Below are 108558 nucleotides of genomic sequence, written 5' to 3'. Positions count from 1 at the left end.
CGGCGCACCAGCGGTACTGCTGGTTGAAGAACGCCCCCGCGCTGTCCGGGCAGACGCCCGCGGCCACCGCGACCGGCACATAGCGCAGGTCCCAGCCGAGGCGGCGCAGGTCGAAGCCGGTGTGGACGTCCTCGGAGTGCTCGATGAGGGTGGTGCCGCCGTTCTCCTCCAGGGCCGCGCGCCGGTAGACGGCGCAGCTGCCGACGCAGATGGCCCCGTCGCGGCCCTGCCGGGAGACCTGGACGGCCCGGTAAAACAGCTCCTGTACGGCTCCGGCGCCGCGCTCGATCCAGTTCTGGGCGTCGAGCACCCGGAAGAACTGCGGGGACTGGACGATCGCGGTCCGGCTGTCCTTCTCCAGGTACGGCAGGAGCTCTTCGAGCAGGTCGGCGCGCGGCGCGAAGTCGGCGTCGAGGATGAGGACGTATGTGCCGTCGGACTGGTCGAAGCCGAAGCGCAGGTTGCCGGCCTTCTTGAACCAGCCGCGCCGGGAGCGGGTGCCGTAGCGGAAGCCGAAGTCCTCGGCCATCGCCCGCAGCTCGGGGCTGGCGGAGTCGTCCAGGACGAACGGCGCGCAGACGCCCGGATAGCGGTCGGCGAGCGCCCGCACATGGGTCCAGGTGTTGTGCAGGACCTCGATGGGCTCGCCGCACACCGGCAGGAAGACATCGACCGACGGGTAGTGCTCGGGACGCCACTCGCGCACCAGCCGGCGGTGCCCCTCGAGGTCGAAGTCGCGGGTGAAGGCGTTCACCCGCAACGAGACCAGGTAGTAGACCACCGTGAAGGCGAGCAGCGGGGCGAACAGCCACAGCAGCGGGGTGGCGGACGCGAGCCGGAACTGGCTGAGCGCCAGGCAGCCCATGCTCAGCAGCGAGGTGACGGTCAGCACCCACAGCCGGCGCCGGGCGTACAGATACCTTTCGTCGTCCGACGGCGGTGCCGGCAGCAGCCCGACGACGCCCGTTCCCGGGTCGTCGTACGCGAGCCGCGGTTCGGCCGGTCGTGTTGCCGTGCCCGGCCCGATCAGCCGGGCCTCAGTTGCACTCATCCCAGAACTCCCGACACCTTTTCCGCGCAGCGAACGTGGCGACGTGCGGAAACGTAAGCCGGGAGGGGACGGGTCGGGGTGCGACGCGACCGAAGGATAAGTCCTTTTAACCCGATTTGCCGGATTGGATGACGGTCACCGGGCCGTCAACAGGTGATCAGCAGCAGCCGGCGCTGCCGGGCAGCGACCGCTTGTTGCGCGCCTCACGGCTCCGCGCGGCGAGCTGGTCGTCCGCCGGGTAGCCGACCTCCTCCAGCGTGAGGCCGTGCGGCCGTACGACGTGCACCGCCGAGTCCCGCACCCCCGCGGCCAGCACCTTCGCCGGCCACTCCACCGGACGGTGGCCGTCGCCCACGAACAGCAGCGCGCCCACCAGCGAGCGGACCATGTTGTGACAGAAGGCGTCGGCCTTGACCGTGGCCTCCATGATCCCGTCGGGGCGGCGCTCCCAGCGCAGCTCCTGCAGCGTGCGGATGGTGGTGGCGCCCTCGCGCTTCTTGCAGTACGCCGCGAAGTCGTGCTCGCCGACGAGCCGCTCGGCCGCCGCGTTCATGGCGTCCATGTCGAGCGTCCAGTCGTGCCACAGGACGTGGCCGCGGAGCAGCGGGTCGACACCGCCCGGGTGGTCGGTGACCCGGTAGGCGTAGCGGCGCCAGATGGCCGCGAAGCGGGCGTTGAAGCCCGCCGGGGCCTCGGTCAGGCGCCAGATCCGCACGTCGTGCGGGAGCCGTCCGGCCATCCGCCGCAGCAGCTTCTCCTGGTGCTCCCGCCACAGCTCCTCGGGCAGGTCGACGTGCGCGACCTGGCCGCGCGCGTGCACCCCCGCGTCGGTACGGCCGGCGACGGTCAGCTCGTACGTCTCCTGGGAGCGGGTCACGGTGCGCAGGGCGTCCTCGATCTCGCCCTGGACGGTGCGCTGGCCGCGGGCCTGCTTGGCCCAGCCGGAGAAGTCCTTGCCGTCGTAGGACAGGTCGAGCCGGATCCGCACGAATCCGGGCTGCACATCGTCACGCACGTCAGTCACGCCGTAAATCCTCTCAAACACACGGGAGCGGGCCCGCACCCCTGGGGGTACGGGCCCGCAACACGAGACGAGATCGTCAGAACGCTCAGGCGTCCTGCGCGTCCGTGTTCTCGTTCTCGACCGCGGCGGCCTCGTCGGCCTCCTTGACGGCGCGCTTGGTGGCGGCCTCGGCCTCGGCGACGGTCGCCTTCTTGGCGATCTCGCCCTCGACCAGCTCGATCACGGCCATCGGGGCGTTGTCGCCACGACGGTTGCCGATCTTGGTGATACGGGTGTAACCACCCGGACGCTCCGAGTAGCGCGGGGCGATCTCGGTGAAGAGCGTGTGGACGACGCCCTTGTCCGTGATCGTCTGCAGCACCAGGCGACGGTTGTGGATGTCGCCCTTCTTCGCCTTGGTGATCAGGCGCTCGGCGACCGGACGCAGGCGACGGGCCTTGGCCTCGGTCGTGGTGATGCGGCCGTGCTCGAAGAGCGACTTCGCCAGGTTGGCGAGGAGCAGCTTCTCGTGCGCGGCGGAACCGCCGAGGCGGGCACCCTTCGCGGGACGCGGCATGGTGTTTCTCCTTGAGATCTGCACCGGCCGTATCAGGTACCGGTGTCAGTGTCCGAGCAGGCGGTTACCTGTCGGAGACCCCGCGCCCCCAGAGGGGCGCGGGGAAGTGCTCGATTTGCTGCTACCGCCGCGTGGGCGCGATCCGCCGGAGCGGACCCCGCAGCAAGTACGAGACCGTCGGTCCCGAGCTCTTAGTACTGCTCGGTCTCGACGAACCCGGCGTCCGCGTCGTCGTCGGCGCCGAAGGCGTCGGCGGCGGCGGTCGGGTCGAATCCGGGCGGGCTGTCCTTGAGGGCCAGGCCCATGCCGGCCAGCTTCGCCTTGACCTCGTCGATCGACTTCGCACCGAAGTTGCGGATGTCGAGCAGGTCGGCCTCGGAGCGGGCGACGAGCTCACCCACGGAGTGGATGCCCTCGCGCTTGAGGCAGTTGTAGGAGCGGACCGTGAGCTCCAGCTCCTCGATCGGCAGCGCCAGGTCGGCGGCCAGGGCGGCGTCCGTCGGGGACGGACCCATGTCGATGCCCTCGGCGTCGATGTTCAGCTCGCGGGCGAGACCGAACAGCTCGACCAGGGTCTTGCCGGCGGACGCCATGGCGTCACGCGGGCGCATGGCCTGCTTGGTCTCGACGTCGACGATGAGCTTGTCGAAGTCGGTGCGCTGCTCGACTCGGGTCGCCTCGACCTTGTAGGTGACCTTGAGAACCGGCGAGTAGATGGAGTCGACCGGGATACGGCCGATCTCCTGGCCCACCTGCTTGTTCTGGACGGCGGAGACGTAGCCGCGACCGCGCTCGACGGTCAGCTCCATCTCCAGCTTGCCCTTGCCGTTGAGCGTGGCGAGGACCAGGTCGGGGTTGTGCACCTCGACACCGGCCGGCGGGGCGATGTCGGCGGCGGTGACCAGGCCCGGGCCCTGCTTGCGCAGGTACATCACGACCGGCTCGTCGTGCTCCGAGGAGACGACCAGCTGCTTGATGTTCAGGATGAGGTCGGTGACGTCCTCCTTGACGCCCGGCACGGTGGTGAACTCGTGCAGGACACCGTCGATGCGGATGCTGGTGACAGCAGCGCCGGGGATCGACGAGAGGAGCGTGCGGCGGAGCGAGTTGCCGAGGGTGTAGCCGAAGCCCGGCTCCAGCGGCTCGATGACGAACCGGGAACGGAACTCGTCGACGACCTCTTCGGTCAGCGAAGGACGCTGAGCGATAAGCATGTCTGTGATTCCTTCAGTCGTGGACGCCCACTATTTGACGCCCGACAGGTACTGCGGGGTACCGCAGGGGTACTGCAAGGGTACGGGCGGCACGCCCCCTTACGGAGCCGTACCGCCCGGACACTCAAAGACGCACAGGTGCGTCCGCTACGTCAGACGCGGCGGCGCTTCGGCGGACGGCAGCCGTTGTGCGGGGTGGGGGTGACGTCCTGGATCGAGCCGACCTCGAGGCCGGTGGCCTGGAGGGAGCGGATCGCGGTCTCACGGCCGGAGCCGGGACCCTTGACGAAGACGTCGACCTTGCGCATGCCGTGCTCCTGCGCGCGGCGGGCGGCCGACTCGGCGGCCATCTGCGCGGCGAAGGGGGTGGACTTGCGCGAGCCCTTGAAGCCGACGTGGCCGGCGGAGGCCCAGGAGATCACGTTGCCGGACGGGTCCGTGATCGAGACGATCGTGTTGTTGAACGTGCTCTTGATGTGCGCGTGGCCGTGAGCGACGTTCTTCTTTTCCTTGCGGCGCACCTTCTTGGCAGCGCCCTGACGACCCTTGGGGGGCATCTATAACTCCTACGGGAGGTGGTCGGTCCTGCAGCGAAGACCGTGGGAAACGCGGGTTCGGGGGTCGCCCCCCGAAAGTCCGCAGTGTCCGCTGAGGACTACTTCTTGCCCGGCTTCTTCTTGCCGGCGATGGCGCGACGCGGGCCCTTGCGGGTACGAGCGTTCGTGCTGGTGCGCTGACCGCGGACGGGCAGGCCACGACGGTGGCGCAGACCCTGGTAGCAGCCGATCTCGACCTTGCGGCGGATGTCGGCCGCGATCTCACGGCGGAGGTCACCCTCGGTCTGGAGGTTGGCGTCCACGTACTCGCGGATCTTGACGAGGTCTTCCTCGGCAAGGTCGCGGACACGGGTGGACTCGTTCACGCCGGTAGCGGCGAGGATCTCCTCGGACCGGGTGCGCCCGATACCGAAGACGTAGGTGAGTGCGACCACCACGCGCTTGTCACGCGGGATGTCAACACCGGAAACGCGTGCCATTCAATGGCTCCTGTGTTCTCGGGGGTCTGCTGCAGAACCGGTCCCGACCGCCGTATGAGGTACGAATCGAGTCCCCGGCCCCCGCCGGAGGTGTCGCCGGCCCTGATGGGCTGGGCGGGCTCTGCGTATGTACGTGTTGCTATGCGTCGCGCGAAGAACTGCGAAATGCAGGTCGGTCGGCGTGCGTCAGCCCTGGCGCTGCTTGTGGCGCAGGTTGTCGCAGATGACCATGACCCGGCCGTGACGGCGGATCACCTTGCACTTGTCGCAGATCTTCTTGACGCTCGGCTTGACCTTCATGGGATGTGAGGTTCTCCGGGTCAGTGCCACCCCCCGCACGGAACGGCGGGGTGCGAGCAAGATCTACTTGTACCGGTAGACGATCCGGCCACGCGTCAGGTCGTACGGAGACAGCTCCACGACGACCCGGTCGTCCGGGAGGATTCGGATGTAGTGCATCCGCATCTTGCCGGAGATGTGCGCGAGGACCTTGTGACCGTTCTGGAGTTCCACCTTGAACATGGCGTTCGGGAGGGACTCGATCACGGTGCCCTCGATTTCGATGGCACCTTGCTTCTTGGCCACGCTTCGCCTTTCGAATCGGCTACCTTGATCGACCCTCGCCGCCGTGTGCGGACACACGGGTACACGAGAGCCGACGCATCAGTCTACGTCAGGCCCCGGGAAAAGACGAATCCGGGGAGTTTGCCCAACGCTGAAGATCGTTACGCAGGTGGTGGGACCGGCATCAGGCCAGCGGGTCCGGCGCCGCCGTGACGCCCAGCTCCGCCAGCTTCGCCTTGCCGCCGTCCACCGCGGTGAGGACCAGCGGGCCCTCCTCCGTCAGCGCCACGCTGTGCTCCCAGTGGGAGGACCAGGTGCCGTCGGTGGTGATGACCGTCCAGTCGTCGGCGAGGACCTCGGTCTGGGGGGTGCCCAGCGAGACCATCGGCTCGATCGCGAGGCAGAAGCCGGGGACCAGCTTCGGGCCCTTGCCGCGCTTGCGGGAGACGTAGTTCAGGAGGTGCGGGTCCATGTGCATCTCGGTGCCGATGCCGTGGCCGCCGTAGTCCTCGATGATGCCGTAGCGGCCCAGGCTGTGGTCGCCCACGGCCGGGCGCGGCTGCCGCTTGATGTACGTCTCGATCGCCTTCGAGATGTCGACCAGGCGCGCGCCGAGCTTCATGGCCGCGATGCCGGCCCACATCGACTCCTCGGTCACCCGGGAGAGCTCGACCAGCTCCGGCGCGTGACCGGTGCCCACGAAGCAGGTGTACGCGGCGTCGCCGTGCCAGCCGTCGACGATCGCGCCGGCGTCGATGGAGATGATGTCGCCGTCCTTCAGGACGGTCTTGTCGTCCGGGATGCCGTGGACGACGACCTCGTTCACCGAGGTGCAGATGGTCGCGGGGAAGCCCCCGTACCCCAGGAAGTTCGACTTCGCCCCGTGGTCGGCGATGACCTTGCGCGCGACCTCGTCGAGGTCCTTCGTCGTGGCGCCCGGCACCGCGACCTCGCGGGTGGCCGCGTGGATGGCCGCGACGACCAGCCCCGCCTCGCGCATCTTCGCGATCTGCTCGGGGGTCTTGATCTGCACCATCTCGGCCGCGGCCTTCCTGTCGATTACGGGGGTCGGAACAACGATACGGCCGCGGCGCCCGTCCCGGGCACCGCGGCCGTATCGCAGCGATCTTGGGTTACTTCTTCAGCGCGTCCATCGCCTTCGCCGTGACCTCGTCCACCTTGCCGAGAGCGGAGATCGTCGCGACGAGTCCCTGCTTCTTGTAGTAGTCGATGATCGGCTCGGTCTGCGTGTGGTAGACCTCCAGGCGCGTGCGGACCGTCTCCTCGGAGTCGTCCGGGCGCTGGAAGAGCTCGCCGCCGCAGACGTCGCAGACGCCCTCGGTCTTCGGGGCGTTGTACGTCACGTGGAAGACGTGCGCCGAGTCGTTGCGGCAGATGCGGCGACCCGCGATCCGCTTCACGACCTCGTCCTCGGGGACCTCCAGGTCCAGGACCGCGTCCAGCTGCATGCCGTCCTCCTTGAGGGCGGCGTCCAGCGCCTCGGCCTGGGCCACGTTGCGCGGGAACCCGTCGAGCAGGAAGCCCTTGGCGGCGTCCGCCTGCTCCATCCGGTCCTTGGCCATCCCGATGGTCACCTCGTCCGGAACGAGCTCGCCCCGGTCCATGTAACCCTTCGCCGCGAGGCCCAGCTCCGTGCCCTGCGAGATGTTGGCACGGAACAGGTCACCCGTGGAGATGTGCGGGATGTCCAGGTTCTTGGCAAGAAACGCGGCCTGCGTTCCCTTGCCGGCCCCGGGCGGTCCGACGAGGACGATTCGCATCAGCGGAGGAACCCTTCGTAATTGCGCTGCTGGAGCTGGCTCTCGATCTGCTTCACGGTCTCCAGACCCACACCGACGATGATGAGGATGCTGGTGCCACCGAACGGGAAGTTCTGGTTGGCGCCACCGAAGCCTGCCAACGCCATCGTCGGCACGAGAGCGATCAGACCCAGATACAGCGAGCCCGGCCAAGTGATCCGGTTGAGCACGTAGCTCAGGTACTCGGCAGTAGGTCGACCAGCCCGGATACCCGGGATGAAGCCACCATACTTCTTCATGTTGTCGGCGACTTCCTCGGGGTTGAACGAGATAGCCACGTAGAAGAAGGCGAAGAAGACGATCAGAAGGAAGTAGGCGGCGATGTAATACGGGTGGTCACCCTTGACGAAGTGGGCTTCGATCCACGTCTTCCACCCCGCGGTCGAGTTCGAGAACTGCGCGATGAGCGCCGGGATGTAGAGCAGCGACGAGGCGAAGATGACAGGAATCACACCTGCCTGGTTCACCTTCAACGGGATGTAAGTGGACGTACCGCCGTACGACCTGCGGCCGATCATGCGCTTCGCGTACTGCACCGGGATACGGCGCTGGGCCTGCTCGACGAAGACGACGAGGGCCACCATCACGAAGCCGATGAGGATGACGGTGCCGAACTCGATCCAGCCCTTGGCGAGCTTGCCGCTCGTCTTGATGGCCCACAGGGCGCCCGGGAAGCCGGCCGCGATCGAGATGAACATGAGGATCGACATGCCGTTGCCGATGCCGCGGTCGGTGATGAGCTCACCGAGCCACATCACGACGCCGGTGCCGGCGGTCATGGTGATGACCATGACGGCGGTGGCGAAGATCGACTGGTCCGGGACGACCTGGCTCGCGACGGTGCAGCCGCTGAACAGCGCGCCGCTGCGGGCGGTGGCGACGAGGCCGGTGCCCTGCAGGATCGCGAGGGCGACCGTCAGATAACGCGTGTACTGCGTGATCTTGGCGGTGCCGGCCTGGCCCTCCTTCTTGAGGTTCTCCAGGCGCGGGATCACGACGGTCAGCAGCTGCAGGATGATGCTCGCCGTGATGTACGGCATGATGCCGAGCGCGAAGATGGTGATCTGCAGCAGCGCCCCGCCACTGAACATGTTGACCAGGCCGAACAGGCTGTTGCTGCCCTGCCTCGCCTGATCCACACACGTCTGGACGGCCTCGTAGCTGACGCCGGGGACGGGGATGTGTGCCCCGAGCCGGTACAGCACGATGATGCCGAGCGTGAAGAGCAGCTTCTTGCGCAGGTCGGGCGTCTTGAACGCCCGGGCGAACGCGGTGAGCACGGTGCCTCCTGCGACCCCCGCGCACGTGCGTCAGAGGTGACGGTCTTGAGGTTCGACTGGGTAGTGATCGGTCCGAGCACCCGCGGGCACACCGCACGCACTCTAGACAGTGGACGCCACCTTACCGGCGACATAGGTCCCCTAGGAACGACCAACCGGGGATGCCCCATTTGAGAGGCATCCCCGGTCGGATGTTCAGGCCATCGAGTCGTCTCAGACGAGCTCGGTGACGGTGCCGCCGGCGGCGGCGATCTTCTCCTTGGCGGAGCCGGAGACGGCGTCGACCGTCACCTGCAGCGCCACGGAGACCTCGCCCTGGCCCAGGACCTTGACGAGCTGGTTCTTGCGAACGGCACCCTTGGCGACCAGGTCGGCCACCGTGACCTCGCCACCCTGCGGGTAGAGCGCGGCCAGCTTGTCCAGGTTCACGACCTGGTACTCGGTGCGGAACGGGTTCTTGAAGCCCTTCAGCTTCGGGAGACGCATGTGGAGCGGCATCTGGCCACCCTCGAAGCGCTCCGGAACCTGGTAGCGGGCCTTCGTGCCCTTGGTACCACGACCGGCCGTCTTACCCTTCGACGCCTCACCACGACCCACACGGGTCTTGGCGGTCTTGGCGCCCGGGGCGGGACGGAGGTTGTGGATCTTGAGCGGGTTGTTCTCCGCCATGATCAGTCGACCTCCTCAACCGTCACGAGGTGGCGGACGGTGTGCACCATGCCGCGGAACTCGGGGCGGTCCTCCTTGACGACCACGTCGTTCAGGCGCTTGAGCCCGAGCGAACGCAGAGTGTCGCGGTGGTTCTGCTTGCTGCCGATGTACGACTTCGTCTGCGTGATCTTGAGGCGAGCCATTACGCACCCGCCCCAGCACGCGCACGAAGCAGAGCCGCGGGGGCGACGTCCTCGAGCGGCAGACCGCGGCGAGCCGCGATCTCCTCGGGACGCTGCAGGCCCTTGAGGGCCGCCACGGTCGCGTGCACGATGTTGATCGCGTTGTCGGAGCCGAGCGACTTCGACAGGATGTCGTGAACGCCGGCGCACTCGAGCACGGCGCGCACCGGGCCACCGGCGATAACACCGGTACCGGGGGAAGCCGGCTTGAGCAGGACGACGCCCGCAGCCTTCTCACCCTGGATCGGGTGCGGGATGGTGCCCTGGATACGGGGGACCTTGAAGAAGTGCTTCTTGGCCTCCTCAACACCCTTGGCGATGGCGGCCGGCACCTCCTTGGCCTTGCCGTAACCGACACCGACGGTGCCGTCACCATCGCCCACCACGACCAGCGCGGTGAAGCTGAAGCGACGACCACCCTTCACAACCTTGGCGACGCGGTTGATCGCGACAACGCGCTCAACGTACGCGGTCTTCTCGGCGGCGGCAGCGCCACCGTCGCGGCCCTTCCGGTCCCGCCGCTCGCCGCCACCGGCACCGCTACCGCGGCGCTGGGGTCCAGCCATTGGAATACCTCTCTCTGTTACGTCCGTTAGTCCCGGAACCGGGGCTTAGAACTTCAGCCCGGCTTCGCGGGCGGCGTCAGCCAGAGCGGCAATGCGCCCGGCGTACCTGTTGCCACCACGGTCGAACACGACGGCCTCGACACCGGCGGCCTTGGCGCGCTCGGCGACCAGGGCGCCGACCTGCTGGGCCTGCGAGGACTTGGAGCCCTCGCCACCGCGGATCGAAGCGTCCAGGTGGGACGCCGACGCGACGGTGTGACCCTTCAGGTCGTCGATGACCTGCGCGGTGATGCCGCGGTTCGAGCGCGTCACGACGAGGCGCGGACGCTCCGCCGTACCCGACACGTTCTTGCGGATGCGCAGGTGACGGCGCGCCTTCGCAGCGCGCTTGTAAGCGTCGCCCTTGGCGATCTTGACACCGTATGCCATGGCTTACTTACCAGCCTTTCCGACCTTGCGGCGGATGACCTCGCCCGCGTACTTGACACCCTTGGCCTTGTACGGGTCGGGCTTCCGCAGCTTGCGGATGTTGGCGGCGACCTCGCCGACCTTCTGCTTGTCGATGCCCTCGACCGAGAACTTGGTCGGCGACTCGACCTTGAAGGAGATGCCCTCGGGGGCCTCCACCAGGATCGGGTGGCTGTAGCCGAGCTGGAACTCCAGGTTGGAGCCCTTCGCGGCCACGCGGTAACCGACACCGCTGATCTCGAGCGCCTTCGTGTACCCCTGGGTCACACCGGTGATCATGTTGGCCACCAGCGTGCGGGACAGGCCGTGCAGGGCCTTGTTCTGACGCTCGTCGTTCGGACGGGTGACGTTCAGAACGCCGTCCTCGCCCTTAACGATCTCGATCGGAGCGGCAACGGTGTGGGTGAGGGTGCCCTTGGAACCCTTCACCGTGACCGTGCGGCCCTCGATGGTGACGTCCACGCCGGCGGGAACCGGGATGGGGAGCTTGCCAATGCGAGACATAGCTTTTCCTCCGTTCCCGACTACCAGACGTAGGCGAGGACTTCCCCACCCACGCCCTTCTTCTGAGCCTGCTGGCCGGTCAGGAGACCGTGGGACGTGGAGATGATCGCCACGCCCAGGCCGCCGAGAACCTTCGGCAGGTTGGTGGACTTCGCGTAAACCCGGAGGCCCGGCTTCGAGATCCGCTTGATGCCCGCGATGGAGCGCTCACGGTTCGGACCGAACTTCAGGTCGAGCACGAGGTTCTTGCCGACCTCGGCGTCCTCGACCTTCCAGCCGGTGATGAAGCCCTCCTGCTGGAGGATTTCCGCGATGTGCGACTTGATCTTGCTGTGCGGCATCGTCACGGAGTCGTGGTACGCCGAGTTCGCGTTACGCAGACGCGTGAGCATGTCTGCGATCGGATCAGTCATGGTCATGAATTGGCCTTCGGCCTCTCTCGCCGGGGTTTCCTGGTGCACCATCCCTCTCCCCGATCCGAGACGGGGCGGGTGCGGTGCGGTGGACCTACGGCGTAGTAAGTCGTACGGGCGGCGGACGCCCAACCATGCAAGCCTACGGCATGCAGGGTCGGACCTCCGCCAGCCCAATGCTTACCGAGAGACTCCGGTCATTCACCAACGCCCAAAGGGCGAAGGGGAATTACCAGGAGCTCTTGGTCACGCCCGGCAGCTCGCCACGGTGAGCCATCTCACGAAGGCACACGCGGCAGAGGCCGAACTTGCGGTACACGGAGTGAGGACGGCCGCAGCGCTGGCAGCGCGTGTACGCACGCACACCGAACTTGGGCTTGCGGGCAGCCTTCGCGATGAGAGCCTTCTTCGCCATCTCGCTTACGCCTCCTTGAACGGGAAGCCGAGGTGACGCAGAAGGGCACGGCCCTCGTCGTCGTTGGTCGCCGTGGTCACCACGGTGATGTCCATACCCCGGACGCGGTCGATCTTGTCCTGGTCGATCTCGTGGAACATGACCTGCTCCGTGAGACCGAAGGTGTAGTTGCCACGGCCGTCGAACTGCTTCGGGGAGAGGCCGCGGAAGTCGCGGATGCGCGGGAGCGCGAGCGACAGGGTGCGGTCCAGGAACTCCCACATGCGGTCGCCACGGAGCGTGACGTGGGCACCGATCGGCTGACCCTCACGCAGCTTGAACTGCGCGATGGACTTGCGGGCCTTGGTGACGGCCGGCTTCTGACCGGTGATCGTGGTGAGGTCGCGGATCGCGCCCTCGATCAGCTTCGAGTCACGGGCGGCGTCGCCGACACCCATGTTGACCACGATCTTCACGAGGCCGGGGATCTGCATGACGTTCTCGTACTTGAACTCGTCACGCAGCTTGCCCGCGATCTCCTCGCGGTACTTCGTCTTGAGACGCGGAGTGGTGGTAGCCATCAGATGTCCTCACCCGTCCGCTTGGCAACGCGGATCTTGTTGCCCTCGTCGTCGAAGCGGTAACCGACACGCGTGACGACCTTCTTGCCGTCCTTCTCCACGACCAGCTGGACGTTGGAGACGTGGACCGGAGCCTCGGTCGTCACGATGCCGCCGGCCTGGTTGGGGCCGGCCTTGGTGTGCTTCTTGACCCGGTTGACACCCTCGACGAGGACGCGGTTCTCAGCCGGCATGGCCGCGATGACCTTGCCCTGCTTGCCCTTGTCCTTGCCGGTGATGACCTGTACCAGGTCGCCCTTCTTGATCTTCATGCTTACAGCACCTCCGGCGCGAGCGAGATGATCTTCATGAACTTCTTCTCGCGCAGCTCACGGCCGACCGGGCCGAAGATACGGGTGCCGCGAGGGTCGCCGTCGTTCTTCAGAATGACGGCGGCGTTCTCGTCGAAGCGGATGTACGAGCCGTCCTGGCGGCGGCGCTCCTTGACGGTGCGAACGATGACCGCCTTGACGACGTCACCCTTCTTCACGTTGCCACCGGGGATCGCGTCCTTGACGGTGGCGACGATGACGTCACCGATGCCCGCGTAGCGGCGACCCGAACCACCGAGAACACGGATGCAAAGGATCTCCTTGGCACCAGTGTTGTCGGCGACGCGAAGTCGCGACTCCTGCTGGATCACGTCTATCTCCTGATTGTCTGCCGGTTCCCGGCAGGGGTTGATCGCTCAACCCCTGCCGAGCCTGGCGGAACGAACCCGAGGGGGAAGCCCCTCGGATGAATTACTTGGCCTTCTCGAGGATCTCGACGACGCGCCAGTGCTTGGACGCCGAGAGCTTCCGGGTCTCCATGAGGAGGACGCGGTCGCCGACGCCGGCCTGGTTCTGCTCGTCGTGAGCCTTGAGCTTGTTCGTACGGCGGATGACCTTGCCGTACAGCGCGTGCTTGACGCGGTCCTCGACAGCGACGACGACGGTCTTGTCCATCTTGTCGCTGACGACGAGGCCCTCACGGACCTTGCGGGCGTTGCGCTCGGTCTTCTCAGTCACGTTGTTCTCGCTCATCAGGCGTTCTCCACCGTCTCGATGCCCAGCTCGCGCTCACGCATCAGGGTGTAGATCCGGGCGATGTCCTTACGGACGGACTTGAGCCGACCGTGGTTCTCGAGCTGGCCCGTCGCCGCCTGGAAGCGGAGGTTGAACAGCTCTTCCTTGGCCTCGCGGAGCTTGCCAACAAGCTCCTCGTTGCCCAGCTCGCGCAGCTCGGACGCCTTGGTACCGGCCGACATCACAGCTCACCTGCCTCGCGCTTAACGATCTTGCACTTCATCGGCAGCTTGTGAGCCGCACGAGTCAGAGCCTCACGCGCGATCTTCTCGTTCGGGTAGGACAGCTCGAACATCACCCGACCGGGCTTGACGTTCGCGATCCACCACTCCGGCGAACCCTTACCGGAACCCATGCGGGTCTCGGCAGGCTTCTTCGTGAGCGGACGGTCCGGGTAGATGTTGATCCAGACCTTGCCGCCACGCTTGATGTGGCGGGTCATCGCGATACGCGCGGCCTCGATCTGGCGGTTGGTCACGTAGGCCGGGGTGAGGGCCTGAATGCCGTACTCGCCGAACGCAACCTGCGTGCCACCCTTGGACATACCGTTGCGCTTCGGGTGGTGCTGCTTGCGGTGCTTGACCCTACGGGGGATCAGCATTTCGGTCAGGCCTCCGTTCCGGTGCTCTCAGCAGCCGGAGCGGCGGCGGGAGCCTCGGCCTTGGGGGCCTCGGCAGCCTGAGCCTGCTGCGGCTTGCGACCGCGACCGCCACGCTCGCCACCGCGGCCACCGCGGCCGGCCGGACGGTCAGCGCCGCCACGGGCCGGGCGGTTGCCCGCACGGGCAGCAGCGTTCTCGGCGCGGACCTCGGCGATGTTCTTGACGTCGCCCTTGTAGATCCAGACCTTCACGCCGATGCGGCCGAAGGTGGTCTTGGCCTCGAAGAAGCCGTACTCGACGTTCGCGCGCAGCGTGTGCAGCGGCACACGACCCTCGCGGTAGAACTCCGAGCGGGACATCTCGGCGCCGCCGAGACGGCCACCACACTGGATCTTGATGCCCTTGGCGCCGGCCTTCATGGCGGACTGCATGCTCTTGCGCATGGCCCGACGGAAGGAGACGCGGGAGGACAGCTGCTCGGCGACGGCCTGGGCCACCAGCTGAGCGTCGACCTCGGGGTTCTTGACCTCGAGGATGTTCAGCTGAACCTGCTTGCCGGTCAGCTTCTCCAGCTGGCCACGGATCTTGTCGGCCTCGGCGCCACGGCGACCGATGACAATGCCCGGGCGAGCGGTGTGGATGTCAACGCGGACGCGGTCGCGGGTGCGCTCGATCTCAACCTTCGAGATGCCGGCGCGCTCCATGCCGGACGTCAGCATCCGGCGGATGGCGACGTCTTCCTTGACGTAGTCCTTGTACAGCTTGTCGGCGTACCAGCGGGACTTGAAGTCCGTGGTGATGCCGAGCCGGAACCCATGCGGGTTAACCTTCTGGCCCATTACCGGGTTCCTTCCTTGCTGCTGACGACCACGGTGATGTGGCTGGTCCGCTTGCGGATCCGGTAGGCACGGCCCTGGGCACGCGGACGGAACCGCTTCAGGGTCGGACCCTCGTCGACGAACGCCTCGCTGATGAACAGCGAAGAGGCGTCCGTGTGGTCGTAGTTGTGCGCGGCGTTGGCGATGGCGCTGTCGAGCACCTTGCCGACCGGCACGGAGGCTGCCTGCGGAGCGAATCGCAGAACAGCCTGAGCCTCCGTGGCATCCATGCCACGGATAAGGTCCACCACGCGGCGGGCCTTCATGGGCGTAACGCGGATGTACCGCGCCTGGGCCCTGGCTTCCATGGTTGTCCCTCTCAGTTACTTACGAATCTGAATGCGATCCGCTGCTAGCGGCGCTTCGACTTCCGGTCTTCCTTGACGTGACCCCGGAAGGTGCGCGTCGGCGAGAACTCGCCGAGCTTGTGGCCGACCATCGACTCGGTGACGAACACCGGGACGTGGGTCTTGCCGTTGTGCACCGCGATCGTGTGCCCGAGCATCGCCGGGATGATCATGGAGCGACGGGACCAGGTCTTGATGACGTTCTTGGTACCGGCTTCGTTCTGGGCGTCCACCTTCTTGATGAGGTGGCCGTCGACGAAGGGTCCCTTCTTGAGACTGCGCGGCATCTAAACCCGCTCCTAGCGCTTCTTGTTCGTCTTGCGGCGGCGGACGATGTACTTGTTCGAAGCCTTCTTCGGCGAACGAGTACGACCCTCCTTCTGACCCCACGGGGAGACCGGGTGACGACCACCGGAGGTCTTGCCCTCACCACCACCGTGCGGGTGGTCAACCGGGTTCATCGCCACACCGCGAACGGTCGGGCGAACGCCCAGCCAGCGCTTGCGGCCGGCCTTACCCCAGTTGATGTTCGACTGCTCGGCGTTGCCGACCTCGCCGATGGTGGCGCGGCAGCGGGCGTCGACCAGACGGATCTCGCCGGAAGGCATGCGGAGGTGGGCCATGGTGCCCTCCTTCGCGAGCAGCTGCACGGAGGCACCTGCGGAGCGGGCGAACTTGGCGCCACCGCCGGGACGGAGCTCGATCGCGTGGATCGTGGTACCGACCGGGATGTTGCGGAGGGCCAGGTTGTTGCCGGGCTTGATGTCGGCCGTGGGGCCGTTCTCCACCCGGTCGCCCTGCGAGAGACCACGCGGGGCGATGATGTAGCGCTTCTCGCCGTCCGCGTAGTGGAGCAGCGCGATGCGCGCGGTGCGGTTGGGGTCGTACTCGATGTGAGCGACCTTGGCCGGCACGCCGTCCTTGTCGTGACGACGGAAGTCGATCACGCGGTAGGCGCGCTTGTGGCCACCGCCCTGGTGACGGACGGTCACACGACCGGTGTTGTTACGGCCACCCTTGCTGTGCAGCGGGCGGACCAGCGACTTCTCCGGCGTGGACCGCGTGATCTCGACGAAGTCGGCTACGGAGGCGCCACGACGGCCCGGCGTAGTCGGCTTGTACTTGCGGATACCCATTTCTCAGTCCTCGTCCGATATCGGACGACTCGACCGCCCTTAGGCGGCCGGGCCGCCGAAGATGTCGATTCGGTTGCCCTCAGCAAGGGTCACGATGGCGCGCTTGGTGTTGGCGCGCTTGCCGAAACCGGTGCGGGTGCGCTTGCGCTTGCCCTGGCGGTTGATCGTGTTGACCCCGGCGACCTTGACCGAGAAGACCGCCTCGACGGCCTGCTTGATCTGGGTCTTGTTGGCGGTGGGCGCGACGATGAACGTGTACTTGTTCTCGTCGAGCAGCGCGTAGCTCTTCTCGGAGACAACCGGCTTGACGAGGATGTCGCGCGGGTCCGTGAAGGTCTTGCTGGTGATCTCGGCCATCAGGCTTCGTTCCCCTCGTTGTCAGCGGCCTTGGGGCCAGACACGAAGGACTCGAACGCGGCCTGGGTGAAGACCACGTCGTCAGAGCGCATCACGTCGTACGTGTTCAGCTGGCCCGGCTCCAGGATGTGCACCTGGGGCAGGTTGCGGGCGGACAGCCACGCGGCCTCGTCGGTGCGCTCGGCGACCAGGAGCAGGTTCTTGCGCTCCGAGATCTTGCCGAACAGCGTCTTGGCGGCCTTGGTGGAGACGCCACCCTCGACCACGCCGGAGACGACGTGGATACGGGAGTGGTTCGCCCGGTCGGAGAGGGCACCGCGGAGGGCGGCGGCCTTCATCTTCTTCGGGGTCCGCTGCGAGTAGTCACGCGGCACGGGACCGTGCACGACGCCACCACCGGCGAACTGCGGGGCGCGGGTCGAACCCTGGCGGGCGCGGCCGGTGCCCTTCTGGCGGTAAGGCTTCTTGCCACCACCGCGGACCTCGCCACGCGTCTTGGTCTTGTGGGTGCCCTGGCGGGCAGCCGCAAGCTGCGCGACGACGACCTGATGGATCAGCGGGACGCTGATCTTGGCGTCGAAGATCTCGGCCGGGAGCTCGACGGTCCCGGTCTTGTCGCCGGAGGGCGACAGAATGTCAATGGTGCTCATATCCTCAGGCCCCCTTGGCCGCGGTGCGGACCAGGACGAGGCCGCCGTTCGGACCAGGAACCGCGCCCTTGATGAGCAGCAGGCCCTTCTCCGCGTCAACGGCGTGAACGGTCAGGTTCTGGGTGGTCACGCGCTCGTTGCCCATGCGGCCGGCCATGCGCATGCCCTTGAAGACGCGGCCCGGGGTGGCGCAGCCACCGATCGAACCGGGCTTGCGGTGCACGCGGTGGGCACCGTGGGAAGCCTTGCCACCACGGAAGTTGTGGCGCTTCATGACACCGGCGAAGCCCTTGCCCTTGCTCTTGCCGGTCACGTCGACCTTGATGCCCGCCTCGAAGACCTCGGCGGTGATCTCCTGGCCGAGGGTGTACTCGCTGGCGTCAGCGGTACGGATCTCGACGAGGTGACGGCGCGGGGTGACGTCGGCCTTGGCGAAGTGGCCCTTGAGGGGCTTGTTCACCTTGCGCGGGTCGATCTCGCCGAAGGCGATCTGGACCGACTCGTAGCCGTCGACGTCGTTCGTACGCACCTGGGTCACGACATTCGGGCCGGCCTTGACGACGGTCACCGGGACGACCCGGTTGTTCTCGTCCCAGACCTGCGTCATGCCGAGCTTCTCGCCCAGGATGCCCTTGATGTTCTTAGCCATCTCGCGCGTCACCTCAGAGCTTGATCTCGATGTCGACACCAGCCGGCAGGTCGAGGCGCATGAGCGAGTCAACCGTCTTCGGCGTGGGGTCGAGGATGTCGATGAGGCGCTTGTGCGTGCGCATCTCGAAGTGCTCGCGCGAGTCCTTGTACTTGTGCGGCGACTTGATGACGCAGTACACGTTCTTCTCAGTGGGCAGCGGCACCGGGCCCGCGACCGACGCACCAGTGCGGGTCACCGTCTCGACGATCTTCTTCGCCGAGGAGTCGATGACCTCGTGGTCGTAGGCCTTGAGCCGGATGCGGATCTTCTGTCCCGCCATGGCTACTCAGTAGTCCTTTGTCTCGTAAAACGCTCTGGAACCCGGGGGTTCTACCGACTCCTCCTCCGACCCACGCGGTCGGGCGTGTCGCACTCCCTCTACGAAGAACTCCCGAAGGATTTCCCAACCAAGGGGGTACGGGCCCTGAAAACCCGCGAAGCCGGGGGTGGAACACCCACCGGGTGCCTGGCTGGTACCCCGCTGACACTTCCCGGAAGATTCCCGTACGTCCGCCCCTGAGCAGGGGCGACGAGTACTGTGGGACTCGCTTCCGGTCCTCCCGGCGGGAGGCGCGCAGCATCGGCACTCAACCGAGCAACCCCGCTAGTCTGCCATACGGGGGCTAGTGGCCGCCAATCGGGGCGAAGACTGTACCCCACGTCACGGTGGGGTACACACAGGGTCCGGGGCGCGGCGTCAGCTGCGCGTGACGGTGCCGCAACCGCGCGGTAGCTCTCCGATGGTCTTGCTCCGGTCGTACGGGTCGACGGCGGGGCCGGTGGCGGAGGGCTCGGGCGTCGTTGCCTCCGGGCCTTCGTGGAAGGCCGGGTGGTAGAAGCCGGCGCCGCGGTCGCAGTAGCTGTTGCCGACGTTGGAATGCCAGTCGTACAGGTCGAGTCGCCCCGGGGTGACCTCGTAGAAGCCAGGCTTCCAGAAGGCGAAGACCACCTCGCGGCGGACGATCGTACGGACGACCTCGTCGGCGCCCGGGCGGGCCTGGACCAGCGGGTAGACGAAGCTGTAGTCGGCTCGGACGAGCACCGCGCCCGCCTCCTTGCCCTTGCCCTTCTCCACGGTCAGGTGGCCACGGGTCTTCACGACGGCGCCGACCAGGCGGACCTCGGACGGCTCGAAGCGGCTGAACAGGGTCGTGGGGTCGTTCTTCTCGGTCGGCTTGGCGAGCCCGCGCTCCAGTTCCTGGCGGACGTCCGGCTGCTTGGGGTCGATCAGCTTCAGCGCCGCGCTCGGCTTGCCGCCCTTCAACACGGCCGGGTCGAGGTTCGCGGCGACGAGGAACTCCTTTGAGAGCTTCAGGGCGTCGGCGACCTGCTTCTGCGACATCCAGCCCGTCGCCTTCACCTGCTTCGGCAGCTCGATGCCCGCCGCGCCGTCAGCCCACCGCACGGCCGGAGAGCCCTTGAAGGGCTCCTTCAGGGTCGGGCGGTCCGGGTCGACCTCGTCCGGTGCGGCCGTCGGCCGGGCGGTCTCGGCGGCGAGCGGGGTGGTGTCCTCGGGGTGGTCGGTCCAGCTGCTCGGGAGCGCCGAGGTCACGCCGTCCGGCAGCACGCCGGTGACCAGCTGCGGGCGTACGGCGACGACCGCCACCGCCGCCGCCAGGACGATGCCAAGGACGCCCTTGACGCGGCGCTTGCGGGCGGCGCTGCCGTTCATCTCCTGCCAGGCCGGGCCGGTGCGCCAGCCCGCCGGTTCCTGCCGCTTCGGCGCCTTGCGCGCCTTCGGCGGCTTCTTCGGCCTGACCTTGCGCAGCGCCTTCGACTGCTCCTCGGTGCCGAGGCCCTGCTCGCGCGCGTTCTCGACGAACGAGGCCCACTCCTCGTCGGAGACCGACGGCTTGTCCGACGGCTTGTCGCTCATGTTGTGTCCCACCCCTGTGCTGCGTGCCCGTGCTGCGAAGCGGACGCTCTCACACCGCCGGACGGGCGGAAAACCCAGGTCAGAGGCTCTTGATCAGTTCGTGACCGGTCGAATCCGGGCAGACCCGGAGTATGCGCACCAGCGACGAGGTCTACCACCGGGTGCTCTGGGATCCGCGCCTCGACGCCGAGCGCTTCGTCATGGGGATCGCCGAGCGCGGCGGCGCCGGGCCCGCGCGGGTGGATCTGGTCGACTTCGTGCCGGGCGGCGAGATCCCGTGGCACCGGGTGGTGTTCTTCGAGGCGGACGGGGAGGTCGTCTGGGACCGGGCGGCCCACGTCGACCGGCTCGACGAGTCGGCGGCAGGCCGGGTGCACGCGGACGTGCTCGCCGCGGCGCCCACGTACCGGACCGCCGTCGCCTGGCTGCCGCCGGACTGGCTGTGGCCGGCGATCCAGGACATCCGGCGGGTGCACGACCGGCAGATCCGCCGCTGGCCGCCGCACGTCAACGTGGTGTACGGGTTCGTGCCCGAGTCCGCGTTCCTGCAGGCGATCCCGCTGGTCGCGGCCGCGCTGCGGACCGTGGAGCCGTTCCGTGCCCGGCTGCAGGGCGTGCGCTGGTTCCGGCACCGTACGGACGCCACGGTCTGGCTCGACCCGGCCGCGGCGGGGAACGAACCCTGGCTGCGGATGCGGGAGGCCCTGGAGGAGCGCTTCCCGCTCTGCGTCGACACCCGGGCCTTCACCCCGCATCTGTCCCTCGGCCGCTCCCGTACACCGGCTGTCCTCGCCGCCGAGTGCGCGGAGCTGCTGGGGACGGCGAGCGTCCGCGTGGACGAGCTGGTGCTGCTCGCCCGGCGCGGCGACGAGCCCATGCGGGTGCGTGCCACGGTGCCGCTCGGCGAAGCCTCCGCGGCGGGTTGAACCCCTGACCCCGAAAATCCGTCTAGCCAGGCGCACGAGCTCGGCACGGAACACGCACACGGGGGACACAGAACCGGTGGACAGCAGAAGAGTGGCGCGGCGCACCGTACTCGCGGGAGCGGCCCTCGCGGCCGTCGCCGGTTGCTCCGTACCCCAGCCGCCACGGACCACCCGGTCCGCCGACCCGGCGCCCGGCCGGCCGATCGCGACGGGCCGGCGGGCGCTGCTCATGCAGTTCGCCGCGCACCCGGACGACGACCTGTACTTCATGAACCCGGACTCCCAACGGCTGCTCGACGCCGGGGTGCCGCTGGTGTCGGTGTACGTGACGGCCGGCGAGCACATCGGCAAGAACGGGCTGCCGGGCATGCCGCAGGCCAAGCCCGACAAGGCCGCCTACTCATCGGCGCGCCACCAGGGCCTGCGGCAGGCGTACGCGGAGGCGCTCGGCCTGGACAGGTTCACCGCCTGGGACCGGCGCAGCCTCGCGCTGGTGGGCGGGCGGCACGCCGAGCTGGACGTCCTGGAACACGCCGGGCGCCGGGTCGAGCTGATCTTCCTGAACCTGCCCATGCACACCCCGCGCCGCTACATGGCCGTGCCCGCGCTGTGGGAGGACCGGGCCCTGGAGCTGCGCACCCAGTTCTCCACCGGCTCCCCCGTCACCCGCGCCGACACCTACGACCACGAGCAGCTGGTCGAGGTCCTGGCCGGGCTGCTCGCCGCGTACCGGCCGACCGTCGTGCACACCCTCGACCCGGATCCGGACATCCAGACCGGCGACATCGCCTCCGCCAACCGCAACAGCGAGCAGCCCGGCTACTCCGACCACGGCGACCACACCGCCGTCGCCTGCTTCACCTGGGCGGCTCTGCTGCGCTGGGTCGCCGACGCCACGGCGAACGGCGGGCCGGTGCCGGCGTTCACCACGACCGGCTTCCGCGGCTACTACAACCGCCACTGGCCGAAGAACCTGCCGCCGCAGGTCCTGAAGGAGAAGGCCGCGCATCTCGTCCCGTACGGCGGCGACCCGGCCTGGCACTGCGGCAACCCGGGCGGCTGCGGCGACTACGGGCAGGGCGGCGGCCGGCCGCTCACCAACCGCAAGGGCTGGGTGCGCGCCACCCACCACCGCTGGCCCGGTGCCCGTCCGGCGCTCGCCGAGGAGCCGGGCGGCCGGCTCGCCACGTACGGCGTGCTGGGCCTGCGCGCGGTCCGCTGGCGGGAGACCGCGCCGCACTCGAGGGTGTGGGGCGAGCCCGAGGACCTGGGCGGCGGGCCGCTGGTGCCGGCGCTGGGCTCGGCGGTGCTCGGCGACGGGCGGCTGCTGCTCTTCGGTGTGCGGTTCGCGGCGCTGGAAGGGCGTGGCGGCGCCAACCGGCGCGAGCTGGTGCTCCTGGAGCAGCGCTCCGCCGGCGGGTCCTTCCTGGCCTGGCGAGGTCTCGGGAATCCGGAGCGGGACGACGACCGGGGCCGGAGAATCGGTTCCCCGGTGGCGGTGGCCGCCCCGGACGGGCGGGTCCACCTCTTCGTACGGAACGCGGCGAAGGGCGTCTCCACCCGTGTCCGGGCCGCCGACGGCGGCTGGGGCCCGTGGCGGGACCTGCCGGCCCAGGAGGAGGTCCAGGACGGTCTGACGGCCCTGGTCGACACGCGTGGCCGGGTGCATCTGCTGGCGGCGGGCCGGACGGGCGTACGGCACTGGGTGGACGGCCGTCCCACGGCCCCGCTCCCCCTCGCCGGTGACCCGGTCGCGGCGGTCCCCGCGGCGGGCCCGGACGGCGTCCAGGTCTTCTACCGCGCCCCCGCCGAGGGCCGGCTGCGCGCGACGCCGGGCGCGGCGCCCGCCTTCGACGGCTACGGCGACCTCGTCGCCGCCCCGGGCCCCGGCCCGGACCCGGTGCTGCTCGGCCGCGATCTGCACGGCCGGATCCAGCTGCGCCGCGCGCGCACGCTCTTCGTCCGTACCCGGGGGACGGTCCCGGCCGGGGATCCGGCGCTGTACGGGGCCGGCACGGTGGTCGGGCTCGGGGCGGACGCGCGGCCGTGGGCGTGGCGGCCGCGATGACCGCCGACTCCCCGCGTACCGGCGTCAGTTGAGGAGGTCGAGGACTCCCCCGCCGCCGGCCGCGCGGTCCCGGATCCCGGGCAGCTGCGGGTAGAGGCTGTTGCCCGGGCACTCGGTCGCGAAGCCGTCGCGGTGGCCGGAGACGGCGTTGAACTCGTAGACCTGCCCGAGCTCGAAGGCCTCGCCGAAGTAGTTCTTCTGCGTCGCGCCCGCCGTCAGCCGCACCCGGCCCCGCGGGTCGACGCCGTACTGCCCGAGCTTGTACGCGACGACCCGCGCCGCCGCCGCGAGCGCCGCGTCCGGCGCGGTCCGCGCGGTGAAGTCGCCGATGAAGGCGACGCTCGTCGACTCGGTGTTCCAGCCGTAGGTGTGGGCGCCGAGGACCGGCTGGTCGATGCCGCCCTTGCGGCCCTCGAAGATCGTGCCGCACTTGTCGACGAGGAAGTTGTAGCCGATGTCGCGCCACTTCTCGACGTCGACGTGGTAGTCGAGGATGCTCCGCACGACGCTCGCCGACTCGGCGCAGTCGTACTCCGCGCTCGTCGTGTGGTGCACGAACGCGGCCTTGATCCGTCCGCCCGGCAGGTACTGGGCCGGCTCCGGAGTCTTCTCCTCGATCTCCTCGCCGCCCCATTCGGCGCGCGTGACGATCTGCGGGCGCGGGGCGCTGGAGGGCGGCCCGTCCGTGCGGGCGGCGGCCGCGAAGGCGGCCGGCTCGGCGCCGAGATCCGCAGGCCCGGCGCCGCCCGGGTCGATCATGTTCAGCGTGAGCCCCGCGGGCAGCCGGCCCGGGACGCCGCCGCCACCGCCGTCGCGACCATCACCGCCGTCACCGGCACCGTCACCGTCGCCGCCGCTGATCCGCACCTCCGCGCCGTCCGAGGCGCCGACCCACACGGGCTCCGTGGAGCCCGGTGCGCCCGGGCGCCGGCCGTCCAGGTCCGCCGGGTGCGGTTCGAGCGCGATCCAGTCGGACCACTCGCCGTCGTCGGCGTCCCGGGTCCGCACCTCGATCCGGCCGTCGAGCTCCGCGTACGGGTCGCTCCAGGTCACTCCGAGCAGCTCGAAGGGCTCGGTGGTCCGCCGGCTGAGCACGGCCTCACCGCCGCCCAGGTCGGTCAGCGCGAGCCGGTGCAGCTCCTCGCCCCGGTCGTGGCCGCCGGCCCCGCTGGCCGCGGCCTGCACGCCGAACACCGCCAAGGCCCCCAGGGCCGTACCCGTCGCCGTACGGCGCACCCATCTCAGTCCCATACCCGGAAAACGCGGAGGGCCCCGTACCACCGAAGTGGTACGGGGCCCTCGCAGCAGCTCAACGAGCTACCAGGTCAGACCGTAACGTTCGCGAGGAACCTTACTTCGTGATCTTGACGACCTGGCCGGCGCCGACGGTACGACCACCCTCACGGATGGCGAACTTGAGGCCCTCCTCCATGGCGACGGGCTGGATCAGCGCGACGCTCATGGAGGTGTTGTCGCCCGGCATGACCATCTCGGTGCCCTCGGGGAGGGTCACGACGCCGGTCACGTCCGTGGTACGGAAGTAGAACTGCGGGCGGTAGTTGTTGAAGAACGGGGTGTGACGGCCACCCTCGTCCTTCGACAGGATGTAGGCCTGGGCCTCGAACTCGGTGTGCGGGGTGACCGAACCGGGCTTGATGATGACCTGGCCGCGCTCGACATCCTCGCGCTTGATGCCACGGAGGAGCAGACCGACGTTCTCACCGGCCTGGCCCTCGTCGAGCAGCTTGCGGAACATCTCGATGCCGGTGACCGTGGTGGTGGTCTTCTCGGTCTTGATGCCGATGATGTCGACGGTCTCGTTGACCTTGAGGACACCACGCTCGATACGACCGGTGACGACGGTGCCACGACCGGTGATCGTGAAGACGTCCTCGATCGGCATCAGGAACGGCTTGTCGACGTCACGCTCGGGCTGCGGGATGGACTCGTCCACGGCCTTCATGAGGCCGAGGAGCTTCTCGCCCCACTCCTTGTCGCCCTCGAGCGCCTTGAGCGCCGAGACGCGGACGACCGGCAGGTCGTCGCCCGGGAACTCGTACTCGGTGAGGAGCTCACGGACCTCGAGCTCGACGAGCTCGAGGATCTCCTCGTCGTCCACCATGTCGGCCTTGTTCAGGGCGACGACGATGTACGGAACGCCGACCTGGCGGGCCAGGAGCACGTGCTCCTTGGTCTGCGGCATCGGGCCGTCGGTGGCGGCGACCACGAGGATGGCGCCGTCCATCTGCGCGGCACCGGTGATCATGTTCTTGATGTAGTCCGCGTGACCCGGGCAGTCGACGTGGGCGTAGTGACGCGACTCGGTCTGGTACTCGACGTGCGCGATCGAGATCGTGATACCGCGCTGGCGCTCCTCGGGAGCCTTGTCGATCTGGTCGAAGGCCGAGGCCTCGTTCAGGTCCGGGTACGCGTCGTGCAGCACCTTGGTAATGGCGGCCGTGAGGGTCGTCTTACCGTGGTCAATGTGACCGATGGTGCCGATGTTGACGTGCGGCTTAGTCCGCTCGAACTTCGCCTTCGCCACTGGGGTCCTCCTGTGGAGTGGTTCTGTACGCCTTGGTTCATCGGCGCCAGGTGATCTTTGCTGGGGTGCCGCCCGCGGGGGTCTTCCCTTGCGGGCCGACCCCCGACGGTCGGTGTCAAGCCTAAAGCGTGTGAACGCGGTGCGTTAAACGCGGTGCGTTACTCGCCCTTGGCCTTCGCGATGATCTCCTCGGCGACGTTCCGCGGAACCTCGGCGTAGGAGTCGAACTGCATCGAGTAGCTTGCGCGACCCGAGGTCTTGCTGCGGAGGTCGCCGACGTAGCCGAACATCTCCGACAGGGGCACGAGGCCCTTCACGATGCGGGCACCGTGACGCTCCTCCATGGCCTGGATCTGGCCACGGCGGGAGTTGATGTCGCCGATGACCTCGCCCATGTAGTCCTCGGGCGTGGTGACCTCGACGGCCATCATCGGCTCAAGGAGCACGGGGGAAGCCTTGCGCGCGGCCTCCTTGAAGGCCTGCGAGCCGGCGATCTTGAAGGCGAGCTCGGAGGAGTCGACCTCGTGGTAGGCACCGTCGTGCAGGATCACACGGACGCCGGTCATCTCGTAACCGGCGAGGATGCCGAACTGCATGGCCTCCTGGGCACCCGCGTCGACCGAAGGGATGTACTCCTTCGGGATGCGGCCACCGGTGACCTTGTTCACGAACTCGTACGAGGTCTCGCCGCCCTCGATCGGCTCGATGCCGATCTGGACCTTGGCGAACTGGCCCGTACCACCGGTCTGCTTCTTGTGCGTGTAGTCCACGCGCTCGACGGCCTTGCGGATCGTCTCGCGGTAGGCCACCTGCGGCTTGCCGACGTTGGCCTCGACCTTGAACTCACGGCGCATGCGGTCGACCAGCACCTCGAGGTGCAGCTCGCCCATACCGCCGATGATGGTCTGGCCGGTCTCCTCGTCCGAGTGGACCTGGAAGGAGGGGTCCTCCTCCGCGAGACGCTGGATGGCGACACCCAGCTTCTCCTGGTCGCCCTTGGACTTCGGCTCGATGGCGACCTGGATGACCGGGGCCGGGAAGTCCATGGACTCCAGGATGACCGGGTTCTTGTCGTCACAGAGCGTCTCACCGGTGGTGGTCTGCTTGAGACCCATCACGGCGATGATGTCGCCGGCGCCCACCGAGTCGATCTCCTCACGCTTGTTCGCGTGCATGCGGTAGATCTTGCCGATGCGCTCCTTCTTGCCCTTAACGGAGTTGAGGACAGAAGAACCGGAGTCGAGGCGGCCGGAGTACACGCGGACGAAGGTGAGCTTGCCCAGGTGCGGGTCGCTCATGATCTTGAACGCGAGGGCCGACAGCGGCTCGTCGTCGGACGGCTTGCGCTTGACGACCTCCTCCGGGTCGTTGACCGCGTGGCCCTCGATGGCCTCGATGTCAAGCGGGGAGGGGAGGTAGCGCACGACCGCGTCGAGCAGGGGCTGGACGCCCTTGTTCTTGAACGCGGTGCCACAGAACACCGGGGTGACCGTGGTGTTGTCCGGGTTGCCGGAAGCGATCGTGATGCGGCGGATGGCCGCGTACAGCTGCTCCTCGGTGGGCTCGACGCCCTCGAGGAAGAGCTCCATGATCTCTTCGTCGTTCTCGGCGACGGCCTCGACCAGCTTGCCGCGGTACTCCTCGGCGAGCTCGGTGTGGGTGTCCGGGATGTCGACGACGTCGTACATCTCACCCTTGGTGGCCTCGGCGGACCAGACAAGAGCCTTCATGCGGACGAGGTCGACGACGCCCTGGAAGTCGGCCTCGGCACCGATCGGGAGCTGCATGACGATCGGGGTCGCGCCGAGGCGGTCCACGATCATGTCGACGCAGCGGAAGAACTCGGCACCGGTGCGGTCGAGCTTGTTGACGAAGCAGATACGCGGAACGCCGTAGCGGTCCGCCTGACGCCAAACGGTCTCGGACTGCGGCTCGACGCCGGCCACGCCGTCGAACACCGTCACAGCACCGTCGAGCACGCGCAGCGAACGCTCCACCTCGACGGTGAAGTCGACGTGGCCCGGCGTGTCGATGATGTTGATCGTGTGGTCGACGTCCTCGAGCGGCCAGTGGCAGGTGGTGGCAGCAGAGGTGATCGTGATGCCACGCTCCTGCTCCTGCTCCATCCAGTCCATCGTGGCAGCGCCGTCGTGGACCTCACCGATCTTGTACGAGACACCGGTGTAGAACAGGATCCGCTCGGTGGTGGTCGTCTTGCCCGCGTCGATGTGGGCCATGATGCCGATGTTGCGCACCTTGGCCAGGTCAAGCGAAGTGGTAGCCATAAGGCTTCAGTCTTCTCTCGGTCTCGATGTGGGTTGCGACTACCAGCGGTAGTGCGCGAAGGCCTTGTTGGACTCGGCCATCTTGTGCGTGTCCTCGCGCTTCTTGACCGAAGCACCGAGGCCGTTCGAGGCGTCGAGGAGCTCGTTCATGAGGCGCTCGGTCATGGTCTTCTCGCGACGGGCGCGGGAGTAACCGACCAGCCAGCGCAGCGCCAGGGTGGACGCGCGACCGGGCTTGACCTCGATCGGCACCTGGTAGGTGGCGCCACCGACACGGCGGGACTTGACCTCGAGGGACGGCTTGACGTTCTCGAGCGCGCGCTTCAGCGTGACGACCGGGTCAGCACCGGTCTTCTCGCGGAGGCCCTCCATGGCGCCGTAGACGATGCGCTCGGCGGTGGAGCGCTTGCCGTCCAGCAGGATCTTGTTGATCAGCGACGTGACAAGAGGAGAACCGTAGACCGGGTCGATGATGACCGGGCGCTTCGGGGCGGGGCCCTTACGAGGCATTCTTACTTCTCCTTCTTGGCGCCGTAGCGGCTGCGAGCCTGCTTGCGGTTCTTGACACCCTGGGTGTCGAGCGAACCGCGGATGATCTTGTAACGAACACCCGGCAGGTCCTTCACACGGCCACCACGCACGAGCACGATGGAGTGCTCCTGCAGGTTGTGTCCCTCACCCGGAATGTAGGCCGTGACCTCGATGCCCGAGGTCAGACGCACACGCGCGACCTTACGGAGGGCCGAGTTCGGCTTCTTCGGGGTGGTCGTGAACACACGCGTGCAGACGCCGCGGCGCTGAGGGGAACCCTCGAGTGCGGGCGTCTTGTTCTTCTCGACCTTGTCCTGCCGGCCCTTACGGACCAGCTGCTGGATCGTAGGCACTACTTCTCCGGTTTCTGTGTGCCGTTCGGTAAAACTAACCTGGAACTTCGCCGACCCACGCGGTCGGGTGTGTCGGATCGCGCGAACCTCCGCCGAGGGCGGAAAAGGGCGCTGATCGCGGTGGCCGGTCTCGGAGACCAGTGCGGTTGAGGACACGCACACGGCTCCGGGCACACCCCAGGCACAAGGCATGAGCGTACCTATCGCATGCACTCCGGTCAAAACAAATGCCCACGCGCACGACGGGCCGGGCGACAGGGGAGAAGCCGGTCCGAGGCGGGGCCGGGGCCGGTCCGGGAAGACTCCCGGAGGGCCGCGGCCGGGTACGGGCGGGATGCGGAGCGTTGTGCGGGAAGGGTACGCGGAGGGGTGCGATGCCCGGAGACCGGCACCGTCCCGGACGTCAGGTCCGGGACCGCAGGTCAGTCCCTGCGGTCAGTCCTGCGGTCAGTCCTGCGCCGCGCGGCGCGCCTCGGCGGCGGCCACGGCCCGGCCGTCACCGGCGTCGGCCGGCTCGGGCTCCAGGAACTGATGCACGACCTTGACGAAGACGTCCATGCGCTCGTCGGGGACCCCGAGCCAGCGCGCGAAGTCCTCCATGGTCGGCTGCCAGTCGCTCGGCGGCAGCAGGTCGGCGGCGGCCGGAAGCTCTTCCGGGGTCACCCGGCCCGACCGGATCAGCATGTCGCGGACGGACACCCCGAGGAGCGGGGCGATCCTGCGCATGGTCTCCAGGTCGGGCATGCTCTGCCGCTGCAGCAGCCGCGTCACGGCCGCGCGGTGCACGCCCGCCTCGTCCGCGATCCGCGACTTGCCCCCGCCACGGGGGCTGTCGATGTCGTAACCGCGCGCGCGCATCAGGCCTTCGACCCATGCCGCGAACTCGTCGAGCCCTTGAGTGCTCATCTGTACCGCTCCCTGTTTATTCCCCCACCCTTCGGGCCCCTTACTTTAGCGTGCTTGCGCGCGCGGAATTACGTGCTTTCGGGCACGCAACCGTGTCGAATCGGTGAAGGGGTCGCCAAGGGCTCGCCATAGGTTCACCACGAAGATAGTTGCGAGCTCGCACGCAACATGTCTATGTTGCTCGTCGCCGCACTCGTCGGCCTCACGAGTCCCACAGGCCCCACAGGCCCCAGGGGCACCGGGGCCCCGGAACGTGGAGAACCCCTTGCTCCAGCCCGACACCTCCCCCTGGCAGGCCGCCGCCGCGTGCGCCGGCCTCGACCCGACCGTCGTCTTCTCCCGCCGCGGCAAGGAGGCGGCCCCGGCCCTGCGGGCCTGCGCCGTCTGCCCCGTGAGCCGCGAGTGCGAGGCGACCGTCGCCCCCGCCGAGAGCTGGTTCGACGGCGTCTGCGCGGGCCGCCTGTGGCGCAACGGCCGCCCGGTGAAGCCCCGCAAGCGCCGCGGCCGGCCGTCCGAGGCCGCGGAGGCGACGGAGTTCGCCGCCACCCTGGACGAGGCCGGCGCCCGTCTGCCGCTCGCGAGCGTGGCGGGGGGCGGCCGTGACTGAGAACGGTGAGCCGGTTGCCGAGCGGCAGCAGGCGTCCGCGCAGCACATGACCGGACAGGCGCCCACGGGCGCGCAGGTCGGCGACGCGCAGCACATGACCGGACAGGCGCCCGCAGGCGCGCAGGTCGACGTCGCGCAGCGCGTGGCCGACGAGCAGATGCCCGCGGCCGGCGCGCAGCACATGGCCGACGAGCAGCTGCCCGCGGGCGAATCGACCGGCGGCGCGCAGCACGTGGCCGACGAGCGGGTCGTACGGGACATCACGCTCTGGGCCGCCTCCCTCGTACGGCAGTTCCCCGAGCTCGCCGAGGAGCTCGCGCCCGGCCGCAAGGGCCCCACCGGGACCGCGCCGACCGCGCCGCACCCGGGGCGGGACGAGCTGATCCGCGCCGAGCGCCGCGAGGCGCTGCTCCTGGAGCAGCGGCACGGGCTTTCCGTCCCCGGCCACGGGGCCGCGCCGATCCGGCTGCACATATCCGACGCCATCCGTGACATCACCGACGGCGTGGTGGAGCTGGAGGAGGCGGTCTGCGCCCGCCTGGGTCTCCCCCGGCCGCGCCGGGCGGGGGTCGTGGAGCGGCTGCGCCGGGTCGTCGGGTTCCTCGACGAGATCGCCGCGCACCCGGTGCTCGCCCGGCACGTGCGCGACGAGGTCCGCCGGATGGCGCGCCGCTGCGCGCGGACGCTCGGCGACGCGGAGACGGTGGTCCGGGTGTCGGGGCGCTGCCCCTGGTGCGACTCGGTGTCGCTGCGGGCCTTCCCGGACCGGCGGGCGGTGCTGTGCGTGAACCCGGCGTGCGTGTGCACGGACGCGGCCTGCGGCTGCCAGGACGACCCGTCGTACCGGCACCTGTGGCCGGAGGCGGAGTGGGCGGAGCTCGCGGACGCGTCCGGGGCGCGTACGGACGAGATCGAAGCGGCGATGGACGACACGAAGGAGACCTCATGCTGAGCTCGACCGCGCTTTCCCTGCCGGCCCTGATCCCGGGCCCGCTCGCCGCCGAGGAGGCGGGGGTGGCCCCGGCGACCATCCGCAAGTGGGTCCAGCTGGGCCACCTGCGGGCGGCGGGAAAGGCCGGCCGGGCGCAGCTGTTCCGCCTGGAGGACGTGTTCGCGGCGGAACGCGCGGCGCGGCGGCGGCCTCGTACCGCCTGACTCACCGACGTACACACGCATACGCACGAAGCGCCCCTGGTCTCATAGGAGACCAGGGGCGCTTCGTCATGTGGTCACGCCTTCAGGAACGCGTGCAGCGACTCCGTCATCGCCGTGACGAAGCCCTCCCTCGTCTCCTCCGGTACGCGGTCGAGCGACAGGTACGGGTTGAGGTCCTCCAGCTCGACGAGGAGCAGCTCGCCCTCGCGCGTGCGGCAGGCGTCGACGCGCTGGATGCCGTGGTCGAGGGTGTTCCAGTCGACGAAGCGGCGGGCGAAGCGCAGGTCGTCCTCGGTGGCCTCGTACGGCTCCAGGACCCAGCGGCGCTCGGGGTCGGGGGCGTGGAGGGCGTACTGGAAGCGGTCGTCGACGAAGTAGAAGGACACCTCGTACAGGAAGTCGATCTGCGGCTGGACGAGGATCCCGCCGTACGGGAGTTCCGCGAGCTCCTCATACGGGACGAAGCGCAGTCCTATGGAGTCGGCGCCGGCCTTGGGCTTGACCGCGTACGTATCGGCGGCGGGCAGCCGGTCGAGGTCGGCGGCGCTGTCGACGGTCGGGATGACGGGCAGTCCGGCGGTGGTGAGGTCGAGCAGGTACTGCTTGCCGGCCATGTCGCCGCGCCCGTGCAGCGGGTTGTAGACGCGGACCCCGGTGGCGGCGGCCCGGGCGCGGAAGGCGTCGTAGGCGTGCTGGTAGTGGAGGACGGGGCCGCTGTTGCGGACGACGACGGCGTCGAAGCCGGCCATGAGGGCGGCGGCGTCGCGCGGGTGGCACAGGGCGAGGTCGAACTCGGCGCGCAGCCGGGCGGTGAGGTCGATGTCCTCGTCGCAGTAGCGGCGGCCGCGGGCGGGGTAGGCGAGGTCGGTGACGTAGAGGAGGCGGGGGCGCGGGGCGGGTACGGCGGTCACAAGGCGGCTCCTCTGTCTTGGGGAGCTTCAACCTATCGGGCTCTGACCTGCACTTTCACGGGTGGGCGGGAGGAGATTCCGAACTGGACCCCGAACTAGTTGCGTGCGCGCACGCTCTCTGTCACAGTTGGTGCAGCGGCGGAGCTGTGCCCGCGAGACGGGCCGCAGTCTCCGCCGTTCGCCGTCCGGGAGCGCTCCGCGCCCCCGCCCCCCTTCCCCGCGTCGAGCGCCCCGGGCGGCCCCCCGCACCACCCGCACCACCCCGCCTCATCTCCCCCTAACCCTGAGGAGAACCGTCATGACCACTCCCCCGAGTGCGTTCCCGGACGTCGAGAAGCTGGTCGTCGACGTCCTCAAGGCCGACCCGGCGCTGGCCGGCGCCACGGTCGCCGCCCAGGCCCCGGCCGGTTTCGACGGGACGCAGACCGCGGTCCTCGTCAACCGCCGCGGCGGCGCCTGGATCGGTGACCTGCACCTGGACAAGCCGCTGATCGAGTTCGAGGTCTACGCGCCGACCAAGCCCGCGGCCCACATCCTCGCCAACGCCGCCCGCAAGTCGCTGCTCATGACGATGGGCAAGGTGATCGGCAACAACCTCGTGCAGGACGTGGAGGAGATGGACGGGCCGCGCTGGACGCCCGACTACCTCTACCGGGGCGCCAACCGCTACCTCTGCCTGATCCGGCTTTCCCTGACCGTCGCTCCGTAACGGTCCCCCTGACCGTCCCTCGTGACGGTCCCCCGCTGACCGTCCCTCGTGACGGTCGCCCCACAGACCAGGCCTCGCCGTCCGGCGGGGCCTTTGCCGTACCCGGGTCCTGACGGTCCGGGGCGGTGCCCTCACCCTCTCATCAAGGAGAAACCCCACCATGGCTGGAAACAACGCTGCTGAGATCCGCGTCGCCGGCACCGGCAAGCTCTACGTCGCCACCGCCGGCAACGCCGCCCCGTCCTCCTTCGGTGCCGACTCGGCCGCCGACTGGACCGGCGCGGGCTGGAAGGACCTCGGCTTCACCTCTGGTGACGGCGTCACGTTCTCGAAGAAGGACAAGCTGGAGGCCATCGACTCGTGGCAGTCGGTCTCCCCGATCCACTACATCTACTCGGCCCGTGACCTGTCGCTGAAGTTCTCGATGCTGCAGTTCAACGAGGACACCCTGCCCTTCTTCATGGGCGGCGACGCCGTGAAGCAGGACGCGGCCCCGGCGGTCGACACCTACCGCTACGACATCGCCGAGCGTCCGTTCGCGGACGTGCGCGCCCTCGGCCTGGAGTTCACCGACGTCAAGGCCGGTGGCACGACCGTGGTCAAGTACCGCTTCATCATCCCGAACGGTCAGGTCACCGCGACCGACGACATCAAGCTGGCCCGCAAGGCCGCGTCCCAGCTGGGCGTGACCTTCACGGCCATGTCGAAGGGCGACGGCAAGCCGCTGGCCACCTTCATCATGAAGGACAGCCAGTACTCCCCGACCGTCTGATCCATCCCCACCCGGGGCGGGGCGGTGACCACCGCCCCGCCCCACCCTTCTCCACCCTCTCCTCTCTTCACCCACTCGAACACAGGAGTACGCAACCATGGCCCGTTTCGACGTCAACGCCGCTCGTGCCCAGCGCCTGGAGGCCTCCGGCCGCAGCTGGAGCTTCGAACTGGACGGCGAGACCTTCACCCTCCCCACCGAGCTCTCCCGCGCGACGGCGAAGGCCCTGCGCAAGCTCGACGACAACGACGTGGACGGGCTGCTCGCACTCCTGATGGGTGAGAAGCAGTTCGCGAACTTCGAGCAGCACGAGATCACCATGCAGGACATCGCCGCCATCCTGGAGGCCTACGGCAAGGAGACCGGGCTCGGCCTGGGGGAAAACTGAGCCTCGTCGAGTTCGTCGACGAACACGCCGAGGCACTAGAGGCGGACCTGCTCCGCTACTTCAGCACCGACCTGCTCGACTGGTACCGCGGTGAGCTGTCCAGCCGACGCCTGTCGGTACTGATCAAGCATCTGCCGGCCGACGGCGCCGTACTGACGCAGATGCACGGCGAGGCCGCGCAGTGGTCGGTCACCGACCACCTGCTCGCTGCGGCGGTGGACCATCTGGCCGCCGCGAACTGGATGTTCCTGAGCGTCAATTCGGAAGAAGGCGACCAGCCGGACCCGCCGGAGCCCATTCCGCGTCCGAGCCTTCCCGGCGAGGACGACGAGGACGACGAGGACGGGAGTGGCACGGGAAAGCGGGACGACGAGGTCGTCTCCCCGAGCGCCCTCGCCCGCTTCTTCGGCTGACGCCCTTCGGTGCCATCCCCCATGGCCCTCGGAGCCCGTTCCCTGCTTTCAGGGAGTGGGCTCCGGGGGCGCTTCCTGTGCTCGCTCGGCGGCGAGTTCCTCCTCCAGGGCCCTGGCCCGGTCGGAGAGCCGCCGTCCCCGGGCGCGCCCGCCCTGGTCAGCGGAGTCCGCGTCCCGCCGGTCAGCCGCCGTTCCCGTCTGTACGGGCACGCCGCTGAGCGGCGGCACGATCGGCCGCCCGCCCTTGCCCCGCACCACCTTCCGAGTTGGCTGGGCGGTCCTGCGCGCACGGCTCTCCTGAGCCGTCACCAGGACGTCCGGTTCCGGCGCATGCTCGGGTACGGGCTCGGGCGCGGCTTCCGCTACGCGCGCGGGCGCGGGCGGCGGCGAGGCCGGCGCGGGCGCCGGAGCCGGGGCGGCCGGTGCGGGGTCGGGCTCGGCGCGCTGCTCGAACAGCTCGCGTTCCCGGCGGACCCGCTCCTCGGCCTCGACCACGACGGCCGGCGGTTCGAGCAGCCGGGCGAAGGGCAGCGGGATGACCCGGGCGCCGTCGCCCGGAACGCTGTCGGTGCGCCGCTGCGGTCTGCGTATACCACGGGCGTCACCCTGGCCCTGCGCGTACGCGTCGGCGACCCGCTTCTCGTACTCGCGGCGGATGCGCGGGAGTTCGTCCGAGACGGCCTCGGCCCAGCCCGCCGTGAACGCGGCGGTCTCGCGCCGGTCCACTTCGGCGCGGGGCATGACGACGAGGTCCTCCGGGGCGTACCCGGCGACATGGACGAGCTCGCTGAGACGGGCGAAGAGGTGGGGCAGGTCAGGATGGGCTTCGAGCCAGTCGATGACCCGCTCCCGCCGGCTAGCGCCCGGCTCCGATTCCATGCGTCCGCACTGCCTTCCAACCCCCTGGGGTCCCCACGCGCCCCTACGCGCCCCTCGCCCCCCGACTGTGTCAGGTGCAGGGAACGCGCCATCCAGAGTACCCCGGTCGAACACCAGCCCTGTTCAAGGACCAACCTGTCCGGGAAACCGGCAACAAGACACGCCGTCAGGCGATTCCAGCTCGACAAACACCGAACAGATGTTCCAAACTCTGTTCGCACAGAAGTTCGATAACGTGGTGCCCCCGCCTTACTCCGCGGCGCCGCCACGCACGCAAGGGCAAGCAACCGGAAGGCAGGCGTCCATGACCCAGCAGGCCGAGGCATCGCGACCGCTGATCCCGCTCCACGACCGCCTCGCCCAGCTCCTGGACGGACCCGCTGCGCTCGACAAGAGAGCGTTGCTCGGCACGCTGTACGCCGAGGTCAACCGCCGCGAGGCGGTCGCGTACGCGGCGGGCTGGAACGACGCCCTCGCGACGCTGCGACGCGGCTCCCGCCAGGACGACGACGCCTAGCCGCCCGAGCCCTTCCTACGCACGAGCCCCTGCCGACGTTTTCCCTGTCGGCGGGGGCTTTTCGGCGCTTGGCCGTCACCGGCCGGAAGCGGAGCAACCCATGGCAGAACCAACGAACGAAGACCTCTCGATCCAGATCGCCGGCCTCGGACATCGCCTCCGGATCGTGGACGGAGGCTGGCTGCCCTCGACCGAGTGGCTGAGGGGAAAGCTCGCCCCCCTCGACCTCCTCGCCGACATGAAGACGAAGATCGAGGACATCCACAAGGAGGTCGTGAAGGCGAAGAAGGTGGAGATCCTCGAACAGCTGGGGATGGACCACCTCGCCGCCGCGTACAAGAAGCTCACCGAAGAAGGCTGGGGCGCGGCCCGCGACTACTTCATCGCGGCCGTCGCGAGCACCGTCGTCCCCCTCATCGGCGGCGCGCTGACTCTGATGCTGACGGCCTGGGCGCTCAAGGCCTCCCGAGACTTCCAGGCGAGGATCTTCGGCGGCCGAGTCATCGCCCGCACCGAAAGCGGCCTCGGCATCTGGCCCCAGCGCCGTACCGACGTCGAGGCGCGGGAGGCCAACGCCGGAGGCGTCCTCAACGCCGCCAACATCCCGGACCCGGCGCGGCTGGACGCCCTCAAGCTGGCGCTCGCCGACCTCAACCCGAAGATCACGGCATTCAACACCGCGATTCGCAAGGTGCCGAGAGCAGGGAGCCTCACCAAGACGGCTGACGGCATCACCCGGGTCAAGACCGCCGTCACCGGCGCCGACCCCGACAAGATCACCGCGCTCGCCAAGGCACTCGGCAAGCTCACCGGCGCCGTGAAGCACCACGAGCCGAAGAAGATGCCGGACCCCCGGAAGATCGAGAAGCTCAACTCGGCCATCGCCGGGACCGACGCCAACGAGATCAAGAAGGTCGCCACGGCGATCGGCAAGCTCTCCAGCGCCCAGCGGCACTTCCAGCCGAGGAGCCTTCCCAAGGCCCGCACCCTCGAATCCGCCGCCAGGTCCGCCGAGCGCCTCGCGAGGGCGGGCGGTCAGGTCGCCACGGCATTCAACACCCTCAGGAACGCGGCCCGCGACGCCGCTGCCGCGATCTGACCACCCCGCCCCCCGAAAGGAGGTAACCCATGTCTCTCACCAGCGCCTCGAAGAAGGCCGCCGACACCCTGCGCAACCTCAAGACGCAGGCCTCCGGCGCCGCCGGTGACATCAAGAAGGTCGGGGACGCCGGTAACGGCGCGTCCAACCAGCTGAAGAACCTCAAGACCAGCGCCGACGGCTCCAACACCCAGCTCAAGAACCTCAAGACCGCCTCGGACAACGCCGAGAAGGCGATGACCAAGGCCGGCAAGACCGGCGAGAGTGCCGGGACCAAGCTCGGCAAGTACGAGTCCGGCGCGGGCAAGGCGTCCAAGGGCCAGGACAAGCTCAACAAGTCGATGAAGGGCAATCTGCTCGCCCGGCTCGTCGAGCTCTTCATGCCTCTCATCGAAAAAGTCGTCGAGATGGCGATGCAGTCGAAGACGATGCAGAAGGTCATCAAGAAGGCGTTCGACGCGATCAAGGTCGTGATCAGCGCCGTCATGAAGGCCATCGGCCCGATCATGAAACAGGCCGGCGCCCTGATCAAGACGGTCTGGAACGGCATCAAGTCGGCCATCTCCACCGTCGTCAAGGCCGTCGCCACCGTCATCAAGACCTACGTCAACATCTGGAAGACGGTCATCACGACGGTGATGAAGGCCATCAAGGCCGTCATCAGCACCGTGTGGAACGGCATCAAGGCCGTGATCACCCCGGTGGTCAACTGGATCAAGAGCGCGATCCCGAACGCCTTCACCGCCGTGAAGGACAAGATGTCGTCCATCTGGGGCGCCCTCAGCGGCATCGCGTCCCGCGCCTTCAACGGCATCAGGAGCGCGGTCTCCGGCCCGATCAACGCCGTCATCAGCCTGATCAACCGCATGATCAACGCGGTCAACGGGGTCCACGTCAGCGTCCCCGGCTGGGTCCCGCTCGTCGGTGGCAAGACCTTCGGCGTGCACATCCCGAACATCCCGATGCTCGCCACCGGTGGTGTCGTCATGCCGCGCGCCGGCGGTGTCCCGGCGATCATCGCCGAGGCCGGCGAGGCCGAGGCCGTCCTCCCGCTCTCCAAGCTGGACCGGCTGCTCGCCCTCACCGCCCGCCGCGCCCGGATGCACGCGCAGCTGCAGGCGGGCCAGGGCGCCGGCGCCGGACTGCACATCGAGCACTACCACGCGGCCCGGAACAGTGACCCGCAGTCGACCGCGGACGCGCTGATGTACCTGGCGAAGGCGCGCGGATGAGTGCCGCCGCCGCCGCATTCCGCAACCCGTTCCAGGGCGCGGCACCGGTGATGACGACGCTGCGGCGCAGTCTCGGCGACGCGGCCGGCGGGCTGAAGCGGATCAAGGAGGACGCCAAGCGGGCGTCCGGCGGCATGGACAAGCTCGCGGCAGGGCTGCGTACCGCCGGCAACACCGTGCGCAACGTCAAGGCCGGCGCGGCCGGCGCGGCCGGCGCCGTCCGCCGGATCCAGCAGTCCAAGGCGGCGAACGGCTTCAAGAAGCTGGGCACCGCGGCGGGCAAGGCCGGCAAGGTGGCCGCGCTGTTCGGCGGCCCGGCCCTCAGCATGCTCCTGGAGATGCTGATGCCGCTGCTGCCCTTCATGGACACCATCACCAAGCTGATGGACACCTACGGCACGGTGATGGAGCTCGCCTCCGTCGTCATGACCAGCATCAACCTGACCATGAAGACCACCCCGATCGGCTTCATCACGAGCATCCTCCTCCCGGTCGCCGCATGGTTCATCGAGTACGCGGTGAACACCGAGACCGGGCAGCGGATCATCAAGCAGGTCATGCAGCAGGCCCTCAAGGGCTTCCAGGCCGTCTACAAGTTCCTCCAGCCGGTCCTCAAGCTCATCGGCACGCTGGTCATGAACTACTTCAAGGCGTACCTGACCGTCATCACGACCGCCCTGAAGATCATCGCGGACGGGATCCACGGCTTCTCCCACGTCCAGTCCATCGTCACCTCCGCCACCAACCAGCTTCGCTCCATCGCCTCCAGCACCATCGGCGCCATCAAGAACGTCATCCACCCGTTCCTGTCCCTCTTCACCGACAAGATCCCCGGCTTCTTCAGCCACGCCAAGGACGCGGTCGGCAACGCCCTCCACGGCATGGGCGAGCTCATCAAGGGTGCCCTCACCGCCGTCATCGGCGTCGTCAAGGGCCCCATCGACGGGCTCATCGCCTTCGCCAACTGGATCATCGACGGGCTCAACAAGCTGAGCTTCGACTTCCTCGGCAAGCACTTCGGCGTCGACATCCCCAAGATCCCGATGCTCGCCGAGGGCGGTGTCGTCTTCCCCGGCGCCCCCGACGCCCCCCGCATCGACGCGCTCAGCGTCCTGGAGAACCGGCGCGTCCCGGCCATCACCGAGGCACCCCGGCAGCCGCACCGCATCCGGGACTTCCACGAGGACCCCGGGGCCGGCCCGCGGTCGACCGCTGAGGACCTGCTGTTCCTCGCGGGCGCCCACTGCTGAACCCGCCCATCTGACACCCCATCAGAAGTGAGGTGACCGGCCCATGGCCGAGACCATCGTCGCTTACGACGCGAACAACTACACCGCCGACCTCGCTCCCGGCTCCCTCATCACCCAGGACGGGCAGATGCAGTGGGCCGGGCTTCTCATCGGCCCCGGCACGCCCTTCGCCGTCGACCGGACCGGTCTGTCGGGCTGGGAGGACCTGCCCGAGTACGACTCCTCCGACGCCGACCGGCCCACCTCGCACGGCGCCTGGTCCGGCTCGCGCTACGCCAAGCCGCGCAAGGTCGGCGGCACGATCGTGCTGATGCCGGACTTCGACGGCGTGCCCGAGGCCGTCCGCGCGCTGCGCCAGGCGCTCGGCCTCCTGGAGGAGGAGCGCTGGCTCACCGTCCGGCTGCACGGCGAACTGCTGGCCGTACGCGCCCGTATCGCCCAGCGCGTCGTCCCCGCCGACCAGGGCTTCGCCACCCAGGGCAGCACGCGCATGTCGGTGCAGTGGCTCGCCTCCGACCCGCGCCGCTACGTCGTCAACGAGCAGTCCGCCACCACCACCGCCCCGCAGCCCGAGTCCGGTCTGACCTGGGTGCCGAACGGGCTGACCTGGCCGCTCAACTGGGGCCAGGCCAAGTCCACCGGTGACGCCGTCGCGGAGAACACCGGCTCGGCGGCCACCCACCCGGTGATCGTCTTCCGCGGCCCCTGCTCGATGCCGACCGTTACCGAGCGGGTCAGCAAGCGCCGGCTGCGGTACGCGATCGACCTGGCCGCCGGCGACGAGCTCGTCGTCGACACCGCCGCGGGCACGGTCACGCTCAACAACACCGCGTCCCGCCGCCACACCGCCATGGCCGACTCCAGCCCGGAGGAGCTGTTCCTGCTGGAGCCGGGCCGCACCGAGCTGGCGTTCCGCCCCGACTCCGCCACTCCCGACGCGCTGATGACCGTCCGCTGGCGCAGCGCCGAGTGGTGACCGAAGCCCCCGCCCCGACCCGTAAAGGAGTGACCCCATGACCGTACGGGCCGCCTGGCTCCAGTCCACGGGGCAGACCCGCGAGGACACCCGGATCGCCCTGTCCGCGCTGCTCACCCCCAGCAGCGGCAGCGCCACCGCTCCCCCGCTGCGCTCGCGGCCCGGCATCGTGCCGGGCGGCTTCGCCCTGACCGGCGACTCCGCGATGCAGTGCACGATCGGCACCGGACGGGCCGTCATCCAGGGCTACGAGACCGCCCAGGGCGCGTACATGATCGCGGTGACCGCCCCCGAGTCGATCACCATCCCCGACGGTGACCCGCAGTACGGCCGGATCGACGTGATCGAGCTGGCCGTGCTCGACGACACCTACGACAAGAGCGGCGCCACCGACGCCGTGATCCGGCTGATCAAGGGCACGCCCTCGGCCACTCCCCAGATCCCGGCCTCGGGCCCCGGCAGCTCCTTCCAGCTCTACACGATCTCCGTCCCGGCGGGCACCTCCGCCGGCACCGGCGGCATCGGCTGGACGACGGGCGCCGTCACCACCAAGCACTATCCGATGACGGCGCTCGGCGGCATCATGCCGACGAGCGGCTTCAACGGCGTGTACGCCGGCCAGTACCGCGACGTCTCGGGCCAGTTGCAGCGCTGGGACGGCACCGCCTGGGTCGGGTACCCGAAGGCCATCGGCGGCATCGCCCCCAACGGCACGGCGACGACGGGCAGTTACGCGGGTCAGTACCGCGACAACGCCGGCGTCCTGCAGCGCTGGGACGGCGCCGCCTGGCAGTACGCCGAGGGCAAGGCGACGATCCTGTTCAGCGTCGCGCAGACGTCGATGCAGACCGTGCCGGCCAACGCGTGGACGCCGATCACGATGAACTACGTCGACATCGACGACTTCAACGGCTGGAACGGCACCGACAGCTTCGTCGTGCCGCGCACCGGCTGGTGGCGGGTCGGCGCCAACATCACCTGGAACGGCGACTCCACCAACGGCGTGCGCGGCGCCCGCATCCACCTCGGCGGCGTCGGCGTGCCCCGGCTGACCTGGATGACCGCGGCGTCCATGGGTGCCACGAGCGTCGGCGGCGACGGCCTGATCAAGCTCACCGCGGGCAACGTGGTCCAGCTCGCCGGCTACCACAACCAGGCTCCCTCGGTCCGCACGCTCGGCGGCTCCGGCTACTACACCTCCCTCACCGCCCAGTGGATCCGGTCCTGACCCGGTCCCGAACCGTCCTCCTCTCAACCTCGACCAGGAGTACCCCATGAACCTGCGCAGCAGCTGGGTCGCCGAGACCGGCCAGACCCGCGAGGACACCCGCCTCACCCAGACCCCCACCACCATGATCAACCCGGTTCAGGTCCGCTCCGGCATCCTGCCGGGCTCCTACAACGGCCAGTGGAAGGTCTCCGGCTTCTGGATGACCGGCGCCTCCGCGATGACGGCGACCGTCTCCGAGGGCCGCGCCGTCATCCAGGGCGACATCTCGCAGGGCGTCTACCCGGTGACCCTGCCGGCCGCCGAGCAGGTCACCTTCGCGGCCGGCTCCGCCACGTACGGCCGCCTCGACCTGGTGGTCCTGCGGGTCTACGACAAGCTCTACGACGGCGGCACCCGCAATGAGGCCGTCATCGAGGTCATCCAGGGCGTGCCGGAGGCCGCTCCGAAGCTTCCGGCCGTCCCGCCGCGCAGCCTCCCGCTGTACCAGGTCCTCGTGCCGGCCAACGCCAGCGCGGGCAACGGCGGCATCCCGTGGGCCACGTCCCTGACGGACCTGCGCACCCCGGTCGTCGCGGCCGGCGGCATCATCCCGGTCGAGGGCCAGATCCTGCCGGGCCCCCACCCGGGCGCGTACATCGACTCCCCGAACAACCAGCTGCAGCGCTGGGACGGCGGCAAGTGGGTCGCGTACCCGGAGGCCCTCGGCGGCATCGTGCCGAACTCCGCCTCCACCCTGCAGGGCTCCTACGTCGGCCAGTACCGGGCCGTCTCGGACGGCACGCTCCAGCGCTGGAGCGGTTCGGCGTGGGCTCCGGCGTACCCGGGGCCGTACTTCAACGACTCGATCGACGCGGGCTACACGCTCTCGACGACCTACGTGAACACGCTCATCGAGCGGGCCGAGAACCCGATGGCGGTGACCTTCGTCGCCCCCTCGTCCCGGCAGGCGATCCTCACCTTCGGTTCGCGCATGGAGCTGAGCCTGAACAGCGGCACCACGGGCATCGCCAGCTCGGCCTACATGTGCGTGCGGATCACCCAGGGCTCCACCGTCGTCCGTGACCTGGACGACGAACTGGCCGCGATGGCCTCGAAGTCCTCCTCCCCGACGGCCGCCGTCTCGGCCTCGACCACCCAGCGCCTCTACAACCTGACCCCGGGCCAGACCTACACGGTCACCTCGTACTACCGGACCTCCGACGCCAACGTGCGGGCCTGGTTCGACAACTCCTTCATCCAGGTCACCCCGCAGTACTAGCCGAGCGCCGCTCCAGCCGCCCGACCGCCCCGATCCACAGGAGACCCCATGCCCGTACGCTCCGGCTGGCTGCTGCCCACCGGTCAGACCCGCCAGAACACCCGCGTCACCAACATCGGCGCCACCACCCCCGTCAACCCGCTGGGCGTCCGGTCCGGCATCCTGCCCGGCACGTACGACGGCAAGTACCGGGTCGGCGGCCTGTGGATGGCCTCCTCGGGCCCGATGACGGCCACCGTCTACCACGGCAAGGCCGTCATCCAGGCCGGGGCCGTCACCGACGGCGCCTACCCGGTCGCCCTCGACGAGGACATCACCATCACCTTCGCCGACGGCGACCCGCTCAACGACCGCATCGACCTCGTCGTGATCCGCGTCTACGACCACGACGTCGACGCCCTCGGCAAGTACGACGCCGTCGTCGAGATCATCAAGGGCCAGCCGTCCGCCACCCCGGTCGCCCCGGCCGCGCCCGTCCGCTCGATGGTCCTGTTCACCGTCAAGGTGAAGAAGGGCGCCTCCGCCGGCAACGGCGGCATCGACTGGGCCGGCGGCGCCGCCACCGACCTGCGCGTCACCACCGTCTCGTCCGGCGGCATCCTGCCCGTCTACAACAACGCCGGTGTGCCCGGCGCCTACCCGGGCCAGTACCAGGACAACGACAACGCGCACTTCCTGCAGCGCTGGGACGGCACCGCCTGGGTCGCCTACCCCAAGGAGATCGGCGGCATCGCGCCCAGCGGCACCGTCACCACCGGCAGCTACACCGGCCAGTACCGCGACTACAACGGCGGCCAGCTGCAGCGCTGGAACGGCAGCGCCTGGGTGACCTACCAGCCGCCGGTCGAGGTGGAGACCATCACCACCGGGGCCACCGCGCTGCCCAACTGGACGGTGAACTCCTACAACGCCCGCCGGACCAAGGGCGGCGTGTGCACCATGACCGTCACCGTCGTGCGCAGCGGCCCCGACATCACGTCCAACGCCGCCGGCAACATCACCGACGAGCCCGTGTGCACCCTCCCGGCCGGCTGGCGTCCGATCTACGACTTCGAGGCCGTGGCGTGCGACGGCTTCGGCTCGGGCGGCGCCGACCTCTACGCCAACGGCCAGGTCAACCTGCGCACCTGGTCCCCCAACGGCGTCCTGACCGCCGGGCGTTTCGTCCGTATCTCCGCCACCTACGTCCTGTAAGGAGGCCCGCTCATGGCACTCGACACGCCCTACCGGGCCATCTTCACCGACCTGCTCACCGACCAGACGCTGGACATCCTGCCCATGCGGGACGTGCAGTTCGACGACTACATCGGCAAGCCCGGCTCCCTCTCCGGCACCATCCCCATCCCCGACAAGGCCATCGCCGAGCGGGTGAAGAAGGTCCGCGAGGGCCGCACCGCGGTCTACCTGGAGCGCGGCGGGGACCTGTGGTGGGGCGGCATCGTCTGGACCACCACGCTGCAGTCCAGCGGCCGCGGCGTGCTGACCCTCGGCATCCAGGCGGCGACCTTCGACTCGTATGCGAGCCGGCGCCGCATCCGTACCGAGATCAAGTACGACACCCCCACCGACCAGCTGGAGATCGCCCGCCGGCTCTGGCAGGAGCTCGACGTCCAGAACTACCCGGGCGCCCCCGCCGGCGAGGAGCCCCGCCGGCTCGGCATCACCTTCGGCGAGGAGTCCTCCGACTACAAGCGCACGGTCTCCTGGCGGCTCGGCGACGAGACCGTCTACCAGGACGCGCTCGACCAGATCTCCAAGCTGGAGAACGGCTTCGAGTACCAGATCCTGGTCTACCGCGACCCCGACCCCAACAAGAACGGCGCCCGGATCAAGCAGCTCCGGCTCGGCGCGCCCAAGATCGTCAACGGTGCGACCGACCTGATCTTCGACCGGCCCGGCGTCATCCTGTCGTACTCCTTCCCGTACGACGCGACCCGCGGCGGCACCACCGCGCTGGCCCGCGGCGCCTCCGTCAACTCCAACGCCGCCACCGAGTCCCGGCCGCTCTACTCCAACCAGCAGGTCGCCACCGACCTGCTCGTCGACGGCTGGCCGCTGATCGACCTGTCCTCGGACCACAACGAGGTCACGGACCCGCTCGCGCTCGACTCCATCGCCGGCCGCGAACTCGGCGAGTCCCGGGGCGCCGTGGTGATCCCCCAGGTCAGCATCCACCTGGGCGGTGTCGTCCCGCCGCAGCTCATCGGCCGTGTCGCCCGCATCCGGATCACCGACGAGTGGTTCTCGCAGGGCCTCGACGCCCGCTACCGGATCATCGGTGTCAAGGTCACTCCCCCGGAGCGCGGCCGGCCCGACACCGCCGAGCTCTACCTTGAGGAGGCCTGATGCCCCAGCTGCCCGAGGACATCATCGACCGGCTGAACCAGATGGAACGCCGGCTGAAGGCACTGTCCACCGCGGTCAACACCCGCCCCGCCGCCAACGAGTTCCGGCCGGCGACGCAGACCGCCAACATCGCCCTCACCCGGCCGCTGATCCGGGTGTTCGACGGCTACAGCCACGAGATCTTCTCGGACGACATCATGACCGGCGGCCTGGCCCGGCCCTGGCTCCAGCTGATGCCGCCGCTGCCCGTCGACACGGCCAAGTGGCCCTCGACCACCAGCACCGCCTTCACGACCATCGCCCGCTGCTCCAACCCGATCTGGCAGCCGAAGATGCGGCTCGCCATCAGCACGGCGGCGTCGACCGGCGGCACCGGCCAGGTGCGGGTCCTCGTCGACAGCACCCCCTTCGGCCCCACCGTCACCGCCGGCACCACGTACGACTACACCGGCCTGCTGCCCGGCGACATGAAGGCCAGGTTCGGCCAGACCATGAACATCGAGATCCAGGCCCTGGCCACGGCCGGCACGGTCTACGCCCAGCCCGTCCTCATCCACGGCACGCAGACCTGAGGAGCACACCATGAACATCGACACCACCCAGCCCTGGGGCGTCGCCATCGACTACGCCGGCCGCGCCGTCGTCAGCGAGAACGGGCACACGCTCAACGTCCGCGTGTACGACAACAGCCTCGGCTACACCCTGGAGCGCGACCCGGTGACCGGGCAGTACCCGGCGGTGTACGTCACCGCCGAGGTCAACGAGAAGGGCACGGGCGACTCCCTCCTGCGCGGCTCCGGCCTGGTCATCATCCAGGCGCAGAACGGCGTCCCCGCCGTCCCTGACCAGACCGCCGTGCAGCGGGCCGTGGCGGCCGCCCTCGCCGACTTCGAGAGCCGCCGCGCCGCCTACGCCGCGCTGTGCGCCACCTGGGCCCCGGCCGCTCCGCCGGCCACGCCCGCCCCGTAGCGAAGGCCCGCCCTCGGCGAAGCCCCGCTCCACCCCGTACCGACCGCAATCCCGTACGACCGCAATCCGTACGACCGCAGTCCCGTACGAGCGCAATCCCGTACGTCCCGCCCCGTGCCGACAGACCGGCCGGGGTTTTCTCATGCCCGGAGGACAACATGGCAGCCCCCCTCACCGCGGACCGGTTCGTCGCCGCGCTCCGCGCCGAAGGCATCACCGTCGTCGAGCACGACGGCTGGCGCACCCACAACCGCAACGGTCACGGGGCCTGGGGGCCCGTGGTCGGCGTGATGATCCACCACAGCGTGTCCAGCGGCACCGAGCACACCGTCGGCATGTGCTACGACGGCTACGAGGGCCTGCCGGGCCCGCTGTGCCACGGCGTCATCGCCAAGGACGGCACCGTCCACCTGATCGCCAACGGCCGCGCCAACCACGCGGGCGGCGGCGACCCGTCCGTCCTCCAGGCCGTGGTCAGCGAGACGTACGGGGACCGGCCGCCGGTCCCGCACGAGCACCAGGGCAGCTCCGGCGCCGTCGACGGCAACTCGCGCTTCTACGGCTTCGAGTGCATCAACCTCGGCAACGGCTCCGACCCCTGGCCGGCCGTCCAGCTGGAGGCCATCGAGCGGGTCTCGGCCGCGCTCTGCCGTGCCCACGGCTGGGGCGCCAAGTCCGTCATCGGCCACTCCGAGTGGTCCGACTGGAAGAACGACCCGCGCGGCTTCGGCATGCCCGTCATGCGCGGCCGGGTGCAGCAGCGGCTCGGCAAGGCCCCCGCGGCCAAGCCCACCGCCCCCGCCGAGCCGGCCACCCCGCGCTACCAGCCGTTCCCCGGCACGGCCTTCTTCAAGACCACCCCGAGCTCCCCCATCGTCACCGCGATGGGCCGCCGGCTGGTCGCCGAGGGCTGCGGCCGTTACCAGGTCGGCCCGAGCCCGCGCTGGTCCGAGAGCGACCGCCAGTCGTACGCGGCCTGGCAGCGCAAGCTCGGCTTCTCCGGCTCCGACGCCGACGGCTGGCCGGGCGCCGCCTCCTGGAACGCGCTGAAGGTCCCGTTCGTGCAGTAGCTCCCGTACGGGGAGCAGCCCCCACCAGCAACACCCCCCATGCAAGGAGAACCACCATGTCCGAAGCCGCCAAGCGGACGGCCCGCACCGTGCTGCAGGCCGCCGTCGGCATCGCCGTCGTCCTGCCCGAGATCGTCGACGCCTCCGGGCTCCCCGCCACCCTGCCCTGGGTCGCCGGTGGGCTCGCCGTCGCCGGCGCCCTCACCCGGGTGATGGCCCTGTCCGCCGTCCAGCGCCTGCTCCCCGGCTGGCTGCGCACCGCGCCGGAGACGCTCCCTGAGGCGGCCGCCGATGACCGAATCTGACGCGAACGACCCGGTCGCCGTGGCCCTCGAACTGGAGCGGCTGCGCGGCACGCTGGAGGCCGGCTTCGCCCGGGTCGACGGCTCGCTCGCGCTCCTCGTACAGCGCAGCGACCAGACCGACAAGCAGCTCGCCGACCACGAGGCCCGGCTCGACGCCCTGGAGCGGGCCCGCTGGCCGCTGGCCAGCATCGGCGCGCTGGCAGCGGTGGCCACGGTCGCCGTCACGGTCTGGGAGCTGACCGCGCGCTGATCCTCGTACCACCGATACGCCGAAGGGCGGCACCCCGTGCGGGGTGCCGCCCTTCTTGGCGTTTGTCGCTACCTAGGAGGCGACGACTTACTGGTTGTACGGACCGTAGTCGTAGTCCTCCAGCGGAACGGCCTGGCCGGAGCCGGTGCCGAACGGCGAGTAGTCGATGTCGTCGTAGCCGACGGCCGAGTACATCGCGGCCTTGGCCTCCTCGGTCGGCTCGACCCGGATGTTGCGGTAGCGGGACAGACCCGTACCGGCCGGGATGAGCTTACCGATGATGACGTTCTCCTTGAGGCCGATGAGGCTGTCGGACTTGGCGTTGATCGCCGCATCCGTCAGGACTCGGGTCGTCTCCTGGAAGGAGGCGGCCGACAGCCAGGACTCCGTCGCCAGCGAGGCCTTGGTGATACCCATCAGCTGCGGACGGCCGGAGGCCGGGTGGCCGCCTTCCTGGACCACACGACGGTTCTCGGTCTCGAACTTCGAGCGCTCGACGAGCTCGCCCGGCAGCAGCTCCGCGTCGCCGGACTCGATGATCGTCACGCGGCGCAGCATCTGCCGGATGATGATCTCGATGTGCTTGTCGTGGATCGACACGCCCTGCGAGTTGTAGACCTTCTGGACCTCGCCGACCAGGTGGACCTGGACGGCACGCTGACCCAGGATGCGAAGCACGTCGTGCGGGTTGGTGGCACCCACGGTGAGCTTCTGGCCCACCTCGACGTGGTCGCCCTCGCCCACGAGCAGACGGGCACGCTTCGAGATCGGGTACGCCGTCTCGTCGGTGCCGTCGTCCGGGGTGACGACGATCTTCTTGGTCTTCTCGGTCTCCTCGATGCGGACGCGACCGGCCGCCTCGGAGATCGGGGCGACACCCTTGGGCTGACGGGCCTCGAAGAGCTCGACGACACGCGGCAGACCCTGGGTGATGTCGTCACCGGCCACACCACCGGTGTGGAAGGTACGCATCGTCAGCTGGGTACCGGGCTCACCGATGGACTGGGCGGCGATGATGCCGACCGCCTCACCGATGTCGACCAGCTTGCCGGTGGCGAGCGAACGGCCGTAGCAGAACGCACAGGTACCGACGGCGGACTCACAGGTCAGGACCGAACGGGTCTTGACCTCCTCGACGCCCGCGTTGACCAGGGCGTCGATGAGCACGTCACCCAGGTCGACGTTGGCCGGCGCGATGACCTTGCCGTCGACGACGACGTCCTCGGCGAGCATCCGCGCGTACACGGAGGTCTCGACGTCGTCCGTCTTCCGCAGGACACCGGCCTCGTCCTTGGCCGCGATCCGCAGCTTCAGACCGCGCTCGGTGCCACAGTCCTCCTCGCGGATGATGACGTCCTGCGAGACGTCCACCAGACGACGGGTCAGGTAACCCGAGTCGGCGGTACGCAGGGCGGTGTCGGCGAGACCCTTACGGGCACCGTGCGTCGAGATGAAGTACTCGAGGACGGACAGACCCTCGCGGAAGGACGCCTTGATCGGACGCGGGATGGTCTCGTTCTTGGCGTTCGACACCAGACCACGCATACCGGCGATCTGCCGCATCTGCATCATGTTTCCTCGGGCACCCGAGTCAACCATCATGAAGATGGGGTTCGTCTTGGGGAAGTTCGCGTTCATCGCCTCGGCGACCTCGTTGGTCGCCTTGGTCCAGATCGCGATGAGCTCCTGAGTGCGCTCTTCCTTGGTGATCAGACCGCGCTCGTACTGCTTCTGGACCTTCTCGTCCTGCGCCTCGTAGCCGCGGACGATCTCCTTCTTCGCCTCGGGAACGACGACGTCGGAGATGGCCACGGTGACACCGGAACGGGTCGCCCAGTAGAAGCCCGCCGCCTTCAGGTTGTCGAGCGTCGCCGCCACGATGACCTTGGGGTAGCGCTCGGCGAGGTCGTTGACGATCTCGGAGAGCTGCTTCTTGCCGACGGAGTAGTCGACGAACGGGTAGTCCTCGGGCAGCAGCTCGTTGAAGAGCGCGCGGCCCAGGGTCGTGCGCAGGCGGAACGAGTCACCCTGCTGCCACTCCGGCTCGCCCTCCTCGGCGACCGGGGGAACCCAGCCGCGCGGCGGAACGGTGCCGATCGGGAAGCGGATGTCGATCTGCGACTGCAGCGCGAGCTCGCCGGCGTCGAACGCCATGATCGCCTCGGCCGTGGAGCCGAACGCGCGGCCCTCGCCCTTGGTGTCACGGAGCTCACCGTCGGTGGTGAGGAAGAACAGACCGAGGACCATGTCCTGGGTCGGCATCGTCACCGGACGGCCGTCGGCCGGCTTGAGGATGTTGTTCGAGGACAGCATCAGGATGCGGGCCTCGGCCTGCGCCTCCGCGGAGAGCGGCAGGTGGACGGCCATCTGGTCACCGTCGAAGTCCGCGTTGAACGCGGTGCAGACGAGCGGGTGGATCTGGATGGCCTTGCCCTCGACGAGCTGCGGCTCGAACGCCTGGATACCGAGGCGGTGCAGCGTGGGGGCACGGTTCAGCAGGACCGGGTGCTCGGCGATGACCTCTTCGAGGACGTCGTACACGACCGTGCGGCCGCGCTCGACCATGCGCTTCGCCGACTTGATGTTCTGCGCGTGGTTCAGGTCGACCAGGCGCTTCATCACGAACGGCTTGAAGAGCTCCAGCGCCATGGCCTTCGGCAGACCGCACTGGTGCAGCTTGAGCTGCGGGCCGACGACGATGACGGAACGCGCGGAGTAGTCCACACGCTTGCCGAGCAGGTTCTGACGGAATCGACCCTGCTTACCCTTCAGCATGTCGCTGAGGGACTTCAGCGGACGGTTGCCGGGGCCCGTGACCGGGCGACCACGACGGCCGTTGTCGAAGAGGGCGTCGACCGCCTCCTGGAGCATCCGCTTCTCGTTGTTCACGATGATCTCGGGGGCACCGAGGTCGAGCAGACGCTTCAGACGGTTGTTGCGGTTGATCACACGGCGGTACAGGTCATTCAGGTCGGAGGTCGCGAAGCGGCCACCGTCGAGCTGCACCATCGGACGCAGGTCCGGCGGGATGACCGGCACGCAGTCGAGAACCATGCCCTTGGGGCTGTTCGCGGTCTGCAGGAACGCGGAGACGACCTTGAGGCGCTTGAGCGCACGGGTCTTCTTCTGGCCCTTGCCGGTACGGATGATCTCGCGGAGCTTCTCGGCCTCCTCCTCGAGGTCGAAGGACTCCAGGCGCTTCTGCAGCGCCGCGGCACCCATCGAGCCGTCGAAGTACGTGCCGAAGCGGTCACGCAGCTCGCGGTAGAGGAGCTCGTCGCCCTCCAGGTCCTGGACCTTGAGGTTCTTGAAGCGCGCCCAGACCTCGTCGAGACGGTCGATCTCGCGCTGCGCACGGTCGCGCAGCTGCTTCATCTCGCGCTCGGCACCCTCGCGCACCTTGCGGCGCACGTCGGCCTTGGCGCCCTCGGCCTCCAGCTCGGCGAGGTCGTTCTCGAGCTTCTTGGCGCGGGCCTCCAGGTCGGAGTCGCGACGGTTCTCGATCTGCTGACGCTCGACGGAGACGTGCGCCTCCAGCGAGGGCAGGTCACGCGTACGACGCTCGTCGTCGACGTACGTGATCATGTACGCCGCGAAGTAGATGACCTTCTCCAGGTCCTTCGGGGCGAGGTCGAGCAGGTAGCCGAGGCGCGACGGGACGCCCTTGAAGTACCAGATGTGCGTGACGGGGGCGGCCAGCTCGATGTGGCCCATCCGCTCACGGCGCACCTTGGCGCGGGTGACCTCGACGCCACACCGCTCACAGATGATGCCCTTGAAGCGGACACGCTTGTACTTGCCGCAGTAGCACTCCCAGTCCCGGGTCGGACCGAAGATCTTCTCGCAGAAGAGTCCGTCCTTTTCGGGCTTCAGGGTGCGGTAGTTGATGGTCTCCGGCTTCTTGACCTCGCCGTGGCTCCACTGACGGATGTCGTCAGCGGTGGCCAGACCGATCCGGAGCTCGTCGAAGAAGTTGACGTCGAGCACTATGCGTCAATCCCTCTCAGGGTTGTAAGGCTATGGGTCTGATACGGGGGTCCTGGGGCCGGCGGGGGGCTCATCGCTGAGCCCCCGCACCGGACTCCCGTCAGACCTCTTCGACGCTGCTCGGCTCGCGCCGGGACAGGTCGATGCCGAGCTCCTCCGCTGCGCGGAAGACGTCCTCGTCGGTGTCGCGCATCTCGATGGACATGCCGTCCGAGGACAGCACCTCCACGTTGAGGCACAGGGACTGCATCTCCTTGATGAGCACCTTGAAGGACTCGGGGATGCCGGGCTCAGGGATGTTCTCGCCCTTGACGATGGCCTCGTAGACCTTCACGCGGCCGGTCACGTCGTCGGACTTGATCGTCAGCAGCTCCTGGAGGGCGTACGCGGCGCCGTATGCCTCCAGCGCCCACACCTCCATCTCACCGAAGCGCTGGCCACCGAACTGGGCCTTACCACCCAGCGGCTGCTGGGTGATCATCGAGTACGGGCCGGTCGAGCGGGCGTGCAGCTTGTCGTCGACCAGGTGGTGGAGCTTGAGGATGTACATGTACCCGACCGAGATCGGGTCCGGGAACGGCTCGCCGGAGCGGCCGTCGAACAGGCGCGCCTTGCCGGACGGGAGCACCATGCGCTCGCCGTCGCGGTTCGGGATGGTGTGCTGGAGCAGACCCGCGAGCTCGTCCTCACGCGCACCGTCGAAGACCGGGGTGGCGACGTTGGTGCCGGGGGCGACCTGGTCGGCACCGATGGCCTGGAGGCGCTGCGCCCACTCGTCGGCGAGGCCGGAGACGTCCCAGCCGCGGCTGGCGAGCCAGCCGAGGTGGATCTCCAGGACCTGTCCCGGGTTCATTCGGGACGGGACACCGAGCGGGTTGAGGATGATGTCGACCGGGGTTCCGTCCTCGAGGAACGGCATGTCCTCGATGGGCAGGATCTTGGAGATGACACCCTTGTTGCCGTGACGGCCGGCGAGCTTGTCACCGTCGGTGATCTTGCGCTTCTGGGCGACGTAGACGCGGACCAGCTGGTTCACGCCCGGGGGAAGCTCGTCGCCCTCCTCGCGGTCGAAGACGCGGACGCCGATGACCTTGCCGGTCTCGCCGTGCGGGACCTTCAGCGAGGTGTCACGGACCTCACGGGCCTTCTCACCGAAGATGGCGCGGAGCAGGCGCTCCTCCGGGGTCAGCTCGGTCTCACCCTTCGGGGTGACCTTGCCGACCAGGATGTCGCCGGCGACGACCTCGGCACCGATGCGGATGATGCCGCGCTCGTCGAGGTCGGCCAGGACCTCCTCGGAGACGTTCGGGATGTCCCGGGTGATCTCCTCGGGGCCGAGCTTGGTGTCACGGGCGTCGACCTCGTGCTCCTCGATGTGGATCGAGGAGAGGACGTCGTCCTGCACGAGGCGCTGCGACAGGATGATCGCGTCCTCGTAGTTGTGACCCTCCCACGGCATGAACGCCACGAGCAGGTTCTTGCCGAGCGCCATCTCACCGTTCTCGGTGGCGGGGCCGTCGGCGAGGACCTGGCCCTCGATCACGTGGTCGCCCTCGGAGACGACGACCTTCTGGTTGACCGAGGTGCCCTGGTTCGAGCGGGAGAACTTGGCCAGGCGGTACGTGATGTACGTGCCGTCGTCGTTGGCCACGGTGATGTAGTCGGCGGAGAGCTCCTGGACCACACCGGCCTTCTCGGCCTTGAGCACGTCGCCGGCGTCGGTGGCGCAGCGGTACTCCATGCCGGTGCCGACGAGCGGGGCCTCCGACTTAATCAGCGGAACGGCCTGACGCATCATGTTCGCGCCCATGAGGGCACGGTTGGCGTCGTCGTGCTCGAGGAACGGGATCATGGCGGTCGCGACCGACACCATCTGGCGCGGCGAGACGTCCATGTAGTCGACGTCGGACGGGGAGACGTAGTCGACCTCACCGCCACGGCGGCGGACCAGGACGCGGGGCTCGGTGAAGCGGAGCTCGTCGTTCAGGGTCGCGTTCGCCTGGGCGATGACGAAGCGGTCCTCCTCGTCGGCGGTGACGTAGTCGACCTCGTCGGTGACCTGGCCGTCGACGACCTTGCGGTACGGCGTCTCGATGAAGCCGAACGGGTTGACCCGGCCGTACGAGGCGAGCGAACCGATCAGACCGATGTTCGGGCCTTCGGGGGTCTCGATCGGGCACATGCGTCCGTAGTGGGACGGGTGCACGTCTCGGACCTCGAAGCCGGCCCGCTCACGGGACAGACCACCCGGGCCAAGAGCCGACAGACGGCGCTTGTGGGTGAGACCCGACAGCGGGTTGTTCTGGTCCATGAACTGCGACAGCTGGCTGGTGCCGAAGAACTCCTTGATGGAGGCGACGACCGGCCGGATGTTGATCAGGGTCTGCGGCGTGATCGCCTCGACGTCCTGGGTGGTCATGCGCTCGCGCACGACGCGCTCCATACGGGCGAGACCCGTACGGACCTGGTTCTGGATGAGCTCGCCGACGTTGCGCAGGCGGCGGTTGCCGAAGTGGTCGATGTCGTCGGTCTCGACGACGATCGTCTGACCGGAGGCGGCGACGGCCTCGGTCTCACCGGCGTGCAGCTGCACCAGGTACTTGATGGTCGCGATGATGTCGTCCGTGGTGAGGACACCCGCGTCCAGCGGCTCGTCGGCGCCGAGCTTCTTGTTGACCTTGTAGCGGCCGACCTTCGCGAGGTCGTAGCGCTTCGGGTTGAAGTACAGGTTCTCGAGCAGCGTCTGGGCGGCCTCGCGCGTCGGCGGCTCGCCCGGACGGAGCTTGCGGTAGATGTCGAGCAGCGCGTCGTCCTGGCCCTGGGTGTGGTCCTTCTCCAGGGTGGCGCGCATGGACTCGTACTCGCCGAACTCCTGCAGGATCTGCTCGGTGGTCCAGCCGAGAGCCTTGAGGAGGACGGTGACGGACTGCTTGCGCTTGCGGTCGATGCGGACGCCGACCATGTCGCGCTTGTCGATCTCCATCTCCAGCCAGGCACCCCGGGACGGGATGATCTTGGCGGAGTAGATGTCCTTGTCGGACGTCTTGTCGATGGAGGAGTCGAAGTACACGCCCGGGGAGCGGACGAGCTGCGACACGACGACACGCTCGGTGCCGTTGATGACGAACGTGCCCTTGTTCGTCATGAGCGGGAAGTCGCCCATGAAGACCGTCTGGGACTTGATCTCGCCGGTCTCGTTGTTCGTGAACTCGGCCGTGACGAAGAGCGGGGCACCGTAGGTGAAGTCACGGTCCTTGCACTCGTCGATCGAGTTCTTCGGCGGCTCGAAGCGGTGGTCGCGGAAGGTCAGCGACATCGACCCGGAGAAGTCCTCGATCGGCGAGATCTCCTCGAAGATCTCCTCCAGACCGGACTTCGTGGGGACGTCGTAGCCCGACTCAAGGGCGGCCTCGACGCGAGCCTTCCACGCGGCGTTGCCGAGCAGCCAGTCGAAGCTCTCGGTCTGAAGCGCGAGGAGGTTCGGAACCTCGAGGGGCTCCTTGATCTTTGCAAAGGAGATGCGCAGCGGGGCGGTGCTGGCACCGTTGTTCGTATTGGTCGAGGCGTTGCGCGAGGCGGCCAAGAGGGGGTCCTTCCGAGGGCTCGGACTCACTGCGCGCGTACCGGTCCCTGCGGAGCTCCTTGGAAGACGATTACCCGATTGGCCAAAAGACCAGGTCAGAGTGGGTCGACCAGCGAAGCGGTTGCGAGGGGATGCCCCTGGTGACGGGCAGGGGGCAGCTAACAGGCAGCGCAAAGGGTCAGTGTAGCCACTTGGCCCACTGATGTCCAGGGCGAGTTCTTCGCGACCCTCGTTGCTCTCAACTCCGCGCTACGTCGCGCCGTGCGGCGCACCTCGATACTGCCCGTTCGGTCGTCGATCCATGCCTCGGATTCGGATCGTTGTGACGACGCGTCCTGAGAATTGCGCGGTCCGTGCTGTTCGTCAAGGCCCCCGCCGCCGGAGCGGCGCCGAGCGGCGCACGGCGAAGATCACCATACTCCGCTTCCGGAGCCCGGCACGACCACCGCCACGCGGGTCCCGGGAACGCCGAAAGGCGACCATCCAGATGGATGATCGCCTTTCACGCTGTGAGCGTTACACGCTCAAGGAGTCGCTACGACTCGCAGAGGTCTTACTTGACCTCGACGGAGGCGCCGGCGCCCTCGAGGGCCTCCTTGGCCTTGTCAGCGGCGTCCTTGGCAACCTTCTCGAGGACCGGCTTCGGGGTGCCGTCGACGAGGTCCTTGGCCTCCTTCAGACCCAGGGAGGTCAGCTCGCGCACGACCTTGATGACCTGGATCTTCTTGTCACCGGCGCCGGTGAGGATGACGTCGAACTCGTCCTTCTCCTCGACCTCGGCGACAGCGCCGGCGCCCGGGGCACCCGGGGCGGCAACGGCGACGGCCGCGGCGGCGGTGACGTCGAACTTCTCCTCGAACGCCTTCACGAACTCGGAGAGCTCGATGAGGGTCATGCCTTCGAACTGCTCGAGGAGCTCGTCCTGGGTGAGCTTCGCCATGATGGGCGATCCTTCCACTAATTCGGCTGGTGCCGGATGTTCTGGGTGAGGCGGGCGTACGTCGGGCCCGCTGCGACCCTCGCCACCGTCAGGCGGCAAGGATCAGAAAGCGAGCCGAATTACTCGGCACCGCCCTGCTCGGCCTGCTTGGCGCGAAGAGCGTCCACGGTGCGGACGAGCTTCGACGGCAGCGCCTGGAAGAGCGAGGCAGCCTGAGACTGCTTGCCCTTGAAGGCACCGGCCAGCTTGCTGAGCAGAACCTCGCGGGACTCGAGGTCCGCAAGCTTCTTGATGTCGTCGGCGGAGAGAGCCTTACCGTCAAGGACACCGGCCTTGATGATGAGGTTCGGGTTCTCCTTGGCGAAGTCACGCAGAGCCTTGGCCGACTCCACCGGGTCACCGGTGATGAAGGCGGCACCCGTCGGACCAGCGAACTGGTCGTCGAGCGAGGTGATCCCAGCCTGGTTGGCCGCAATCTTGGTCAGCGTGTTCTTCACCACGGCGTACTGGGCGTTCTCACCGAGCGAACGACGCAGCGTCTTGAGCTGCGCCACGGTGAGACCCCGGTACTCGGTCAGCACGACGGCGTTGGAGCTCTGGAACGCGTCCTTGAGCTCGGCCACCGATGCAGCCTTGTTGGGCGTCGGCATAGTGCGTCAGCCTCCTTCCGGGTGATGAGGACCGCTCAGAAGGGGCTGAACAAACGAAAACGCCCCGGGCGCAGGCGCACGGGGCTCAGCTCGACCGAACCGGAATGAACCGGACCGGGAACTCTTCCACTGACACCTGCGCGGGTCGTTCGCGTCTCTCAGCGAATCCTTCGGCCACCACACCCTTGCGGGCGCAGCGACGACCAGCGGTCTTTGGCTTCTGTGGAAGAGTACGTGACGGGGACGGCCGGGGGCAAATCAGCCCTGGGCGCCGGCCTGGCCGAGCTGTTTCATCATCTCCATGAAGTCGAAGGTGTCCTTGGCCGGCGGTGCCTGGACGGTGGCCTGGGTGCCGTAGTCGGAGTAGAGGGCGGTCACCCTCACGACGCCCTGCGGCATCTTCATGCCGACAATCATCTTGGCCGGGTAGCCGTCCTCGTTGACCCAGAGCTCGGTGTCGTACCCCTTCACGCCGGCCTTCTTCACGCCGTCGATCAGGGCCTTGCGGTCCTTCTCCGGCAGCCCGTCGAACGCCTTGCTGTCGTTCACGGCCTGGTCGAAGGAGATCGAGCCCTTGTAGTGCTCGGTCTGGGCGCCCGCGACCTTCTCCGGGCCGACGTGCTTGATGCCGGGCGACTCCAGGAGCAGGGCGAGCTGCTGCGCCGGGTCCTGGTTGGCGCTGCTCATGCTCTGGCTCATCTGCTTCTGCAGGGCCGCGTCGCCGGACTCCTTGGCCATGGCCGCGAAGTCCATCTTCATCCAGCGCTTGCCGTCCATCTGGTCGGCCGGCTTGGCGCCCATGTCCACGTACATGACACCGTCCCGCATGATCATGCGGGTCTTCTCATTGCCTCCGGCGGCGCCCTTGCCGAGCATGCCGCCGTTCATGGTGACGTCCATGACGGCCGGGTCCCAGCCCTGCACGCCGGACATCGTGGTGCTGCCGGCCTGGGCGCCCGCGCCCGTCATCTCGATCGTCATCGTGAACCTGGCCGACTTGGCGGCCGACGTCTTCTCGTACGCCGCCGTGAGCGCCTTCGTCACGTCGCCCAGCCCCTGCGCCTTCGCAGGCGCGTCCGCGGCCTTCTTCTGGCCCTGGTCGCCGTCGTCCTGGCAGCCGGCCACGCCCGTCACGACGGCCGCCGCCGTCAGCGCCACACCCGCGCGCTTCCATGCGGACACGGAAACGGTCATGAGTCCCCACCCCTTGTGGATCTGTCGATCGCTTGTCTTACCCCGCACGACCGTAGCCCAGGGCACCGACAGCGCCCCAACGAAAAACCGCCCCTCGGGCCTCCGAAGAGGCCCGAGGGGCGGTTTCAGGACGCTGGAGCCGCTCGCTTACGAGCAGGGCTCCCGAGCCGTCAGGCTCAGACCGCGGCCGGGTCCTCCTCGACGAGGAGGTTGCGGGTGCGGTTCGGGTCGACCGGAATGCCGGGGCCCATCGTGGTGGCGATGGCGGCCTTCTTGATGTAGCGACCCTTGGCGGCGGACGGCTTCAGACGGAGGATCTCCTCCAGGGCCGCGCCGTAGTTCTCCACCAGCTTGGCGTCGTCGAAGGACACCTTGCCGATGATGAAGTGCAGGTTCGAGTGCTTGTCGACGCGGAACTCGATCTTGCCGCCCTTGATGTCGTTGACAGCCTTGGCGACATCCGGGGTGACGGTGCCGGTCTTCGGGTTCGGCATGAGACCACGCGGACCGAGCACGCGGCCGAGGCGGCCGACCTTGCCCATGAGGTCCGGGGTGGCGACGACGGCGTCGAACTCGTTCAGGCGCTGGCCCTTGGAGATCTCGTCGATGAGCTCGTCGGAACCGACGATGTCGGCGCCCGCGGCGATCGCGGCCTCGGCACGGTCACCGGTCGCGAAGACCAGGACCCGGGCGGTCTTACCGGTGCCGTGCGGAAGGTTCACGGTGCCACGGACCATCTGGTCGGCCTTGCGCGGGTCGACGCCCAGACGGAAGGCCACCTCGACGGTGCCGTCGAACTTGGTGGCGGAGGTCTCCTTGGCCAGACGCACGGCCTCGAGCGGGGCGTAGAGCTTCTCCCGGTCGATCTTGGCGTCGGCAGCCCGGAGGGACTTGCTGCGCTTCACTTCTGCTCCTGGTGTTTCAGGTATGGAGTCGTGGTGCGGGCCAGCGCTTGGCCCTACCACTGGAGGACTACGGGGCTGATCAGCCCTCGACCGTGATGCCCATGGAACGGGCGGTGCCGGCGATGATCTTCGACGCGGCGTCCAGGTCGTTGGCGTTCAGGTCGGGCATCTTGGTGGTGGCGATCTCGCGGACCTGCGCCTCGGTGATCTTGGCGACCTTGGTCTTGTGCGGCTCGCCGGAGCCCTTCTCCACGCCCGCGGCCTTGAGGATCATCTTCGCGGCCGGCGGGGTCTTCGTGATGAAGGTGAAGGAACGGTCCTCGTAGACCGTGATCTCCACCGGGATGACCCAACCGCGCTGCGACTCGGTCGCGGCGTTGTAGGCCTTGCAGAACTCCATGATGTTGACGCCGTGCTGACCCAGCGCGGGGCCGACCGGCGGGGCCGGGTTGGCCGCACCGGCGTTGATCTGGAGCTTGATAAGCCCCGTGACCTTCTTCTTCTTGGGAGGCATAGCTCTCTCCGGGTCCTAGTGAGAGTTTTCAGCCGATCCGTCCGGTCATCCGGATGGAGGCATACCGCACCACGATAACGGGTATAGCAGTGCGGCTAAAAACCGAGCAGGTCAGAGGGGCTGTCACAGCCCCTCTGACCTGTCCGGAAACCTGGTGTGTCAGTTCTTCTGGATCTGGTCGAAGCTGAGCTCGACCGGGGTCTCGCGACCGAAGATCTCGACGAGGCCCTTGACCTTCTTCGAGTCGGCGTTGATCTCGTTGATCGTGGCCTGGAGGGTCGCGAAGGGACCGTCGGTGACGGTGACCGAGTCGCCGACCTCGAAGTCCAGCACCTGGACCTCGACCTTGCGGGCGGGAGCCGGACGGCCCTCGGCCTCGGCGGCCTCGCGGGCGGCCTTCTCCTCGGCCTCCGGGGCGAGCATCTTGACGATCTCGTCCAGGGTCAGCGGGTACGGGTCGTAGGCGTTGCCCACGAAGCCGGTGACGCCGGGCGTGTTGCGGACGACACCCCAGGACTCGTTCGTCAGGTCCATGCGGACGAGCACGTAACCGGGCAGCTTGTTCTGCCGGACGTTCTTGCGCTCGCCGTTCTTGATCTGGACGATCTCTTCCTCGGGGACCTCGGCCTGGTAGATGAAGTCCTCGACGTTCAGCGAGACGGCACGCTGCTCCAGGTTGGCCTTCACGCGCTTCTCGTAGCCCGCGTAGGTGTGGATCACGTACCACTCGCCGGGCAGACCGCGCAGCTCGTCACGGAGCGCGGCGACGGGGTCGACCGGGGCGGCGGGCTCGGCGGCCTCTTCCGCTTCCTCGGCCTCCTCGGCCTCTTCCTCGGCGGCCTCGAGGTCGGCGACCTCGGTGTCCTCGTCCTCGTCGGACTCCTCGGACCCCTCGAGCTCGGCGTCCTCGTCGGACTCGGTCTCCAGGGCGGCTTCCTCGGCGGCCTCGCCGGCCTCGGCGTCCGCAGCTTCGGCCTGGTCCTCGTCGGCCGCCTCGACGATGTCCAGCTCGTCCTCGACGGACTCGGACTCGAAGGCGTCGTTCAGGTTCGCGTCAGACACGGTGGCTGCTTCTTCCTGCGATACAGATGGGGTGGAACAAAAAGTCAGCCGAAGACGTACTTGACTGCTTCCTGAATGCCATAGTCAACCACGGTCACAAGACCGATCATGATGACAACGAAGACAATCACCACGGTGGTGTACGTCGTGAGCTGGTTACGCGTAGGCCAGACGACCTTACGGAGCTCGGCGACGACCTGGCGGTAGAAAGTCGCGAGACGGCCCAGAGGGCCCTTCTTCCCGCGCTTGCCGCCCTTCCGGGCCTTCTTCTTCGACTCGGGAGCAGCGTCCTCGGCATCAGGCATGTCGATGGAGCCTACGGCGTCCGTCACGAACTCTCACCTGATTCCGGGTCGTGGCCGTGCCGCGCCCGGAATGGAGCCGCACGGCGGTGCATTGAAGTACGTACATGCGCACACAACCTGGCGGTGTGTGTAGCAGGGCCGGAGGGACTTGAACCCCCAACCGCCGGTTTTGGAGACCGGTGCTCTACCAATTGAGCTACGACCCTTTGTGGCTTCCCCAACCTACCGCATCGTGAGATGTGGTCGGTGCGGGCCAACGAGCAGTGAGTGTACGTGGTCATGGGGCCTTACGTCGAACAGGTAACGCGCCGACCTGCCGGACGGCCCTCTCCGGACCCCGCCGGAGCGCCGCCGGGACACCGCGTACGACCGGGATTGACCGTTCCTGTCCGCTCCGTGAAACCCGTGTGCCGGGCCGTGACGGGGTCTGGGACGATGGCCGCATGAGCGCTGCTACCCCTCCCACCGAGCGCCGGGTCTCCGCCCGGATCGGTGCGATCTCCGAGTCCGCCACCCTCGCCGTCGACGCCAAGGCCAAGGCCCTCAAGGCCGCCGGGCGCCCGGTCATCGGCTTCGGCGCGGGTGAGCCCGACTTCCCGACGCCGGACTACATCGTCGAGGCGGCCGTGGAGGCGTGCAAGAACCCGAAGTACCACCGCTACACGCCGGCCGGCGGTCTGCCCGAGCTGAAGGCCGCCATCGCCGCGAAGACGCTGCGCGACTCCGGCTACGAGGTCGACACCTCCCAGGTCCTGGTGACCAACGGCGGCAAGCAGGCCATCTACGAGGCGTTCGCCGCGATCCTCGACCCGGGCGACGAGGTCATCGTCCCGGCCCCGTACTGGACCACCTACCCCGAGTCGATCCGCCTCGCCGGCGGTGTCCCGGTGGAGGTCGTGGCCGACGAGACCACCGGCTACCGGGTCTCGGTGGAGCAGCTGGAGGCCGCGCGCACGGAGAAGACCAAGGTCGTCCTCTTCGTCTCCCCGTCCAACCCGACCGGCGCCGTCTACTCGGAGGCCGAGACCGAGGCGATCGGCCGCTGGGCCGTCGAGCACGGCCTGTGGGTCCTCACGGACGAGATCTACGAGCACCTGGTCTACGGCGACGCCTCCGCCGTGTCCCTGCCGGCCGTCCTGCCGGAGCTGCGCGACAAGTGCATCGTCGTGAACGGTGTCGCCAAGACGTACGCGATGACGGGCTGGCGCGTGGGCTGGATCATCGGCCCGAAGGACATCGTGAAGGCCGCGACCAACCTGCAGTCGCACGCCACCTCCAACGTCTCCAACGTGGCGCAGGTGGCCGCGATCGCCGCCGTCTCCGGGAACCTGGACGCGGTCGCCGAGATGCGCAAGGCCTTCGACCGGCGCCGCCAGACGATGGTGCGGATGCTGAACGAGATCGAGGGCGTGTACTGCCCGACCCCGGAGGGCGCGTTCTACGCGTACCCGTCGGTGAAGGCGCTGCTCGGCAAGGAGATCCGCGGCAAGCGCCCGCAGAGCTCCGTCGAGCTGGCCGCGCTGATCCTGGACGAGGCCGAGGTCGCGGTCGTCCCGGGCGAGGCCTTCGGCACGCCGGGCTACCTGCGCCTTTCGTACGCGCTGGGCGACGAGGACCTGGTGGAGGGCGTGTCCCGGATCCAGAAGCTGCTCGCCGAGGCGCGCGACTGAGCACCGACTGATCTCAGTCACTGCGGGCCCTGCTTCTCCGGAAGCGGGGCCCGTTTTTACGTTCTAGCAAGGTCCCGATCGGGGAAACGGACTGTATTCGTCCATTCGGGTGCGGCAGGATCAGCCAATGGAGCACGTTTACCGCGACCTCGCCGCCCTTCCGAAGGCCCATCTGCACCTGCACTTCACCGGTTCGATGCGGCCCACCACCCTGATCGAGCTGGCCGACAAGTACGGGGTGCACCTCCCCGAGGCGCTCAAGAGCGGTACACCGCCCAAGCTGCGGGCCACGGACGAGCGCGGCTGGTTCCGGTTCCAGCGGCTCTACGACATCGCCCGCTCCTGCCTGCGCGAGCCCGAGGACATCCAGCGGCTCGTGCGCGAGGCGGCCCAGGAGGACGTCAGGGACGGCTCCGGCTGGCTGGAGATCCAGGTCGACCCCACCTCGTACGCGCCGCTGCTCGGCGGCCTCATCCCGGCCATGGAGATCATCCTGGACGCGGTGGAGGCGGCCTCGCGCGAGACCGGGCTCGGGATGCGGGTCGTGATCGCGGCGAACCGGATGAAGCACCCGCTGGACGCGCGCACCCTGGCCCGGCTCGCGGTGCGGTACGCGGACCGGGGCGTGGTCGGCTTCGGGCTCTCCAACGACGAGCGCCGGGGCATGGCCCGCGACTTCGACCGGGCCTTCGCCATCGCCCGCGAGGGCGGCCTGCTCGCGGCCCCGCACGGCGGCGAGCTGACCGGCCCCTCCTCCGTACGGGACTGCCTGGACGACCTGCGGGCGGCCCGGGTCGGGCACGGCGTACGGGCCGCGGAGGACCCGCGGCTGCTGCGCAGGCTCGCGGAGCGGCAGGTGACCTGCGAGGTGTGCCCGGCGTCCAACGTGGCGCTCGGCGTGTACGAGAAGCACGAGGACGTGCCGCTGCGCACGCTCTTCGAGGCGGGCGTCCCGATGGCCCTCGGTGCCGACGACCCTCTGCTCTTCGGCTCCCGGCTCGCCGCCCAGTACGCCATCGCCCGTGAGCACCACGGCTTCACGGACGTGGAGCTGGCGGAGCTGGCCCGGCAGTCGGTGCGGGGCTCGGCGGCGCCGGAGGACGTCCGGCAGAAGCTGCTGTCCGGGATCGACGACTGGCTGGCGGTGCCCGCCGCCTGACGCGCCGCCCGACGTCAGCTGATCCCGGCCATCAGGGTGCGGGCGATCGAGCGGGCGAAGTCGTCGAGGGACTGCGGGGGCCTGCCGTCCGGGGACATCTCCCAGGCGAAGGCCCGGTGCACGCAGGCCCCGAGGAGCAGGCTCGCCGCCGCCTGGCAGTCGGCGCCGGCGGAGATCCTTCCGTGCGCCTGCTCGGCGCGGAGGTACTCGGTGAGCCCCTCGATGGGCAGGTGCGGGCCGACGCCGAGCTCCCGCATGACCTCCTCGTGGCGGGCCTTGAGCTGCGGCTCGGCGTAGAGGGAGGCCGCCATCGGGAAGGTCTCCGCGTAGAAGAGCGCGGCCCGGCGGGCGATCTCCGCGAGGTTCTCCTCGACGCCGCGGCCCTGGGGGTCGACGGCGAGCGTGCCGAGGAGGGTGCCGAGGCGCGGGAGCCGCTCGTTGAGGACGGTGACGAAGAGCTCCTCCTTGCTGGAGAAGTACTTGTAGAGCGCCGCCTCGGAGCAGCCGGCCGCCTTCGCGATCTCCTTGGTGGTGGTACGGGCCAGGCCGGCCGTGCGCATGAGGTCGCGCGCGGCGTCGACGATCCGGGTCCGGGTCGGCTTCTGGTCCACGGCGGCTCCCGATTTCGGCTTGACGAGTGAGTGAGTACTTACCCACTCTAGGGGTGAGTGAACACTTACCCACCCCTAGGAGGGTGTGCCATGAAGCTCACCGTTTTCGGTGCCACCGGCGGCATCGGCCAGGAAATCGTCCGTCAGGCCCTGTCCGCGGGCCACGAGGTGACCGCCGTGGTCCGCGATCCGGCCCGCTTCACCGTCGCGGGCCCCGGCCTCGACGTCTTCCGCTCCGACCTCAGCGATCCCGAGTCCCTGCGCACGGCCGTCTCGGGCCGTCACGCGGTCCTCTCCGGCCTCGGCGCCCGCAGCCGCGCGGACGCCGGCGTCGCGGCCCGGCTGACCCGCTCGGTCCTGCACGCCATGGAGGCGGCCGGCACCCGCCGCCTGCTCGTCGTCAGCGCGGCGCCCCTCGGCCCGGTCCCGGCCGGCCAGGGCGTCACGGACAAGGCGATGCTCGCGGTCGTCAACGCCCTGCTCAAGGACGTCTACGCCGACCTGCGCGAGATGGAGGCCGCGCTCGCCGCGAGCGCGACCGACTGGACCGCCGTCCGCCCACCCCGCCTGACCGACAAGCCGGTCACCGGCCGCTACCGCCGTGTGGTCGGCGGCACCCCGCCCCGAGGCCGCACGCTGGCCCGCGCGGACGTGGCGCACGCGATGCTGGCGATGATCGACGACACGGCGACGGTGAGGCAGGGCGTGGGCGTGGCGTACTGATCGGATCCAGGATCCGAAAGACCGGATCGTGGAGGTTGTATCCAGAATCCGATCTCAGATCTCGACGCCGACGGTCACCGGCTCGTTGACCAGCGTGACCCCGAACGCCTCCCGCACCCCGGCGACCACTTCCCGGGCGAGCGCGAGCAGGTCCTCGGTGGTCGCCTCGCCGCGGTTGGTGAGGGCGAGGGTGTGCTTGGTGGAGATCCGGGCGGGCCCGGAGCCGTAGCCCTTCACGAAGCCGGCCTTGTCGATGAGCCAGGCCGCGGAGGTCTTCACCGCGCCGTCCTCGCCCGCCGGGTACGCGGGCGGGGCGGTGTCGGGCCCGAGCCGCTCGGCGACGCGGCCGAGGAAGGTCTCGTACTCCCCCGCCGTGAGGATGGGGTTGGTGAAGAAGGAGCCCGCCGACCAGGTGTCGTGGTCCTCGGGGTCGAGCACCATGCCCTTGCCGGCCCGCAGCTTGAGGACGGTCTCCCGGGCCTTCGCGAGCGGCACCCGGTCGCCGGCCTCGACGCCCAGCGCACGGGCCGTCTCGGCGTACTTGATCGGCGCCGACATCCCGTCGGCCTCTTCGAGCCGGAAGCGGACGCGCAGCACGACGTAGCGGTCGGGCTGGTCCTTGAAGCGGCTGTGGCGGTACGAGAAGGCGCACTCGGCGTTGGTGAGGACGACCGTCTCCTCGGCCCGCCGGTCGTACGCGACGACCTCGGTGATGGTGGCGGAGACGTCCTGCCCGTACGCGCCGACGTTCTGGATGGGCGTGGCCCCGGCCGAGCCGGGGATCCCGGCCAGGCACTCGATCCCGGCGAGCCCGGCCTCCACGGTCCGCGCGACGGCGTCCGTCCAGACCTCGCCGGCGGCCAGCTCCAGCGCCGTCCCGTCGAGCGTGAAGCCCCGGGTGGCGATGTGCAGGGCGGTGCCGTCGAAGCCCTTGTCGCCGATGACCAGGTTCGACCCGCCACCGATGACCAGGAGCGGGGTGCCGGAGGCGTCGGCCTCGCGGACCGCGGCGATCACCTCGTCGTCGGTGGTGGCCGTGACGAGCCGCGTGGCGGGCCCGCCGAGCCGGAAGGTGGTCAGGGGCGCGAGAGGGGCGTCGTGGAGTACGTGCACGGCCACAAGAGTACGGGCCCCTCCCGTACGGAAGGGGCCCGCGGCGGTCCTGGCGTCAGCCGAGCTGGACCACGGCCCGCGACATGCCGAGCACCTTCTGGCCGGCCGCCACGGCCGTGAGGTCCACCCGCACCCGCCGGTCGTCCAGCTTCGCCGCCACCTTCGCCGAGACCTCGATCACAGCGCCCTCGTCGTCGTTCGGGACGACGACCGGCTTGGTGAAGCGGACGCCGTACTCGACGACGGCCGCCGGGTCACCGGCCCAGTCCGTGACGACGCGGATCGCCTCGGCCATGGTGAACATGCCGTGGGCGATGACGTCGGGGAGGCCGACCTCCTTGGCGAACTTCTCGTTCCAGTGGATCGGGTTGAAGTCGCCGGAGGCGCCCGCGTACCGGACGAGTGTGGCGCGGGTCACCGGGAAGGTCTGCGCGGGCAGCTCGGTGCCGACCTCGACCTCGTCGTAAGCGATCTTCGCGGTCACGTTCAGGCCTCCTCGGGGGCGCGGGACACGAGCTTGGTCCAGGCGGTCACGACGTGCTCGCCGGTCTCGTCGTGGACCTCGCCGCGGATGTCCAGGATGTCGTTGCCGGCGAGGGACTTGATGGCCTCGATGGTGCTGGTGACCGAGAGGCGGTCACCGGCGCGCACCGGCCGGGTGTAGGCGAACTTCTGGTCGCCGTGCACCACGCGGCTGTAGTCCAGGCCCAGCTGCGGGTCCTCGACGACCTGGCCCGCGGCCTTGAAGGTGATCGCGAAGACGAAGGTCGGCGGGGCGACGACGTCGGGGTGGCCGAGTGCCTTGGCCGCCTCCTGGTCGGTGTACGCCGGGTTGGCGTCCCCGATCGCCTCGGCGAACTCGCGGATCTTCTCGCGGCCGACCTCGTACGGCGCGGTGGGCGGATAGGTCCGGCCCACGAAGGACTGGTCGAGCGCCATGGCCTCGATACCTCCTGGAAGTGGTGCAAGTGGTGCCTGGAAACGACACGAGGCCGTCCCCGGCTGGGGACGGCCTCGTGTACGAGCCTGTTTAGCGCGTCTCGCGGTGCGCGGTGTGCGAGTTGCAGCGAGGGCAGTGCTTCTTCATCTCAAGACGGTCCGGGTTGTTACGCCGGTTCTTCTTGGTGATGTAGTTCCGCTCCTTGCACTCCACGCAGGCCAGCGTGATCTTCGGGCGGACGTCGGTGGCAGCCACGTGAGTGCTCCTTGACGGACGGATGGATGGATGAACGCATGAAAGAGTAGCCGATCGCAGGACCGACCCCACAATCGGCTACCGTGTGTAGCGGTGACCGGACTTGAACCGGTGACACAGCGATTATGAGCCGCTTGCTCTACCGACTGAGCTACACCGCTTTGATGATCCGGTTCCCGCCCGAAGGCGGGTTCCTTCTCACCAGAGCCCCAATACGGAATCGAACCGTAGACCTTCTCCTTACCATGGAGACGCTCTGCCGACTGAGCTATTGGGGCGAGCGAGGAAGACATTACACGGTCCTCGGCCCATCACCCAAATCCGTTTCCCGGGCCCCCCGCACGGCCGCCCCGCACCCGCCCCGTACGCCACACGTGCAGTCATCAGTACGACTATTGCGCTCCTCCTCGAAGGTCGCAGTGGCCGCCCCTAGGCTCGGGGCCCACCTGCGTGATCTTGGTTTTGGCGAGCCGTGAGGAGCCCGATGTCAGCCGACAGCAAGCAGCCCCAGCCCTCGCCCGACGACCGCGCCGCGGCCACTCCCGCCGAGGCCGCGTCGCTGCTGCTCTGCAACGCGCGGCTGACCGACGGCCGCACCGTGGACGTGCGGCTCGGCGGCGGCCGGATCGAGGCCGTCGGCACCGCCGGCAGCCTCAGCGCCGTCGGCGCCCGCGTCGACCTGGCCGGCTATCTGCTGCTGCCCGCGCCCGCCGAGCCGCACGCCCACGCCGACACCGCGCTCACCGCCGACTCCCCCGGCCCCGTCGCGTACACCACCGACGAGGTCCAGCGCCGGGCCACCGAGGCCGCGCTGCTCCAGCTCGGGCACGGGGCGACCGCGCTGCGCGCCCACGTGCGGATCGGGGACGTGCACGGCCTCGGCCCGCTGGAGGCGGTCCTGCAGGCCCGGCGGTCGCTGCGCGGGCTCGCCGACCTGGCGGCGGTGGCGGTGCCGCGGCTGCTCACCGGCGTGGCCGGGGCGGACGGCCTCGCGATGCTGCGGGACGCGGTGAAGATGGGCGCCGCGGTGGTCGGCGGCTGCCCGGACCTCGATCCCGACCCGACCGGCTACGTGGAGGCGGTCCTGGAGGTCGCCGCCGAGCACGGCTGCCCGGTGGACCTGCACACCGACGGCGACGACCCGGCCCGGCTCGCACGGCTGGCGGCGATGGCCGGCGGGCTGCGGCCCGGGGTGACGATCGGGCCCGGCGCGGGCCTCGCCCGCCTGCCCCCCGACCAGGCCCGGCGGGCGGCGGACCAGCTGGCGGCGGCCGGCGTGACGGTGGTCTGCCTGCCCCAGGGCGGCTGCGGGGCGACCGAGATGCGCGGCGCGGCCCCCGTACGGCTGCTGCGGGCCGCCGGGGTACGGGTCGCGGCGGGCGGCGGGGCGCTGCGCGACGTGTGCAACCCGGTGGGGCGCGGCGACCCGCTGGAGTCGGCCTATCTGCTCGCCTCGCTCGGCGGGCTGCCGGAGAAGGCGGCGTACGGGGCGGTGAGCACGGACGCGCGGGCGGCGATGGGCCTGCCGGAGGTACGGGTCGAGGCGGGCTTCCCGGCCGAGCTGCTCGCCGTCCGGGGCGAGCGGCTCTCGGGCGTGCTCTCCCTCGCGTACAGCCGGATCGTGGTGCACCGGGGGCGGGTGGTGGCCCGGACGAGCGCGGTGCGCGAGTACTGCGACTCGGCGGCGGCCCTCGACCTGCCCCGGCAGACGCGGCCGGAGCGGCCGGAGCGGCCCGACTCGGGAGGCCCGGGCGGGCCGGGAGCCGTACGGTCGTGAGTATGCGCGTAGTCATCGCTGGAGGACACGGAAAGATCGCCCTGCGGCTCGAGCGGCTGCTCGCCGCGGGCGGACACGACCCGGTGGGGATCATCCGCCGCGCCGAACAGGCGGACGACCTGCTGGAGGCGGGCGCCGAACCGGTCGTCCTGGACCTGGAGTCGGCCTCCCCCGGGGACGTCAGGAGGGTCCTGGAGGGCGCCGACGCGGCCGTCTTCGCGGCCGGCGCGGGCCCGGGCAGCGGCGTGGACCGCAAGGACACCGTGGACCGCGCGGCGGCGGTCCTCTTCGCCGACGGGGCGGAGGCCGCGGGCGTACGGCGCTTCGTCATCGTCTCGTCGATGGGCGCCGACGCCGGTCACCAGGGCGACGAGGTCTTCGACGCCTATCTGCGCGCCAAGGGCGCCGCGGACGACGACGTACGGTCCCGCCCCGGCCTCGACTGGACGGTCCTGCGCCCCGGGATGCTCACCGACGACGCGGGCACCGGCCTGGTCCGGCTGGAGGCCCACACGGGCCGCGGACCGATCCCGCGCGACGACGTCGCCGCCGTCCTCGCCGAGCTCCTCGACACCCCGGCCACGGCCGGCCTCACCCTCGAACTCGTCTCGGGCACGGTCCCTGTGTCGGTCGCGACGAAGGACATCGCGGGCAACTGAGCCGGCGCCCGCCCCCCTCGCGCCTCCGCAGCCCGTTTCCCCCGCCTCACCCCGTGCGTCACAATCGTCCATCGCCGTAGCCGAGTTGGTGAGCCGTCAGCACGGCCTGCGCGCGAAGACGACGACACATGGGGGGTACCACGTGACGTTCGGACCGATTCCGGTCCCTGCCCAGCTCAACCTGCCGCCCGGGCGCCGTGGCCTCTTACGGCGCCTCCGGCGCGCCTGGCGGTCGCGGAAGGCGCTGAAGGGCGTGACCCAGTGGATCGTGGACTGGGGGCTGCCGATGTCGGTCGGCCTGCTCCTGCTGTACGTGTTCGCGGCCCGGGCGACCAGCCCCAGCAAGGTCTACCGCGTGTTCACGCTCATCGACGCGCCGGAGCACACGCTCCTGTGGGTGGCGTCCCTGATCGGCTGGCTGGTCGTGCCGGCGATCATCGGTGGATTCGCCGGCCATGTGATCGCCGAGCGCATCAGCCGCGTGAAGTCGATATCGACGAGCACCCTGTTCCAGCAGCGCAGGCTGAAGCAGCGTCTGCGGCCGCCGGGCCTCATCGACGACCTGGCCACGTACTTCCACGGCACCTACTCACGGCAGGACTTCGTCGACAGCTGGGTGCGGGTCGCGCACCGCAACGACTGGGCGAAGGCACAGGACCACTGGGAGGTGTACGTCAGGGACATGATGTCCACGCAGCAGTACGCCCATCTCGACCGGCACGAGTGCCTCCGCCAGGCCCAGGGCTCCGGCAAGATGGCTCTTATGTGGACCGCGCGCAGAGGGCTCTGCGTCGTCTGCGAAAGGAGGCGGTGAGCGATGCGCTCCGAGGACGCTGTCGAGATCGTGCGGGCCTCGCTCGCGCTGGCCTTCCCGACCGCGAGCGCCGAGGGCCTCACCCGCGCCGCGGAGACCGTGCTCCGCTGGGGCTCGGAGGACGTCGCCGAGCAGCTGAACGGCCCGCTGACCACCCGCATGCTGCTCGACCTGCTGCAGGTGGCCGATGTGCCGCCCGAGGACTACGAGCCCGCGGACGAGCAGTGGATCGAGCGCGCGGACGAGCCGGCGCAGTACCGGATCTGGTCCCGCGCGGACGTCATGCGGCCGCTGCTGCCGTTCTACCCGAGGCCGCTGGACGACCCGACGACCTCCTCCCGCCGCACCGACTTCGACCCGGACGACCCGGAGAACCCGGACCGCCCGCGAGGCCCGATCCCGCGCGGCTAGCCGCATGCCGTGGCGCGCCCTTCCCGGCTGCGCCACGGACATCGCATCGCCATGACACGGGGACGGCATGCAGAACGGCCCCTGCTCTGCTTGCGCAGATCAGGGGCCGTTCTCATCGCGTGGCGGCGCCAGGATTCGAACCTGGGTAGGCTAAGCCGACGGATTTACAGTCCGCTCCCATTGGCCACTCGGGCACACCGCCATGGGATCGATGCCTCGGAGCCGCTTTTCGGCTGCGCTCCCCGGCAACGAGGAAAACAATACCTGATACCCGGGGGTGCTCCGCCACCGGATTGATCACGAGTTCGCAGCGGTACCAGTGGCTACGCTTTGTGCTGTATCCGAACGCATCCGAGCAAGGAGCCTCACCTCATGGCCGACTCCAGTTTCGACATCGTCTCCAAGGTCGAGCGGCAGGAGGTCGACAACGCCCTCAACCAGGCCGCCAAGGAGATCACGCAGCGCTACGACTTCAAGGGCACCAACGCCTCGATCTCCTGGTCGGGCGAGAAGATCCTGATGCAGGCGAACGGCGAGGAGCGGGTCAAGGCCATCCTCGACATCTTCCAGTCCAAGCTGATCAAGCGGGGCATCTCGCTGAAGTCGCTGGACGTGGAGGGCGAGCCGCAGCTGTCCGGCAAGGAGTACAAGCTCTTCGCCGCGATCCAGGAGGGCATCTCCCAGGAGAACGCGAAGAAGGTCGCCAAGGTCATCCGCGACGAGGGCCCCAAGGGCGTCAAGGCGCAGGTGCAGGGCGACGAGCTGCGGGTCAGCTCGAAGAGCCGGGACGACCTGCAGGAAGTGATCGCACTGCTCAAGGGCAAGGACTTCGACTTCGCCCTGCAGTTCGTCAACTACCGCTGACCGCAGTCCGGCACAGGCCCGCGGGCCTGGATGGTCGCCGTGGTCATGCTCCGACGGGTTCGGGCGTCCCGGCCCGGCCCGTCGCGTCGGCCAGCAGGGGATAGTCGGTGTAGCCCGCCTCGCCGCCGGTGTACATCAGGCCCTGGTCCCGCACCTGGTTGACCGGCGCGCCGATGCGCAGGCGTTCCACCAGGTCGGGGTTGGCGAGGAACGCGCGGCCGAGCGAGATCAGGTCGGCTCCGGCAGCGAGCAGCCGCTCCCCCCTCGCGCTTCCCGCCGTCGGCCGGCAGCGGCTTGCCCCAGCCCAGGACCGGGTTGGCGACGAGCGTCCCCGGCCACTCCTTCCGGATCTGCTGGAAGAGCGGCTGGTCCGGGTCCGCGAAGACGACGTGCAGATAGGCGAGGCCGGCGTCCGCCAGGGCGGCGACGAGCGCCGGGTAGATCTCCTCGGTGTCGCCCTCGCTGATGCCGTTGACGGTGACTCCGGGGGCGATCCGCACACCCACCCGCTCGGGGCCGATCGCCTCGGCGACGGCCCGCACCACCTCCACGGTGAACCGGATGCGGTTGGCCACGGATCCGCCGTAGGCGTCGGTGCGGTGGTTGGTTCCCTTCGCCAGGAACTGGTGCAGCAGATAGCCGTTGGCGGCGTGCACCTCCACCCCGGCGAAGCCGGCGGCGACGGCGTTGCGGGCGGCGTTCGCGAAGTCGGTCACGGTGGAGCGGATCTCGCCGACCGTCATCTCCCGGGGCACGACGGCGTCCTGGTGCCCGCTGGGGGTGTGGATCGTCTCCGGGAGCGGGATCGGCGAGGGCGCGACCGGCGTAAGCCCGCTGGTGTCGGGGTGACCGACCCGGCCGCCGTGCTGCAGCTGCAGGAACATCCGGCCGCCCGCGGCGCGCACCGCGTCGGTGACACGTCGCCATCCGGCCACGTGCGCCTCGTTGTGGATCGCGGTGATGTTCGGGTACGTCTGCCCGACGGCGTTCGGGGTGGACGCCTCGGCGATGATCAGGCCGGCGGAGGCCCGCTGGGCGTAGTAGGTGGCCGTGATCGCTTGCGGGACCCCGTCGGCCGTCGCGCGGTTGCGGGTCATGGGCGCCATCACCAGACGGTTGGGCAGGCGCAGGGCACCGAGGGCGGCGGGCTCGAAGAGGCGGGATTCAACGGGTGCGTTCGTCATGCCCGTACGGTAGGAGTTGACACCAGTGTCAGGTTCAAGTCCCCACCGTGGACGGCGAGGAGAGCGATGCGGATCGGTGAACTGGCCCGGCGCACCGGGGTGAGCGAGCGGTCGCTGCGCTACTACGAGACGCAGGGGCTGCTGAGGGCCGAACGCACGCCGGGCGGCCAGCGCCACTACGGCGAGTGGGCCGTCGACCGGGTCATCCGCGTCCAGGCGCTCTACGCCGCCGGACTGAACAGCGGGAGGATCGCGCAGCTGCTCCCCTGCATGCGGGACGCGGACGGCGCCCCGAGCGAGATCGCCACGGGGAAGCTGGTCGACGACCTCACCGCGGAACGCGACCGCATCGACCGCATGATCAACGACCTGGTCCGCTCCCGCGAGGTCCTGGACGAGGTCATCGACACGGCCCGGGCCGCCGGGGTGAGGGTGGTGTCCGAAAGCCGCCGGTGACGGGTCCCGCGGTCTTGGACACTGGATCCATGACCACCTTGTACACGTATGCCGACGGCCCCCTGGGCGAGATGCTGCTCGTCGGACGGGTCGCCGAGGACGGCCGGACCGTGCTCGCCTCGCTGTCGCTGCCCGGGCAGAAGGGCGCCGTGGCGGTCCAGGACGGCTGGGTGCGCGCGGACGCGGCCTTCGAGGAGGCCGTGGGGCAGCTCGGCGCGTACTTCGCGGGGCGGCGGGCCGGCTTCGACCTCCCGTACGAGGAGACCGGCACGGAGTTCCAGCGGCGCGTCTGGCGGGCCCTGGAGGAGATCCCGTACGGGACGACCGTCTCGTACGGGGAGATCGCCCGCCGGGTCGGTTCCCCGGGCGCCGGCGTACGGGCCGTGGGCACCGCGATCGGCCGGAATCCGCTGCTCGTGGTGCGGCCCTGCCACCGCGTGATCGGGGCCGACGGCAGCCTGCGCGGCTACGCGGCCGGCCTCGACCGCAAGGAACGGCTCCTGGGGCTGGAAGGCGCCCTGGAGCCGGCCCTCCGCGCCTAGCGCTCGCGCGAGTTGCCGAACAGGAGCCGGTACGCGATCAGCAGCACCAGCGAGCCGCCGATCGCCGACAGCCAGGTGGCGCCGTCGTAGAAGTCCCGGGTGATCGGGCGGTCCAGGAAGTGGGCCGAAAGCCAGCCGCCGACGAAGGCGCCGATGACGCCGATGACCGTGGTGCCGATCAGGCCGCCCGGGTCGCGGCCCGGCAGCAGGATCTTGGCGATGACTCCGGCGAGGAGTCCGAGAACGATCCATCCGATGATGCTCATGCCAGAGAGGACGCCCGGCGCTCCCGGCCGGTTGCCCCTCGGATCGCCGCACCCCCTAATGTGCGGAGCATGACACAGGAACTGCGCCGCACCCTCGGGGTGTTCGACGCCGTCGTGATCGGGCTCGGCTCGATGGTCGGCGCCGGTATCTTCGCGGCGCTCGGCCCCGCGGCCCACGCGGCCGGCCCGGGGCTGCTGCCGGCTCTCGGCGTGGCCGCCGTGGTCGCGTACTGCAACGCGATGGCCTCGGCCCGGCTCGCCGCCCGCTATCCCGCCTCCGGCGGTACCTACGTCTACGGGCGGGAGCGGCTCGGGCCGTTCTGGGGGTACATGGCGGGCTGGGCGTTCGTCGTCGGCAAGACCGCCTCGTGCGCGGCGATGGCGCTGACCGCCGGGGCGTACCTGTGGCCCGGGCAGGCGCACGCGGTGGCGGTCGCGGCGGTCGTGGCGCTGACGGCCGTGAACTACGGCGGGGTGCAGAAGTCGGCGTGGCTGACGCGGGTGATCGTGGCGTTCGTCCTCGCCGTCCTGGCCGCCGTCGTGGTGGCGGGCGCCGGGGCCGGGCGGACGGAACGGCTCGCGCTGGCCGGGGAGATCCCGCCGGGCGGGGTGCTCCAGGCGGCCGGGCTGCTGTTCTTCGCCTTCGCCGGGTACGCGCGGATCGCGACGCTCGGCGAGGAGGTCCGCGACCCGGAGCGGACCATCCCGCGGGCGATCCCGATCGCCCTCGGCATCGCGCTCGTCGTCTACGGGGCCGTCGCCGTGACCGTCCTCGCGGTCCTCGGGCCGCACGGCCTGGCCGCCTCGCCCGCCCCGCTCGCGGACGCGGCGCGGGCGGCGGACGCCGACTGGCTGGTTCCGGTCGTCACCGTGGGCGCGGCGGTCGCGGCCCTCGGTTCGCTGCTCTCGCTGATACTCGGGGTGTCCCGGACGACCCTCGCGATGGCCCGCGACGGTTATCTGCCGGCCCCGCTGGCCGCCGTCCACCCGCGCCACCAGGTGCCGCACGTGGCGGAGCTCGCGGTCGGCGCGGTGGTGGCCGTCGTGGCGGCGACGGCTGACGTGCGGGGCGCGATCGGCTTCTCTTCGTTCGGCGTGCTGGTCTACTACGGCATCGCGAACGCCTCCGCGTGGACGCTGAGCCGCCGGGACCGGCCGCTCGCGCTGCTCGGACTCGCCGGCTGCGGGGCGCTCGCCTTCGCGCTGCCGCCGGCCGCCGTGCTCGCGGGCACGGGGGTGCTCGCGGTCGGCGTGGTGGCGTACGCGGTCAGCCGGGGCCGCCCCGCGCACGGGTCCTGACCTCCGGGGCCCGGGCCCCCTAGTAGGAGCCCCAGGCCGGGTACGGCCGGTCCGTCGGGACGATCTCCTTGCCCAGCGGCATCAGTGACAGCGGGATCATCTTGAAGTTGGCGATGCCGAGCGGGATGCCGATGATCGTGAGGCACTGCGCGACGCCGGTGACGATGTGGCCGATGGCCAGCCACCAGCCGGCCAGGATCAGCCACAGCACGTTGCCGACGCAGGACGGCGCGCCCGCGTCGCGGCGCTCGACGACGGTGTGGCCGAAGGGCCACAGGGCGTACCTGGCGATGCGGAAGGCGGCGATCCCGAAGGGGATGCCGATGATCGTGATGCACAGCACCAGGCCGGCCAGCATGTAGCCGAGCGAGAGCCAGAGGCCGCTCAGGACCAGCCAGATGATGTTGAGGATCGTCTTCACGGGCGTCGACCTGCCATCTGTTCGAGCCGCGCGATGCGCTCGGCCATCGGCGGATGGGTGGAGAACATCTTCGACAGCCCCTGTCCGGGGCGGAAGGGGTTCGCGATCATCATGTGGCTCGCGGTCTCGATGCGCGGCTCGGGCGGCAACGGCAGCTGCCGGGTGCCGGCGTCCAGCTTGCGCAGGGCGCTCGCGAGGGCGAGCGGGTCGCCGGTGAGCTGGGCGCCGGAGGCGTCCGCCTGGTACTCGCGGGAGCGGGAGACGGCGAGCTGGATGATCGAGGCGGCGATCGGCCCCAGGATCATGATCAGCAGCATGCCGAGCAGGCCGGGGCCCTCGTCGTCGTCGGACCGGCCGACCGGGATCAGCCAGGCGAAGTTGACCAGGAACATCACCACGGAGGCGAGCGCGCCGGCCACCGAGGAGATCAGGATGTCCCGGTTGTAGACGTGGCTCAGCTCGTGGCCGATGACTCCGCGCAGCTCGCGCTCGTCGAGGATGGCGAGGATGCCCTCGGTGCAGCACACCGCCGCGTTCCGCGGGTTGCGGCCGGTCGCGAAGGCGTTCGGCGCCTGGGTGGGCGATATGTAGAGCCGGGGCATGGGCTGGCGGGCCTGGGTGGAGAGCTCGCGGACCATCCGGTAGAGCGCCGGCGCCTCGAACTCGCTCACGGGGCGGGCCCGCATGGCGCGCAGGGCCAGCTTGTCGCTGTTCCAGTACGCGTAGGCGTTCGTGCCGAGCGCGACGACGACCGCGACGATCAGACCCGTACGTCCGAAGAAACTGCCGATGACGATGATGAGGGCGGAGAGCCCTCCGAGGAGTACGGCGGTCCTCAGCCCGTTGTGCCGGCGGTGCACGGTACGCCCTCCAGGTGGTGCGGCAGGGGAACCCTTTTTCGCTTCGAATCCCAAGTCGAGGGTCCACCGTCCAGTGGACCCTTCCCTCTTGGTCAACGCCAGGCGAGAGGCTCGGGTTCCCCGCACCGCACGGGGCGCCGTGTGGGCCGTACGGGCACCGTGTGGGCCGTAGGGGTGATCAGCGGGCGGCGGGGACCTTGTCCAGGCCGGCCTTCGCGAGGGCGCCGACGAGCGGCTCGACCTCGCTGGTGCAGTGGCCGCAGCGGGAGGCGATGGCCGGAATCTCGGTGAAGCAGCGCGGGCAGTCGCGCTTCTCGGCCTTCGGGTCGAGGGCCTCCTCCTTGGCGAACCGCTCCTGGATCTTCGACATGGGGACGACGATCAGGAAGTAGAGCACCGCGGCGGTGATCACGAACGCTATGGCGGCGGCGATCGCCAGACCGTACGGGAAGACGGTCTTGCCGACGGTGAAGCTGGCTTCGCTGAAGTCGCCGACGGAGCCGGTGGCCAGACCGATGAGCGGGGTGATGAACGCCTTGCTGAAGCCGGTGACGACGGCGGTGAAGGCCGATCCGACGGCCAGACCGATGGCCATCGTGATGACGTTCCCGCGAAGAATGAAGTCCTTGAAGCCCTTCAGCACGGTGTTTCCGCTCCTTGGTGTTCTCTGGTGGGGGGATGTGGGGGGTCAGAACAGGCTGTTCGCCGCGAAGCGGAGGGCGAACTGCGGGTAGCCCGACAGCACGACGCCCGCGACGGCGGTCAGCGCGACGGCCAGGGTGATCGGGGTGGGGACCCGGTGCGGCTGCCGGCCGGGACCGGCTGCCTGGCCTTCCTGCGCGCGGAAGAGCAGCGCCGTCCACCGCAGGTAGTAGTAGAGGGCGATCACGACGTTGAGGCCCATGATCACGGCGAGCCAGCCGAGGCCGGCGTCGACGGCCGCCGAGAAGACGGTCACCTTGGCGAAGAGGCCGATGATACCCGGGGGCAGTCCGGCCAGGTTGAGCAGGAAGAAGCCGAGCGCGAGGGCGGCGGCCGGGCTCGTCGCGTACAGGCCGCGGAAGTCGGCGATCCGGGCCTCGGGGTGGGTACGGGCGACGAGGACGACGACCGCGAAGGCGCCGAGGTTCACGACGGCGTACATCAGGGCGTACGCGACGGTGGCGCCGATCTGGTCATCGCCGGAGTACGCGGCGGCGGCGATCGGCACCAGGAGGTAGCCGGCCTGGGCGACGGACGACCAGGCCAGGAGGCGTACGGCGCTGAAGGCGCGGGCGGCGCTCTGACGCAGGGCGGCCACGTTGCCGACGGTCATGGTGAGCGCGGCGAGGGCGGCGAGCGCCGGGCCCCACACGTCCGCGTAGGAGGGGAAGGCGACGACGGTCACCAGGATGAGGCCGGTGAAGCCGACGGCCTTGCCGACGACGGAGAGGTACGCGGCGACGGGCAGCGGGGCGCCGACGTAGGTGTCCGGCACCCAGAAGTGGAAGGGCACGGCGGCCGTCTTGAAGGCGAAGCCGACCAGGGTGAGGACGACGCCGGTCTGGGCGAGGACCTGGAGCTGGCCGGGCACGTCGCCGAGGCGCTGGGCGACCTCGGTGAGGTGGAGGGTGCCGGTGGCGGCGTAGACGAAGCTGACGCCGAGCAGGGTCACGGCGGTGGCGGTGACCGAGGACAGGAAGAACTTCAGCGCGGACTCGCTGGACCTGACGTCGCCGCGGCGCAGGCCGACCAGCGCGAACGCGGGCAGCGAGGCCACTTCGAGGGCGACGACGAGGGTGGCGAGGTCCCGGGAGGCGGGCAGCAGGGCGGCGCCGGCGGCGGAGGAGAGCAGCAGGAACCAGTACTCGCCGGCGGGCAGCCTGTCGCGGGTGTCGGTGAGCGAGAGCAGCGCGGTGACGAGCGCGCCCGCGAGCACCAGGAACTGGATGACCAGGGTGAACTGGTCGGCGGTGTAGCTGCAGGCCCGCAGGTGGGTGTCGGCCGTGAGGCAGAACGTCGAGCGGTCGCCGTCCCGGAGCGGGAGGAGCAGCGCGAGCGCGGCGACCAGGCCGGCGGTCGCGGTCCAGCCGAGGAGCTGCTTGCGCTCGGCGGGGACGAAGAGGTCGGCGACGAGGATCGCGACGGCGACGACGGCGACGAGGGTGGGGGGCGCGATGGCGAGCCAGTCGACGGACTGGACGAGGCTCGCGGCGGAGTTCGTGGCGGGGCTCGCGAGGGGGCTCACGAGGGGGCTCACGACGGCGGGGGTCACTTGGCGCCTCCGGCGATCAGCTGCTGTACGGCCGGGTCGGTGAGGCCGAGGAGGACCGCGGGCCACAGTCCGGCGAGGACGGTGAGGGCGACGAGCGGGGTCCAGGCGGCGATCTCGTAGCCCTGGACGTCGGCGATCGCGGCCTCGGCCTCGCCGGCGTGGCGGGGGCCGCCCATGCAGACGCGGCGGACGACGACGAGGAGATAGGCGGCGGTGAGCAGGGTGCCGAAGGCGCCGATCGCCATGTACGTGAGGAAGGCCGGCCGGCTGAGGCCGGCGGCCGGGTCGAACGCGCCGAAGAGCGCCAGCATCTCGCCCCAGAACCCGGCGAGGCCGGGCAGGCCCAGGGAGGCGACGGCGGCGAAGGCGAGAAGTGCGCCGAGGCGCGGGGCGCGGCCGTAGAGGGCGGCGCCGGTGGCTCCGGCGAGGGTGTCGAGGTCGGCGGTGCCGTAGCGGTCCTTGACGGCGCCGACCAGGAAGAAGAGGAGGCCGGTGATGAGGCCGTGGGCGATGTTGGCGAACAGGGCGCCGTTGACGCCGGTGGGCGTCATGGTGGCGATGCCGAGCAGCACGAAGCCCATGTGGCCGACGGAGCTGTAGGCGATCAGGCGCTTGAGGTCGCCCTTGTTGCCGGGCCTGGCGAGGGCGAGGCAGGCGAGCGACCCGTAGATGATGCCGGCGACGGCGAAGGCGGCGAGGTACGGCGCGAAGGTGTGCATGCCGTCGGGGGCGATCGGCAGCACGATGCGGACGAACCCGTACGTGCCCATCTTCAGGAGCACGCCGGCGAGGAGCACGGAGCCGACGGTCGGGGCGGCGGTGTGGGCGTCCGGGAGCCAGCTGTGCAGCGGCCACATCGGGGTCTTCACGGCGAGCCCGAGACCGATCGCGAGAACGGCGATGACCTGCACGGACGTGGTCAGTCCACGGCCGTTGTCGGTGGCGAGTGCCACCATGTCGAACGTGCCCGCCTTCAGACCGATGAGGAGCAGGCCGAGCAGCATGACGACGGAACCGAGCAGCGTGTAGAGGATGAACTTCCAGGAGGCCGCCCGCCGGCCCTCGCCGCCCCAGCGGGCGATGAGGAAGTACATCGGGATGAGGACGGTCTCGAAGGCCAGGAAGAAGAGGACCAGGTCGAGGACGGCGAAGGTCGCCAGGGTGCCGGACTCGAGGACGAGCAGCAGGGCGACGAATGCCTTGGGTGACGGGCCCGTAGGCATCTTGAAGTAGCTGTAGAGCGCGCAGAGGAAGGTCAGGAGCGCGGTCAGGAGCAGGAGGGGGAGGGAGATGCCGTCGACACCGAGGTGGATCCGCACGTCGAGTGCCTTGATCCAGCTGATGTCGGTGGTGGCCTGCATCGTCGAGGGGTGGTCGTGGTCGAAGCCGAGGGCCAGGACGATCGTGGCGAGCAGGATCACGCCGGTGACGAGCACGCCGTGGCGGAGCACGGCCTGGTCGGGTGACTTCCCCTTCAGTCCGGGCGGGGCCGGCAGGAGCGCGGCGGCGGCGCCGACGAGCGGGCCGCCGACGATCAACGCGAGAAGGAACTGCATCACGGATTCGCTGATATCGATCACGGCTCACGCTCCGGCGGCGACGTTGGCGAGGACGACGGCGACGATCGCCAGGACGACGGAGCCGGCGAGCAGGGCGCTGAGGTAGGTCTGCACGTTGCCGGTCTGGGCGCGCCGGACGAGCCAGCCGAGCCCCTTGGCGGTTCCGGCCGCGCCGTTCACGTACGTGTCGACGACCTCGCGGTCCAGGAAGCGGACCAGGGAGGCGGCGGCGAGCACGGGGCGGACGAAGAGCGTCCGGTAGACGGCGTCCAGGTGGAAGCCGGTGGCCGCGTGCGGGTACAGCGGGCCGAGCAGGGCGCGGCCGGGGTCGGCCGGGTCCGCCGCCGGATGCGGCAGGTCCAGGGCCTCCGCCTCGACCTGGCCGGCCTCGGCGTCGGGGTGGGCGACGGTGGGCGCGGCGAGGACCCCGGCGGCGGGGGCGGGCGCGGTGCCCGCCGGGACCGCGGGGGGCGGCGTGGTGCGCGCGACGAGGGTGCGCCGGACCGCGTAGGTGATCGCGGCGCCCACGACGGCGAGGCCGGTGCCGAGGACGGCCGTGGTGACGGTCGGGGTCAGCGGGTGGCCGTCGAACCAGTCGTCGAGGTAGCCGGCGGTCAGGCCGAAGCCGAGGGAGGGGATCGCGAGCACCCACAGGACGGTCGTCATGGCGATCGGCTGCCGGCCGTGGCTCGGGGCCTCGGCGCCCCGGCCGCGGAAGGCGAGCAGCCACAGCCGCATCGCGTACGCGGCGGTCAGCAGCGCCGTGAGCAGTCCGGCGACGAGCACGATCCAGCCTGCCCCGGCCGGGGCCAGGGTCCGCTCGCCGGTGGCGGTGTGCTCGGCGGCGACGAGGACGGCTTCCTTGGAGAAGAAGCCGGCGAAGGGCGGGATCGCGGCGAGCGCGAGCAGGCCCACGGTCATCGTCCAGTAGGCGTCCGGGATGCGCTTGGCGAGGCCGCTCATCCGGGACATGGCGGTGAGCGAGTTCGTACCGGCGGCGTGGATGACCGCGCCGGCGGCGAGGAACAGCAGCGCCTTGAAGGCGCCGTGCGACAGGAGGTGGAAGACGGCGGCCCCGCGGTCGCCGACGGCGAGCGCGCCGGACATGTAGCCGAGCTGGCCGATCGTCGAGTAGGCGAGCACCCGCTTGATGTCGTCCTGGGCGAGCGCGGCGAGCGCCGAGCCGACCATGGTGACGGCCGCCATCACGGCGAGCACGATCAGCGCGGCCGCGGAGGAGGCGAAGACGGGCAGCAGCCGGGCGACGAAGTAGATGCCGGCGGCGACCATCGTCGCCGCGTGGATGAGCGCGGAGACGGGGGTGGGGCCGGCCATCGCGTCCGGGAGCCAGGTGTGCAGCGGGAACTGCGCGGACTTGCCGGCCACGCCGGCGAGGAGCAGCAGCGCCACGAGCGTGGGGTGGTCGAGCCCGCCGGCGGCGACGGCGCCGAGCACGCCGGTGATCCGGAAGGTGCCCGCGTCGGCGGCCAGCGCGAACAGGCCGATCAGGAAGGGCACGTCACCGAGCTTGGTGACGAGGAAGGCCTTGAGGGAGGCAGAGCGGGCCTCGGGCGTCTCCCAGTAGTGCCCGACCAGGAAGTACGAGCAGATGCCCATGACCTCCCAGCCGACCAGGAGCACCATCAGGTCGCCGGAGTAGACGACGAGCAGCATCGCGGAGGTGAAGAGGGAGACCAGCGCGGCGTACGAGGAGTAGCGCGGGTCGTCGCGCAGATAGCCGGTCGAGTAGACCTGCACACAGGTGGCGACCACGCCGACCAGGACGGCGACGAGGGCGGCGAAGCCGTCGATGTGCAGGGCCAGGTCGATGGGGACCGAGCCGGTCGGGGTGAGCTGGGTGGCGGCGTCGATCGCCTTCCCGCCGCCCTGCCGGGCCGCCACCACGACGGCGAGCACGGCCGCGGCGAGCGTCGGCAGCACGGCCAGCGGGCGGGTGAAGCCGGGCGCGGCGCGGCCGAGGAGCAGGCCGGCGGCGGAGCCGAGGAAGGGCAGGAGGGGGACGAGGACGGCGAGGGTCGTGGTGGTCACGCGGTGGCCTCGGCCTTCTCGTCGGCGGACGGCGTTTCCTTCGTGTCGCGGAGGCGGTCGACGTCCGAGGTGCCGCGGTTGCGGTACACCATCAGGACGATCGCGAGACCGATGCCGATCTCCGCGGCGGCGATGGCGATGGTGAAGAGGGTGAGGGCCTGGCCCGCGTGCAGGGTGTCGCGGAGCCAGACGTCGAAGGCGACCAGGTTGAGGTTGACGGCGTTGAGCATCAGCTCGACGGACATCAGGACCAGGATCGCGTTGCGGCGGGCGAGGACGCCGTACAGGCCGACGGAGAAGAGGAGGACGGCGAGGACGGCCGGGTAGACGAGGTGCATCAGTCGGTGTCCTCCGGGGCCTTCTTGCGGGACAGCACGATCGCGCCGACGAGCGCGGCGAGCAGCAGCACCGACAGCGCCTCGAAGGGCAGCACCCAGTGCCGGAAGAGGATCTCGCCGGACACCTTGGTGGAGCCCTGCGCGGGCCCGTCGAGGTCGATCCAGGTGGTGCGGAACGCGTCCACGACCACCCACACCAGGGCCGCGGCGGCGGCGAGCGCCACGGCGACGGCGACGGGCCGGTTGCCCGAGTCGGAGTCCGGGGAGCGCCCGATGGGGGCCTTGGTGAGCATGAGACCGAAGAGGAGGAGGACGACGACGGAGCCGACGTAGATCAGCACCTGCACCCAGGCGATGAACTCGGCGGTCAGGAGCAGGTACTCGACGGCGACCCCGCCGAGCGCCACGACCAGCCACAGGGCGGCGTGGACGAGCTGCTTGGTGGTGACGGAGACGAGGGCCGCGCCGAGGGTGACGAGGCCGACGAGGAGGAAGACGATCTCGACGCCGGTGGGCGAGAGGAAACCGCTGCTCTGCGCTGCGAGGGTCACTGCGGGCCCTCCTGCTCGGGCGCGGCCTGCTCGGGCGCGGCCTGTTCGGGCGCGGCCTGCTCGGGCGCGGCCTGCTCGGCGGCGTGCGGCTCGGCGACATCCTGGCCCGTGCCGGCGTCGGCGGCGTCCTGGCCCGTGCCGGCCTGGGCCGCGGCCTGCTCGGCCTCGGCCTGGGCGGCGGCGGCCCGCTCGGCTTCTGCCTGCGCCGCGGCCTTCTCGGCGGCCTTGCGCGCCGCGCCGATCTCCTTCGGTTCCTCCGCGCGCGGGTCGAGCGCGGGCGGCTCCGGCACGGTCCACATCCACTCGCGGAGCTTGTCGCGCTCGTGCGTCAGCTCGTGGATGTCGGTCTCCGCGTACTCGAACTCGGGCGACCAGAACAGCGCGTCGAAGGGGCACACCTCGATGCAGATGCCGCAGTACATGCAGAGCGAGAAGTCGATCGCGAAGCGGTCGAGGACGTTGCGGCTGCGCTCGCGGCCGCCGGGCACGGCGGCCGGGACCGTCTCCTTGTGGGAGTCGATGTAGATGCACCAGTCGGGGCACTCGCGGGCGCACAGCATGCACACCGTGCAGTTCTCCTCGAACAGCCCGATGACCCCGCGGGTGCGGGGCGGCAGCTCGGGCTGAGCGTCCGGGTACTGCGCGGTGACGGACTTGCGCGTCATCGTGCGGAGGGTGACGGCGAGGCCCTTGGCGAGGCCGGAGCCGGGAATGGGAGCCATGGTTACTGGATCGCCACCTTCACGATGCCGGTGAGCGCGATCTGCGCGAGGGCGAGCGGGACGAGGGTCGTCCAGGCCAGCTTCTGCAGCTGGTCCTCGCGCAGGCGCGGGTAGGAGACCCGCAGCCAGATCACGACGAAGGCCAGGACGGCGGTCTTGAGCAGCGTCCACAGCCAGCCGAGGCCGTCGGCGCCGAAGGGGCCGTGCCAGCCGCCGAGGAAGAGGACGGTGGTCAGACCGCAGAGAACGACGATGCCGGCGTACTCGGCGAGCAGGAACAGCGCGAAACGGAGTCCCGTGTACTCGGTGTACGCGCCGAAGATGATCTCCGAGTCGGCGATCGGCATGTCGAACGGAGGTCGCTGCAGCTCGGCGAGACCCGCCGTGAAGAACACCAGCGCGCCGACGATCTGCCACGGCACCCACCACCAGTGGAAGCCGTTCAGGATGCCGGGCAGCGACACGGTGCCGGCCGCCATCGCCACGGAAGCGGCGGCGAGCAGCATCGGCAGCTCGTACGAGAGCAGCTGCGCGGCGGTGCGGAGGGCGCCGAGCAGCGAGAACTTGTTCGCCGACGCCCAGCCGGCCATCAGGCTGCCGAGCACCCCGACGCCCATCACCGCGAGCACGAAGAAGATCCCCGCGTCGATCACCCGCCCGACCGCGCCCTCGCTCGGCCCGATCGGAATCGCCACGAGCACGAGCAGATACGGCAGCAGCGCCACCGCCGGCGCCAGCTGGAAGATCCGCCGGTCGGCGTTGGCCGGGACGACATCCTCCTTCTGCGCGAACTTCACCCCGTCCGCGACCAGCTGGGCCCACCCGTGGAACCCACCGGCGTACATCGGCCCGAGCCGGCCCTGCATGTGCGCCATCACCTTGTGCTCGGTCTGCCCGACGACCAGCGGCAACACGAGAAACACCGCGAACACGGCGACCAGCCGCAGGGCGACGTCCAACACGTCGTTCACGCGGAATCGCCTCCGTCGGGGTCGGTGGTGGGGGGTTGGGGGGTCGGGGTTTCGGGGGTGGCCGCGTCGGCGGACGGGCTCGGCGGCGCCTGATCGGGGCCATCGGCGTCAGCCGCCGAAGCCTCCGCACTGCCTTCGGCAGGCGGCGCCTCCGGCGCCGGGGCCTCGGCCTTGCCGGCCGCCTCGTCCGCAGGCGCCCCGCCCTCGGCCGGACCCGCCGACGAGCCGGCACCTGCGGGCTTCGCCGCTTCGGCCTTCGCGCCCGGGGTCTCACCCTGGGCAGGTCGACCGGCTGCATCGTCCGCCGCCGTGCCGCCCTCGGCAGGCGGCGCCTGCGGCGCCCCTGTCTTGGGCTCCTCGTCGAACGCCGGGCGGGCGTGGTGCCACGGGGCGTCCGCGCTGCGGGCGGGGGCGGGGCGCTGCTTCGTGGCGTCGGGCGCGCCGGTGGCTTCGGTGCGCTGGCTCGCGGAGCCGGCGCTTGCGCTGCGGTTGCGGCGGGGACCGGCCGGCGGGCCCGGGGTCTCCGCGCCCGCAGGCGGCACCGACCCAGCCGGTCCGGCCGGGGCCGGGCCGGGGCCGGGCGCTGCCTCCGCCGGAGCCGCCTCCGGCCGCTGGCTCGCCGAGCCTCCGCTCGCGCTCCGCGCGCGGCGCGGGCCGGCAGGGGGCGTCGGCGCCGCAGCGTCAGGGTCCGTGCCGGGCGCCGGAGCGGCCGGGGCCGGGCCGTGGCCGGGCGCTGCCTCCGCCGGAGCCGCCTCCGGCCGCTGGCTCGCCGAGCCTCCGCTCGCGCTCCGTGCGCGGCGCGGGCCCGCGGGGGGCGTCGCGCCGTCGGCGGCGACAGCCGGAGTCTCGTCGGCACCCGCGGGTGCCTCCGGGCGCTGGCTCGCCGAGCCCGCTGTCGCGGTGCGGGACCCGCGGGCCGGCGGGGCGTCCGTCTGGCTGGCCGAGCCTTCGCCGGCCGTGCGGGTGCGGCGGGCCGGGCGGTCGGCGGCGGCCGCGCGGGTGGGGCGGGAGGGGGCAGGGGGGAGCTGGCCCTTGAGGGGGCCCCAGTCGTTGGGGTCGGGGACGCCCGGGGGGAGCATCTGGCGGCGCTTGGGGGCGGCCGGGTCGTGGGACTCGCCCGGTTCCTTGGCGCCGGGCCAGGCCTTGGCGACGCGGGCCGCGAGGACGAAGTCCTTGCGGAGCGGGTGGCCCTCGAAGTTCTCGGGGAGGAGGAGGTGCACGAGGTGCGGGTGATCGGTGAAGGTGACGCCGAACATCTCGTACGTCTCGCGCTCGTGCCACGCCGCGCCCGCGTAGACGGCGATCGCCGACGGTAGGGACGGGGACGCGTGCGGGACCGTCGTGCGGAGCAGCAGGCGGCGGACGCCCGCCGCGCCCACCGACGCCACGTGCGCGCACACCCGGAAGCCCACGCCCGGCTCGTCCACCGCGCTCAGCCAGTCGAAGTACGTCAGGCCCAGCTTGTCGCGGGCGATCTCGAGCGCCGCGATCCACGAGGCCGTCGGCACGTCGACCGTCAGCAGGTCGTACGCGCGCTCCGCCGTCGCCTCCTCGCCGAAGAGCTCCGTGACGGAGTCGGGGAGGGCGGCGTAGCCGTCGGCGAAGGTGTCGCTCATGCCTGGCCTCCCGGCGTCGGGGGCTGCACGAGACCGCTCGTGAGCTGGGAGACGGACGGGGCCGCCCCGTACCGCTCCGCCGTGTTCTCGCGCGCGATCTTCTCCTGGAGCTTGAGGATGCCCTGGAGCAGCGCCTCCGGCCGCGGCGGGCAGCCCGGCACGTAGACGTCGACGGGGATGATCTGGTCCACGCCCTTGGTCACGGAGTACGAGTCCCAGTAGGGGCCGCCGCAGTTCGAGCAGGCGCCGAAGGAGATGACGTACTTCGGCTCCGGCATCTGCTCGTAGAGCCGCTTGACCGCCGGCGCCATCTTGTCCGTCACCGTGCCGGAGACGATCATGAGGTCGGCCTGGCGCGGGCCCGGCGCGAAGGGGATCACGCCGAGCCGGATGAAGTCGTGGCGTGCCATCGACGCGGCGATGAACTCGATCGCGCAGCAGGCGAGGCCGAAGTTGAAGACCCACAGGCTGTAGCGGCGGCCCCAGTTCAGGACCACCTTCATCGGCTCCGGTGCCAGCCGGGCCAGCGGCCCCAGCGTGGGAGCGGGCAGGGGGGTCGGGGTCACGTCCATGCCAGGACGCCCTTCTTGTACGCGTAGAGCAGTCCCACGGCCAGGAAGCCGAGGAAGACGAACATCTCGACGAGCGTCGTCCCCCCGTATCCGGGCGCCGCGAAGACCGTCGCCCACGGGAAGAGGAAGATCGAGTCGACGGCGAAGATCACATAGAGGAAGGCGTACACGTAGTAGCGGACCTGGGTGTGGGCCCAGCCCTCCCCCACCGGGTCGACGCCGCACTCGTAGGTGAGGAGTTTCTCGGGGGTCGGCACGACGGGCCTGAGCAGCCGGTTCGCGCCGAACGCGACCGCGACGAAGAGCACGCCGAGCACGGCGAGCAGTCCGACGACGGAATACGTCTCGAAGTAGTCCGCCGCGTACGCCGTCGCGACAACGGTCGGTTCCCGCACGTCCGCCCCTCGGTCTCGGTGTCTCATTCCTTTTTCTTTACGGACGCGAGTCTAGGCCCTCCTAAAGAAGCCGTAAGAGGAGCCCGAGGGACGGTCACGGTGGGGTTATCCCCCCTGCGCTTTCGGCCACCTACCCCATGGCGCCCCGCCACCGCGTGACGGCAGTCTTGCGGTCATGAGCGACCACACCGACGCCGGCACCGCCGACACCGACACCGGCACCGCCGACACCCCGCCACCCGCCAGACCGCCGGCGCGCTTCGCCTACAACCGGCACACCTGGAAGGAGATCGCGCATCTCCTCGCCAATCTGCCCTGCGCGCTCGCCGGTTTCCTCTACTCGGTCGTGACGGTGGCCCTCGGCGTGGGCCTGGCCGTGACGGCCGTCGGGCTGCCGCTGCTCGCGCTCGGGCTCGCCGGGGCGCGCGGGATGGGCCGGTCGGAGCGGGCGCGGGCGCGGAAGCTGCTCGGGGTGCGGGTGGACGAGCCGAGCCGGCTGCCGCACCGGGGCGGCTTCTTCGGCTGGCTCTGGGCGCAGCTGAAGGATCCGGTGGCGTGGCGGAGCCAGCTGTACGGGTTCGTCCGGCTGCCGTGGGGTGTGCTGACGTTCACGGTGACGCTCGTGTCGCTGATCGTGCTGTGGCCGGTGCTGCCGTTCGTGGCGCGCGGGCTCAGCGCCGCCGACCGGGGAATGGTGCGCGGGCTGCTCTCGCCGTCCGACGAGCTGGAGCGGCGGATCGCGGAGCTGGAGTCGGACCGGGGCGTGGTCGTGGACACGGCCGCCGCCGATTTGCGCCGCATCGAACGCGACCTGCACGACGGCGCCCAGGCCCGGCTCGTGGCGCTCGCCATGGGGCTCGGTCTGGCGAAGGAGAAGCTGCTGGACGATCCGGAGGCGGCCGCGGCGATGGTGGACGAGGCGCACGGCGAGGTGAAGCTGGCCCTCCAGGAGCTGCGCGACCTGGCCCGCGGCATCCACCCGGCCGTCCTCACCGACCGCGGCCTCGACGCCGCCCTCTCCGCCGTCGCCGCCCGCTGCACCGTCCCGGTGAAGGTCTCCGTCGACCTGCCGGCCCGGCCCGCCGAGGCCATCGAGGGCATCGCCTACTTCACCGTCTCCGAACTCCTGCAGAACATCTCCAAGCACGCGGGGGCCCGTTCGGCCGCCGTGGAGGTGTGGCGGGAGGAGGGCGAGGGCCGGCTGATGCTCCAGGTCCGCGACGACGGCAGGGGCGGCGCGCGGCTCGACGGCGGCGGTACGGGCCTGGCCGGGCTGGCCGAGCGGCTCGGCGCGGTCGACGGGGTGTTCGTCGTGGACTCGCCGGAGGGCGGGCCGACGGTGATCACCGCCGAGCTCCCCTGGCGGGACCGCGGCACACGGTGAACACCGCCGACCTCCCACGGCGGGACCGCGGTCCCGTACGGACCGGGCGGCAGGCCGCGCGGCGGGCCGGTAGGGAAAACCCCCGGGTCAGGACGCCGACCCGCCTCATGGTGCCGGGCCCCGCCCTCCGGGGAGGGTGAAGACGACCGACAGACCCCCGCGTCAGAAACGGAAACCCCGATGGACGGAACCCCGACGGACGGAATCCCGATGGCCTCCCACCGCCTCCCCGCCGGCCTCCGCGCGCCCTTCGAAGGACGCACCTGGCGCGCGTTCGGCTACGTCATGACCGGGCTGCCGATGGGCATCGTGTCCTTCGTCGTCGCCGTCACCTTCGTGTCGCTCGGCGCCGGGCTGCTCGTCACCTTCCTCGGTGTCCCGGTCCTGGCCGCCGGCCTCGCCGCCTGCCGGGGGCTCGGCGCGGTGGAGCGGGCGCGGGCGCGCGGGCTGCTGGGCCTGGACGTGCGGGCGCCGGAGCCGGTCCGGGGCCGGACGGGCGGGGCGCTGTCGTGGATGGGGGCGACGCTGAAGAGCGGGGCGTCCTGGCGGCATCTGCTCTACTGCCTGGTGCGCTTCCCGTGGGCGGTGTTCACGTTCTGCGTGGTGCTGACGCTGTGGGCGACGGGCTGGAGCCTGTTCACGTATCCGCTGTGGCAGTGGGTGTTCCCGACCTACGTGAGTCAGGACGGCATCCAGCTGTACGGGGACGGGGACCACGGCGTGCAGATGGACACGCCGTTCGAGATCGCGATCACGTCCGCCGTGGGCCTCGGCCTGGTCCTGCTCGGCCCGTGGGTGCTGCGCGGCCTGGTCGCGGTGGATCGGGTGCTGGTGGCGGGGCTGCTCGGCCCGTCGCTGCTGGCCTCGCGCGTGACGGAGCTGGAGTCGGACCGGGGCGTGGTCGTGGACACCGCCGCCGCCGACCTGCGCCGGATCGAGCGCGACCTGCACGACGGGGCCCAGGCCCGCCTGGTGGCGCTGGCGATGGACCTGGGTCTGGCGAAGGAGCGGATCACGGACGACCCGCTGACGGCTGCGGCGATGGTGGACGAGGCGCACGGCGAGGTGAAGCTGGCCCTGCAGGAGCTGCGCGACCTGGCCCGCGGCATCCACCCGGCCGTCCTCACCGACCGCGGCCTCGACGCCGCCCTCTCCGCCGTCGCCGCCCGCTGCACCGTCCCGGTGAACGTCTCGGTCGACCTGCCGGCCCGGCCCGCCGAGGCCATCGAGGGCATCGCCTACTTCACCGTCTCCGAACTCCTGCAGAACGTCTCCAAGCACTCCGGCGCCAAGCGGGCCTGGGTGGACGTGTGGCGGACGGACGGACGGCTGATGCTCCAGGTCCGCGACGACGGCAGGGGCGGCGCGACGCCGGCGGCGGGCCACGGGCTCGCGGGCCTGACGGAGCGGATCGACGCCGTCGACGGCGTGCTCGCGATCGACTCCCCGGCGGGCGGCCCGACGACGGTCACGGCCGAGCTTCCCTGGCGCGCCTGAGCCCGTCCGCCGGACTGGCAGCGACAGCCGATGGGCGACCGTTCGAACAGCGGTTTCGAGCGTCTGGATGTGGGCGTACTGGGCGCGCCGAGCCAGCGCCCACTGGTCGTGGGAGGCCTTCGTGACCGACCCGGCCCAGCGCGACGACGACTCCGCTGTGAGGGCGCGCTTACGCTCCGCCCACGCGTCACCATCGTGGTCCAGCCCGGCCGCGCACCGCGCCTTCAGATCCTTCGACGCCAGCGAACCCAACAGGCCCCCGACCTGCCGCAGCACCTTCTCGTCCTGCGCCGTCAGGTTCTTGAGCCGGTCACGAACCGCCACACCGCAGGGACTGGGCACCACGAAAGACGCCGCAACCTCCCGCACACCGCCCACGACGTGCCCCCCCTCCCCCAGGCCGAAGACACCTACCGGTCACCACACCGAACGACCGCCACCCGAAAAGGTCACCCACTCGATAACCGGACTCTCGTTCCCCGCAACAAAGAGCATCCGCCCAGACCCGAACCCCACTCACCCTGCGCACGCGAACGCACTCATTCGCTTTCAGTCAGTTGCCGTTCCTTACCCCTTCCGGCCCCGTCGCGTCCCTTCTCCTGCGATGCTGATGAGCGTTGCGATCAAGGGGAAGGGACGGACATGGGCGCGGACACTGTGCGCGTGGTCATCGCCGAGGACTCGGTGCTGCTCCGGGAGGGTCTGACCCGGCTCCTCACCGATCTCGGGCACGAGGTGGTCGCCGGCGTCGGTGACGCCGAGGCCCTCCTCAAGACGGTGGACGGCCTCGCGGACGAGGGGGCGCTGCCGGACGTGGTCGTGGCCGACGTCCGGATGCCGCCGACACACACCGACGAGGGTGTCCGGGCGGCCGTACGGCTGCGCGCGGACCATCCGGGGATCGGGGTGCTCGTCCTGTCGCAGTACGTGGAGGAGCGGTACGCCACCGAACTGCTTGCCGGATCGAGCACCGGTGTCGGCTATCTGCTGAAGGACCGGGTGGCCGAGGTCCGGGAGTTCGTGGACGCGGTGGTCCGGGTGGCCCGGGGCGGTACGGCGCTGGACCCGGAGGTGGTGGCGCAGCTGCTCGGCCGGAGCCGGAAGCAGGACGTGCTCGCGGTGCTGACGCCGCGCGAGCGCGAGGTGCTGGGCCTGATGGCGGAGGGGCGTACGAATTCGGCCATCGCGAAGCAGCTGGTGGTGAGCGACGGCGCGGTGGAGAAGCACATCAGCAACATCTTCCTGAAGCTGGGGCTCTCGCCGAGTGACGGGGATCACCGCCGGGTACTCGCCGTGCTGACCTATCTCAACAGCTGACGGGCTGCGACGATACGAGAGCATGACTGACGACCCGTCAGCTATGCCACGACCGCGCCGCCCCGGTCCGTGACGAAGAATGTGCGGAGCGCGACACCCCGGTGGACCCGGGGCGTCGCAGAGAGCGACAATTGACAATAAACAGGCGTTTCGGGCGTCTCAAAACGAAGTCCACGATGCGAGAAGTCCCGGGAAGGGCCCCCTTACGGTCGTAGGGTGGGCCACGGGCGGCCGGTCGGCCGGTCGTCCACCGAGCTTTCTCCGCGGGTGAGCCTCGACGGAGAGACCCTGCCGCGAGGGAGGTCCAGTTCAGTGACCAGCCAGGTCAGTAGCGAGGCCGGTGAGGCCCTGGTCGGGGAGCAGCGCAGCGCCCCGGCGACGGCCGGAGACGGTTCCGCGAAGGAAGTGCGCCGGCTCGACCGGGTGATCATCCGCTTCGCGGGCGACTCCGGCGACGGCATGCAGCTCACCGGTGACCGGTTCACCTCGGAGACGGCGTCCTTCGGGAACGACCTCTCCACGCTGCCGAACTTCCCCGCCGAGATCCGCGCCCCCGCCGGCACGCTGCCGGGCGTTTCCTCGTTCCAGCTCCACTTCGCCGACCACGACATCCTGACCCCGGGCGACGCGCCGAACGTCCTGGTCGCGATGAACCCGGCCGCGCTGAAGGCGAACATCGGGGACGTGCCGCGCGGCGGCGAGATCATCGTCAACACGGACGAGTTCGCCAAGCGCGCCATGGCCAAGGTCGGCTACGAGACCTCTCCGCTCGAGGACGGCTCGCTGTCCGGGTACCACGTGCACCCGGTGCCGCTCACCACCCTCACCGTGGAGGCCCTGAAGGAGTTCGGGCTGTCCCGCAAGGAGGCCGAGCGCAGCAAGAACATGTTCGCGCTCGGGCTGCTCTCCTGGATGTACCACCGCCCGACCGAGGGCACCGAGACCTTCCTGCGCCAGAAGTTCGCGAAGAAGCCCGAGATCGCCGAGGCGAACGTGGCCGCGTTCCGGGCCGGCTGGAACTTCGGCGAGACCACCGAGGACTTCGCCGTCTCGTACGAGGTGGCCCCGGCCACCCGCGCGTTCCCCACCGGCACGTACCGCAACATCTCCGGGAACCTGGCCCTGTCGTACGGCCTGATCGCCGCCGCCAGGCAGGCGGACCTGCCGCTCTACCTCGGCTCGTACCCGATCACGCCGGCCTCGGACATCCTGCACGAGCTGAGCAGGCACAAGAACTTCGGTGTGCGCACCTTCCAGGCCGAGGACGAGATCGCCGGCATCGGCGCCGCGCTCGGCGCGGCCTTCGGCGGCTCGCTCGCCGTGACGACCACGTCCGGCCCGGGTGTGGCGCTCAAGTCGGAGACCATCGGCCTCGCCGTCTCCCTCGAACTGCCGCTGCTCGTCGTCGACATCCAGCGCGGCGGCCCGTCCACCGGTCTGCCCACCAAGACCGAGCAGGCCGACCTCCTCCAGGCCATGTACGGGCGCAACGGCGAGGCGCCGGTGCCGGTCGTGGCCCCGAAGACGCCGGCCGACTGCTTCGCCGCGGCGCTCGACGCGGCCCGGATCGCGCTCACGTACCGTACGCCCGTCTTCCTGCTCTCCGACGGCTACCTGGCCAACGGCTCCGAGCCCTGGCGGATCCCGGACACGGACGAACTCCCGGACCTGACCACGACGTTCGCCACCGGACCGAACCACACGCTGGCCGACGGCACCGAGGTCTTCTGGCCGTACAAGCGCGACCCCGAGACCCTGGCCCGCCCCTGGGCGCTGCCCGGCACCCCCGGCCTCGAACACCGCATCGGCGGCATCGAGAAGCAGGACGGCACCGGCAACATCAGCTACGACCCGGCCAACCACGACTTCATGGTCCGCACCCGGCAGGCCAAGATCGACGGCATCGAGGTGCCCGACATCGAGGTCGACGACCCGGACGGCGCGGACACCCTGGTCCTCGGCTGGGGCTCCACGTACGGGCCGATCACGGCCGCCGTGCGCCGCCTGCGCCGCACCGGCCGCCCCATCGCCCAGGCCCACCTGCGCCATCTCAACCCCTTCCCGAAGAACCTCGGCGAGGTCCTGAAGCGGTACGAGAAGGTCGTCGTCCCCGAGATGAACCTGGGCCAGCTCGCCACCCTCGTCCGGGCGCGGTACCTCGTCGACGCCCGCAGCCACAACCAGGTCAACGGAATGCCGTTCAAGGCCGAGCAGCTCGCCGCGGCCCTCAAGGAGGTCATCGATGAGTGAGTCGCTGCTGCACCTGGTCCCCAAGGCCGAGGCGACCCAGTCGATGAAGGACTTCAAGTCCGACCAGGAGGTCCGCTGGTGCCCCGGCTGCGGTGACTACGCCGTGCTCGCCGCCGTGCAGGGCTTCATGCCCGAACTCGGCCTGGCGAAGGAGAACATCGTCTTCGTCTCCGGCATCGGCTGCTCCTCCCGCTTCCCGTACTACATGAACACGTACGGGATGCACTCGATCCACGGCCGCGCCCCCGCCATCGCCACCGGCCTGGCGACCTCCCGCCGCGACCTGTCGGTGTGGGTCGTCACCGGTGACGGCGACGCGCTGTCCATCGGCGGCAACCACCTCATCCACGCCCTGCGCCGCAACGTCAACCTGAAGATCCTGCTCTTCAACAACCGGATCTACGGCCTGACCAAGGGCCAGTACAGCCCCACCTCCGAGCTCGGCAAGATCACCAAGTCGACCCCGATGGGCTCCCTCGACGCGCCCTTCAACCCGGTGTCGCTCGCGCTCGGCGCGGAGGCGTCCTTCGTCGCCCGGACGGTCGACTCCGACCGCAAGCACCTCACCGAGGTGCTGCGCCAGGCCGCCGACCACAACGGCACGGCCCTGGTGGAGATCTACCAGAACTGCAACATCTTCAACGACGGCGCCTTCGAGGTCCTCAAGGACAACGAGCAGGCCAAGGAGGCCGTCATCCGCCTGGAGCACGGGCAGCCGATCCGTTTCGGCGCCGACCTCCACAAGGGCGTGGTCCGGGACCCGGCCACCGGCGACCTGGAGGTCGTGACGGTCACCCCGGAGAACGAGTCGCGGATCCTCGTCCACGACGCCCACGCGGCCTCCCCGACAACCGCGTTCGCGCTGTCGCGGCTCGCCGACCCGGACACGCTGCACCAGACGCCGATCGGCGTCTTCCGCTCGGTGGACCGACCGGTGTACGACACGCTGATGGCGGAGCAGCTGGAGAAGGCGGTGGAGCAGCAGGGCAAGGGAGACCTGGCCCAGCTGCTCGCCGGAAAGGACACCTGGACGGTGGTGGGCTGACCTCCGCGGCCGGGGCAGCGTGCGCGGTCAGTCGTTCCGCTTCGCTGCCTCGGCGTACGGGCCGAGGCAGCGGGGCCTGCCGGACCTGATCTGCCAGAGGGTCAGCCCGTCGAGGGGGGAGCTGGAGACGTCGCCGGACATGGCCTCGTAGGTCCTGCCCACGCCGCGGTACACCCGGTCGTCCCTCATGAACACGGTCGGCATCGCAGTGCCCGGGCGCTCCGCGTTCATCCGGACGGCGGTGCGCAGCGCCTGCGCCGTCCAGAACAGGGCGTCGTACGACTCCACGGCGAACCGGTCGACCGGGTCCGTGGCCGCGAGCCGCCAGCGCTTGCGGTACGCGGCGGCGAACTCCTTCGCGGCCGGGACCGTGTCGGGGTCGGTGTAGCTGGTGCCGAAGTACCAGCCCTCGGCGGCCGGGCCCGCCACGGCGAGGAACTCCGGCCCCAGCGCGGGCTCCACGCTGCCGCACGGGCCCCGGTATCCCTGCTGCCGCAGCGCCTTGGCGCACAGGGCGGCCCGGCGCGGCGAGTTCCCCACGTACATCACGCCCGTCGGGGACGTGGCGAGCGCCGCCCGGACCGCCGGGCCGAAGTCCTCGCTGTCCGCGGCGACCTGGTGCCGGGTGACCGTGCCGCGGTAGGGCGGCGACGCCTGCACGCTCTGGGCGGCGAGCCAGCCGTAGTGGCCGCCGGCCCGGTCCTCGACGACCGCGGTGCGCCCCCGGTGGTGCTCGGTGAGGTAGCGGCCGAAGGGCACGATCATCGTCAGGGAGTTGGGCCGCGCCTCGAAGTACGTGCGCAGGTCCGGGGTCTGGCCGCGGATCGTCGTGTCGGAGGGGACCGCCGCCACCACGCTCAGCACCGGCACCTTCGCGTCGACGAGCGCGTCCACCGTGGCGACGGCCGTGTCGGCGGCCGTCGGACCGAGCACGGCGACCAGGGCTGGCTCCTTGAGCAGGGCGCGGGCTCCGGCGGTGGCCCGCTTCGGGTCACCGCCGTCGTCCGTCACCTTGAGCACCAGGTCGAAGGGGCGGTCCGCGCGGGCGTTGAAGGTCTCCGCGGCGAGGCGAAGCCCGCGCTCCTGGGCGCGCCCGTCCGCCTTGCCGGGGCCGCTGAGGTCGGTGAGCACGCCGAGCGTGTACGCCGTCCTCACCACGCTGCCGCCGATGCCGCCGCCCGTCCCGCCGGCCGGGTCGCGGCCGAGCAGCCAGGCGGTGAGCCCGCCCGCGCCCGCGACGGCCCCGGCCGCGCCGAGGACCAGGAAGCGGCGCCGCGAAGTCCCCTGCGGCTCCTCGGGGTTGAGCATGGTCGGGTCGGCGACCGGCAGGTCCAGGACCCGCGAGGAGCGCTGGGCGATCAGCGCGGGCAGACCGGGCGGCAGCCAGTCGCCCGCCGCTCCCTCGTACGGGCCGAGCGCGTCCCGCACCTCGGCGGCGGTCGGCCGGTCGGCGGCGTCCTTGGCGAGGCAGGCGGTGACCAGCGCGAGCAGAGCCTCCGGTACGCCGTCGAGGTCGGGCTCCTCGTGGACGGTGCGGTAGACCACGGCGGCCACCGCGCCCGTACCGAAGGGGCGCTGCCCGGTCAGCGCGTACGCGAGGACGCAGCCGAGCGAGAAGACGTCGGCGGCCGGGCCGACCTCGCCGGTGCCGGTGACCCGGGCCTGTTCGGGCGCGAGGAAGCCGGGCGTGCCGATCATCGCGTCGGTGGCGGTGAGCGCGGTGGCGCCGCTGACCCGGGCGATGCCGAAGTCGATGAGCCGGGGCCCGTCGAGGGCGAGCAGGACGTTGCCGGGCTTGACGTCGCGGTGGACGAGCCCGGCCGCGTGCATGCCGTCGAGGGCGGCGGCGAGCCGGGCGCCCAGTGCGCGGACGGTGGCCTCGGGCAGGGCGCCGTGCAGGGCGACGGCCTCGGCGAGCGAGGGCCCGGGCACGTACTCGGTGGCGAGCCACGGCTCCCGGGCCTCCGGGTCGGAGCCGAGGACCCGGACCACCCACCGGCCGGTGATGGTCCCGGCGGTGGTCGCCTCGCGGCGGAAGCGGGCCCGGAAGCCGGGGTCGGCGGCGTGCTCGGCGCGGATCAGCTTGAGCGCGGCGAGCGCGCCGCCGGCGGACCGGGCGAGGTAGACCACGCCCATGCCGCCGGCGCCGAGCCGCCCGAGCAGCCGGTAGCCGGCGATGACCGAGGGGTCGGCCTTCTTGAGCGGCTGCACCGTCAGCTCTTCTTCTTGTTCTGGGGTTCGCCGGGGGCGCCGCCGATGAACTTGTAGGCCCCCTGCTGCACGCCGTAGATGAAGGTGCCGACGCCCTTGAGTTCGCCGTGCTTGTCGAACTGGTAACCGCCCATGGCCCCGGTGTACGTCTGGTTGCGCAGGGCATCCCACAGGCCCTTGCGGGTGAGCGGGCCCTTGGCGGCGCTCTTGGCGAGCCAGGACGTGACCAGGTTGACCACGTCGAAGGACTCGCCGGTGTAGAAGGCCGGGGTGGTGCCGTAGCGCTTGCGGTAGGCGTCGAGGAATTCCTGGGTGAGTTTCCGGTCGGCGGGCTTCTGCTTGGTGTCGGCGGCCCGCTGGACGGGGTCGATGACGGGCGCGCAGACGAACCAGCCCTCGGCGGCGCTCCCGGCCTCCTTCAGGAACTGCGAGCCGAAGACGTGCTGACCGGTGAACCGGGGCCCGGTGAAGCCGAGTTCGTTCAGGGCGCGGGCCGCGAGCACGGCCGTGGAGCGGACACCGCAGTGGACGTAAGTGTCGATGCCGGCGTCGATCATCTCGCCGATGATCCGGCGGTAGTCCGTGGCCCGGCCCGGCACCACCCGGAAGTGCGGCTTGAGACCGGCCTGCTGGAAGCCGTAGCGGGCGCCGCTGACGTACTGCCAGCTGTACTGGTCGTCGGTGCGTTCCTGGAGGATTCCGGGGTGGCGGACCTGCGGCAGCAGCGTGGTGGACAGGGCGAGGTAGACGCCCGCCATGAAGTGGCTCGGGATGGCGCGCAGCACGGTCGCGTTCTGGGGGCCGGTCTCGCCGCGCAGGGTGAAGAGGTTGTACCCCGCCGAGGTGGTGAGGAGCGGCACGCCGGCCTCCTCGAACGCGGGGAGCGCGGCGATGCCGGTGTCGTCGGAGGTGGGGCCGAGGACGGCGATCACGGACGGGTCGGAGGTGAGCCGGCGGGCGGCGGCGAAGGCGCCGGAACGGTCCCCGCGGTCGTCGGAGACCTTGAGTTCGAGGGTGAAGGGCTTGCCCTTGTGCACGGCGTTGAACCGCTCGACGGCGAGCCGGGCGCCGCGCTCCTGGGCCCGGCCGATCTCCTGGGCGGGCCCGGAGAGGTCGGCGAAGACGCCGATGGACCAGGTGTCGCGGGCCTTGGACGCGGGGTGCTTCCCGTCGCCCCCGCTGTCGTCGCGCCGGTCGAGCAGGGCGAAGGCGCCGCCGCCGGCTGCGAGCACCGCCGCACCGGCACCGGCGTAGAGCAGGAGCCGGCGTCGGGAGGGACCGGCCGCGGCGGCCGGGTCCGCCGGGTCCGTGCCGGGCGCGGTCGGGTCGATGTCGGGGAGCGCCAGCATGGCCGCCGAGCGGGCGGCGATCGTGGTGACGACGGGTGCGGGAAGCCAGTCGGCCGGGGCGCCGGGGGTGTCCTCGGTGAGCCGGCCGGCGATCTCCTCGGCGGTGGGGCGCGCGGCCGGTTCCTTCGCGAGGCACTGCCGTACGAGGTCGAGCAGCGGCTCCGGTACGCCGGCGAGGTCGGGCTCGTCGTGCACCGTCCGGTAGAGCAGCGCGTCCAGGGCGCCGGTGCCGAACGGCGGGCGGCCGGTGACCGCGAAGGCGAGCAGACAGCCGAGCGCGAAGACGTCGGCGGCGGGGCCGATCTCGGCGGCGCGGGCCTCGGCCTGCTCGGGGGCGAGGAAACCGGGGGTGCCGACGACCATGTCGGCCGAGGTGAGCCCGGTCTCGCCGGTCGCGCGGGCGATGCCGAAGTCGATGAGCCGGGGGCCGTCGGCGGCGAGCAGGATGTTGCCGGGCTTCACGTCCCGGTGGACGAGCCCGGCCGCGTGCACGGCGGCGAGCGCCCGGGCGACGGCGCCGCCGAGGATCCGTACGCTCCGCTCGGGCAGCGGCCCGTGCTCGCGGACCGCCTCGCCGAGGGACGGGCCCGGCACGAAGGCGGTGGCCATCCACGGCTCGGGGGCGTCGGGATCGGCGCCGGTCACGGGCACGGCCCAGGGGCTGACGACCCGGCGGGCGGCCTCGACCTCGCGGCGGAAGCGGGCCCGGAAGTCGGCCTGGTCGGCCTGGTCGCCGTGGGTGACCTTGACGGCGGCGAGCGCGCCGGTGTCGGTGCGGCCGAGGTAGACGACGCCCATGCCGCCGGCGCCGAGGCGGCCGAGGAGCCGGTACCCGGCGATCGTGGAGGGGTCGGACGGCAGGAGCGGCTGGAGCGCGCCGGGGTTCACGGTCACGACTGGGCTCCCATCTGCGCCTTGAGGCGTGCCTCCATGGTGACCTGGGCCTGGGTCTGGACGCTGGTGACGTCCTCGGTGTGGCCGGGGGCGCCCTTGACGTTGGTGGCGACGGTGACCTGGCCGATGCGGGTCTCGTACCAGCTGTAGGGCTGCGGTCCCTTGAAGGCGTCGTTCAGGTAGGAGCCGCTCTCGACGAGGGAGTCGGTGGCGTGGGCGTTGCCGCCGATGCCGTAGGGCATGCCGAGGGAGCCGAGGTTGGTGACGCGTTCGCCCTCGCGCAGCTGCTGGTCGGGGCAGCGCAGCGCCTCCTCCAGGGTCTCGGCCATCTCCCAGTCGGCGTCGGTCTCGGTGCGGTGCACGGTGACGGTCGCGGCGACCCGCAGCGGGCCCTTGCCGCCGGCGGCCGGGATCTCGCTGTAGGCGGTGACGCTGGCCAGGACGGAGCCGGGCAGCGGCTCGACCTCCCACTCGCAGCTCGCGTCGAGGACCGGCCAGGAGCCGGGGTCGCTGAGGTACGGGCTGCGCTTGACGTAGTCGGGCCCCCAGGACTCGGGCCCCGCCACGATCGCCAGGGCCAGCCGGCGGGCCTCGGCGGCGTTCTTCGGCACGCGCTTCGGGTCCGGGGTGAAGTCGAGGGCGGTGGGCGTGGCGCGCGGGGCCGGGGCGGCGGTCCCGGACGGGGTCGCGGTCCCGGTCCCGTTCGGGCTCGCGGTCCCTGTCCTGCCCGGTGTTCCTCGCGGCGGTTTCCCGTCGTCTCCGCCGCCGTCCGACGAGCAGCCCGCCATGAGCAGCGCGCCCGCCGCCACGACGGCACCGGCGCGCAGCACTCTTCCGTACGCGTACACCATGTTTCCCCCACGGTCTCTCGCGCGAACCCCCAGCCGGTGAGGCAGATCGTACGGGTCCGTGGATCAACTGTGCGTGGGTACAACGCCTTTGGGACGCCCCGCACATCGGGCCGTGACACGCGCACCTTGATCCGTAAGGACCGTATGGCGATACGGGCATGACATCCTGCCCCGCGCGGCGCTACCTTCATCGGAACAGCGTGGCGCAGGCAGGAGGTCCGGTGGAGACGAAGAGCGGGACGCAGATCGGCACGAAGGACGGCACGAAGAACAGCGAGACACGAGCGGGTCTGCTCTACGGGATCGGCGCCTACGGCATGTGGGGACTGGTCCCGCTCTTCTGGCCGCTGGTCAAGCCGGCCGGCGCGGTCGAGATCCTGGCCCACCGGATGGTCTGGTCGCTCGCCGTCGTCGGCCTCGCGCTGCTCGCGCTGCGCCGCTGGGGCTGGATACGCGAGCTGGCGCGCAGCCCGCGCAAGCTCGCGCTGATCACCGTGGCCGCGGCCGTGATCAGCGTGAACTGGGGCCTCTACATCTGGGCCGTCAACAACGGCCGGGTCGTCGAGTCGTCCCTCGGCTACTTCATCAACCCGCTCGTCACCATCGCCCTCGGCGTCCTCGTCCTCAAGGAACGGCTGCGCCCGGCGCAGTGGGTGGCGGTCGGCATCGGCTTCGCGGCGGTGGTCGTACTGGCGGTGGGCGCCGGCCGGCCGCCGTGGATCTCGCTCACCCTCGCCTTCTCCTTCGCGACGTACGGCCTGGTGAAGAAGCAGGTGAACATCGGCGGCCTGGAATCGCTCGCCGCCGAGACCGCCGTGCAGTTCCTGCCCGCGCTCGGCTACCTGCTGTGGCTCGGCAGCCACGGCGAGATGGCCTTCGGCGCGCACGGCACGGGCCACGCGCTGCTGCTCGCCTCGACCGGTCTGGTGACGGCGATCCCGCTGGTCTGCTTCGGCGCGGCGGCGATCCGCGTACCGCTGTCGACGCTCGGCCTGCTGCAGTACCTGGCGCCGGTCTTCCAGTTCCTGCTCGGCGTCCTCTACTTCCACGAGGCGATGCCGGCGGAGCGCTGGGCGGGCTTCTCCCTGGTGTGGCTCGCGCTGACGGTGCTCAGCTGGGACGCGCTGCGGACGGCGCGCCGGAGCCGGGCGCAGATGGAGGCGGCGAAGGCGGTCGCCGTTTCCACGGAACCCGAAACGGGCGCGGGCGCGGGGGCGGTCACCGCCACCGGCATCGCCACGGGCGCGGGCACCGGCACCGAGCCCGAGGCGGCCCCGCTCTCCGCGCAGTCCTGACCGACTCCGCGGGCTACGCCGCCAGCAGGTCGTGCTCGCGGATCAGCCAGCACACGGCCGTCAGGCGCAGCGTGGCGAAGTCGTGGCCGACCGGCTCCACCCAGTCGACCTCGGTCAGCCGGTCCGTGAAGCCCAGCACGTAGTCCGCGAGCTCCTCGCGGCGGATGGTCCGGGCCGGCGGTACGCCGTGCGGGCCGCCGCGCCGGGCGGGGACCAGGGCGTCGCACACGGCCGCCGCGTGCTGGTCGACGGCGGCCACGAGCCCCGGCTCGAAGGCGAACTCCGAGAGCCGGGGCATGTACGTGGCGGCGACGCCGACCAGGGGGCAGCCGGGCGAATCGTTCATCCCTCCAGATTAGGCGCGTATCACCACGTCTACGGCGTGACGTCGGTCGCAGATCACGGTCTATAAAGAGCTGCATGACCGCACTCCACTGGAAGCTCGTCATCGACTCGGCCGACCCGCACGCCCAGGCCGCCTTCTGGGCCGCGGCCCTCGACTACCACCGCGAGGACCACGGCCCCCTCGTCACCCGCCTCCTCGCCGCCGACGCGGTCCCCGCCGACGCCACCCTCACGGTCGACGGCCACCCCGCCTGGCGCGACCTCGCCGCGGTCCGCCACCCGGACGACCCCTTCGACCCGGCCACGGACACCGGCCTGGGCCACCGCATCCTCTTCCAACGCGTCCCGGAACCCAAGTCCGGCAAGAACCGCCTCCACCTCGACCTGCACCCGGCTCCGGGCACGAGGGAGAAGGAGGTCGCGCGACTGGAGGGCCTGGGCGCGACGGTGCTGCACGAGGTGGCGGAGCCGGGCGGGTCGTGGACGGTGATGCGGGACCCGGAGGGGAACGAGTTCTGCGTGCACTGACGGGGGGGCGGGGGCGCGGGAGGAGGAGGCCCGGTCCTCACACCGCGTTCAGCCACTCCTCGTACCAGGACCGGAAGTCCGCGTGGCGCGGGACGAAGCCGGCCCAGTCGGGGTCGAGGTGCCAGATCTCGCCCGCGTGCGGGCCGGTGAGGACGAGGCGGTCGTACGTTCCGCAGCCCAGCTCCGAGAGCGTCAGCGTGCCCGGGGTCAGCGACTCGGGCAGGGCCCGGAGAGGCCCGCGGAGCGGCTCGGTGAGTGCGAAGGGCGTGGCGAGCCGGCCGGGCTGCCGGTCCTCGCGCCACTCGGCGTCGACCGCCCAGTCGTCGTCCACGCCCGCCCGGGGCTCGGTCAGCGGCATCAGTCCGTGGCCGGGCCCCGCCGGGCCGTCGCCCGCCTCGGCGACGAACGCCCGGTAGGCCGGCGGCAGCGCGATGCCGTGCGCCGCCTCGAAGCGGCGGATCTCCGCCTCGGGCAGCGGCGGCCGGAGCGCGTAGCGGTGTGTGTCCGCGCCGAACCGCGCGCACTCGGCGTCACGCGCCGCGAGCAGCCGCACCCGCGCCCCCACGTCGCCCCGCATCGTCACGGCCGGGCCACGGCCCGCACGCCCGCGATCCGCCCCAGCTCGTCGAAGTCGACCTCCGCCGCCGACCCGTCCGGCAGCTCCGCGACGATCCGGCCGTCGGCGCCCTCCTCCCACGGCGCGCCGTGGTGGTCGAAGTAGCCCGTCACCACCTCGCGCGGCGCGTGGCCGATCAGCCCCGCGCCGGTCAGGAGATGACGCGGCAGGGTGATCGCGTCCAGGGCGGGGCGCGGGACCTGGGGGTCGTCGGGGAGGAAGTAGACCTGGGTGCCGGGACCGGCGGGGGCACCGATGTAGCCGGGGGCGCCGGCGACGCCCATGCCGACGAAGGCGAGCATCTCGGCGGCGCGGCGCGGGTCGGCGAAGCCGGACAGGTCGAGCACCGGCTCGCTGAGCTCGGCGATGCCGTACACCCGCCCGTACCGCGCGATCGCGCTGGTCAGCGCCACCACCTCGGCGCCCTGCAGGCCCGGGTTCGCCCAGCCCCACATCCACGACTCCGCGTCCGTGTCGTACGAGCCGAGCACCGCGATCCGCAGCTCCACCTCACCCTGCGACCCGCCCTGCGACCCGCCCTGCTGGTAGCGGCATGCCTCCAGGTCGGCCGACCACGGCCCGTCGGGCAGGAAGGCCGTCAGGGCCTCCAGCTGGGCGGCGCCCCAGGCGGCGTGCCGTTCGGCCTCCAGGAAGAAAGCGTCGCTGAATCGGGTGAACTCGTTCGCCATACGGCGACCCTAGCGCCGCACCTCGAACTGGAAGCAGCCGTATTCCACGGCCCGTATGTGCACGAGCGCGACCGCCGGATCAGCGAACGCCTCCGCGAGCGCCCGGTCGAACCCCTCCGTGGCCGCCTCCGGAATCTCCAGGAGCCGCCCGCCGACGATCCGGCCGCCGGAGTCGTACCGCCGGAGGGTGCGCAGGGCGCCGGGCCGGTCGAAGGGGTACGAGGCGGAGCCCGACGGCGGGCCCGCGCAGGGCTCCGCGTGGATGAAGACGGGGCCCTGCTCGTCGTACGCACCGGGCTCGGCCCCCGTCTCGGCCGCCCAGCGCCGCAGCGGCGCGTACGAGACGAGCGCGATCCGCTCGCCCGGCGCGACGGGCCGGAGGCAGCAGCGGAGGGGGCTGCCGACGCCGTCGTCCTCGGTGGCGGCGGTGTACGGGACGCAGGGGCGGCCGGCGTCGTCGGTGCGGCGCAGTTCGGCGAGGGCGGCGGGCGGGACGGGGCGCGGGGTGTACGCGGTGGTCATGGCTCCAGGGTCACGAAGCGGCGGCGCTGCCGCTGGCGGCTTTCGGACGACGCGCTGCCCCGCGCCCGTGGGGCGCGCGTCGTGATGGGTTGGTGCCGCTCCGGTCACACCAGTGCCGCGCCGCCGTCTATCGCGACCGTGGTGCCGGTGACGTAGCCGTTGGTCAGGACGAAGAGATAGGCAGCGGCGGCTTCCTCGGCGGTGCCGACCCGCCGCGTGAGCAGCTCGGACCCGGCGCCCTGGAGGAAGGCCTCCGGGTCCGGGACGCTGCCGTCCCACAGCTCGGTGCGGATCACGCCGGGCTGGATCACGTTGACGCGCAGCGGGGCGAGTTCGACGGCGAGTGCCCGGGACAGGGCCTCGATGCCGCCGGTGATGCCTGCCGTGAGCGCGGTTCCGGAGAGCGGGCGGATGGCGAGGACTCCGGAGCTGAACGTGATCGAGCCGCCGTCGCGCAGTCGCGGTGCGGCGTACTTGGCGGAGAGGAACGCGCCCCAGAACCGGCGCTCGAAGACGGCCCTGGCCTCCTCCGGGGTGGTGTCGGCCAACGGCTTGATCAGCAGCGATTCGCCCGCCGTGTAGACGAGGTGGTCGAACTCCCCGACCTCCTCGAAGAACGCGGCGATGGCGTCGCCGTCGGCGACGTCCAGCCGGCGGCCTTCGGCCGGGCCGGCCAGCCGCTTCGTCGCGGCGTCCACGCGGTCCTGGTTGCTGGAGGCGACCACGACGTCCGCGCCGGCCGCCGCGGCCTGTCGGGCTACCGCGAAGCCGATGCCGGAGGTTCCACCGATGATCACGATCTTCTTGCCGGCCAGAGACATGGGGTCCGTTCCTTCGTCGATGCGGTGCCGGGGTTCGGCGTCCGCCACGGCAAGAACGTAGGCCTCTCACATCAAGACGGTGAATGCCTCCACGTCTTGATTCCTTGTCATTTCGTCTCGCTGCATGGCCTCTAGAGTGGTGCCATGGACATCCTGAGCGACACCCTCGAAGTCCTGCGCACGGGACGCCCGATGGTGACGCGCACCGACGCGCACGCCCCGTGGGCCCTGACGTTCCAGCCCGTCTCGGGAGCCGGTTTCCACGTGGTCGTGGAAGGGCACTGCCACCTGCTGCCACCGCGCGGCGAACCGCTCGCGCTCGGCCCCGGCGACATCGTGTTCCTGCAGCGCGGCAGCGGGCACACCCTGTGCGACGTGCCGAGCAGCGACCCCGTGGACTTCGTGCCGGAGCGCGTGGACCGTTCCTCGCCGATCGGCCAGGTCACGGTGGACGGACCGGGGCCGCGCACGGTGCTGGTGTGCGGCGCGTACGCGATCGACGTCGACCGCCCGCATCCGCTGTTCGGCGATCTGCCGGAGGTCGTCCACCTCCCCGCCGTCCCCGGCCGCCACCCGGTGCTGCGCTCGGCGGTCGACCAGCTGTGCGCCGAGTTCCACGCGCCGCAGCCGGGCTCGGACGCGGTCGTCACGGCGCTCGTCGATCTGTTGCTGCTCTACATCCTCCGGTCGTGGTACGCCGAACTGCCGAAGGAACGGACCAGGGGCTGGGCCGCCGCGCTGACCGACCCGGCGGTCGCCCCGGCCCTGAAGGCGATCCACGACGATCCCGGCCGTCCCTGGACCGTGGAGTCGCTGGGCGCCCACGCCGGGCTGTCCCGCGCGGCGTTCGCCCGCCGCTTCGCCTCGGTGGTCGGCGAGCCGCCGCTGACCTACCTGACCAACTGGCGGATGGCCACCGCGGCGCGCTTGCTGCACCGGTCGCCGGCCCCGCTGAGCACCATCGCGCAGCGCACGGGCTACACGTCGGAGTTCGCCTTCGCCAAGGCCTTCAAACGGCACTTCGGCTCGCCGCCGGGGGCCTACCGCAAGCAGGTCAAGCCGACAGACGGCTGACGGCGCGCGCCGCGATCACCGCAGCGGCTCGGCCTCGTCGTGGATGGTCAACGCCCCCGCGAGGTCGAGGTCCGCGACGGTGCCGTGCGCGCCGGCGCGTACGAGCAGCACCGCGCCGAGCGCGGTGCTCCAGAACGTCCTGGCCTCCACCCCGAGCGGTCGACGGGAGCCCCAACCGCGCGCGTCGACGAGCTGGCCCACATAGCGCTCGGACTGCCGGAAGAGCAGCTGCAGGTGCCGGTCGACCACGGGGGCGAGGTCGGGCTTGGAGATCGCGGCGGCGAGCGCCCGCGCGACCGAGGGCAGCGAGGGCATGGCCAGTACGGCGCGGGCGACGTTGCGCCGGAACGTCGCCGCGTCGGGGGCATGGCGGCCGATGCGCTCGATCCGTCGGGCGTCGTGCAGCAGGCCGAGGAACGCGGCGTGCACGAGCAGCGAGTCCTTGGAGCCGAAGTAGTAGGTGACCTGATTGGGGAAGGCGCCTGCCGCGTTCGCGATCTCCGCGACGCTCACCTCGGCGCCGGGCCGCTCCTTGCAGAGCCGTGCGGTCGCCTCGATCAGCCGGCGCCTCGTCGCGCGACCACGGTCGCGTCGAGCCTCGGTTCGCTTCTTCTCCACGTCGAAATTGTATGTGATACAACAGGGCTCGTTCGCTTGTATCGCATACAAGAAAGGTCCTCGACATGCACCGGACCGAAGTCGTCGTGACCGGACTCGGCGCGATCACGCCGCTCGGCGGAGACGTGGAGTCCACCTGGAAGGCCCTGCTCGCCGGCGAGTCCGGCATCCGCGCCGGCGCCCTGCCGGACCGCGAGGACATCGTCGCCGGGACCCTGGCGACCGATCCCGCCGCCTCGCTGCCGCCGGCGCAGGCCAGGCGGCTCGACCGCTCGCAGCAGGCAGCCCTCGTCGCGGCGGCCGAAGCCTGGGCCGACGCCGGCGCCCCGGCCGTGGATCCGGACCGGCTCGCGTCGGCGATCGGCACGGGCATCGGCGGCGTACGCACGCTGCTGGAGCAGGACGACGTCCTGGAGACGTCCGGGACGCGGCGCGTCTCGCCGCGCACGGTGCCGATGCTCATGCCCAATGCGGCGGCGGCGCTGATCAGCATCGAATACGGCGCACGGGCCGGGGTCTACACGCCCGTCTCGGCATGCTCCTCCGGCGCCGAGGCGATCGCCCTGGGTGCCGGGCTCATCCGCGCCGGCGAGGCGGACGTGGTCATCGCGGGCGGCACCGAGGCCGCGATCACCCCGATCACCGTCGCCGGCTTCGCCCAGGCGCAGGCGCTGTCACGGCACACCGCCGAACCCGCCTCGGCGTCCCGGCCGTTCGCCGCGGACCGCAGCGGGTTCGTGCTCGGCGAAGGCGCCGCCGTGGTGGTGCTCGAAAGCGCCGAGCACGCCGCCGCCCGAGGCGCGCGCGTCCACGCGGTGCTCGCGGGCGCCGGCATCGCCGCCGACGCCCACCACATCACGGCGCCCGCCCCCGACGGCTCCGGTCAGATCGCGGCCATGCGGAAGGCCCTCGCCCAGGCCGGCCTGACGCCCGACCGGATCAGCCACATCAACGCCCACGCCACCGGAACCCCGGTCGGTGACGCCGCCGAGGCACGCGCGATACGGCAGCTCTTCGGCGACCGCGCCACCGTGACGGCCCCCAAGGCGGCACTCGGCCATCTCTTCGGCGCGGCCGGCGCGATCGAGGCCCTCGTCGCCGTCC

121 protein-coding genes, 4 tRNA genes and 2 pseudogenes (2 of these 127 running past the window's edge) are annotated in these 108558 nt (G+C 70.4%); 43 read left to right on the top strand and 84 right to left on the bottom strand.

Annotated features, from left to right (window positions below):
- From ACIRSU_RS23745 to ACIRSU_RS23585, 33 genes are all read right to left on the bottom strand, one after another.
- Nucleotides 1-865 carry the 5' portion of a glycosyltransferase family 2 protein gene (locus tag ACIRSU_RS23745; protein ID WP_403796438.1) on the bottom strand. Its footprint begins 563 nt before the window's first position, so 865 of the gene's 1428 nt are visible here — the first part of the coding sequence; it begins with the start codon at nt 863-865; the stop codon falls past the left edge of the window.
- A 343-nt stretch (nt 866-1208) separates the two neighbouring features.
- A complete protein-coding gene (truA, locus tag ACIRSU_RS23740) occupies nt 1209-2066 on the bottom strand; it encodes a tRNA pseudouridine(38-40) synthase TruA (RefSeq protein WP_403796435.1) in 858 nt (285 codons plus the stop codon).
- 94 nt (nt 2067-2160) lie between these two features.
- The gene (gene rplQ / locus ACIRSU_RS23735; protein ID WP_403795473.1) at nt 2161-2631 is read right to left on the bottom strand and encodes a 50S ribosomal protein L17; all 471 of its coding nucleotides are present in this window, start codon (nt 2629-2631) and stop codon (nt 2161-2163) included.
- A gap of 191 nt (nt 2632-2822) precedes the next feature.
- Nucleotides 2823-3845, bottom strand: coding sequence for a DNA-directed RNA polymerase subunit alpha (locus ACIRSU_RS23730; RefSeq protein WP_003966937.1), 1023 nt, complete (start codon nt 3843-3845; stop codon nt 2823-2825).
- A 152-nt stretch (nt 3846-3997) separates the two neighbouring features.
- Entirely contained in the window at nt 3998-4402 is a 405-nt protein-coding gene (gene rpsK, locus ACIRSU_RS23725; RefSeq protein ID WP_003956432.1) for a 30S ribosomal protein S11, read from the bottom strand.
- Nucleotides 4403-4500: 98 nt separating this feature from the next.
- Complete coding sequence (gene rpsM / locus ACIRSU_RS23720; RefSeq protein ID WP_351192692.1) at nt 4501-4881, bottom strand: 30S ribosomal protein S13; 381 nt, start codon at nt 4879-4881, stop codon at nt 4501-4503.
- A gap of 186 nt (nt 4882-5067) precedes the next feature.
- Nucleotides 5068-5181, bottom strand: a complete 114-nt coding sequence (rpmJ, locus tag ACIRSU_RS23715; protein WP_003956441.1) for a 50S ribosomal protein L36 — start codon at nt 5179-5181, stop codon at nt 5068-5070.
- A gap of 63 nt (nt 5182-5244) precedes the next feature.
- A complete protein-coding gene (infA, locus tag ACIRSU_RS23710; RefSeq protein ID WP_003956442.1) occupies nt 5245-5466 on the bottom strand; it encodes a translation initiation factor IF-1 in 222 nt (73 codons plus the stop codon).
- A 163-nt stretch (nt 5467-5629) separates the two neighbouring features.
- Entirely contained in the window at nt 5630-6481 is an 852-nt protein-coding gene (map, locus tag ACIRSU_RS23705) for a type I methionyl aminopeptidase (protein WP_403795470.1), read from the bottom strand.
- Nucleotides 6482-6578: 97 nt separating this feature from the next.
- The gene (locus ACIRSU_RS23700) at nt 6579-7226 is read right to left on the bottom strand and encodes an adenylate kinase (RefSeq protein WP_403795467.1); all 648 of its coding nucleotides are present in this window, start codon (nt 7224-7226) and stop codon (nt 6579-6581) included.
- On the bottom strand, nt 7226-8545 hold the full coding sequence (gene secY / locus ACIRSU_RS23695) for a preprotein translocase subunit SecY (protein ID WP_403795464.1): 1320 nt from the start codon (nt 8543-8545) through the stop codon (nt 7226-7228). Before secY ends, ACIRSU_RS23700 begins: the two co-directional genes overlap by 1 nt.
- A gap of 213 nt (nt 8546-8758) precedes the next feature.
- Nucleotides 8759-9214, bottom strand: a complete 456-nt coding sequence (gene rplO, locus ACIRSU_RS23690) for a 50S ribosomal protein L15 (protein WP_169088488.1) — start codon at nt 9212-9214, stop codon at nt 8759-8761.
- 2 nt (nt 9215-9216) lie between these two features.
- Nucleotides 9217-9399, bottom strand: coding sequence for a 50S ribosomal protein L30 (gene rpmD / locus ACIRSU_RS23685; protein WP_005313525.1), 183 nt, complete (start codon nt 9397-9399; stop codon nt 9217-9219).
- Nucleotides 9399-10004 (bottom strand): 30S ribosomal protein S5, encoded by a 606-nt coding sequence (gene rpsE / locus ACIRSU_RS23680; protein ID WP_005313527.1) that lies wholly within the window; start codon nt 10002-10004, stop codon nt 9399-9401. Before rpsE ends, rpmD begins: the two co-directional genes overlap by 1 nt.
- Nucleotides 10005-10049: 45 nt before the next feature.
- Nucleotides 10050-10433, bottom strand: coding sequence for a 50S ribosomal protein L18 (gene rplR, locus ACIRSU_RS23675; RefSeq protein ID WP_030759358.1), 384 nt, complete (start codon nt 10431-10433; stop codon nt 10050-10052).
- Between the two features lie 3 nt (nt 10434-10436).
- Complete coding sequence (gene rplF / locus ACIRSU_RS23670) at nt 10437-10976, bottom strand: 50S ribosomal protein L6 (RefSeq protein WP_128985127.1); 540 nt, start codon at nt 10974-10976, stop codon at nt 10437-10439.
- A gap of 20 nt (nt 10977-10996) precedes the next feature.
- Nucleotides 10997-11395, bottom strand: a complete 399-nt coding sequence (gene rpsH, locus ACIRSU_RS23665; RefSeq protein WP_041130779.1) for a 30S ribosomal protein S8 — start codon at nt 11393-11395, stop codon at nt 10997-10999.
- 223 nt (nt 11396-11618) lie between these two features.
- Nucleotides 11619-11804: a type Z 30S ribosomal protein S14 gene (locus ACIRSU_RS23660; protein WP_003956452.1), complete on the bottom strand. Its 186-nt coding sequence runs from the start codon at nt 11802-11804 to the stop codon at nt 11619-11621.
- Nucleotides 11805-11809: 5 nt separating this feature from the next.
- Complete coding sequence (gene rplE, locus ACIRSU_RS23655; protein ID WP_265864084.1) at nt 11810-12367, bottom strand: 50S ribosomal protein L5; 558 nt, start codon at nt 12365-12367, stop codon at nt 11810-11812.
- Nucleotides 12364-12675: a 50S ribosomal protein L24 gene (rplX, locus tag ACIRSU_RS23650; protein ID WP_030494259.1), complete on the bottom strand. Its 312-nt coding sequence runs from the start codon at nt 12673-12675 to the stop codon at nt 12364-12366. Before rplX ends, rplE begins: the two co-directional genes overlap by 4 nt.
- 2 nt (nt 12676-12677) lie before the next feature.
- Nucleotides 12678-13046, bottom strand: coding sequence for a 50S ribosomal protein L14 (gene rplN, locus ACIRSU_RS23645; RefSeq protein WP_003956455.1), 369 nt, complete (start codon nt 13044-13046; stop codon nt 12678-12680).
- A gap of 100 nt (nt 13047-13146) precedes the next feature.
- Nucleotides 13147-13428, bottom strand: a complete 282-nt coding sequence (gene rpsQ, locus ACIRSU_RS23640; RefSeq protein WP_386863973.1) for a 30S ribosomal protein S17 — start codon at nt 13426-13428, stop codon at nt 13147-13149.
- Nucleotides 13428-13652, bottom strand: coding sequence for a 50S ribosomal protein L29 (rpmC, locus tag ACIRSU_RS23635; protein ID WP_265864047.1), 225 nt, complete (start codon nt 13650-13652; stop codon nt 13428-13430). Before rpmC ends, rpsQ begins: the two co-directional genes overlap by 1 nt.
- Nucleotides 13652-14071, bottom strand: coding sequence for a 50S ribosomal protein L16 (gene rplP / locus ACIRSU_RS23630; protein WP_030494257.1), 420 nt, complete (start codon nt 14069-14071; stop codon nt 13652-13654). The genes rpmC and rplP overlap by 1 nt, the downstream gene beginning before the upstream one ends.
- Before the next feature lie 5 nt (nt 14072-14076).
- The gene (rpsC, locus tag ACIRSU_RS23625; RefSeq protein WP_362523674.1) at nt 14077-14910 is read right to left on the bottom strand and encodes a 30S ribosomal protein S3; all 834 of its coding nucleotides are present in this window, start codon (nt 14908-14910) and stop codon (nt 14077-14079) included.
- Nucleotides 14910-15257, bottom strand: coding sequence for a 50S ribosomal protein L22 (gene rplV, locus ACIRSU_RS23620; protein ID WP_030359020.1), 348 nt, complete (start codon nt 15255-15257; stop codon nt 14910-14912). The genes rpsC and rplV overlap by 1 nt, the downstream gene beginning before the upstream one ends.
- A 44-nt stretch (nt 15258-15301) precedes the next feature.
- Nucleotides 15302-15583 carry a 30S ribosomal protein S19 gene (rpsS, locus tag ACIRSU_RS23615; RefSeq protein ID WP_030759378.1) on the bottom strand — a complete coding sequence of 94 codons (282 nt, stop codon included), beginning with the start codon at nt 15581-15583 and terminating at the stop codon, nt 15302-15304.
- Nucleotides 15584-15595: 12 nt separating this feature from the next.
- The gene (gene rplB / locus ACIRSU_RS23610) at nt 15596-16432 is read right to left on the bottom strand and encodes a 50S ribosomal protein L2 (protein ID WP_282694360.1); all 837 of its coding nucleotides are present in this window, start codon (nt 16430-16432) and stop codon (nt 15596-15598) included.
- Between the two features lie 39 nt (nt 16433-16471).
- Nucleotides 16472-16789 (bottom strand): 50S ribosomal protein L23, encoded by a 318-nt coding sequence (gene rplW, locus ACIRSU_RS23605; RefSeq protein ID WP_403795456.1) that lies wholly within the window; start codon nt 16787-16789, stop codon nt 16472-16474.
- On the bottom strand, nt 16789-17439 hold the full coding sequence (gene rplD / locus ACIRSU_RS23600; protein ID WP_403795454.1) for a 50S ribosomal protein L4: 651 nt from the start codon (nt 17437-17439) through the stop codon (nt 16789-16791). Before rplD ends, rplW begins: the two co-directional genes overlap by 1 nt.
- A gap of 4 nt (nt 17440-17443) precedes the next feature.
- Nucleotides 17444-18088, bottom strand: a complete 645-nt coding sequence (gene rplC / locus ACIRSU_RS23595; protein WP_189948240.1) for a 50S ribosomal protein L3 — start codon at nt 18086-18088, stop codon at nt 17444-17446.
- A 13-nt stretch (nt 18089-18101) separates the two neighbouring features.
- Nucleotides 18102-18410, bottom strand: coding sequence for a 30S ribosomal protein S10 (gene rpsJ / locus ACIRSU_RS23590; protein WP_003948644.1), 309 nt, complete (start codon nt 18408-18410; stop codon nt 18102-18104).
- Nucleotides 18411-18827: 417 nt separating this feature from the next.
- The gene (locus tag ACIRSU_RS23585; RefSeq protein ID WP_403795451.1) at nt 18828-20006 is read right to left on the bottom strand and encodes a hypothetical protein; all 1179 of its coding nucleotides are present in this window, start codon (nt 20004-20006) and stop codon (nt 18828-18830) included.
- 131 nt (nt 20007-20137) lie between these two features.
- On the opposite strand from ACIRSU_RS23585, the gene ACIRSU_RS23580 reads away from it, so the two are divergent.
- Both ACIRSU_RS23580 and ACIRSU_RS23575 read left to right on the top strand, forming a co-directional pair.
- On the top strand, nt 20138-20932 hold the full coding sequence (locus ACIRSU_RS23580; protein ID WP_403795449.1) for an RNA repair domain-containing protein: 795 nt from the start codon (nt 20138-20140) through the stop codon (nt 20930-20932).
- A 76-nt stretch (nt 20933-21008) separates the two neighbouring features.
- Nucleotides 21009-23000, top strand: coding sequence for a PIG-L family deacetylase (locus ACIRSU_RS23575; protein ID WP_403795446.1), 1992 nt, complete (start codon nt 21009-21011; stop codon nt 22998-23000).
- 24 nt (nt 23001-23024) lie between these two features.
- Here the strand turns inward: ACIRSU_RS23575 and ACIRSU_RS23570 are convergent, their stop codons facing one another.
- The 6 genes from ACIRSU_RS23570 to ACIRSU_RS23545 all read right to left on the bottom strand — a co-directional run bounded on the left by ACIRSU_RS23570 (nt 23025) and on the right by ACIRSU_RS23545 (nt 29620).
- Nucleotides 23025-24251 carry an N-acetylmuramoyl-L-alanine amidase gene (locus ACIRSU_RS23570; RefSeq protein WP_403795443.1) on the bottom strand — a complete coding sequence of 409 codons (1227 nt, stop codon included), beginning with the start codon at nt 24249-24251 and terminating at the stop codon, nt 23025-23027.
- A 100-nt stretch (nt 24252-24351) separates the two neighbouring features.
- Nucleotides 24352-25545: an elongation factor Tu gene (tuf, locus tag ACIRSU_RS23565; protein ID WP_365754583.1), complete on the bottom strand. Its 1194-nt coding sequence runs from the start codon at nt 25543-25545 to the stop codon at nt 24352-24354.
- Between the two features lie 158 nt (nt 25546-25703).
- Nucleotides 25704-27830, bottom strand: a complete 2127-nt coding sequence (gene fusA / locus ACIRSU_RS23560; protein WP_403795440.1) for an elongation factor G — start codon at nt 27828-27830, stop codon at nt 25704-25706.
- 39 nt (nt 27831-27869) lie between these two features.
- Complete coding sequence (gene rpsG / locus ACIRSU_RS23555) at nt 27870-28340, bottom strand: 30S ribosomal protein S7 (protein WP_389204802.1); 471 nt, start codon at nt 28338-28340, stop codon at nt 27870-27872.
- 2 nt (nt 28341-28342) lie between these two features.
- Nucleotides 28343-28714 (bottom strand): 30S ribosomal protein S12, encoded by a 372-nt coding sequence (gene rpsL, locus ACIRSU_RS23550; RefSeq protein WP_003948652.1) that lies wholly within the window; start codon nt 28712-28714, stop codon nt 28343-28345.
- A gap of 447 nt (nt 28715-29161) precedes the next feature.
- Nucleotides 29162-29620 carry a helix-turn-helix domain-containing protein gene (locus ACIRSU_RS23545; RefSeq protein WP_403795436.1) on the bottom strand — a complete coding sequence of 153 codons (459 nt, stop codon included), beginning with the start codon at nt 29618-29620 and terminating at the stop codon, nt 29162-29164.
- Between the two features lie 265 nt (nt 29621-29885).
- Here ACIRSU_RS23545 and ACIRSU_RS23540 point away from each other — a divergent pair, with 265 nt between their 5' ends.
- From ACIRSU_RS23540 to ACIRSU_RS23530, 3 genes are all read left to right on the top strand, one after another.
- Nucleotides 29886-30227, top strand: a complete 342-nt coding sequence (locus ACIRSU_RS23540; protein ID WP_403795434.1) for a WhiB family transcriptional regulator — start codon at nt 29886-29888, stop codon at nt 30225-30227.
- Between the two features lie 181 nt (nt 30228-30408).
- Complete coding sequence (locus ACIRSU_RS23535) at nt 30409-31179, top strand: hypothetical protein (protein WP_403796432.1); 771 nt, start codon at nt 30409-30411, stop codon at nt 31177-31179.
- Nucleotides 31173-31382 (top strand): hypothetical protein, encoded by a 210-nt coding sequence (locus ACIRSU_RS23530; protein ID WP_403795431.1) that lies wholly within the window; start codon nt 31173-31175, stop codon nt 31380-31382. Before ACIRSU_RS23535 ends, ACIRSU_RS23530 begins: the two co-directional genes overlap by 7 nt.
- A gap of 74 nt (nt 31383-31456) precedes the next feature.
- Here ACIRSU_RS23530 and ACIRSU_RS23525 read toward each other — a convergent pair whose 3' ends face one another.
- A complete protein-coding gene (locus ACIRSU_RS23525; RefSeq protein WP_403795429.1) occupies nt 31457-32293 on the bottom strand; it encodes a hypothetical protein in 837 nt (278 codons plus the stop codon).
- Nucleotides 32294-32591: 298 nt separating this feature from the next.
- Here ACIRSU_RS23525 and ACIRSU_RS23520 point away from each other — a divergent pair, with 298 nt between their 5' ends.
- The 4 genes from ACIRSU_RS23520 (at nt 32592) to ACIRSU_RS23505 (ending at nt 34575) form a co-directional block, all read left to right on the top strand.
- Entirely contained in the window at nt 32592-33002 is a 411-nt protein-coding gene (locus tag ACIRSU_RS23520) for a hypothetical protein (RefSeq protein ID WP_403795426.1), read from the top strand.
- Nucleotides 33003-33162: 160 nt separating this feature from the next.
- Complete coding sequence (locus tag ACIRSU_RS23515) at nt 33163-33774, top strand: phage tail protein (RefSeq protein WP_403795423.1); 612 nt, start codon at nt 33163-33165, stop codon at nt 33772-33774.
- Nucleotides 33775-33871: 97 nt separating this feature from the next.
- On the top strand, nt 33872-34162 hold the full coding sequence (locus ACIRSU_RS23510; RefSeq protein WP_403795420.1) for a hypothetical protein: 291 nt from the start codon (nt 33872-33874) through the stop codon (nt 34160-34162).
- A gap of 161 nt (nt 34163-34323) precedes the next feature.
- On the top strand, nt 34324-34575 hold the full coding sequence (locus ACIRSU_RS23505) for a hypothetical protein (RefSeq protein ID WP_403795417.1): 252 nt from the start codon (nt 34324-34326) through the stop codon (nt 34573-34575).
- Between the two features lie 48 nt (nt 34576-34623).
- Here ACIRSU_RS23505 and ACIRSU_RS23500 read toward each other — a convergent pair whose 3' ends face one another.
- Nucleotides 34624-35454, bottom strand: coding sequence for a hypothetical protein (locus ACIRSU_RS23500; protein WP_403795414.1), 831 nt, complete (start codon nt 35452-35454; stop codon nt 34624-34626).
- Between the two features lie 304 nt (nt 35455-35758).
- Here ACIRSU_RS23500 and ACIRSU_RS23495 point away from each other — a divergent pair, with 304 nt between their 5' ends.
- The 14 genes from ACIRSU_RS23495 (at nt 35759) to ACIRSU_RS23430 (ending at nt 47957) form a co-directional block, all read left to right on the top strand.
- A complete protein-coding gene (locus ACIRSU_RS23495) occupies nt 35759-35971 on the top strand; it encodes a hypothetical protein (protein WP_403795412.1) in 213 nt (70 codons plus the stop codon).
- Between the two features lie 100 nt (nt 35972-36071).
- Complete coding sequence (locus ACIRSU_RS23490) at nt 36072-37070, top strand: hypothetical protein (RefSeq protein ID WP_403795410.1); 999 nt, start codon at nt 36072-36074, stop codon at nt 37068-37070.
- A gap of 29 nt (nt 37071-37099) precedes the next feature.
- The gene (locus ACIRSU_RS23485) at nt 37100-38302 is read left to right on the top strand and encodes a phage tail protein (protein WP_403795407.1); all 1203 of its coding nucleotides are present in this window, start codon (nt 37100-37102) and stop codon (nt 38300-38302) included.
- Entirely contained in the window at nt 38299-39552 is a 1254-nt protein-coding gene (locus ACIRSU_RS23480; RefSeq protein ID WP_403795404.1) for a tape-measure protein, read from the top strand. Before ACIRSU_RS23485 ends, ACIRSU_RS23480 begins: the two co-directional genes overlap by 4 nt.
- 43 nt (nt 39553-39595) lie before the next feature.
- Nucleotides 39596-40528, top strand: coding sequence for a phage distal tail protein (locus tag ACIRSU_RS23475; RefSeq protein WP_403795402.1), 933 nt, complete (start codon nt 39596-39598; stop codon nt 40526-40528).
- Between the two features lie 37 nt (nt 40529-40565).
- On the top strand, nt 40566-41756 hold the full coding sequence (locus ACIRSU_RS23470) for a hypothetical protein (RefSeq protein WP_403795399.1): 1191 nt from the start codon (nt 40566-40568) through the stop codon (nt 41754-41756).
- 46 nt (nt 41757-41802) lie between these two features.
- A complete protein-coding gene (locus tag ACIRSU_RS23465; RefSeq protein ID WP_403795397.1) occupies nt 41803-43017 on the top strand; it encodes a hypothetical protein in 1215 nt (404 codons plus the stop codon).
- Nucleotides 43018-43065: 48 nt separating this feature from the next.
- Nucleotides 43066-44211, top strand: coding sequence for a hypothetical protein (locus ACIRSU_RS23460; RefSeq protein WP_403795394.1), 1146 nt, complete (start codon nt 43066-43068; stop codon nt 44209-44211).
- Nucleotides 44212-44223: 12 nt separating this feature from the next.
- The gene (locus tag ACIRSU_RS23455) at nt 44224-45363 is read left to right on the top strand and encodes a hypothetical protein (RefSeq protein ID WP_403795391.1); all 1140 of its coding nucleotides are present in this window, start codon (nt 44224-44226) and stop codon (nt 45361-45363) included.
- Nucleotides 45363-45935, top strand: a complete 573-nt coding sequence (locus tag ACIRSU_RS23450; protein ID WP_403795388.1) for a hypothetical protein — start codon at nt 45363-45365, stop codon at nt 45933-45935. The genes ACIRSU_RS23455 and ACIRSU_RS23450 overlap by 1 nt, the downstream gene beginning before the upstream one ends.
- A gap of 10 nt (nt 45936-45945) precedes the next feature.
- Nucleotides 45946-46332, top strand: a complete 387-nt coding sequence (locus tag ACIRSU_RS23445) for an ATP-binding protein (RefSeq protein WP_403795385.1) — start codon at nt 45946-45948, stop codon at nt 46330-46332.
- A 158-nt stretch (nt 46333-46490) separates the two neighbouring features.
- Complete coding sequence (locus tag ACIRSU_RS23440; RefSeq protein ID WP_403795382.1) at nt 46491-47402, top strand: peptidoglycan-binding protein; 912 nt, start codon at nt 46491-46493, stop codon at nt 47400-47402.
- A 56-nt stretch (nt 47403-47458) separates the two neighbouring features.
- Nucleotides 47459-47707 carry a hypothetical protein gene (locus tag ACIRSU_RS23435; RefSeq protein ID WP_403795380.1) on the top strand — a complete coding sequence of 83 codons (249 nt, stop codon included), beginning with the start codon at nt 47459-47461 and terminating at the stop codon, nt 47705-47707.
- Nucleotides 47694-47957 (top strand): hypothetical protein, encoded by a 264-nt coding sequence (locus ACIRSU_RS23430; protein WP_403795378.1) that lies wholly within the window; start codon nt 47694-47696, stop codon nt 47955-47957. The genes ACIRSU_RS23435 and ACIRSU_RS23430 overlap by 14 nt, the downstream gene beginning before the upstream one ends.
- Before the next feature lie 87 nt (nt 47958-48044).
- Here the strand turns inward: ACIRSU_RS23430 and ACIRSU_RS23425 are convergent, their stop codons facing one another.
- The 10 genes from ACIRSU_RS23425 to ACIRSU_RS23380 form a co-directional block, all read right to left on the bottom strand.
- Nucleotides 48045-51944: a DNA-directed RNA polymerase subunit beta' gene (locus tag ACIRSU_RS23425; RefSeq protein ID WP_403795374.1), complete on the bottom strand. Its 3900-nt coding sequence runs from the start codon at nt 51942-51944 to the stop codon at nt 48045-48047.
- A gap of 100 nt (nt 51945-52044) precedes the next feature.
- Entirely contained in the window at nt 52045-55527 is a 3483-nt protein-coding gene (gene rpoB / locus ACIRSU_RS23420) for a DNA-directed RNA polymerase subunit beta (RefSeq protein WP_403795371.1), read from the bottom strand.
- A gap of 553 nt (nt 55528-56080) precedes the next feature.
- Nucleotides 56081-56467, bottom strand: coding sequence for a 50S ribosomal protein L7/L12 (gene rplL, locus ACIRSU_RS23415; protein ID WP_403795368.1), 387 nt, complete (start codon nt 56465-56467; stop codon nt 56081-56083).
- 119 nt (nt 56468-56586) lie between these two features.
- Entirely contained in the window at nt 56587-57117 is a 531-nt protein-coding gene (gene rplJ, locus ACIRSU_RS23410; protein ID WP_389204828.1) for a 50S ribosomal protein L10, read from the bottom strand.
- Between the two features lie 258 nt (nt 57118-57375).
- The gene (locus tag ACIRSU_RS23405) at nt 57376-58311 is read right to left on the bottom strand and encodes a hypothetical protein (protein ID WP_403795364.1); all 936 of its coding nucleotides are present in this window, start codon (nt 58309-58311) and stop codon (nt 57376-57378) included.
- 176 nt (nt 58312-58487) lie between these two features.
- Nucleotides 58488-59216 (bottom strand): 50S ribosomal protein L1, encoded by a 729-nt coding sequence (gene rplA, locus ACIRSU_RS23400; protein WP_403795361.1) that lies wholly within the window; start codon nt 59214-59216, stop codon nt 58488-58490.
- Between the two features lie 79 nt (nt 59217-59295).
- Complete coding sequence (gene rplK, locus ACIRSU_RS23395; RefSeq protein ID WP_030494213.1) at nt 59296-59730, bottom strand: 50S ribosomal protein L11; 435 nt, start codon at nt 59728-59730, stop codon at nt 59296-59298.
- Nucleotides 59731-59889: 159 nt separating this feature from the next.
- The gene (gene nusG, locus ACIRSU_RS23390; protein WP_403795358.1) at nt 59890-60792 is read right to left on the bottom strand and encodes a transcription termination/antitermination protein NusG; all 903 of its coding nucleotides are present in this window, start codon (nt 60790-60792) and stop codon (nt 59890-59892) included.
- A gap of 44 nt (nt 60793-60836) precedes the next feature.
- A complete protein-coding gene (gene secE / locus ACIRSU_RS23385; protein WP_403795356.1) occupies nt 60837-61124 on the bottom strand; it encodes a preprotein translocase subunit SecE in 288 nt (95 codons plus the stop codon).
- Nucleotides 61125-61230: 106 nt separating this feature from the next.
- Nucleotides 61231-61303 (bottom strand) — tRNA-Trp (locus ACIRSU_RS23380).
- A gap of 237 nt (nt 61304-61540) precedes the next feature.
- Here ACIRSU_RS23380 and ACIRSU_RS23375 point away from each other — a divergent pair.
- Entirely contained in the window at nt 61541-62767 is a 1227-nt protein-coding gene (locus tag ACIRSU_RS23375; protein ID WP_403795354.1) for a pyridoxal phosphate-dependent aminotransferase, read from the top strand.
- A 127-nt stretch (nt 62768-62894) separates the two neighbouring features.
- A complete protein-coding gene (locus ACIRSU_RS23370) occupies nt 62895-63926 on the top strand; it encodes an adenosine deaminase (protein WP_403795352.1) in 1032 nt (343 codons plus the stop codon).
- Nucleotides 63927-63940: 14 nt separating this feature from the next.
- On the opposite strand, the gene ACIRSU_RS23365 is transcribed toward ACIRSU_RS23370, so the two are convergent.
- The gene (locus ACIRSU_RS23365) at nt 63941-64537 is read right to left on the bottom strand and encodes a TetR/AcrR family transcriptional regulator (protein ID WP_403795350.1); all 597 of its coding nucleotides are present in this window, start codon (nt 64535-64537) and stop codon (nt 63941-63943) included.
- 90 nt (nt 64538-64627) lie between these two features.
- Between ACIRSU_RS23365 and ACIRSU_RS23360 the strand changes: the two genes are divergently transcribed.
- Nucleotides 64628-65260 carry an NAD(P)-dependent oxidoreductase gene (locus ACIRSU_RS23360; RefSeq protein ID WP_403795347.1) on the top strand — a complete coding sequence of 211 codons (633 nt, stop codon included), beginning with the start codon at nt 64628-64630 and terminating at the stop codon, nt 65258-65260.
- A gap of 54 nt (nt 65261-65314) precedes the next feature.
- Here the strand turns inward: ACIRSU_RS23360 and ACIRSU_RS23355 are convergent, their stop codons facing one another.
- The 6 genes from ACIRSU_RS23355 to ACIRSU_RS23330 form a co-directional block, all read right to left on the bottom strand.
- Nucleotides 65315-66379, bottom strand: a complete 1065-nt coding sequence (locus tag ACIRSU_RS23355) for a UDP-N-acetylmuramate dehydrogenase (RefSeq protein WP_403795345.1) — start codon at nt 66377-66379, stop codon at nt 65315-65317.
- A 49-nt stretch (nt 66380-66428) separates the two neighbouring features.
- Complete coding sequence (locus tag ACIRSU_RS23350; RefSeq protein WP_403795341.1) at nt 66429-66857, bottom strand: MaoC family dehydratase; 429 nt, start codon at nt 66855-66857, stop codon at nt 66429-66431.
- Between the two features lie 2 nt (nt 66858-66859).
- Nucleotides 66860-67312 carry a MaoC family dehydratase N-terminal domain-containing protein gene (locus ACIRSU_RS23345; RefSeq protein WP_403795338.1) on the bottom strand — a complete coding sequence of 151 codons (453 nt, stop codon included), beginning with the start codon at nt 67310-67312 and terminating at the stop codon, nt 66860-66862.
- A 91-nt stretch (nt 67313-67403) separates the two neighbouring features.
- Entirely contained in the window at nt 67404-67568 is a 165-nt protein-coding gene (gene rpmG, locus ACIRSU_RS23340) for a 50S ribosomal protein L33 (RefSeq protein WP_003956487.1), read from the bottom strand.
- A gap of 88 nt (nt 67569-67656) precedes the next feature.
- Nucleotides 67657-67729 (bottom strand) — tRNA-Met (locus tag ACIRSU_RS23335).
- A 44-nt stretch (nt 67730-67773) separates the two neighbouring features.
- A tRNA-Thr gene (locus tag ACIRSU_RS23330) sits at nt 67774-67846 on the bottom strand.
- 206 nt (nt 67847-68052) lie between these two features.
- Between ACIRSU_RS23330 and ACIRSU_RS23325 the strand changes: the two genes are divergently transcribed.
- From ACIRSU_RS23325 to ACIRSU_RS23310, 4 genes are all read left to right on the top strand, one after another.
- Nucleotides 68053-69345 (top strand): amidohydrolase family protein, encoded by a 1293-nt coding sequence (locus ACIRSU_RS23325; protein WP_403795336.1) that lies wholly within the window; start codon nt 68053-68055, stop codon nt 69343-69345.
- Between the two features lie 2 nt (nt 69346-69347).
- Nucleotides 69348-70004, top strand: coding sequence for an SDR family oxidoreductase (locus ACIRSU_RS23320; protein WP_403795334.1), 657 nt, complete (start codon nt 69348-69350; stop codon nt 70002-70004).
- A 253-nt stretch (nt 70005-70257) separates the two neighbouring features.
- Nucleotides 70258-70818: a DUF6313 family protein gene (locus ACIRSU_RS23315; protein WP_403795332.1), complete on the top strand. Its 561-nt coding sequence runs from the start codon at nt 70258-70260 to the stop codon at nt 70816-70818.
- A 3-nt stretch (nt 70819-70821) separates the two neighbouring features.
- On the top strand, nt 70822-71229 hold the full coding sequence (locus ACIRSU_RS23310; protein ID WP_403795329.1) for a hypothetical protein: 408 nt from the start codon (nt 70822-70824) through the stop codon (nt 71227-71229).
- Nucleotides 71230-71349: 120 nt separating this feature from the next.
- On the opposite strand, the gene ACIRSU_RS23305 is transcribed toward ACIRSU_RS23310, so the two are convergent.
- Nucleotides 71350-71431: transfer RNA gene (locus ACIRSU_RS23305), tRNA-Tyr, on the bottom strand.
- A 170-nt stretch (nt 71432-71601) separates the two neighbouring features.
- Between ACIRSU_RS23305 and ACIRSU_RS23300 the strand changes: the two genes are divergently transcribed.
- On the top strand, nt 71602-72093 hold the full coding sequence (locus ACIRSU_RS23300; protein ID WP_403795326.1) for a YajQ family cyclic di-GMP-binding protein: 492 nt from the start codon (nt 71602-71604) through the stop codon (nt 72091-72093).
- Nucleotides 72094-72136: 43 nt separating this feature from the next.
- On the opposite strand, the pseudogene ACIRSU_RS23295 reads toward ACIRSU_RS23300, so the two are convergent.
- Nucleotides 72137-73277: pseudogene (locus ACIRSU_RS23295) on the bottom strand (alkene reductase).
- Nucleotides 73278-73343: 66 nt separating this feature from the next.
- On the opposite strand from ACIRSU_RS23295, the gene ACIRSU_RS23290 reads away from it, so the two are divergent.
- Nucleotides 73344-73733 carry a MerR family transcriptional regulator gene (locus ACIRSU_RS23290; RefSeq protein WP_403795323.1) on the top strand — a complete coding sequence of 130 codons (390 nt, stop codon included), beginning with the start codon at nt 73344-73346 and terminating at the stop codon, nt 73731-73733.
- Between the two features lie 29 nt (nt 73734-73762).
- Complete coding sequence (locus ACIRSU_RS23285) at nt 73763-74275, top strand: methylated-DNA--[protein]-cysteine S-methyltransferase (protein WP_403795320.1); 513 nt, start codon at nt 73763-73765, stop codon at nt 74273-74275.
- Here ACIRSU_RS23285 and ACIRSU_RS23280 read toward each other — a convergent pair.
- Nucleotides 74272-74541, bottom strand: coding sequence for a GlsB/YeaQ/YmgE family stress response membrane protein (locus tag ACIRSU_RS23280; protein ID WP_389204845.1), 270 nt, complete (start codon nt 74539-74541; stop codon nt 74272-74274). The two genes, ACIRSU_RS23285 and ACIRSU_RS23280, sit on opposite strands and share 4 nt — an antisense overlap.
- Nucleotides 74542-74610: 69 nt before the next feature.
- Here ACIRSU_RS23280 and ACIRSU_RS23275 point away from each other — a divergent pair, with 69 nt between their 5' ends.
- On the top strand, nt 74611-75840 hold the full coding sequence (locus ACIRSU_RS23275; protein WP_403795317.1) for an APC family permease: 1230 nt from the start codon (nt 74611-74613) through the stop codon (nt 75838-75840).
- A gap of 19 nt (nt 75841-75859) precedes the next feature.
- Here the strand turns inward: ACIRSU_RS23275 and ACIRSU_RS23270 are convergent, their stop codons facing one another.
- The 13 genes from ACIRSU_RS23270 to ACIRSU_RS23210 form a co-directional block, all read right to left on the bottom strand.
- On the bottom strand, nt 75860-76261 hold the full coding sequence (locus ACIRSU_RS23270) for a YccF domain-containing protein (RefSeq protein ID WP_403795316.1): 402 nt from the start codon (nt 76259-76261) through the stop codon (nt 75860-75862).
- Nucleotides 76258-77121 (bottom strand): zinc metalloprotease HtpX, encoded by an 864-nt coding sequence (gene htpX, locus ACIRSU_RS23265; protein WP_403795313.1) that lies wholly within the window; start codon nt 77119-77121, stop codon nt 76258-76260. The genes ACIRSU_RS23270 and htpX overlap by 4 nt, the downstream gene beginning before the upstream one ends.
- A gap of 178 nt (nt 77122-77299) precedes the next feature.
- A complete protein-coding gene (mscL, locus tag ACIRSU_RS23260) occupies nt 77300-77764 on the bottom strand; it encodes a large conductance mechanosensitive channel protein MscL (protein ID WP_403795310.1) in 465 nt (154 codons plus the stop codon).
- Between the two features lie 45 nt (nt 77765-77809).
- Nucleotides 77810-79360 (bottom strand): NADH-quinone oxidoreductase subunit N, encoded by a 1551-nt coding sequence (locus ACIRSU_RS23255; protein WP_403795307.1) that lies wholly within the window; start codon nt 79358-79360, stop codon nt 77810-77812.
- A gap of 11 nt (nt 79361-79371) precedes the next feature.
- Nucleotides 79372-80931: a NuoM family protein gene (locus tag ACIRSU_RS23250; RefSeq protein ID WP_403796429.1), complete on the bottom strand. Its 1560-nt coding sequence runs from the start codon at nt 80929-80931 to the stop codon at nt 79372-79374.
- Between the two features lie 27 nt (nt 80932-80958).
- Nucleotides 80959-82983 carry an NADH-quinone oxidoreductase subunit L gene (locus ACIRSU_RS23245; RefSeq protein WP_403795305.1) on the bottom strand — a complete coding sequence of 675 codons (2025 nt, stop codon included), beginning with the start codon at nt 82981-82983 and terminating at the stop codon, nt 80959-80961.
- Nucleotides 82980-83321, bottom strand: a complete 342-nt coding sequence (gene nuoK, locus ACIRSU_RS23240; protein ID WP_403795303.1) for an NADH-quinone oxidoreductase subunit NuoK — start codon at nt 83319-83321, stop codon at nt 82980-82982. The genes ACIRSU_RS23245 and nuoK overlap by 4 nt, the downstream gene beginning before the upstream one ends.
- Nucleotides 83321-83872 (bottom strand): NADH-quinone oxidoreductase subunit J, encoded by a 552-nt coding sequence (locus ACIRSU_RS23235; protein WP_403795301.1) that lies wholly within the window; start codon nt 83870-83872, stop codon nt 83321-83323. Before ACIRSU_RS23235 ends, nuoK begins: the two co-directional genes overlap by 1 nt.
- On the bottom strand, nt 83869-84594 hold the full coding sequence (locus ACIRSU_RS23230; protein ID WP_403795300.1) for a NuoI/complex I 23 kDa subunit family protein: 726 nt from the start codon (nt 84592-84594) through the stop codon (nt 83869-83871). The genes ACIRSU_RS23235 and ACIRSU_RS23230 overlap by 4 nt, the downstream gene beginning before the upstream one ends.
- Before the next feature lie 2 nt (nt 84595-84596).
- Nucleotides 84597-85565: an NADH-quinone oxidoreductase subunit H gene (locus ACIRSU_RS23225; protein ID WP_403795298.1), complete on the bottom strand. Its 969-nt coding sequence runs from the start codon at nt 85563-85565 to the stop codon at nt 84597-84599.
- The gene (locus ACIRSU_RS23220; RefSeq protein ID WP_403795297.1) at nt 85562-87181 is read right to left on the bottom strand and encodes an NADH-quinone oxidoreductase subunit C; all 1620 of its coding nucleotides are present in this window, start codon (nt 87179-87181) and stop codon (nt 85562-85564) included. Before ACIRSU_RS23220 ends, ACIRSU_RS23225 begins: the two co-directional genes overlap by 4 nt.
- Complete coding sequence (locus tag ACIRSU_RS23215; protein WP_403795294.1) at nt 87178-87753, bottom strand: NADH-quinone oxidoreductase subunit B; 576 nt, start codon at nt 87751-87753, stop codon at nt 87178-87180. The genes ACIRSU_RS23220 and ACIRSU_RS23215 overlap by 4 nt, the downstream gene beginning before the upstream one ends.
- A complete protein-coding gene (locus ACIRSU_RS23210; protein WP_403795291.1) occupies nt 87744-88175 on the bottom strand; it encodes an NADH-quinone oxidoreductase subunit A in 432 nt (143 codons plus the stop codon). The genes ACIRSU_RS23215 and ACIRSU_RS23210 overlap by 10 nt, the downstream gene beginning before the upstream one ends.
- 148 nt (nt 88176-88323) lie before the next feature.
- Between ACIRSU_RS23210 and ACIRSU_RS23205 the strand changes: the two genes are divergently transcribed.
- Both ACIRSU_RS23205 and ACIRSU_RS23200 read left to right on the top strand, forming a co-directional pair.
- Nucleotides 88324-89532 (top strand): sensor histidine kinase, encoded by a 1209-nt coding sequence (locus ACIRSU_RS23205; RefSeq protein ID WP_403795289.1) that lies wholly within the window; start codon nt 88324-88326, stop codon nt 89530-89532.
- 180 nt (nt 89533-89712) lie between these two features.
- Complete coding sequence (locus ACIRSU_RS23200; RefSeq protein WP_403795287.1) at nt 89713-91029, top strand: sensor histidine kinase; 1317 nt, start codon at nt 89713-89715, stop codon at nt 91027-91029.
- Here ACIRSU_RS23200 and ACIRSU_RS23195 read toward each other — a convergent pair.
- A pseudogene (locus tag ACIRSU_RS23195) lies at nt 91027-91407 on the bottom strand (IS200/IS605 family accessory protein TnpB-related protein); the annotation flags it as partial. The gene ACIRSU_RS23200 and the pseudogene ACIRSU_RS23195 sit on opposite strands and share 3 nt — an antisense overlap.
- Before the next feature lie 279 nt (nt 91408-91686).
- On the opposite strand from ACIRSU_RS23195, the gene ACIRSU_RS23190 reads away from it, so the two are divergent.
- The 3 genes from ACIRSU_RS23190 to ACIRSU_RS23180 all read left to right on the top strand — a co-directional run bounded on the left by ACIRSU_RS23190 (nt 91687) and on the right by ACIRSU_RS23180 (nt 95641).
- Nucleotides 91687-92346, top strand: a complete 660-nt coding sequence (locus ACIRSU_RS23190; RefSeq protein WP_403796426.1) for a LuxR C-terminal-related transcriptional regulator — start codon at nt 91687-91689, stop codon at nt 92344-92346.
- Nucleotides 92347-92658: 312 nt separating this feature from the next.
- Nucleotides 92659-94596 carry a 2-oxoacid:acceptor oxidoreductase subunit alpha gene (locus tag ACIRSU_RS23185; RefSeq protein ID WP_403795284.1) on the top strand — a complete coding sequence of 646 codons (1938 nt, stop codon included), beginning with the start codon at nt 92659-92661 and terminating at the stop codon, nt 94594-94596.
- Nucleotides 94589-95641, top strand: coding sequence for a 2-oxoacid:ferredoxin oxidoreductase subunit beta (locus tag ACIRSU_RS23180; RefSeq protein ID WP_403795282.1), 1053 nt, complete (start codon nt 94589-94591; stop codon nt 95639-95641). The genes ACIRSU_RS23185 and ACIRSU_RS23180 overlap by 8 nt, the downstream gene beginning before the upstream one ends.
- Before the next feature lie 27 nt (nt 95642-95668).
- On the opposite strand, the gene ACIRSU_RS23175 is transcribed toward ACIRSU_RS23180, so the two are convergent.
- The 3 genes from ACIRSU_RS23175 to ACIRSU_RS23165 are packed head-to-tail and all read right to left on the bottom strand — an operon-like array spanning nt 95669 to nt 100946.
- Nucleotides 95669-97852, bottom strand: a complete 2184-nt coding sequence (locus ACIRSU_RS23175; protein WP_403795279.1) for a bifunctional serine/threonine-protein kinase/ABC transporter substrate-binding protein — start codon at nt 97850-97852, stop codon at nt 95669-95671.
- Nucleotides 97853-97854: 2 nt separating this feature from the next.
- Nucleotides 97855-100095 carry a bifunctional serine/threonine-protein kinase/ABC transporter substrate-binding protein gene (locus ACIRSU_RS23170; RefSeq protein WP_403795277.1) on the bottom strand — a complete coding sequence of 747 codons (2241 nt, stop codon included), beginning with the start codon at nt 100093-100095 and terminating at the stop codon, nt 97855-97857.
- The gene (locus ACIRSU_RS23165; RefSeq protein WP_403795275.1) at nt 100092-100946 is read right to left on the bottom strand and encodes a hypothetical protein; all 855 of its coding nucleotides are present in this window, start codon (nt 100944-100946) and stop codon (nt 100092-100094) included. The genes ACIRSU_RS23170 and ACIRSU_RS23165 overlap by 4 nt, the downstream gene beginning before the upstream one ends.
- Nucleotides 100947-101263: 317 nt before the next feature.
- On the opposite strand from ACIRSU_RS23165, the gene rarD reads away from it, so the two are divergent.
- Nucleotides 101264-102241 carry an EamA family transporter RarD gene (gene rarD / locus ACIRSU_RS23160; RefSeq protein ID WP_403796424.1) on the top strand — a complete coding sequence of 326 codons (978 nt, stop codon included), beginning with the start codon at nt 101264-101266 and terminating at the stop codon, nt 102239-102241.
- 13 nt (nt 102242-102254) lie between these two features.
- Here rarD and ACIRSU_RS23155 read toward each other — a convergent pair whose 3' ends face one another.
- The gene (locus tag ACIRSU_RS23155) at nt 102255-102587 is read right to left on the bottom strand and encodes a DUF6401 family natural product biosynthesis protein (protein ID WP_403795273.1); all 333 of its coding nucleotides are present in this window, start codon (nt 102585-102587) and stop codon (nt 102255-102257) included.
- Between the two features lie 74 nt (nt 102588-102661).
- Here ACIRSU_RS23155 and ACIRSU_RS23150 point away from each other — a divergent pair, with 74 nt between their 5' ends.
- The gene (locus ACIRSU_RS23150) at nt 102662-103114 is read left to right on the top strand and encodes a VOC family protein (RefSeq protein ID WP_403795271.1); all 453 of its coding nucleotides are present in this window, start codon (nt 102662-102664) and stop codon (nt 103112-103114) included.
- A 37-nt stretch (nt 103115-103151) separates the two neighbouring features.
- On the opposite strand, the gene ACIRSU_RS23145 is transcribed toward ACIRSU_RS23150, so the two are convergent.
- From ACIRSU_RS23145 to ACIRSU_RS23130, 4 genes are all read right to left on the bottom strand, one after another.
- Nucleotides 103152-103691, bottom strand: coding sequence for an SMI1/KNR4 family protein (locus ACIRSU_RS23145; protein ID WP_403796421.1), 540 nt, complete (start codon nt 103689-103691; stop codon nt 103152-103154).
- A gap of 2 nt (nt 103692-103693) precedes the next feature.
- Nucleotides 103694-104419, bottom strand: a complete 726-nt coding sequence (locus ACIRSU_RS23140) for a DUF6882 domain-containing protein (protein ID WP_403795268.1) — start codon at nt 104417-104419, stop codon at nt 103694-103696.
- Nucleotides 104420-104428: 9 nt separating this feature from the next.
- A complete protein-coding gene (locus ACIRSU_RS23135; protein ID WP_403795265.1) occupies nt 104429-104941 on the bottom strand; it encodes a DUF1203 domain-containing protein in 513 nt (170 codons plus the stop codon).
- A gap of 104 nt (nt 104942-105045) precedes the next feature.
- Nucleotides 105046-105810, bottom strand: a complete 765-nt coding sequence (locus ACIRSU_RS23130) for an SDR family oxidoreductase (RefSeq protein ID WP_403795262.1) — start codon at nt 105808-105810, stop codon at nt 105046-105048.
- Between the two features lie 96 nt (nt 105811-105906).
- Between ACIRSU_RS23130 and ACIRSU_RS23125 the strand changes: the two genes are divergently transcribed.
- A complete protein-coding gene (locus tag ACIRSU_RS23125) occupies nt 105907-106836 on the top strand; it encodes an AraC family transcriptional regulator (RefSeq protein ID WP_403795259.1) in 930 nt (309 codons plus the stop codon).
- 15 nt (nt 106837-106851) lie between these two features.
- Here ACIRSU_RS23125 and ACIRSU_RS23120 read toward each other — a convergent pair whose 3' ends face one another.
- On the bottom strand, nt 106852-107454 hold the full coding sequence (locus ACIRSU_RS23120) for a TetR/AcrR family transcriptional regulator C-terminal domain-containing protein (protein ID WP_403795256.1): 603 nt from the start codon (nt 107452-107454) through the stop codon (nt 106852-106854).
- Nucleotides 107455-107519: 65 nt separating this feature from the next.
- On the opposite strand from ACIRSU_RS23120, the gene ACIRSU_RS23115 reads away from it, so the two are divergent.
- Nucleotides 107520-108558 carry the 5' portion of a beta-ketoacyl-[acyl-carrier-protein] synthase family protein gene (locus ACIRSU_RS23115; RefSeq protein ID WP_403795254.1) on the top strand. It continues 227 nt past the right edge of the window, so only the first 1039 of its 1266 coding nucleotides appear in the window; the start codon lies at nt 107520-107522; the stop codon falls past the right edge of the window.

This window comes from Streptomyces sp. NPDC101160 (genome assembly GCF_044768205.1).
Lineage (GTDB): Bacteria > Actinomycetota > Actinomycetes > Streptomycetales > Streptomycetaceae > Streptomyces.
The sequence above is the reverse complement of the archived record's forward strand: the minus strand, read 5'-3'. Positions and strand labels throughout refer to the sequence as shown.

Excerpts from the sequence above, each read along its gene's own strand:
- rplL (WP_403795368.1), bottom strand. The coding sequence starts at position 56,467 with ATGGCGAAGCTCACCCAGGACGAGCTCCTCGAGCAGTTCGAAGGCATG.
- rplO (WP_169088488.1), bottom strand. The coding sequence starts at position 9,214 with ATGGCGGAGAACAACCCGCTCAAGATCCACAACCTCCGTCCCGCCCCG.
- ACIRSU_RS23165 (WP_403795275.1), bottom strand. The coding sequence starts at position 100,946 with ATGGTGTACGCGTACGGAAGAGTGCTGCGCGCCGGTGCCGTCGTGGCG.
- ACIRSU_RS23460 (WP_403795394.1), top strand. The coding sequence starts at position 43,066 with ATGCCCGTACGCTCCGGCTGGCTGCTGCCCACCGGTCAGACCCGCCAG.
- ACIRSU_RS23515 (WP_403795423.1), top strand. The coding sequence starts at position 33,163 with ATGGCTGGAAACAACGCTGCTGAGATCCGCGTCGCCGGCACCGGCAAG.
- ACIRSU_RS23500 (WP_403795414.1), bottom strand. The coding sequence starts at position 35,454 with ATGGAATCGGAGCCGGGCGCTAGCCGGCGGGAGCGGGTCATCGACTGG.
- ACIRSU_RS23465 (WP_403795397.1), top strand. The coding sequence starts at position 41,803 with ATGAACCTGCGCAGCAGCTGGGTCGCCGAGACCGGCCAGACCCGCGAG.
- ACIRSU_RS23505 (WP_403795417.1), top strand. The coding sequence starts at position 34,324 with ATGCACGGCGAGGCCGCGCAGTGGTCGGTCACCGACCACCTGCTCGCT.
- map (WP_403795470.1), bottom strand. The coding sequence starts at position 6,481 with ATGGTGCAGATCAAGACCCCCGAGCAGATCGCGAAGATGCGCGAGGCG.
- ACIRSU_RS23370 (WP_403795352.1), top strand. The coding sequence starts at position 62,895 with ATGGAGCACGTTTACCGCGACCTCGCCGCCCTTCCGAAGGCCCATCTG.
- ACIRSU_RS23150 (WP_403795271.1), top strand. The coding sequence starts at position 102,662 with ATGACCGCACTCCACTGGAAGCTCGTCATCGACTCGGCCGACCCGCAC.
- ACIRSU_RS23440 (WP_403795382.1), top strand. The coding sequence starts at position 46,491 with ATGGCAGCCCCCCTCACCGCGGACCGGTTCGTCGCCGCGCTCCGCGCC.
- rpsE (WP_005313527.1), bottom strand. The coding sequence starts at position 10,004 with ATGGCTGGACCCCAGCGCCGCGGTAGCGGTGCCGGTGGCGGCGAGCGG.
- rarD (WP_403796424.1), top strand. The coding sequence starts at position 101,264 with ATGTGGGGACTGGTCCCGCTCTTCTGGCCGCTGGTCAAGCCGGCCGGC.
- ACIRSU_RS23485 (WP_403795407.1), top strand. The coding sequence starts at position 37,100 with ATGTCTCTCACCAGCGCCTCGAAGAAGGCCGCCGACACCCTGCGCAAC.
- ACIRSU_RS23470 (WP_403795399.1), top strand. The coding sequence starts at position 40,566 with ATGACCGTACGGGCCGCCTGGCTCCAGTCCACGGGGCAGACCCGCGAG.
- ACIRSU_RS23495 (WP_403795412.1), top strand. The coding sequence starts at position 35,759 with ATGACCCAGCAGGCCGAGGCATCGCGACCGCTGATCCCGCTCCACGAC.
- ACIRSU_RS23430 (WP_403795378.1), top strand. The coding sequence starts at position 47,694 with ATGACCGAATCTGACGCGAACGACCCGGTCGCCGTGGCCCTCGAACTG.
- ACIRSU_RS23285 (WP_403795320.1), top strand. The coding sequence starts at position 73,763 with ATGACCACCTTGTACACGTATGCCGACGGCCCCCTGGGCGAGATGCTG.
- rpsM (WP_351192692.1), bottom strand. The coding sequence starts at position 4,881 with ATGGCACGCGTTTCCGGTGTTGACATCCCGCGTGACAAGCGCGTGGTG.
- ACIRSU_RS23280 (WP_389204845.1), bottom strand. The coding sequence starts at position 74,541 with ATGAGCATCATCGGATGGATCGTTCTCGGACTCCTCGCCGGAGTCATC.
- rplW (WP_403795456.1), bottom strand. The coding sequence starts at position 16,789 with ATGGCCGAGATCACCAGCAAGACCTTCACGGACCCGCGCGACATCCTC.
- ACIRSU_RS23475 (WP_403795402.1), top strand. The coding sequence starts at position 39,596 with ATGGCCGAGACCATCGTCGCTTACGACGCGAACAACTACACCGCCGAC.
- rplP (WP_030494257.1), bottom strand. The coding sequence starts at position 14,071 with ATGCTGATCCCCCGTAGGGTCAAGCACCGCAAGCAGCACCACCCGAAG.
- rplB (WP_282694360.1), bottom strand. The coding sequence starts at position 16,432 with ATGGGTATCCGCAAGTACAAGCCGACTACGCCGGGCCGTCGTGGCGCC.
- ACIRSU_RS23435 (WP_403795380.1), top strand. The coding sequence starts at position 47,459 with ATGTCCGAAGCCGCCAAGCGGACGGCCCGCACCGTGCTGCAGGCCGCC.
- ACIRSU_RS23490 (WP_403795410.1), top strand. The coding sequence starts at position 36,072 with ATGGCAGAACCAACGAACGAAGACCTCTCGATCCAGATCGCCGGCCTC.
- ACIRSU_RS23455 (WP_403795391.1), top strand. The coding sequence starts at position 44,224 with ATGGCACTCGACACGCCCTACCGGGCCATCTTCACCGACCTGCTCACC.
- ACIRSU_RS23220 (WP_403795297.1), bottom strand. The coding sequence starts at position 87,181 with ATGAGCGACACCTTCGCCGACGGCTACGCCGCCCTCCCCGACTCCGTC.
- rpsH (WP_041130779.1), bottom strand. The coding sequence starts at position 11,395 with ATGACCATGACTGATCCGATCGCAGACATGCTCACGCGTCTGCGTAAC.
- ACIRSU_RS23450 (WP_403795388.1), top strand. The coding sequence starts at position 45,363 with ATGCCCCAGCTGCCCGAGGACATCATCGACCGGCTGAACCAGATGGAA.
- rpmC (WP_265864047.1), bottom strand. The coding sequence starts at position 13,652 with ATGTCGGCCGGTACCAAGGCGTCCGAGCTGCGCGAGCTGGGCAACGAG.
- ACIRSU_RS23215 (WP_403795294.1), bottom strand. The coding sequence starts at position 87,753 with ATGGACGTGACCCCGACCCCCCTGCCCGCTCCCACGCTGGGGCCGCTG.
- ACIRSU_RS23310 (WP_403795329.1), top strand. The coding sequence starts at position 70,822 with ATGCGCTCCGAGGACGCTGTCGAGATCGTGCGGGCCTCGCTCGCGCTG.
- ACIRSU_RS23290 (WP_403795323.1), top strand. The coding sequence starts at position 73,344 with ATGCGGATCGGTGAACTGGCCCGGCGCACCGGGGTGAGCGAGCGGTCG.
- ACIRSU_RS23180 (WP_403795282.1), top strand. The coding sequence starts at position 94,589 with ATGAGTGAGTCGCTGCTGCACCTGGTCCCCAAGGCCGAGGCGACCCAG.
- ACIRSU_RS23405 (WP_403795364.1), bottom strand. The coding sequence starts at position 58,311 with ATGACCGTTTCCGTGTCCGCATGGAAGCGCGCGGGTGTGGCGCTGACG.
- ACIRSU_RS23345 (WP_403795338.1), bottom strand. The coding sequence starts at position 67,312 with ATGGCGCTCGACCAGTCCTTCGTGGGCCGGACCTATCCGCCCACCGCG.
- ACIRSU_RS23730 (WP_003966937.1), bottom strand. The coding sequence starts at position 3,845 with ATGCTTATCGCTCAGCGTCCTTCGCTGACCGAAGAGGTCGTCGACGAG.
- ACIRSU_RS23375 (WP_403795354.1), top strand. The coding sequence starts at position 61,541 with ATGAGCGCTGCTACCCCTCCCACCGAGCGCCGGGTCTCCGCCCGGATC.
- ACIRSU_RS23445 (WP_403795385.1), top strand. The coding sequence starts at position 45,946 with ATGAACATCGACACCACCCAGCCCTGGGGCGTCGCCATCGACTACGCC.
- ACIRSU_RS23580 (WP_403795449.1), top strand. The coding sequence starts at position 20,138 with ATGCGCACCAGCGACGAGGTCTACCACCGGGTGCTCTGGGATCCGCGC.
- rplC (WP_189948240.1), bottom strand. The coding sequence starts at position 18,088 with ATGGCTAAGAACATCAAGGGCATCCTGGGCGAGAAGCTCGGCATGACG.
- ACIRSU_RS23700 (WP_403795467.1), bottom strand. The coding sequence starts at position 7,226 with ATGCGAATCGTCCTCGTCGGACCGCCCGGGGCCGGCAAGGGAACGCAG.
- rpsK (WP_003956432.1), bottom strand. The coding sequence starts at position 4,402 with ATGCCCCCCAAGGGTCGTCAGGGCGCTGCCAAGAAGGTGCGCCGCAAG.
- ACIRSU_RS23535 (WP_403796432.1), top strand. The coding sequence starts at position 30,409 with ATGGCCGACGAGCAGCTGCCCGCGGGCGAATCGACCGGCGGCGCGCAG.
- rpmJ (WP_003956441.1), bottom strand. The coding sequence starts at position 5,181 with ATGAAGGTCAAGCCGAGCGTCAAGAAGATCTGCGACAAGTGCAAGGTG.
- ACIRSU_RS23480 (WP_403795404.1), top strand. The coding sequence starts at position 38,299 with ATGAGTGCCGCCGCCGCCGCATTCCGCAACCCGTTCCAGGGCGCGGCA.
- rpsJ (WP_003948644.1), bottom strand. The coding sequence starts at position 18,410 with ATGGCGGGACAGAAGATCCGCATCCGGCTCAAGGCCTACGACCACGAG.
- ACIRSU_RS23200 (WP_403795287.1), top strand. The coding sequence starts at position 89,713 with ATGGACGGAACCCCGACGGACGGAATCCCGATGGCCTCCCACCGCCTC.
- ACIRSU_RS23320 (WP_403795334.1), top strand. The coding sequence starts at position 69,348 with ATGCGCGTAGTCATCGCTGGAGGACACGGAAAGATCGCCCTGCGGCTC.
- rplQ (WP_403795473.1), bottom strand. The coding sequence starts at position 2,631 with ATGCCGCGTCCCGCGAAGGGTGCCCGCCTCGGCGGTTCCGCCGCGCAC.
- ACIRSU_RS23585 (WP_403795451.1), bottom strand. The coding sequence starts at position 20,006 with ATGAGCGACAAGCCGTCGGACAAGCCGTCGGTCTCCGACGAGGAGTGG.
- ACIRSU_RS23325 (WP_403795336.1), top strand. The coding sequence starts at position 68,053 with ATGTCAGCCGACAGCAAGCAGCCCCAGCCCTCGCCCGACGACCGCGCC.
- rpsG (WP_389204802.1), bottom strand. The coding sequence starts at position 28,340 with ATGCCTCGTAAGGGCCCCGCCCCGAAGCGCCCGGTCATCATCGACCCG.
- rplR (WP_030759358.1), bottom strand. The coding sequence starts at position 10,433 with ATGGCATACGGTGTCAAGATCGCCAAGGGCGACGCTTACAAGCGCGCT.
- ACIRSU_RS23140 (WP_403795268.1), bottom strand. The coding sequence starts at position 104,419 with ATGGCGAACGAGTTCACCCGATTCAGCGACGCTTTCTTCCTGGAGGCC.
- ACIRSU_RS23510 (WP_403795420.1), top strand. The coding sequence starts at position 33,872 with ATGGCCCGTTTCGACGTCAACGCCGCTCGTGCCCAGCGCCTGGAGGCC.
- ACIRSU_RS23570 (WP_403795443.1), bottom strand. The coding sequence starts at position 24,251 with ATGGGACTGAGATGGGTGCGCCGTACGGCGACGGGTACGGCCCTGGGG.
- rpmD (WP_005313525.1), bottom strand. The coding sequence starts at position 9,399 with ATGGCTCGCCTCAAGATCACGCAGACGAAGTCGTACATCGGCAGCAAG.
- ACIRSU_RS23135 (WP_403795265.1), bottom strand. The coding sequence starts at position 104,941 with ATGACCACCGCGTACACCCCGCGCCCCGTCCCGCCCGCCGCCCTCGCC.
- nuoK (WP_403795303.1), bottom strand. The coding sequence starts at position 83,321 with ATGCACCTCGTCTACCCGGCCGTCCTCGCCGTCCTCCTCTTCTCCGTC.
- ACIRSU_RS23275 (WP_403795317.1), top strand. The coding sequence starts at position 74,611 with ATGACACAGGAACTGCGCCGCACCCTCGGGGTGTTCGACGCCGTCGTG.
- fusA (WP_403795440.1), bottom strand. The coding sequence starts at position 27,830 with ATGGCTACCACTTCGCTTGACCTGGCCAAGGTGCGCAACATCGGCATC.
- ACIRSU_RS23145 (WP_403796421.1), bottom strand. The coding sequence starts at position 103,691 with ATGCGGGGCGACGTGGGGGCGCGGGTGCGGCTGCTCGCGGCGCGTGAC.
- ACIRSU_RS23155 (WP_403795273.1), bottom strand. The coding sequence starts at position 102,587 with ATGAACGATTCGCCCGGCTGCCCCCTGGTCGGCGTCGCCGCCACGTAC.
- rplD (WP_403795454.1), bottom strand. The coding sequence starts at position 17,439 with ATGAGCACCATTGACATTCTGTCGCCCTCCGGCGACAAGACCGGGACC.
- ACIRSU_RS23230 (WP_403795300.1), bottom strand. The coding sequence starts at position 84,594 with ATGGCTCCCATTCCCGGCTCCGGCCTCGCCAAGGGCCTCGCCGTCACC.
- ACIRSU_RS23545 (WP_403795436.1), bottom strand. The coding sequence starts at position 29,620 with ATGAGCACTCAAGGGCTCGACGAGTTCGCGGCATGGGTCGAAGGCCTG.
- ACIRSU_RS23520 (WP_403795426.1), top strand. The coding sequence starts at position 32,592 with ATGACCACTCCCCCGAGTGCGTTCCCGGACGTCGAGAAGCTGGTCGTC.
- ACIRSU_RS23250 (WP_403796429.1), bottom strand. The coding sequence starts at position 80,931 with ATGCAGTTCCTTCTCGCGTTGATCGTCGGCGGCCCGCTCGTCGGCGCC.
- rpsQ (WP_386863973.1), bottom strand. The coding sequence starts at position 13,428 with ATGAGCGAGAACAACGTGACTGAGAAGACCGAGCGCAACGCCCGCAAG.
- rplV (WP_030359020.1), bottom strand. The coding sequence starts at position 15,257 with ATGGAAGCCAGGGCCCAGGCGCGGTACATCCGCGTTACGCCCATGAAG.
- rpsS (WP_030759378.1), bottom strand. The coding sequence starts at position 15,583 with ATGCCGCGCAGTCTCAAGAAGGGACCCTTCGTCGACGGCCACCTCATC.
- rplX (WP_030494259.1), bottom strand. The coding sequence starts at position 12,675 with ATGAAGATCAAGAAGGGCGACCTGGTACAGGTCATCACCGGCAAGGAC.
- ACIRSU_RS23210 (WP_403795291.1), bottom strand. The coding sequence starts at position 88,175 with ATGAGACACCGAGACCGAGGGGCGGACGTGCGGGAACCGACCGTTGTC.
- ACIRSU_RS23660 (WP_003956452.1), bottom strand. The coding sequence starts at position 11,804 with ATGGCGAAGAAGGCTCTCATCGCGAAGGCTGCCCGCAAGCCCAAGTTC.
- ACIRSU_RS23125 (WP_403795259.1), top strand. The coding sequence starts at position 105,907 with ATGGACATCCTGAGCGACACCCTCGAAGTCCTGCGCACGGGACGCCCG.
- ACIRSU_RS23300 (WP_403795326.1), top strand. The coding sequence starts at position 71,602 with ATGGCCGACTCCAGTTTCGACATCGTCTCCAAGGTCGAGCGGCAGGAG.
- rpsC (WP_362523674.1), bottom strand. The coding sequence starts at position 14,910 with ATGGGCCAGAAGGTTAACCCGCATGGGTTCCGGCTCGGCATCACCACG.
- ACIRSU_RS23360 (WP_403795347.1), top strand. The coding sequence starts at position 64,628 with ATGAAGCTCACCGTTTTCGGTGCCACCGGCGGCATCGGCCAGGAAATC.
- rplF (WP_128985127.1), bottom strand. The coding sequence starts at position 10,976 with ATGTCTCGCATTGGCAAGCTCCCCATCCCGGTTCCCGCCGGCGTGGAC.
- ACIRSU_RS23530 (WP_403795431.1), top strand. The coding sequence starts at position 31,173 with ATGCTGAGCTCGACCGCGCTTTCCCTGCCGGCCCTGATCCCGGGCCCG.
- ACIRSU_RS23205 (WP_403795289.1), top strand. The coding sequence starts at position 88,324 with ATGAGCGACCACACCGACGCCGGCACCGCCGACACCGACACCGGCACC.
- rplK (WP_030494213.1), bottom strand. The coding sequence starts at position 59,730 with ATGCCTCCCAAGAAGAAGAAGGTCACGGGGCTTATCAAGCTCCAGATC.
- rplJ (WP_389204828.1), bottom strand. The coding sequence starts at position 57,117 with ATGCCGACGCCCAACAAGGCTGCATCGGTGGCCGAGCTCAAGGACGCG.